Source organism: Pseudomonas alkylphenolica (assembly GCF_016009175.1).
Taxonomy (GTDB): Bacteria; Pseudomonadota; Gammaproteobacteria; order Pseudomonadales; family Pseudomonadaceae; genus Aquipseudomonas; species Aquipseudomonas alkylphenolica_B.
The window spans coordinates 340,742-456,084 of sequence record NZ_JADUCM010000001.1 but is presented as its reverse complement, the minus strand read 5'-3'; the positions used below and the strand labels follow the sequence as shown (position 1 = coordinate 456,084).

The 115,343-nt window shown below is 63.3% G+C and carries 85 protein-coding genes (1 of these 85 cut by a window edge); 30 read left to right on the top strand and 55 right to left on the bottom strand.

All coding sequences use genetic code 11. The features are described from left to right. Nucleotides 1-4,069, bottom strand: the 5' portion of a protein-coding gene (locus I5S59_RS02050; protein WP_332262045.1) for an NEL-type E3 ubiquitin ligase domain-containing protein. 1,106 nt of this gene lie to the left of the window's left edge; 4,069 of the gene's 5,175 nt are visible here — the first part of the coding sequence; its start codon is at nucleotides 4,067-4,069; its stop codon lies off the left edge, out of view. Between the two features lie 71 nt (nucleotides 4,070-4,140). After that, entirely contained in the window at nucleotides 4,141-5,157 is a 1,017-nt protein-coding gene (gene sohB, locus I5S59_RS02045) for a protease SohB (RefSeq protein ID WP_197875166.1), read from the bottom strand. A 294-nt stretch (nucleotides 5,158-5,451) separates the two neighbouring features. Here sohB and I5S59_RS02040 point away from each other — a divergent pair, with 294 nt between their 5' ends. Then, nucleotides 5,452-6,003: a hypothetical protein gene (locus I5S59_RS02040; RefSeq protein WP_197875165.1), complete on the top strand. Its 552-nt coding sequence runs from the start codon at nucleotides 5,452-5,454 to the stop codon at nucleotides 6,001-6,003. 210 nt (nucleotides 6,004-6,213) lie between these two features. Here the strand turns inward: I5S59_RS02040 and I5S59_RS02035 are convergent, their stop codons facing one another. The 8 genes from I5S59_RS02035 to I5S59_RS02000 form a co-directional block, all read right to left on the bottom strand. After that, a complete protein-coding gene (locus I5S59_RS02035) occupies nucleotides 6,214-7,215 on the bottom strand; it encodes a hypothetical protein (protein WP_197875164.1) in 1,002 nt (333 codons plus the stop codon). A gap of 52 nt (nucleotides 7,216-7,267) precedes the next feature. Beyond that, nucleotides 7,268-7,663, bottom strand: coding sequence for a DUF6971 family protein (locus I5S59_RS02030; protein WP_197875163.1), 396 nt, complete (start codon nucleotides 7,661-7,663; stop codon nucleotides 7,268-7,270). Between the two features lie 283 nt (nucleotides 7,664-7,946). Next, entirely contained in the window at nucleotides 7,947-8,279 is a 333-nt protein-coding gene (locus tag I5S59_RS02025) for a hypothetical protein (protein ID WP_197875162.1), read from the bottom strand. A gap of 155 nt (nucleotides 8,280-8,434) precedes the next feature. After that, nucleotides 8,435-9,061 carry a hypothetical protein gene (locus I5S59_RS02020; protein ID WP_197875161.1) on the bottom strand — a complete coding sequence of 209 codons (627 nt, stop codon included), beginning with the start codon at nucleotides 9,059-9,061 and terminating at the stop codon, nucleotides 8,435-8,437. A 162-nt stretch (nucleotides 9,062-9,223) separates the two neighbouring features. After that, a complete protein-coding gene (locus tag I5S59_RS02015; protein ID WP_332262049.1) occupies nucleotides 9,224-9,418 on the bottom strand; it encodes a Bro-N domain-containing protein in 195 nt (64 codons plus the stop codon). Between the two features lie 20 nt (nucleotides 9,419-9,438). Further along, nucleotides 9,439-9,636 carry a hypothetical protein gene (locus I5S59_RS02010; RefSeq protein ID WP_197875159.1) on the bottom strand — a complete coding sequence of 66 codons (198 nt, stop codon included), beginning with the start codon at nucleotides 9,634-9,636 and terminating at the stop codon, nucleotides 9,439-9,441. Nucleotides 9,637-9,707: 71 nt separating this feature from the next. After that, the gene (locus I5S59_RS02005; protein WP_197875158.1) at nucleotides 9,708-9,992 is read right to left on the bottom strand and encodes a hypothetical protein; all 285 of its coding nucleotides are present in this window, start codon (nucleotides 9,990-9,992) and stop codon (nucleotides 9,708-9,710) included. A 72-nt stretch (nucleotides 9,993-10,064) separates the two neighbouring features. Continuing rightward, nucleotides 10,065-11,522 (bottom strand): tyrosine-type recombinase/integrase, encoded by a 1,458-nt coding sequence (locus I5S59_RS02000; RefSeq protein WP_232239517.1) that lies wholly within the window; start codon nucleotides 11,520-11,522, stop codon nucleotides 10,065-10,067. 264 nt (nucleotides 11,523-11,786) lie between these two features. On the opposite strand from I5S59_RS02000, the gene I5S59_RS01995 reads away from it, so the two are divergent. From I5S59_RS01995 to I5S59_RS01980, 4 genes are all read left to right on the top strand, one after another. Continuing rightward, complete coding sequence (locus I5S59_RS01995) at nucleotides 11,787-12,497, top strand: histidine phosphatase family protein (protein ID WP_197875157.1); 711 nt, start codon at nucleotides 11,787-11,789, stop codon at nucleotides 12,495-12,497. Between the two features lie 56 nt (nucleotides 12,498-12,553). After that, nucleotides 12,554-12,871, top strand: a complete 318-nt coding sequence (locus I5S59_RS01990) for an SCP2 sterol-binding domain-containing protein (protein ID WP_128325558.1) — start codon at nucleotides 12,554-12,556, stop codon at nucleotides 12,869-12,871. Between the two features lie 196 nt (nucleotides 12,872-13,067). Beyond that, nucleotides 13,068-14,135, top strand: a complete 1,068-nt coding sequence (locus tag I5S59_RS01985; protein WP_197875156.1) for a phosphotransferase family protein — start codon at nucleotides 13,068-13,070, stop codon at nucleotides 14,133-14,135. 22 nt (nucleotides 14,136-14,157) lie between these two features. After that, nucleotides 14,158-14,925, top strand: a complete 768-nt coding sequence (locus I5S59_RS01980; RefSeq protein WP_197875155.1) for an SDR family oxidoreductase — start codon at nucleotides 14,158-14,160, stop codon at nucleotides 14,923-14,925. 106 nt (nucleotides 14,926-15,031) lie between these two features. Here the strand turns inward: I5S59_RS01980 and I5S59_RS01975 are convergent, their stop codons facing one another. Next, on the bottom strand, nucleotides 15,032-15,298 hold the full coding sequence (locus I5S59_RS01975) for a DUF2790 domain-containing protein (RefSeq protein ID WP_197875154.1): 267 nt from the start codon (nucleotides 15,296-15,298) through the stop codon (nucleotides 15,032-15,034). A gap of 222 nt (nucleotides 15,299-15,520) precedes the next feature. Between I5S59_RS01975 and I5S59_RS01970 the strand changes: the two genes are divergently transcribed. Next, the gene (locus I5S59_RS01970) at nucleotides 15,521-16,261 is read left to right on the top strand and encodes a response regulator (RefSeq protein ID WP_197875153.1); all 741 of its coding nucleotides are present in this window, start codon (nucleotides 15,521-15,523) and stop codon (nucleotides 16,259-16,261) included. Further along, nucleotides 16,258-17,586 carry a sensor histidine kinase gene (locus I5S59_RS01965; RefSeq protein WP_197875152.1) on the top strand — a complete coding sequence of 443 codons (1,329 nt, stop codon included), beginning with the start codon at nucleotides 16,258-16,260 and terminating at the stop codon, nucleotides 17,584-17,586. Before I5S59_RS01970 ends, I5S59_RS01965 begins: the two co-directional genes overlap by 4 nt. A gap of 5 nt (nucleotides 17,587-17,591) precedes the next feature. Here I5S59_RS01965 and I5S59_RS01960 read toward each other — a convergent pair whose 3' ends face one another. The 5 genes from I5S59_RS01960 to yghX all read right to left on the bottom strand — a co-directional run bounded on the left by I5S59_RS01960 (nucleotide 17,592) and on the right by yghX (nucleotide 23,151). Next, nucleotides 17,592-18,311, bottom strand: a complete 720-nt coding sequence (locus I5S59_RS01960; RefSeq protein WP_197875151.1) for an SDR family NAD(P)-dependent oxidoreductase — start codon at nucleotides 18,309-18,311, stop codon at nucleotides 17,592-17,594. Between the two features lie 211 nt (nucleotides 18,312-18,522). Further along, the gene (locus I5S59_RS01955; protein WP_197875150.1) at nucleotides 18,523-19,422 is read right to left on the bottom strand and encodes a LysR family transcriptional regulator; all 900 of its coding nucleotides are present in this window, start codon (nucleotides 19,420-19,422) and stop codon (nucleotides 18,523-18,525) included. A gap of 44 nt (nucleotides 19,423-19,466) precedes the next feature. After that, entirely contained in the window at nucleotides 19,467-21,494 is a 2,028-nt protein-coding gene (locus I5S59_RS01950; RefSeq protein ID WP_197875149.1) for a pyridoxamine 5'-phosphate oxidase family protein, read from the bottom strand. Between the two features lie 18 nt (nucleotides 21,495-21,512). Then, entirely contained in the window at nucleotides 21,513-22,142 is a 630-nt protein-coding gene (locus tag I5S59_RS01945; RefSeq protein WP_197875148.1) for a glutathione S-transferase family protein, read from the bottom strand. Nucleotides 22,143-22,266: 124 nt separating this feature from the next. Continuing rightward, nucleotides 22,267-23,151, bottom strand: coding sequence for a YghX family hydrolase (gene yghX, locus I5S59_RS01940; RefSeq protein ID WP_197875147.1), 885 nt, complete (start codon nucleotides 23,149-23,151; stop codon nucleotides 22,267-22,269). A gap of 209 nt (nucleotides 23,152-23,360) precedes the next feature. Here yghX and mexE point away from each other — a divergent pair, with 209 nt between their 5' ends. Genes mexE through I5S59_RS01925 form a run of 3 tightly spaced genes read left to right on the top strand, consistent with a single transcriptional unit; the run spans nucleotide 23,361 to nucleotide 29,218 of the window. After that, nucleotides 23,361-24,602: a multidrug efflux RND transporter periplasmic adaptor subunit MexE gene (mexE, locus tag I5S59_RS01935; protein ID WP_197875146.1), complete on the top strand. Its 1,242-nt coding sequence runs from the start codon at nucleotides 23,361-23,363 to the stop codon at nucleotides 24,600-24,602. A 12-nt stretch (nucleotides 24,603-24,614) separates the two neighbouring features. Next, nucleotides 24,615-27,794 (top strand): efflux RND transporter permease subunit, encoded by a 3,180-nt coding sequence (locus tag I5S59_RS01930; protein ID WP_128325571.1) that lies wholly within the window; start codon nucleotides 24,615-24,617, stop codon nucleotides 27,792-27,794. Then, on the top strand, nucleotides 27,791-29,218 hold the full coding sequence (locus tag I5S59_RS01925; protein ID WP_197875145.1) for an efflux transporter outer membrane subunit: 1,428 nt from the start codon (nucleotides 27,791-27,793) through the stop codon (nucleotides 29,216-29,218). Before I5S59_RS01930 ends, I5S59_RS01925 begins: the two co-directional genes overlap by 4 nt. A 230-nt stretch (nucleotides 29,219-29,448) precedes the next feature. On the opposite strand, the gene I5S59_RS01920 is transcribed toward I5S59_RS01925, so the two are convergent. Together I5S59_RS01920 and I5S59_RS01915 are read right to left on the bottom strand one after the other, a co-directional pair. Beyond that, nucleotides 29,449-30,822: a DUF1329 domain-containing protein gene (locus I5S59_RS01920; protein ID WP_197875144.1), complete on the bottom strand. Its 1,374-nt coding sequence runs from the start codon at nucleotides 30,820-30,822 to the stop codon at nucleotides 29,449-29,451. A gap of 28 nt (nucleotides 30,823-30,850) precedes the next feature. After that, nucleotides 30,851-32,767, bottom strand: a complete 1,917-nt coding sequence (locus I5S59_RS01915) for a DUF1302 domain-containing protein (protein WP_197875143.1) — start codon at nucleotides 32,765-32,767, stop codon at nucleotides 30,851-30,853. Between the two features lie 289 nt (nucleotides 32,768-33,056). Here I5S59_RS01915 and I5S59_RS01910 point away from each other — a divergent pair, with 289 nt between their 5' ends. After that, nucleotides 33,057-35,036 (top strand): alkyl/aryl-sulfatase, encoded by a 1,980-nt coding sequence (locus I5S59_RS01910; protein ID WP_197875142.1) that lies wholly within the window; start codon nucleotides 33,057-33,059, stop codon nucleotides 35,034-35,036. 28 nt (nucleotides 35,037-35,064) lie between these two features. Here I5S59_RS01910 and I5S59_RS01905 read toward each other — a convergent pair whose 3' ends face one another. Beyond that, entirely contained in the window at nucleotides 35,065-35,283 is a 219-nt protein-coding gene (locus I5S59_RS01905; protein WP_197875141.1) for a DUF4287 domain-containing protein, read from the bottom strand. A 121-nt stretch (nucleotides 35,284-35,404) separates the two neighbouring features. On the opposite strand from I5S59_RS01905, the gene I5S59_RS01900 reads away from it, so the two are divergent. Next, nucleotides 35,405-36,175 (top strand): FecR family protein, encoded by a 771-nt coding sequence (locus tag I5S59_RS01900; protein WP_232239516.1) that lies wholly within the window; start codon nucleotides 35,405-35,407, stop codon nucleotides 36,173-36,175. A gap of 30 nt (nucleotides 36,176-36,205) precedes the next feature. On the opposite strand, the gene I5S59_RS26515 is transcribed toward I5S59_RS01900, so the two are convergent. Beyond that, nucleotides 36,206-37,069, bottom strand: coding sequence for a sensor domain-containing diguanylate cyclase (locus tag I5S59_RS26515; protein ID WP_197875139.1), 864 nt, complete (start codon nucleotides 37,067-37,069; stop codon nucleotides 36,206-36,208). A gap of 236 nt (nucleotides 37,070-37,305) precedes the next feature. Between I5S59_RS26515 and I5S59_RS01890 the strand changes: the two genes are divergently transcribed. Beyond that, a complete protein-coding gene (locus tag I5S59_RS01890; RefSeq protein ID WP_197875138.1) occupies nucleotides 37,306-38,712 on the top strand; it encodes a DUF2252 domain-containing protein in 1,407 nt (468 codons plus the stop codon). Nucleotide 38,713: 1 nt separating this feature from the next. On the opposite strand, the gene I5S59_RS01885 is transcribed toward I5S59_RS01890, so the two are convergent. The 5 genes from I5S59_RS01885 to I5S59_RS01865 all read right to left on the bottom strand — a co-directional run bounded on the left by I5S59_RS01885 (nucleotide 38,714) and on the right by I5S59_RS01865 (nucleotide 43,157). After that, nucleotides 38,714-38,875 (bottom strand): DUF2986 domain-containing protein, encoded by a 162-nt coding sequence (locus I5S59_RS01885; protein ID WP_197875137.1) that lies wholly within the window; start codon nucleotides 38,873-38,875, stop codon nucleotides 38,714-38,716. 128 nt (nucleotides 38,876-39,003) lie between these two features. Further along, the gene (locus tag I5S59_RS01880) at nucleotides 39,004-39,189 is read right to left on the bottom strand and encodes a DUF1289 domain-containing protein (protein ID WP_197875136.1); all 186 of its coding nucleotides are present in this window, start codon (nucleotides 39,187-39,189) and stop codon (nucleotides 39,004-39,006) included. Then, nucleotides 39,173-39,553 carry a hypothetical protein gene (locus I5S59_RS01875; protein WP_232239515.1) on the bottom strand — a complete coding sequence of 127 codons (381 nt, stop codon included), beginning with the start codon at nucleotides 39,551-39,553 and terminating at the stop codon, nucleotides 39,173-39,175. The genes I5S59_RS01880 and I5S59_RS01875 overlap by 17 nt, the downstream gene beginning before the upstream one ends. Before the next feature lie 76 nt (nucleotides 39,554-39,629). Next, nucleotides 39,630-40,130, bottom strand: a complete 501-nt coding sequence (locus I5S59_RS01870) for a DUF4405 domain-containing protein (protein WP_232239514.1) — start codon at nucleotides 40,128-40,130, stop codon at nucleotides 39,630-39,632. A gap of 207 nt (nucleotides 40,131-40,337) precedes the next feature. Further along, nucleotides 40,338-43,157 carry an amino acid adenylation domain-containing protein gene (locus tag I5S59_RS01865; protein ID WP_197875133.1) on the bottom strand — a complete coding sequence of 940 codons (2,820 nt, stop codon included), beginning with the start codon at nucleotides 43,155-43,157 and terminating at the stop codon, nucleotides 40,338-40,340. A 264-nt stretch (nucleotides 43,158-43,421) separates the two neighbouring features. Between I5S59_RS01865 and I5S59_RS01860 the strand changes: the two genes are divergently transcribed. Further along, the gene (locus I5S59_RS01860; RefSeq protein WP_332262044.1) at nucleotides 43,422-43,886 is read left to right on the top strand and encodes a GNAT family N-acetyltransferase; all 465 of its coding nucleotides are present in this window, start codon (nucleotides 43,422-43,424) and stop codon (nucleotides 43,884-43,886) included. Here I5S59_RS01860 and I5S59_RS01855 read toward each other — a convergent pair. Beyond that, a complete protein-coding gene (locus I5S59_RS01855; RefSeq protein ID WP_197875131.1) occupies nucleotides 43,858-44,790 on the bottom strand; it encodes a LysR family transcriptional regulator in 933 nt (310 codons plus the stop codon). The two genes, I5S59_RS01860 and I5S59_RS01855, sit on opposite strands and share 29 nt — an antisense overlap. A 127-nt stretch (nucleotides 44,791-44,917) precedes the next feature. On the opposite strand from I5S59_RS01855, the gene I5S59_RS01850 reads away from it, so the two are divergent. The 4 genes from I5S59_RS01850 to I5S59_RS01835 all read left to right on the top strand — a co-directional run bounded on the left by I5S59_RS01850 (nucleotide 44,918) and on the right by I5S59_RS01835 (nucleotide 51,949). Beyond that, nucleotides 44,918-45,658 carry an SDR family NAD(P)-dependent oxidoreductase gene (locus I5S59_RS01850; protein ID WP_197875130.1) on the top strand — a complete coding sequence of 247 codons (741 nt, stop codon included), beginning with the start codon at nucleotides 44,918-44,920 and terminating at the stop codon, nucleotides 45,656-45,658. An 18-nt stretch (nucleotides 45,659-45,676) separates the two neighbouring features. After that, on the top strand, nucleotides 45,677-45,892 hold the full coding sequence (locus tag I5S59_RS01845; RefSeq protein WP_197875129.1) for a tautomerase family protein: 216 nt from the start codon (nucleotides 45,677-45,679) through the stop codon (nucleotides 45,890-45,892). A gap of 145 nt (nucleotides 45,893-46,037) precedes the next feature. After that, nucleotides 46,038-48,239 carry an OsmC domain/YcaO domain-containing protein gene (locus I5S59_RS01840; RefSeq protein ID WP_197875128.1) on the top strand — a complete coding sequence of 734 codons (2,202 nt, stop codon included), beginning with the start codon at nucleotides 46,038-46,040 and terminating at the stop codon, nucleotides 48,237-48,239. A gap of 371 nt (nucleotides 48,240-48,610) precedes the next feature. Next, nucleotides 48,611-51,949, top strand: coding sequence for an Ig-like domain-containing protein (locus tag I5S59_RS01835; RefSeq protein ID WP_232239513.1), 3,339 nt, complete (start codon nucleotides 48,611-48,613; stop codon nucleotides 51,947-51,949). 53 nt (nucleotides 51,950-52,002) lie between these two features. Here the strand turns inward: I5S59_RS01835 and I5S59_RS01830 are convergent, their stop codons facing one another. The 5 genes from I5S59_RS01830 to I5S59_RS01810 all read right to left on the bottom strand — a co-directional run bounded on the left by I5S59_RS01830 (nucleotide 52,003) and on the right by I5S59_RS01810 (nucleotide 80,973). Then, a complete protein-coding gene (locus I5S59_RS01830) occupies nucleotides 52,003-52,956 on the bottom strand; it encodes an alpha/beta hydrolase (RefSeq protein WP_197875126.1) in 954 nt (317 codons plus the stop codon). A gap of 56 nt (nucleotides 52,957-53,012) precedes the next feature. Continuing rightward, a complete protein-coding gene (locus tag I5S59_RS01825; protein WP_197875125.1) occupies nucleotides 53,013-61,565 on the bottom strand; it encodes a non-ribosomal peptide synthetase in 8,553 nt (2,850 codons plus the stop codon). A gap of 14 nt (nucleotides 61,566-61,579) precedes the next feature. Further along, complete coding sequence (locus I5S59_RS01820) at nucleotides 61,580-69,442, bottom strand: non-ribosomal peptide synthetase (protein WP_197875124.1); 7,863 nt, start codon at nucleotides 69,440-69,442, stop codon at nucleotides 61,580-61,582. Between the two features lies 1 nt (nucleotide 69,443). Continuing rightward, complete coding sequence (locus tag I5S59_RS01815) at nucleotides 69,444-80,492, bottom strand: non-ribosomal peptide synthetase (protein ID WP_197875123.1); 11,049 nt, start codon at nucleotides 80,490-80,492, stop codon at nucleotides 69,444-69,446. 238 nt (nucleotides 80,493-80,730) lie between these two features. Beyond that, nucleotides 80,731-80,973: a hypothetical protein gene (locus I5S59_RS01810; protein WP_197875122.1), complete on the bottom strand. Its 243-nt coding sequence runs from the start codon at nucleotides 80,971-80,973 to the stop codon at nucleotides 80,731-80,733. A 456-nt stretch (nucleotides 80,974-81,429) separates the two neighbouring features. On the opposite strand from I5S59_RS01810, the gene I5S59_RS01805 reads away from it, so the two are divergent. Genes I5S59_RS01805 through I5S59_RS01770 form a run of 8 tightly spaced genes read left to right on the top strand, consistent with a single transcriptional unit; the run spans nucleotide 81,430 to nucleotide 87,530 of the window. After that, the gene (locus I5S59_RS01805; RefSeq protein ID WP_197875121.1) at nucleotides 81,430-82,617 is read left to right on the top strand and encodes a PepSY-associated TM helix domain-containing protein; all 1,188 of its coding nucleotides are present in this window, start codon (nucleotides 81,430-81,432) and stop codon (nucleotides 82,615-82,617) included. Beyond that, complete coding sequence (locus I5S59_RS01800) at nucleotides 82,614-83,150, top strand: thiamine pyrophosphate-binding protein (RefSeq protein WP_197875120.1); 537 nt, start codon at nucleotides 82,614-82,616, stop codon at nucleotides 83,148-83,150. The genes I5S59_RS01805 and I5S59_RS01800 overlap by 4 nt, the downstream gene beginning before the upstream one ends. Beyond that, entirely contained in the window at nucleotides 83,150-83,473 is a 324-nt protein-coding gene (locus I5S59_RS01795) for a hypothetical protein (RefSeq protein ID WP_128325025.1), read from the top strand. The genes I5S59_RS01800 and I5S59_RS01795 overlap by 1 nt, the downstream gene beginning before the upstream one ends. Next, nucleotides 83,470-84,039, top strand: coding sequence for a DUF6162 family protein (locus I5S59_RS01790; RefSeq protein ID WP_197875119.1), 570 nt, complete (start codon nucleotides 83,470-83,472; stop codon nucleotides 84,037-84,039). The genes I5S59_RS01795 and I5S59_RS01790 overlap by 4 nt, the downstream gene beginning before the upstream one ends. 14 nt (nucleotides 84,040-84,053) lie before the next feature. Continuing rightward, the gene (locus tag I5S59_RS01785) at nucleotides 84,054-84,974 is read left to right on the top strand and encodes a metal ABC transporter solute-binding protein, Zn/Mn family (protein ID WP_197875118.1); all 921 of its coding nucleotides are present in this window, start codon (nucleotides 84,054-84,056) and stop codon (nucleotides 84,972-84,974) included. Further along, the gene (locus tag I5S59_RS01780; RefSeq protein ID WP_197875117.1) at nucleotides 84,971-85,720 is read left to right on the top strand and encodes a metal ABC transporter ATP-binding protein; all 750 of its coding nucleotides are present in this window, start codon (nucleotides 84,971-84,973) and stop codon (nucleotides 85,718-85,720) included. The genes I5S59_RS01785 and I5S59_RS01780 overlap by 4 nt, the downstream gene beginning before the upstream one ends. After that, nucleotides 85,720-86,619: a metal ABC transporter permease gene (locus I5S59_RS01775; RefSeq protein WP_197875116.1), complete on the top strand. Its 900-nt coding sequence runs from the start codon at nucleotides 85,720-85,722 to the stop codon at nucleotides 86,617-86,619. Before I5S59_RS01780 ends, I5S59_RS01775 begins: the two co-directional genes overlap by 1 nt. Then, entirely contained in the window at nucleotides 86,616-87,530 is a 915-nt protein-coding gene (locus I5S59_RS01770; protein ID WP_197875115.1) for a metal ABC transporter substrate-binding protein, read from the top strand. The genes I5S59_RS01775 and I5S59_RS01770 overlap by 4 nt, the downstream gene beginning before the upstream one ends. Before the next feature lie 156 nt (nucleotides 87,531-87,686). Here I5S59_RS01770 and I5S59_RS01765 read toward each other — a convergent pair whose 3' ends face one another. From I5S59_RS01765 to I5S59_RS01750, 4 genes are all read right to left on the bottom strand, one after another. Next, nucleotides 87,687-88,769, bottom strand: a complete 1,083-nt coding sequence (locus I5S59_RS01765) for a DUF1615 domain-containing protein (protein WP_197875114.1) — start codon at nucleotides 88,767-88,769, stop codon at nucleotides 87,687-87,689. Nucleotides 88,770-88,805: 36 nt separating this feature from the next. Then, entirely contained in the window at nucleotides 88,806-89,357 is a 552-nt protein-coding gene (locus I5S59_RS01760) for a hydrolase (protein WP_197875113.1), read from the bottom strand. A gap of 69 nt (nucleotides 89,358-89,426) precedes the next feature. Further along, the gene (locus I5S59_RS01755; protein ID WP_197875112.1) at nucleotides 89,427-90,146 is read right to left on the bottom strand and encodes a thioesterase II family protein; all 720 of its coding nucleotides are present in this window, start codon (nucleotides 90,144-90,146) and stop codon (nucleotides 89,427-89,429) included. Between the two features lie 3 nt (nucleotides 90,147-90,149). Further along, nucleotides 90,150-90,374: an MbtH family protein gene (locus I5S59_RS01750; protein WP_197875111.1), complete on the bottom strand. Its 225-nt coding sequence runs from the start codon at nucleotides 90,372-90,374 to the stop codon at nucleotides 90,150-90,152. Nucleotides 90,375-90,511: 137 nt separating this feature from the next. Between I5S59_RS01750 and I5S59_RS01745 the strand changes: the two genes are divergently transcribed. The 3 genes from I5S59_RS01745 (at nucleotide 90,512) to I5S59_RS01735 (ending at nucleotide 92,799) form a co-directional block, all read left to right on the top strand. Continuing rightward, a complete protein-coding gene (locus tag I5S59_RS01745; protein WP_197875110.1) occupies nucleotides 90,512-91,066 on the top strand; it encodes a UPF0149 family protein in 555 nt (184 codons plus the stop codon). 90 nt (nucleotides 91,067-91,156) lie between these two features. Continuing rightward, nucleotides 91,157-92,221, top strand: a complete 1,065-nt coding sequence (locus I5S59_RS01740; protein WP_197875109.1) for an NAD(P)-dependent alcohol dehydrogenase — start codon at nucleotides 91,157-91,159, stop codon at nucleotides 92,219-92,221. Between the two features lie 188 nt (nucleotides 92,222-92,409). Then, nucleotides 92,410-92,799 (top strand): hypothetical protein, encoded by a 390-nt coding sequence (locus I5S59_RS01735; RefSeq protein WP_197875108.1) that lies wholly within the window; start codon nucleotides 92,410-92,412, stop codon nucleotides 92,797-92,799. Between the two features lie 6 nt (nucleotides 92,800-92,805). Here the strand turns inward: I5S59_RS01735 and I5S59_RS01730 are convergent, their stop codons facing one another. The 3 genes from I5S59_RS01730 to I5S59_RS01720 form a co-directional block, all read right to left on the bottom strand. Beyond that, entirely contained in the window at nucleotides 92,806-93,741 is a 936-nt protein-coding gene (locus I5S59_RS01730; protein ID WP_197875107.1) for a LysR family transcriptional regulator, read from the bottom strand. Continuing rightward, the gene (locus I5S59_RS01725; RefSeq protein WP_197875106.1) at nucleotides 93,738-94,712 is read right to left on the bottom strand and encodes a quinone oxidoreductase family protein; all 975 of its coding nucleotides are present in this window, start codon (nucleotides 94,710-94,712) and stop codon (nucleotides 93,738-93,740) included. Before I5S59_RS01725 ends, I5S59_RS01730 begins: the two co-directional genes overlap by 4 nt. Nucleotides 94,713-94,838: 126 nt before the next feature. After that, complete coding sequence (locus I5S59_RS01720; protein ID WP_332262048.1) at nucleotides 94,839-95,534, bottom strand: class I SAM-dependent methyltransferase; 696 nt, start codon at nucleotides 95,532-95,534, stop codon at nucleotides 94,839-94,841. A 322-nt stretch (nucleotides 95,535-95,856) separates the two neighbouring features. Between I5S59_RS01720 and I5S59_RS01715 the strand changes: the two genes are divergently transcribed. Then, entirely contained in the window at nucleotides 95,857-97,128 is a 1,272-nt protein-coding gene (locus I5S59_RS01715) for a Rid family hydrolase (RefSeq protein WP_197875105.1), read from the top strand. A 62-nt stretch (nucleotides 97,129-97,190) separates the two neighbouring features. On the opposite strand, the gene I5S59_RS01710 is transcribed toward I5S59_RS01715, so the two are convergent. The 17 genes from I5S59_RS01710 to I5S59_RS01630 form a co-directional block, all read right to left on the bottom strand. After that, nucleotides 97,191-97,562: a nuclear transport factor 2 family protein gene (locus I5S59_RS01710; RefSeq protein ID WP_197875104.1), complete on the bottom strand. Its 372-nt coding sequence runs from the start codon at nucleotides 97,560-97,562 to the stop codon at nucleotides 97,191-97,193. A 107-nt stretch (nucleotides 97,563-97,669) separates the two neighbouring features. Further along, nucleotides 97,670-98,107, bottom strand: coding sequence for an HIT family protein (locus tag I5S59_RS01705; protein ID WP_197875103.1), 438 nt, complete (start codon nucleotides 98,105-98,107; stop codon nucleotides 97,670-97,672). 47 nt (nucleotides 98,108-98,154) lie between these two features. Further along, complete coding sequence (locus I5S59_RS01700) at nucleotides 98,155-99,219, bottom strand: lipocalin-like domain-containing protein (RefSeq protein WP_197875102.1); 1,065 nt, start codon at nucleotides 99,217-99,219, stop codon at nucleotides 98,155-98,157. Then, nucleotides 99,209-101,671, bottom strand: a complete 2,463-nt coding sequence (locus I5S59_RS01695; protein WP_197875101.1) for an ABC transporter permease — start codon at nucleotides 101,669-101,671, stop codon at nucleotides 99,209-99,211. The genes I5S59_RS01700 and I5S59_RS01695 overlap by 11 nt, the downstream gene beginning before the upstream one ends. Continuing rightward, the gene (locus I5S59_RS01690) at nucleotides 101,668-102,336 is read right to left on the bottom strand and encodes an ABC transporter ATP-binding protein (RefSeq protein WP_197875100.1); all 669 of its coding nucleotides are present in this window, start codon (nucleotides 102,334-102,336) and stop codon (nucleotides 101,668-101,670) included. The genes I5S59_RS01695 and I5S59_RS01690 overlap by 4 nt, the downstream gene beginning before the upstream one ends. 59 nt (nucleotides 102,337-102,395) lie before the next feature. Further along, nucleotides 102,396-102,830, bottom strand: a complete 435-nt coding sequence (locus I5S59_RS01685; protein WP_197875099.1) for a lipocalin-like domain-containing protein — start codon at nucleotides 102,828-102,830, stop codon at nucleotides 102,396-102,398. A gap of 2 nt (nucleotides 102,831-102,832) precedes the next feature. After that, nucleotides 102,833-103,681, bottom strand: coding sequence for an alpha/beta fold hydrolase (locus I5S59_RS01680; RefSeq protein ID WP_197875098.1), 849 nt, complete (start codon nucleotides 103,679-103,681; stop codon nucleotides 102,833-102,835). Then, nucleotides 103,678-104,637 (bottom strand): VOC family protein, encoded by a 960-nt coding sequence (locus tag I5S59_RS01675; protein WP_197875097.1) that lies wholly within the window; start codon nucleotides 104,635-104,637, stop codon nucleotides 103,678-103,680. Before I5S59_RS01675 ends, I5S59_RS01680 begins: the two co-directional genes overlap by 4 nt. A gap of 33 nt (nucleotides 104,638-104,670) precedes the next feature. After that, nucleotides 104,671-105,429, bottom strand: a complete 759-nt coding sequence (locus tag I5S59_RS01670) for an SDR family NAD(P)-dependent oxidoreductase (protein WP_197875096.1) — start codon at nucleotides 105,427-105,429, stop codon at nucleotides 104,671-104,673. 29 nt (nucleotides 105,430-105,458) lie between these two features. Then, nucleotides 105,459-106,907 (bottom strand): indoleacetamide hydrolase, encoded by a 1,449-nt coding sequence (iaaH, locus tag I5S59_RS01665; protein WP_197875095.1) that lies wholly within the window; start codon nucleotides 106,905-106,907, stop codon nucleotides 105,459-105,461. A 21-nt stretch (nucleotides 106,908-106,928) separates the two neighbouring features. After that, on the bottom strand, nucleotides 106,929-107,666 hold the full coding sequence (locus I5S59_RS01660; RefSeq protein ID WP_197875094.1) for an aspartate/glutamate racemase family protein: 738 nt from the start codon (nucleotides 107,664-107,666) through the stop codon (nucleotides 106,929-106,931). An 18-nt stretch (nucleotides 107,667-107,684) separates the two neighbouring features. Next, the gene (locus I5S59_RS01655; protein ID WP_197875093.1) at nucleotides 107,685-109,007 is read right to left on the bottom strand and encodes a M20 family metallopeptidase; all 1,323 of its coding nucleotides are present in this window, start codon (nucleotides 109,005-109,007) and stop codon (nucleotides 107,685-107,687) included. A gap of 10 nt (nucleotides 109,008-109,017) precedes the next feature. Next, nucleotides 109,018-110,046: a ring-hydroxylating dioxygenase ferredoxin reductase family protein gene (locus I5S59_RS01650; RefSeq protein ID WP_197875092.1), complete on the bottom strand. Its 1,029-nt coding sequence runs from the start codon at nucleotides 110,044-110,046 to the stop codon at nucleotides 109,018-109,020. Between the two features lie 142 nt (nucleotides 110,047-110,188). After that, nucleotides 110,189-111,595, bottom strand: a complete 1,407-nt coding sequence (locus I5S59_RS01645; RefSeq protein ID WP_197875091.1) for an amidase — start codon at nucleotides 111,593-111,595, stop codon at nucleotides 110,189-110,191. After that, nucleotides 111,592-112,455, bottom strand: a complete 864-nt coding sequence (locus I5S59_RS01640; RefSeq protein WP_197875090.1) for an alpha/beta fold hydrolase — start codon at nucleotides 112,453-112,455, stop codon at nucleotides 111,592-111,594. The genes I5S59_RS01645 and I5S59_RS01640 overlap by 4 nt, the downstream gene beginning before the upstream one ends. A gap of 56 nt (nucleotides 112,456-112,511) precedes the next feature. Continuing rightward, a complete protein-coding gene (locus I5S59_RS01635) occupies nucleotides 112,512-113,849 on the bottom strand; it encodes a Rieske 2Fe-2S domain-containing protein (protein ID WP_128325788.1) in 1,338 nt (445 codons plus the stop codon). 154 nt (nucleotides 113,850-114,003) lie between these two features. Beyond that, nucleotides 114,004-115,002, bottom strand: a complete 999-nt coding sequence (locus I5S59_RS01630) for an AraC family transcriptional regulator (protein WP_128325789.1) — start codon at nucleotides 115,000-115,002, stop codon at nucleotides 114,004-114,006. Between the last annotated feature and the right edge of the window lie 341 nt (nucleotides 115,003-115,343).

The window sequence follows — 115,343 nt, the reverse complement described above, 5'->3', positions numbered from 1 at the left end:
AATCCAGGTTAAGGTCGGGATCCTCGCGCAGCGCAGCGCCGAAGCGTGTTTCAGCCAACACCGGAAGGGTCGTGATCCGGTTGTGGCTCAGGTCCACAGACTCCAGAAGCAGAGGTTCCTGATTCATCAGTGTCGTCAACCCGGCAGGCCAGTCACTTAACCCACAATGTTTCAGTTCAAGCTGCTCCAACTGCGTCAGCTCGCCAAGCTCCGGGGCCAGTCCCAGGTTGTTGCCAGACAGTTGCAAGCGCTTCAGTTGATCAAACCTGGAAAAGACCTGTGCAGCGGCTTCGTCCAGCACCAGATGGGTACTGCTTAAATCCAGCGCTTGCAGGGGTAAGCGGCTCAATAGTTCCAACCCCTCACTGTTCAAGTTCAGCGCGTTATAGCGAAGGTTCAGGCGGGTCAATGCAGGTAATCCGGCCAGCGTTCCCAGGGCTGCATCGGTAACGCCTGGCAATTGGCAGGCTTGCAGATCAAGCGTCTGCAGGCTGACCAATGGCTTGAGCGCATCGAAGAGCCTGTCACTGCTGGCCAAGCTGACTTCTTTCAAGCTCAGATGATAAAGACCCGTCAATACAGCGACATCAGCAGGTATCTCACTGAACTGATTGCCCTCCAGCGACAGGCGCTTAACCTTCGGGAAACACTTGAGAAAGCCAGGGGGCAACGCCTGTAAGTGCAAACCCGCCAGGCTCAGGTCATGAATATGGTCAAAGCGTGCATTCAACACCGGCAGCTCGCCGATGTCCGCCCCGGTGAGCTCCAGCCTTGCTCTGAGCCCGCTGCCTGGCCTGCGCCAGGTGTCGAGCAGCTTGCGTCGGAGAATGCGCCGGCTAGCACGCGAAAAGACATCCTGAGTAGCCCCAACCCATTGTTCAAGTGTTTGCTCAAGCGTGTTGTATTCCGTCTCGAGCTTGAAAACGGCATCGCCCAGATGCTGGTTTTCAAGCAACAAGCGCGCTTTCATCGCTTCAAGCGCCTCACTGTCCAGTGCTGGAAACAGGGCATGCAACCTGCCGTCAACTGCGAAGCGACCTACCGCGCCCCCCAGGGGATACCCGATCCTGCCGTCGGTCAGTCGAAACGGCGAGCGAAACCAGGGTTTGATCGGCTGCAGACCGAGTAGCGCCGATGCCTGGGTACGATCCCCCAGGGCATGTGAATACAACGCGCTGCGCAACAATTGCGCAGCGTGAATATCCAGGCCCAACGCCTGCCGCTCACTGTCTGGCAATGCCTTTAGCAGGGACGCAAACAACGACTCATCCTGGCTCAGCTCAAGCCCTTGCGCATCATAGGCCCGGTAACCATTGCCCTGGCGCACCACCCGTTTGAGCTCACCAGTCGCGTTGCCAGCACTGGCCAACAGGCGCCCGCTTTGCCTGTTTTCGCGCAGCTCAATACGAACTGTATCGGTCCAGCCTGGCAGTTTTGCCATCAGCCCGACGGCCAGGCGATCGCTGTCCACGCTTGCCAACCCGACCTCGTGCAAGCCCTGGATTGCCCGGCACAATCGTATCTGGCGCTGATACACCCGCGCTTCTTCGGCCAGGCGCATCGGCACACGCCCTCCGCTGGCCTGCAACTGCTTCAGCTCTGCCGCGTCTGCTGCTTCGATGATTTCCAGTGCCGCAGCATCGGTCAGCAGCGGGAAGTCGCGCATCAGGCGCGCCTGCCCCGTGGTGGGCTTCGACCGCCCATGTTCGTACATGGCCTTGAAGATGCCGGCACGATGGCGGATGGCGCTTTCAGCGATCAGCTTGCGCAATACCTCTCGCCGCTTACCCACTTCAACGCTGGAGCCGAACAGATTGCTCGCCTCATCTTCGCTGAGGTCCGCGAGCACTCTGTCAGCCAAGGCATTGGCACGCAGTTCCTGGATTGAAATGCGAATGACCTTGCCGTCAGGCCAGCGCTTTGCACCATAGCGAACAGGATCATGATCGAGGTCAGTCTCGTCAAACACCTCGAACACGCGTTCCGGCCATCGCGGCAGATCCTGGCTCAGGCTCGGTCCAAAACCCAGGCCGTCTGCGTCCTCTACCCCCTCACTGAGACTGTGAATTAACCGGCTCACCCGTCGGTCAGTCTGGTAGCGATGCAAGGTGTCCTTGAGCAAAGCCGGCATCTTCAAACGGTCCACGTGCACGCGACGCAGCATATCGTCGTCCACACCACTGATCCGTGCAGCCTGGTCGAGCATTTCATCGGTCAAACCGTGCGTGGCGTGACCGAGACGTTTCAACAGTTTTTCATGGCTCCACTGCAACGGCTGCTCACCCACGGCCTGCCAGGCGCCCTCGGCGTTGTGCTGCAGCACGGGTTGATAGGCGTGCGGATCATCGGGGTGGATGATTGACCAGGTCGCCTTGGTGTCCTGCGACACTTCAAAAACCTGATCGTCAACACGGATGTAAGACCTCTCCCCCACAGGGTAGATCCCTGTAGAGTCAGGCTTGATATCACCCAGCTTCACGGCGCGCGCATAAGGTGCGAGGTCGGGCTTCCACAAGCGCTCTCCGCCATCCGGCAGGGTGACACGCAGCAATCCGTCAACCTGCGCATTCGACCCCAGGTGCCCTGCAGCCCCCAGGCCGACGGCCATGGCAACATTCAATGCCACCGACTCGAAATGTGCCAGCGCCTCGTCAAGATCGCCCGCTTCCCAAGCGTGGGCACCGTCGATAATTTCGTCCACCAACTGCACAGCAGCCACTACCGCCATCACCACACCCAGTGCCGGCACAAAGAACGCCGCCGCATTGAGCGCGTTCAGCCCAATGCTTTCCCAATAGGCCAGGCGAAGCTTCTTCGCTGCCTCATCCACCTCGGCGCTGGGCACCAGCAGATCCCGGGCATTGTCCTTGAGCATGGACAGGTGCTGGTCTTGCCTGTAGTCAAACAGGTTCTGATCGATTGGCGTATCACGCAGGTGCAGGTTGGCCTCGGGATCAAGCTGGCCATCCTTGCGGTACAGCGCCTCATTGAGGCGCTTGAAAAAGTGCGCATGCTCATGATGACGGACATAACCACGAAACAGCCGCAGATAGGCAGGCTTTAGCAAGTTGATCCGTAGATCCGCTTTGAACGCCGCCACCGACGGGTACTCTTTGAGCGGGTACAGCACAGCGCCCGGCAAGTAGACAACCACCGGTTCGATCTGCTCGCTGGTAATCCGGTTGGCACTCAACACCACAACATGCTCAAGTGCCGTGCCAAACATTGTCAGCGACCTGACGGCAACAGGATTCCCATTGAACAGAGGTGCCTGTTGGCCATCGATCAAACCGTTGACCATCGTACGCGCCGCCGCCGTGATCTCGCCGCGCATGAATGCCTCTTGTGCCGTCTGACGCAACCGGTCTTTATCGGCAGTGATTGACAGCGCACGTACGGTGTCGCGGGTTGCTGGGCGTTCGTATACATCACGAATATGCGCCTGGTACTGCCCACCCAGGTCCAGCGCGTGGCACATTGTTGCAAAGCGCTCAGGGTCGATCTCCAGTGTGCTGCTGTAGCGGTATTGAAAACGTGGGTAAGCCCCCGGCTCGCCGGGCTTGAGCTCAAGGCTGAACGCGCCCTTGGGCGCCAGAGCTGTGCCGGTCTCGAAACGGGTTTCGGCAGCGAAGTTCTGCATCGCCGCCTGCATCAGGGTTTGCTGGCGAGGCTTGAGCTGAAGCATTGAACCCAGCAACACCGACTCATAGTGGATTTCCACCAGTTCGACGGTGTTGACGTCGAGCTCTGCAGCCAAGGTTGCTTTCAGTTCAGCTTTGAGCAACGGCTCGGCGAAAGCGCCCGGTTCCTTGAAGTCTTTCAGCGCCTTGGCCAATGCATGCGTTGAGGCTCGGCTGCGCTTTTGCACGTCGAGCAACGTCTGCCGCTCGGCCTCGGTGGCCAGCAGGTACCAGCTAGCGTCCCCTTTCGAGGTCTGCTGCGCCGGACGTTGTGCGGCGCGCCAGCGTTTGAGGTCGTCGGCGGTTGCATGTTTGAACAGGCCGGGAAGGCGCTTGCCGAGGAAGTCCCCGTGCAGGCCGGGAATGGGCGGGATGTGAGAGGTGGACATTGGTGCTCTCCTGTGAGTGATTGGGCCCACAGGAGAAGCGAAACGCGTTCTGCGCTGGCGTTACATAATGCTCAGCGCCATTTACCCAGCTTGCTCCACAGTCCGAGCACGGTGCTCTCGATCGAGCTGCTGGCCGCCAGCCCTACCCGCTCCTGCAGGCTCTTGCGCTGGGCAAAATGCAGGTGATAGAGGTTCGACTCACGGGCGCGCTCCCCCAGGTACTCGTCGCTGGTCTTGAGTTCATCCACCAGTTGCTTGTTCAGCGCGGCAACGCCCAGCCACACTTCACCGGTGGCCACGTCGTCGATATGCAACTGCGGGCGATAACGTGAAACAAAGTCCTTGAACAGCTGGTGAGTCACGTCCAGGTCTTCCTGGAACTTCTCCCGGCCCTTCTCGGTGTTCTCGCCGAACACCGTCACGGTGCGCTTGTACTCACCGGCCGTGAACACTTCGAAATCGACATCGTGCTTCTTCAACAGCCTATTGACGTTGGGCAACTGCGCCACCACGCCAATCGAACCGAGAATGGCAAACGGTGCACTGACAATCTTGTCGCCGATACAGGCCATCATGTAGCCGCCACTGGCAGCAACCTTGTCGATGCAGATGGTCAGCGGGATACCGGCCTGACGAATCCGGGCCAGTTGCGACGAAGCCAGCCCGTAGCTGTGCACCATGCCGCCGCCGCTCTCCAGGCGCAGCACCACTTCGTCGCGGGGCGTGGCCAGGCTCAGCAGGGCGGTAATCTCGTGGCGCAGGCTCTCGGTAGCCGAGGCCTTGATGTCGCCATCAAAATCGAGCACAAACACCCGCGGCTTGTCTTCCGGGGTTTTCTTCTGCTGCTTTTCTGCCTTGGCCTGCTGCTTGCGCAAGGCCTTGAGCTGGCCCTTGTCGAGCAGGCTGCTTTCCAGGCGCTCGCGCAAGTCCTTGTAGAACTCGTTGAGCTTGCTGACCTGCAACTGCCCGCCTGCCTTGCGCCGACCTTTGCCACGTAACCCGGCAATCGCCGAAAGAACCACCAGAATCGCGATCACCAGGGTCGCGGTCTTGGCCAGAAAGCTTGCGTACTCTGCAAGAAACTCCACAGGTTTACCTCAAAGGCGTGAAAGCCCCATTCTACGGGCATCGGGAGAACGATGTCTAACAAGGTTCTAACATTGTTCTAACACAGCAGCGAACGCACACAGGGCCAGCAGCGCCACGATAAGGACCAGCGAGAGGGTCACCTTATGGCGCCTGCCTGCGAGGGCACACGGGGGAACCTGCGTGAGGTTGTTCATTGAGGTGGTCGTTCAGATTTTTCTGTCAGATTCTCAACGGCTCCCAAAGCTCAGCATAATTTGGACCATACTCAGACTTTTAGCCTAAGGGTACTAATCGTGAGCTGGGAAGACGTGTTAAAGCTGTTCGGTGCCGCAATCTTCTCACTCGGAGGCGGCGGGGCAATTGTCTTTGCCCTCTCCTCTTGGTTAGGGAAAATTTGGGCAGGCCGGATTCTGGCGAACGAAACACACCGACTGACCATGGAGCTTGAGGCGGCCAAACGAGACCTCGACGTTATCAAAGAAACCACCCTCCGATTCCAGAATGACAAGATACTGATTTACCGAGCAGTTATTGAAATAGTTGCAAGGCTCCTCGCAACCCTCGACTCTCACGGAGAGCGACGTTTAGTAGCTGCCGATGCTGGGGCTCGCTTCGATGAATTTAACGAGCAGCGTATAAAGGTTTACGGGTATCTCGCTATGCTTGCGCCGCAGTCTGTTATGGACGCCCAGGATAATCTGATCGACCACCTGCTAAAAATCAGTCATGGAACCGTTGCATATGAATGGGCCGAAGTTCGTGAGAAAGCTCTTCTGATGCTCAACGCTGTCCGGGAAGACATCGGCATCGGAAAAGCCCCCATAACCTATAACGGAGAGCTTTGAGTATTGCTCTTAGCACTCACCCTTCACCGCCACTTAGTAAAACTCAGACATCCCCAAGGACTTCGACCGAAGGGCCGCCTTGAGCAACTCCCAGAGAGAAGACTGTTGCTTGATGGGTGCCGCAGCGACAGGCGATAGGGTTGGGTAAAGCAGCGCCCCAGCCGTCCCCTCTCGGGCGGCCTTACGGGGCGTCTAAGGGATTCCCTTGGGTCAGTTCAAGGTGATGCGGGTGATCATCGGGAAGGCCACAGCCTCGGTCTGGAGACCATCAGCGGTCAGCTTCACACGGACCTTGCCGTTAGCAACGATGTCCACGACGGCCATGATCTCAACGTCCCAGCACTGATGGGCGCCGTTGCGGGTCGCTTGGATCTTCCACACGTCACCGTTGCGACCTTCGCGGTAGCTCAGCGAGGTAAACATCTTGGGCAGCAGGAACAGACCATAGTCAGTACCGGCGTATGGTTGCACAGAGGTGCCGATCAGGGCTTCGATGTCCTCTACGCCAGCCCGTTGAGCAGCACGCTCCAGAACGGCCACCATCGAAACAGGGAGCAGGACCACGAAGTCAGCCAGCGAGGTGCCCACGGTCTGGTTGATGTTCATCGTCAAGATGTCGATGAGGTCCTCAGCGATCTCTACAGGCTTGCCGGTTGGCTTGGTCGTGGAGACGCTCTCAGTGCTTGGGGCAGTCGAGAGGATTGCAGCGATCTTGCCAGCGGCACCATGCTCGATGTCCCGCAACAGCTTCTCAGCGGTCTGGTTCATGGAGCCCTCGGTGAAGCCTGCCAACAAGGTGTGGTCGAGGATGGTGAAGCGGTGGCTGATGACCAAAGCGGTGTCGGTGGGTTCGGTGAAGATCACAGACCCGGCCAGGACTTCGCCCTTCGAGATGGTCTGGTTATCCCAGTTCTTGCGAGGGTCGAAGGTGACCGAACGATCAGCCATGGTGATGATTTGTTGACCCGTGGCACCTGAGCCGGACGGACGGAACTCGCAAGGGCTTGCCTCCATGGCAGCCTCACGCCACTCATCGCTGTTTAGGAATTCGTCGAGACCCTCGGTCAGGGCTTCCACATAGACGGACACATCGGTGGCTGCTTCGTTCTCAGTGCAGATGTCAGCAGTGTTGAAGCGGATCGACCCATTCTGACCATCGGTGATCGAGGTGTAGTAGGTCGATGGCTTTTCGTATTGGTTAGGTAGGCGCATGGGAATGTTTCTCCTGAATTAGATGAAGTAAGTGGTGGGCGTTGCTGGGTCATTACCAGCCAGAGTTACGAGAGGCAGCACGGACACGCTCGCCGTGTTCACGAATGGCAGCCGCTCGGGCTTCCTTGTCGGCCTTCGCTTGGGCCAGCTCACGGGGCGTAGCTTCACGGAGTCGCTCAGCGTGGGCATTGGCCTCAGCTTGTTGACGGAGACGCTCACGGGCCTTCTCTGCCTTGTCTATGGCGTACTCTCGGGCGACCTCGGGAATCGCAGCGAGCGACAGGCCAGCCTCATCGAAGGCCTTAACGATCTCGAATTGACGCCCCCGGACGGTGCCGCATTGAGCGATCAGTACGGGCAGCATGATGGCCTCGACGTACTCACGGCTCAGGGTCTGGCCCGACACAGTGACTTCGTTCTTCAGGACTTTGGTGATGGTGATTTGCATGGTGTTTGGTCTCCTGTGAGGTGACCCATTCGCTCAGCCTTGGCGCCATAGACGCGCACGACAAGACGGCAAGGAGGGAGCCGCGTGGGCATCTTCCAAGGCTGACGAATAGGTTCTTGATTGGGTGGTGTGGCTGATGCTGGATCAGGACATGGCAAGCCTGAAGGGCATCGAAAGGACAACCGTGGCGACGGTCGTTGTGAGCTAATGGAGAATCTTTTTTTTCTGGTGAGATGTCCCTGTAGCCATAGTGAGGGTTTTTAACGACACCTTGACGGGCATCTCAAAGCCTGAGCGAGATTTGCTCAGTTCCCGCCATGGGGATCTTCAAGGGCGTCGTAGCGACAGCTTGGAGGCAGACCCCACAATCAATCAGAAGGGACACGCTGTCAGCAGTCCTCGGGGAGCACTTAAATGCTACCTCTTTGAGCATGGCGTCCTTGTCGATGGAGACCAATCCACGAGCGTAGGTCCTCCAAGGTGCCTTTTGGTCATTGAGGACACTGCGCAGGGCGATCAATTGAGACCGGGTTGGTTTGGGAAAGGTGACTGAGAGGAACTCAAGGTTGTCTTGGGTGAGCGTAGAGATGGCTGGGTAGGACAAGATGGTGGACATGGATGGTCTCCTTTGTGTTGGTCTTTAAGGTTCCTTTTCGAGGAGGGGTTGTAATTAACAATTACCCCTCTCCCTCTGGGTCTGGTCGATGAGCTGAACGATCCGGTGTCGATGAGCTGAATGGTCGTCTGAAAGTTTTTCTATATTATCCGACGTTAAGCCTGAGAGACCCAGAATAGAGCCTCCGCTTCAATAGTGGCATCCAGTTCTGCCTTCAGCTTGGGATGTCTCTCGACATACGATGCGATCCCATGGGCAGCATGTCGGGCAGCCTTGGCGATGCGCTGGGCAGTGCGCAAGGTGTACTCACTGGTCTGGCAGGCTTCCGCTGAGATTTCCGAAAGGAACAGCGCTCCGATTACGGCACGAGCCTTGACGTTGATCTTCCCGTTACTGGTCCCGGCACTGGTGCAGATTGAACCGTGGATGATGTCGGCCACCCATGGCAGCGGATCGGGGATCACAAGGAACGGCATAAAGGCAACCGCTGGGTTCTTGAAGATCGTCTTAGGTCGGCCACGGCCTTGCTTGATTGGCTCAGGTTCGCTTGAAGTGGGTAGATCCCCCACCTTCACCAGACCAGCTTGGGCGGTGATGTAGTCGGTGGTCAGGTCCTCAGCTCGGCGCTGGTCAGCCCATGCCTGATACTCGGCTTCTGGATTCTTGCGACGGGTCATTGACCTACGAGCGATGACCTCGCCCGTGATCGGGTCAACGTGGAGGATGTGCCCGGTCTCGTGATCGACGTGGCGGTGTGGCAGGTTGGCGGGGATGCTGGTCATTGGAATGGTCCTCGTGTGGTGGGTTAACCACAGTGAGGGTTTTTGCGACAGTATCAGGAATGACCAGAACAGCTTATAAAGTCACGATCTACAGCGCGCTCCTACGCTCAATCTCCAAGGCCAGGACCCAGCGAGTCGCTCAGATTTCTCATAGGAACGCGATCAGGTACGCAGTACCGCTGGGTTGCTGGAGTCCTCAGCGTTGTACTTGCCGGTCTTACGGATGGTCGGAAGGACTTCCTCGGTGACCCACTTGCGGAACGGCTCAGAGCGTGGCGAGTGTCCCCGTAGGAGCATCTGGTAGACATCCGACTCGGACATGACCCAAGTGTCGCGCCACCGTGGATAAGGGAGCACCTCGATACACTGGGCCTCAGTCAATAGGGAAAATTCTCCCCATTAGCCAGATCACGCATTTGGAGGCCCACCTTATTGGCAGCCCGATTGGCAGCCCTAATGAACGCCTTTGCGGTGCCCCGGCCATCCTTCATGCCAGCGGCGTTTGCCACTTGGGTCGCCACCAACAGCAGTTCATGCTCAGGGTGGCCCATGAGGACATCCAGCTCGATGCCCATGAAATTGCGCGTATTACATTAAGGCTTTCATGGTCTCCCGAAAGAACGGAAGACCTGAGATGGATTCTTGACTAATGACCAACTGGGTAAATCAGCCAATCCTCGTCCTGCACTGGCACCTTGAAGCTCCTTTTCACCTCGTAGAATGTACCGTCCACGGTCACACCCTCTGCTCCGAACCACCCTTTAAACTCAGGTGTTTTGATAGAGAATGTACCGGCTTTTAATAGATATGCCTGTGAGCCGTCCGCACCTGTGATTAGGTCAGCAGCCGGGAACTCTAATGAATACTCCGTATCCTCAAAAGAGACGACCTCTCCACCTGACAACGTTATCTGAACAAGATTCTCGCCCATGATGCTCTCCTGCAATTGAATGACCATCGATTAAAGCAGACCTCTCGTGGACAGAGAAGGCATTCATAACACCTACGCAAAAGCCTTTATCAGAGCCTTAGCCATTAAGCCGACCTCAACGCCCCTTCCTGCCCCATAGCGGTCATACGTGATCGACCCAGAGCTATGCCCGGTAATCGCATCGGACACCTCAACGGATACCGCCGCTGCCTTCAAGGACCCCGAAAGGTGATGTCGCAACGAATGGAATGACAGCCCTGTCTTGGTCTCGGTGCCCAGCACGTCACGGATCAACAGGTTCAACATCTGTTCAAAGCCACTCTGTGACATCTTGAACAGCTTCCCGTTGGCAGCCTCAGCGAACTCCTTGAGCGCCTCTAAGTCCAGCCCAAAGGCCGACACTAAGGGCACCTTGCGAATGCTGAATTTGTTCTTGAGGGTCTTCCCGTCATTGGTGTTTATGTCCATGACCAACTGCCCATCAACTTCAAAGATGTCCTTCGAGGTCAACTGGTAGATCTCCCCGATACGCGGCCCAGTGACGACCCCAAGGCTCAGCGCCCAGCGCTTCCAATCGGTCGCAGGAAGCTTGTTGGCGTGCTCCATGAGCTGTGCTACCTGAGCCGGTGAGAACTCCTTACGCTGGCTCTCAGCGCCTTTACGGATCTGAAGCTTGTCTACGAATGCCTTGTTGATGTGGGCATTGGCCTCAGCCCATTTAGCGATAGTGGAGAGATGAATCAGGATCTTGTTCACCGTGGATACCTGTCTACCCTCCTTCAGGTTCTCCCTCAAGGCCAGCATGTCCGTCCGTGTATGAGTCGTCATATCCAAGTCACCGAGCAGCCCGCTGATGGTCCTGATAGATGCCATCAGGTTCTTCTTGGTCGAGCCTTCGAGGTCGTCCTTGCGTTCCTCCATGTAAAGGTCAGCGAGATGCTGGAAGATGGTGGCGTTGGCGGGACCTTGAGGAGCCTTTGAGGCTGGTAAAACAGATAGAGACACAGGCACGTCAGTAGCATGCTTCATTTCCTCAAGTATCTCCACGATGCCCATGAGGTCGCCCTCTACCCTCCCCTCAGCAGCGGTCATTATCTTGGTCCCCAGCATCACGGCCTTGGCCTGATCGACACTCAACGGCATCGTAGCGGCAATCTCAGCGAGGTCGAGTCGAAGGTCAGCGTAAACACCTCCGATGCCACCATAAGCCGGGGAGCCACTGATAGGGTCGAAGCGATCCCACACAGAGCCAGTTGCTAAGATGCCCTCTGCGATCTCCTTGAGGCGCTCCCGAAGATCCTCCCAAGTCGCCTCAGGGTTATCGAGATGGAACGTTCTCAGCGTGGTCAGCAGGTGATTAGCGGTGGTCACAGCGGTTTGCCTATGGGTCGTCTTGAGGGAGAGCGTATAGGTGGCTTTGGAGCCCAGCGGGCGTATGCGGAGGGTGTAGCGGCCTTGCCTGCGGTAGACCCATGGCGTGGCAAGTTCTAACAAGGTTCTAACATTGGTTCGCTTGGCAGTGGTGATCATGTGTGGTCCAGCCCTTGTACCGCGTGGCTTTGACCTTTGTGGCGCCCCTGTCTGCAAGAAACTCCACAGTAACTCCTTAACATGCCGGCGCCCGAACGGCGCAAACCGATAGTCAAGCATACCGACGCCGCCGTGCCCCTGCCAGCGTAGGAAATGTTCGGCAATGCAGTTCAAACGCTCTTTTCAAACGCTTGTATGTTTTTTCGTTGACAGCCCGCTGGAGGCACCCTAACCTCGGCCTCATTCTTACCGCAGGCGCACAACGTGGGCAGCATCTACCTGATTCGACATGGCCAGGCCTCATTCGGTGCAGACGACTACGACGTCCTCTCGCCCGTGGGCATCCGCCAGAGTGAAGCGCTCGGTGAACACCTGGCGCACGTGGGTATACGCTTGGTCCGCTGCGTCGCCGGCGACCTGCGCCGTCAGCAGGACACCGCGCGCCTCGCCCTGGCGGCCATGCAGCGCACAGGCTGCGCCGTGCCGCAGGTTGATACCGACAACGCCTTCAACGAACTCGACGCCGATGCGGTAATCCGCACCCTGTTGCCCGGCCTGCTGGCAGACGAACCCGAAGCCCGGCACATCCTGCGTAACGGTGCGCAGCATCGCAGCGAATTTCAACGCCTGTTCGCACTGATGATCCAGCGCTGGCATGACGGCGAGTACGACTGTGATGACATCGAGTCCTGGGCTACCTTTGTCGAACGTGTCAACGGCGGGCTGCAGCGCGTGCTTGCGCAGGCCGCCAGCGGCGACAACGTCGCCATCTTTACCTCGGGCGGGACCATCACCGCCCTGCTCCACCTGGTTACCCGTATCACTGCCAGCCAGGCGTTCGCGCTGAACTGGCAGATCATCAACACCTCGCTCAGCCAGCTGAAGTACCGTGGCCGCGAGGTGACCCTGGCTTCCTTCAACAGTCAGGCCCATGTGCAGCTGTTGAGGGCGCCGGAGCTCATCACCTACCGATGAACACCGGCTCGTTGTGACCCTGCAGGTCACGCCAATCACTTAATAAGGAACACACCATGAGCGATGTAGCAAAAGCCGTCGAAGCGATGAAATCCAAGTTCAACCCTGCCGCTGCTGCCGGTCTGGATCTGGTGTTCGGTTTCAACATCACTGACGAAGACAAGCACTACGCCCTGATCGTCAAGGATGGCACCTGTGAAATCCAGGAAGGCGAAAACGCCGACGCCAACTGCACCCTGGTGCTGGACAGCGAAACCCTCAAAGGTATCGTCAGCGGCGAAACCGACGGCATGCAGGCCTTCATGGGCGGCAAGCTGCGCGTTGAAGGCGACATGATGCTGTCGATGAAGCTGAGCGAGCTGTTCCCGGCCTGAGCCCTGCGCTGATGCCAAGCAAAACCGAAGCCCGCAACGGCTTCGGTTTTTTTTCGCCCGGTGGTTTTGCAGCGGCCATCAGGGACGTTGATCGACCGGCAACACGCTAGCCTATAAAGCGCTTTGCGGCTTGTTCGGCGCCACGACCAGAATTAGATTAGCCAATAATCTCTGGCTTCAAAAATAAGGGAAAAGCATGACGCTCACCGATCAGTCCACCCAGGTCCGCCCCGGCGAAGAGCTCGATGCCGCCGTCATCGACCCTTATCTGAAAGCGCACATTGCCGGCCTGAGCGGCCTGCCGCGCATCAGTCAGTTCCCCGGTGGCGCCTCCAACCTGACCTACCTGGTGCAGTACCCGGAACGTGAGTTCGTCCTGCGCCGTCCGCCCTTCGGCCACAAAGCCAAATCGGCCCACGACATGGGTCGCGAATTTCGTATCCTCAACCAGCTCAACAGCGGCTTCCCGTATTGCCCCAAGGCCTACGTGCACTGCACCGATGAAACGCTGATTGGCGGCGAGTTCTACGTGATGGACCGGGTCAAAGGCATCATCCTGCGCTCCGACCTGCCGCCAGAGCTGGGGCTGGATGCGGTACGCACCGAAGCGCTGTGCAAAAGCTTCATCGATCGCATGGTCGAACTGCACCAGGTGGATTACAACGCCTGCGGCCTGGGCGACCTGGGCAAGCCTGAGGGCTACGTGCAGCGCCAGATCGAAGGCTGGAGCAGCCGCTATGAAAAGGCCCTGACCCCGGATGCACCACGCTGGGAAAAAGTCATCGCCTGGCTGCGTGAAAAGATGCCGGCCGATCATCCCAAGCCGGCCATCGTCCACAACGACTACCGCTTCGACAACGTCATCCTCGATGCCGACAACCCGATGCGCATCATCGGCGTGCTCGACTGGGAGATGACCACGATCGGCGATCCGCTGATGGACCTGGGCAACACCCTGGCCTACTGGATCGAAGCCAACGACCCGGCGCCGGTGCAGCTGATGCGGCGCCAGCCCAGCAACGCACCGGGCATGCTCACCCGCCAGCAATTCGTGGACTACTACGCCGAGCGCGCAGGCATCACCATTGATAACTACGACTTCTACTACACCTACGGCCTGTTCCGCCTGGCCGGTATCGTTCAGCAGATCTACTACCGCTTCTTCCATGGCCAGACCCAGGACAAGCGCTTCGCCCAGTTCATTCACATGAACACGCTGCTGGAGCACATGAGCCTGCAGGTCATTGCCAAGTCCAGCCTCTGACGACTACAACAAGGAAAAGACGATGTCCAAGACCCAACTGTTCGACCTCGACGGCAAGATCGCGTTTGTTTCCGGCGCCAGCCGCGGCATCGGCGAGGCCATTGCCCACCTGCTGGCCCAACAGGGCGCGCATGTGATTGTCTCGAGCCGCAAACTCGAAGGCTGCCAGCAAGTCGCCGACGCCATCGTCGCGGCCGGCGGAAAAGCAACCGCCATTGCCTGCCATATCGGTGAAATGGAGCAGATCAACGCTGCTTTCGCGGCCATACGCGAACAGTTTGGTCGCCTGGACATCCTGGTCAACAACGCGGCCACCAACCCACAGTTCTGCAACGTCCTGGACACCGACCTCGGCGCGTTTCAAAAAACAGTCGATGTGAACATCCGCGGGTATTTCTTCATGTCGGTCGAAGCCGGCAAGCTGATGCGCGAGAACGGCGGTGGCAGCATCATCAACGTCGCGTCGATCAATGGTGTTTCACCCGGAGTGTTCCAGGGCATCTACTCGGTGACCAAGGCAGCGGTCATCAACATGACCAAAGTCTTCGCCAAGGAATGCGCGCCGTTCGGCATCCGCTGCAACGCCCTGCTGCCAGGCCTGACCGACACCAAATTCGCCTCGGCGCTGGTCAAGAACGACGCCATCCTCAACACTGCACTGCAGCAGATCCCGCTAAAGCGTGTCGCCGACCCGAAAGAAATGGCCGGTGCCGTGCTGTACCTGGCCAGTGACGCGTCGAGCTACACCACTGGTGTGGCCCTGAATGTGGATGGCGGTTTCCTGTCCTGATCAAACGCCGGCACCCAGGAGCAAGCCCGCGCCATTCGGCTCGGGCATTGCCCCAACCGATCCCGTTAAGTGCCTACGGCCATCAGCGACGCACTGCTGAGGACACTCAACCGCCATCATGGCAAGCACCGGTGGCATAGTTTTCGTATTGCACACTATGGGGCTGCCCCTTCGAGTCCAGGTAGTCCATTTCTGCGACCACCACGCCGCAGGCGGTGGCGTTGTGGTCGTGGATGGCCACGACTTTCTTCACATCCAGATGCTGCCCGTAATGGTAATCCTGTATCGGTGCGATGCTGTCGGCATAGGCGCCCAGGGTGCCAAGGCCGAACATCGCAACCAGGCCTATGCGGGCCAGGGTCTTGAAGGTCATAACAGTCTCCCGGGTGAAGGTTCCACCCTCTGCCGGTGAGGAAGCGCCCTCTCCGTTGAGACCTATTTGATCCGCGGCAGGTATCGGCGATGTGTCTGGAAGTCACCGCTTTGCCTCAGCAGGTATCTATCGCCACAGCAGATACACTGCAATACAAACCCCGGGGCGCAAGCACTACCGGGCTCGGTACACTCGGGCCACGCACTGGAACAGGAGCCGGGCATGGATCATGTCGATCATGTATTGATAGTCGATGACGACCGCGAAATCAGAGAGCTGGTCGGCAACTACCTGAAGAAAAATGGCCTGCGCACCTCGATCGTCGCCGATGGCCGGCAAATGCGCGCGTTTCTGGAGACTAACGCGGTCGATCTGATCGTGCTGGACATCATGATGCCCGGCGACGACGGCCTGTTGCTGTGTCGCGAGCTGCGTGCGGGCAAGCACAAGGCGACGCCCGTGCTGATGTTGACCGCCCGCCATGACGAGACCGACCGCATCATCGGCCTGGAAATGGGCGCCGACGACTACCTGAGCAAACCCTTCTCCGCCCGCGAGCTGCTCGCTCGCATCAATGCCGTGCTACGCCGCACGCGGATGCTGCCACCCAACCTGAACATCAGCGAAAGCAACCGCCTGATCGGTTTTGGTCACTGGCGCCTGGACACCACGGCCCGGCACCTGCTCGACGCCGACAATACGCTGGTCGCCCTGAGCGGTGCCGAATACCGCTTGCTGCGCGTGTTTCTCGACCACCCCCAGCGGGTGCTGAGCCGCGAGCAACTGCTCAACCTGACCCAGGGCCGCGAGGCGGACATCTTCGACCGCTCGATCGACCTGCTGGTCAGTCGCCTGCGCCAGCGCCTGCAGGACGACGCCCGGGAACCGGCCTGCATCAAGACCGTGCGCAGTGAAGGCTATGTGTTCTCGCTGCCGGTGCACCTGGTCGAGCCCTCGTCATGAAGCTGCAGCTACGCTGGCCGCACACGCTGGCTGCGCGCCTGGCACTGATTTTCTTCACCGGGCTGGTACTGGCCTACGGACTTTCGTTCAGCTTCCAGTTCTACGAACGCTACGTCAGTTCGCGCTCGATGATGCTGGTCAACCTGCAGCAGGACGTTTCCACGACGGTCGCCATCCTCAACCGCTTGCCCGCCGACGAACGTGCCGCCTGGCTGACTCGGCTGGAGCGGCGTACCCACCGCTACCGGCTTGATGAAGGCACAGCGGGCCAGCCGATGTCGTTGAGCGAGGCGCCGATGGCCGCCCAAGCCATTTACAACGTCATCGGTCATCAGTATCCACTGACTTACCAGATCATTCCCGGGCCGAGCCTGCATTTCCAGGTGCACCTGCGCCTGAGCGACGGCATGCCGCTGACGGTGGATGTCACGCCAGCACCCATTCCGCTCTCAGCCTGGCTGCCTGCGGTGTTGCTGGTGCAACTGGCAGTGTTGCTGCTGTGTACCTGGCTTGCAGTCAAGACCGCGATCGGCCCGTTGACCCGCCTGGCCCGCGCCGTCGACAGCCTGGACCCCAATGTGCCGGGCCCGCGGCTGGAGGAAAGCGGCCCGCGCGAGGTCCTCTACGCGGCCTTGGCCTTCAACTCCCTGCAGGCGCGCATTGCCGCTTACCTCAAAGAGCGCATGCAACTGCTGGCAGCCATCTCCCACGACCTGCAAACGCCGATCACGCGCATGAAACTTCGGGTCGAGGTGATGGACAACTCTCATGAGAAAGACAAGCTCTGGAGCGATCTTGAGGCCATGGAACACCTGGTGCGCGAGGGCGTGGCCTATGCGCGCAGCATCGACGGCAGCACCGAAGCCAGCTGCCGGATCAATCTCGATGCCTTTCTCGATAGCCTGGTGCTCGACTACCAGGACAGCGGTCAGCAGGTGACACTCGGCAGCACCTCCGCCGCGTTGATCAACACCCGCCCGCATGCCTTGCGCCGGGTGCTGGTGAACCTGATCGACAACGCACTGAAGTTCGCCGACAGCGCCCAGCTGGAGGTTGCCTCGGGCAAAGACCACAGCACCTTGATCCGGGTTATGGACAACGGCCCCGGCATCCCTGCCGCCGAGCTCAATGAAGTGCTCAAGCCGTTCTACCGTGTCGAAGGCTCGCGTAACCGCACCACCGGCGGCACCGGCCTGGGCCTGGCCATCGCCCATCAGCTGACCCAGGCCATCGGCGGCACGTTGACACTGAGCAATCGCGACGGCGGTGGCTTATGTGCGCAGATCGAGCTGCCTGCGCACCTGACCGCCACAGCCAGTGCCTGAAGGCCTCAGAAGCGCTCATCACCTATCGCTGGCAAGGTCAGCTCGCTGACATAGCTGGCCGACGACAGGCTCAATGCCATGCGCACCACCTGAACCACGTCATGCACCGGAATCAATTGCCCTTCACCGTGCTGCTCGGCGATGTCCCGCGGGGTGGACAACGGATCGTCGGTATTCAGGTAGCCCAGGTTCAGGCAGGTCACGCCCAGGTTCTGTTGCCGGTAGCCTTCGCGCAAGGCATCGGCGATACCTCGCAGGGCGAATTTGGAGGCACCGAAGGTCACTTCCGGCCGGCCGCTTCGGGGCAGGCCCGAGGTGGATCCGGTGAGGATGATCCGCGGCCGCTCGCTCTTTAACAGCAGTGGCAGCAGGCGCTTGATCAGCAACAAGGGTGCGCTGACATTGCAACTGATCATGGCCTGGATGTGTGCATCATCGTCACCGAGAAAGTCATAGGCCGGGGTGAATGCCCGGGTTTCCCAGATGCCCAGGTTGTAGATCAGTGTATCCAGCGCCTGGCCGTCCAGGGCGTGCTGCAGGTGGGGTACGGCCTCTTCGGGCCTGGTCAGGTCAGCTTCGATCCACTGCAGCGCAACACCCGGTAGTGTCACAAGCCCTTGCGGCCTGCTGCGTGATACGCCGATCAGCGTATCGCCGGCCTCGCCCAATCCTTCGATCAACGCCTTGCCCAGCCCTTTGCTGGCCCCCACCACCATGGTTTTCATCGCCTGTCTCCTGACGTGGCTCGCTATGGAGCGCTTATGCCAGCAGAACGAAGAAGCCTTGGCAAAAGGCGACTGTATCCGGATGTGTACCTGTAGGAGCGAAGCTTGCTCGCGAAGAACGATGACACGGTACAGCCGACACACCGCAGCGTCTTTTTCGCGGGCAAGTCGGAACGCCGCCCGCTCGCGCCTACAGGAACTCGATGTAGGATCAGGCCAGGTGCACCTGCCCGCGCAAATGCTCGGCCAGCATGTCGATGAAGGTGCGCACCTTGGTCGAGCCATACTTGCTCTCCCGATGCAGGATATGAATCGGCCACGGCGCTTCCTCGTACTCGGCCAAAATCACCTGCAAGCGCCCGGCCGCCAGTTCATCGGCCACCTGATACGACAGCAGCCGTGCGATCCCGAGACCGGCGCAGGCCGCTGCGATGGCCGCATCGTTGCCGGTCACGGTCAGGCGCGGTTTCATGCGGACCTGGGTCGGGGCATCGATGGCGCCAAAGCGCCAGTCGGTGCGCGGTGACAACGTCCCGGTAGCGATAACCTGATGGCGTTGCAACTCGCTGGGATGACGCGGTGTGCCATAGCGCTCAAGGTACTCGGGCGCGGCACACAGCAACCGCCGCATCCGGCCCACGCGCAGCGCCTTGAGGCCGGAGTCGGGCAGCTCACCGATACGCACGGCGACATCCATGCCCTCCTCGACCAGGTTTACCACGCGGTCGAGAAAGTAGGCCGCCACGTCGACCTCGGGGTACTGCTGCAGGTAACGGACGATGCAAGGCATGACAAACTTCTTGCCGAACAGGATCGGCGCGGTCACCGCCAGGTCGCCCTTGGGCGCAGCATTGATGCCGGCGGCAGCTTCGTTGGCCTCGATGATGCTGGCAAGGATGTGCCGGGTGTCTTCCAGGTAGCGGCCACCCGCTTCGGTCAGGCGCACGTTGCGGGTGGTACGCAATAAAAGTATGACCCCGAGCTGCTCCTCCAGGGCGCTGACAGCGCGGGTCACCGCCGCCGGTGATATGCCCAGGCGACGCGCGGCGGCGGCAAAGCTTTCCAGCTCGCCAACGGCCACGAACACTTTCATCAGGTGGATCTGGTCCATGTCGTGCCCCACGTTGTCGTCGGGCGATTATTCCAGTGCTCGCGCTAGAGCTCCAGCACCAATGGCTGCACACCCTCTTGCGCCTGGGCCGGTACGGCGCAGCAGATCAGCACGCTGCCCGGCTCCGGCAGCTCGGCGGGCGGGTTCGGGTAATGCACCTGGCCGCTGACCAGTTTCGTTTTGCAGGTACCGCAGGAACCGCCACGGCAACTGAAGTCCGGGGACAGGCCACGACTTTCCGCAAGGTCCAGCAACGAGCCACTGTCGGGTGTCCAGCGCGACTCTTTGGCGGAGCTGGCGAAGTACACCGGCACCGGCTCGGTGGCAGCCGGGGGTTGCTGCAGCGTGGGCTGGTTGTCGTCGGTGTGGCGGCGCAAAGTCGAGGGACCAAACGCTTCGGCATGGACACGCGCGTCGGGCACATGCACGCCACGCAGGCCCTCATACAATTCCTGGGTGAAACTGCCCGGGCCGCAGAGGTAGTAGTCATAGTCGTCCAGCGCCAACGTGGCTTTGATCTGGGCGATGCCAAGGCGACCGGCGAACTCATAGTCGCGTCCCTGAACTGCATGTGCCTCGGGTTGACTGAGCGCGCGATGCAGGCGCAGGCGGCCAGCAGCCTGCTCCCGGAGCGCTGCAAGTTCCTGCTGGAACGGCAGGTCGGCCAGCGTACGCCCGCCGTGGAACAGCTCGATGCGCCTTGCCCGCCCACTGGCCAGTTCCTCGCGCAGCATGGCGATCAGCGGCGTAATGCCAACGCCTGCGCCGATCAGAACAAGGGGCCGCTCGCTTCGTTGATCGAGGGTGAAGCTGCCCATGGGCAGGCGCACCTGCAGCCGTTCACCGACCTGTACAGTCGCGTGAAGATGCCGTGAGGCCGGCCCTTGCGCTTTGACGCTGATGCGCAGATAGCCGTCGGAGGGCGCACTGGAAAGGCTGTAGGTACGGATCAGCGGTGCCTTGCCCTGCAGTTGCACCTGCACAGGAATGTGCTGGCCCGGGGCGAACGGCACCGCCGAGTCATGCTCAGGCTGCAGGTAGAACGAGCGGATATCACGGCTCTCCTGCTCGATGCGTACCACCCGCCAATCCAGCCACTGACGCTGCCTTTCGCGCTGTTGCAGGCGCTGTTCGGCCTCGGCCCAGGTGCCGGTCATCAGGCTGGTCGGCGCGTACTCATGAAAAGCCCAACGCAGCGATACGGCAGCCGGGCGCATTACCACCTGCTCGACCTCAAGCGTCCAGATCCGTTCGGCACCTTCAAAGGCATTGATCAACGGGCTGTCAAGGATCACCTCGGCCCTGCCGCACAGTTGCAGCACGTTGCCGGTGGTGAAGTCGACGAACAGCAGCCCGGCGACCGGGTTGAGCAGCAGGTTGCCGAGGGTGTTGAAATGCAGGTTGCCAGCGTAGTCGGGAATGGTCAGGCGGTTACCTTCAACCCTGACGAAGCCCGGTCGCCCACCACGATGGGAGACGTCCACCGAGCGTTGGCCGTTGTCATGCTCGATGTAGCTGGCAACGAAAAACGTGTCAGCCTGTTCGATCATGGCTTTGGCGCCGGCATCCAGCACCGTTGAATCCAGGCGCCCACCCGCGGGTTCCACGACACGGCTGTACTCGCGCAACTGGATGTACTGCGGGCAATTGCCAAACGACTGCTCGACCGCCACCTCCAGCTGACCGGCTGTGGCCTTATGGATCAGGCCATTGAGGCGGTTACGCCGGCGGCTGTGCAACTCGATTCCGAGCAAGCCGATGGCGCCACCGCTGGTCAGACCCGGCGTGGCCGGGTCGTCGTCGCGCAAATCGGTACCAATGCGCAGCAACTGCGGATCCGGCGAGCTGACGAAACCTTCCGGACCTTCAAGCAGCGTTGCCCAGGGTTTGCCGTCGGCATCGACGGCACCGGCGACGATAAACGGCAACTGCTGGTAAAACGCGCGATGCTGGTCAGGCATGTAGTCGCGGATCACTTTACGCCCGAACACCTCCATGCGTTCTGCAACACCGACCTGCTCCTGCAGCCGTACTTCACCTGCGTGCCAGGGGGATCCCGTGTGTTCGTGCATGGCGGCATTCCTCGAGAGTCAGGCTGTGGTTTGCAGGCCGATCACCGTGCGCGGCATCGGCACGAAGCCGGGCAGCGCCTCGATCCGGGCAAGCCAGGCACGCACATTGGGGTACGGTTCCAGCGAAACGTTGCCCTCGGGGGCGTGGGCGATGTAGGAGTAATTGGCGATATCGGCGATGGTCGCCTGGTTGCCGGTCAGGAACGGCGCCTTGGCCAGCTCGGCGTCCACTACCTGCAACAAGGCGTGGGCGCGGCCAATGACCTCATCGGTGTTGAACGAGGCACCGAACACCGTCACCAAACGTGCTGCGGCCGGGCCGAAAGCCAGCGGGCCGGCGGCCACCGACAGCCAGCGTTGTACGCGGGCGGCCCCCAGCGGATCCTCTGGCAACCAGCGCTCACCACCGTAGGCCTTGGCCAGATAGACCAGGATCGCGTTGGAATCGGCGATAACGGTCCCGTTGTCATCGATCACCGGCACCTGGCCGAACGGGTTGATGGCGAGGAACCCGGGCTGCTTGTGCTCGCCCTTGGCCAGGTCGACGAAGACCAGCTCGGTGGGCAGGTCGAGCAACGCCAGCATCAGCTCGATGCGATGGGCATGGCCGGATTTAGGGAAATTGTAGAGTTTGATCGGGCTTGGCATGTTCTGAGCTCCGGGTCAGCGCCGGGAGTGGCGCTGCTGGATACCATGCTGCACGGGATCGGCTGGCAGCAGAATGGGTGCCGGAAGCAATCCATAATTTCGCCAGCCGAAATAATCCAAGGGCTTATAGGTACTTTCGAAACCACGCCAGCGTCCGCTCCCACGCCAGGTTCGCCGCCGCTTCGTCATAACGCGGTGTCGAATCGTTGTGAAAGCCATGGTTGGCACCGGGATAGAAGTACACCTCGTAGACCTTGCCTGCCGCCTTCAACGCCTGTTCATAGGCGGGCCAGCCCTCGTTGATGCGAGTGTCCAGTTCACCGTAATGCAGCAACAGCGGCGCCTTGATCTTCGGTACATCCTTGGCCTCGGGCTGACGGCCATAAAACGGCACTGCCGCGCCCAGTTCCGGGTAGGCCACCGCCGCCGCATTGGCCACCCCGCCGCCATAGCAAAACCCGGTGATGCCGACCTTGCCGGTGCAGGCGTCGTGGTGCATCAGCCATTCGATGGCGGCGAAAAAATCGTTCATCAGCTTGGTCGGGTCGACGGTTGCCTGCAATTCGCGGCCTTTGTCGTCGTTACCCGGATAGCCGCCCACCGAACTCAGGCCGTCGGGCGCAAAAGCAACAAAGCCGGCCTTGGCCAGACGCCGGGCGACGTCTTCGATGTAGGGATTCAGGCCACGGTTCTCATGCACCACCACAACCCCGGGTGCCTTGCCCTTGACCGTTGCCGGGCGTACCAGGTAGCCACGCACCTGGCCATGGCCCTTGGGCGACGGGTAAGTGACATACTCGGCGCTGATGTCAGGGTCGGTAAACGCCACCTGTTCCGCCAGGGCATAGTTCGGGCTCAGCGACGCCAGCAAGGCGCTGGCGGTCATGCCGGCGAAGGTGAATGCCGCCGCACGGTCAAGAAACTCCCGCCGGTTGATCCGGCCATGGGCATAGTAGTCGTACAGTTCCAGCAACTCGGGGGCAAAGTCTTTGGCGGTGAGACGGGTCATGGGCGCGTTCTCCGTGGGGGTCGGTCAGGGCAAACGAAGCTCAGATTGATTAAAGCAGGCTTGCCGGACCCTGCTGCAGGCCTTGGGCTAGAGCGCGTTTGATCGGCTTATATCATTCCCGGTGATAGTTACCTTCGCCTCGTTCGATTCGTCGTTAATAGTTACAAATCGCAGAATCCGCCCACTATCAACAAATTGGCGGACTCCCCATGGAACAGTCACTCAAACCTTTGCGTTACCCCTTGGCTCTACTTGCAATACTGGTGATGAGTGCCTGCGGTCGTACCCCGGAGGCCGTGCAGGCTCCGGCGGCGGCCAAGGTCAGCGTGGCCAAGGTACTGGAACAACCGATCAACGAATGGGACGAGTTCACCGGCCGGCTGGAAGCCCCGGAAACCGTCGAAGTGCGGCCACGGGTGTCGGGTCAGATCGACCTGGTGGCCTTTGCCGAAGGCGCGCAGGTGAAAAAAGGCGATCTGTTGTTCCAGATCGACCCTCGCCCGTTCCAGGCCGAAGTCCGCCGCCTCGAGGCCCAACTGCAGCAAGCCCGCGCTACCGCCGTGCGCAGCGAGAACGAGGCCCAGCGTGGCGAGCGCTTGCGCAGCAGCAACGCCATCTCGGCGGAGCTGGCCGAATCGCGCACCAGCGCGGCCGCTGAAGCCCGCGCCGGTGTCGCCGCCATTCAAGCGCAACTGGACCTGGCCAAACTGAACCTGAGCTTTACCCGGGTCACGGCGCCCATCAGCGGCCAGGTCAGCCGGGCCCAGTTCACCGCCGGCAACATCGTCACCGCCGACGTCACCCCGCTGACCAGCGTGGTCTCCACCGACAAGGTGTATGCCTACTTCGATGCCGATGAGCGTGTGTATCTCAAATATACCCAGCTTGCGCGCCAGGGCCAGCGCGGGCAGACCACTCCGGTTTACCTGGGCCTGTCGAATGAAACCGGCAACCCGCACCTGGGCCAGATGAATTTCGTCGACAACCAGGTCAACCCCAAGACCGGCACCATTCGTGGCCGGGCGGTGTTCGACAACAGCGATGGCCAGTTCACCCCGGGCTTGTATGCACGGCTGAAACTGGTCGGCAGTGCCACCTACTCGGCGGTACTGATCAACGACGAAGCCGTCGGCACCGACCTTGGCAAGAAATTCGTACTGGTCATGGACAAGGACAACACCGCGGCCTACCGCGCCGTCGAACTGGGGCCCAAGCTCGAAGGCCTGCGCATTGTCCGCAGCGGCCTGAGCAAGGACGACCGCATCGTGGTCAAGGGCCTGCAGCGCGTGCGTCCGGGTTCGCCGGTCACGCCACAGGACACGCCAATGGCCAGTGAAGCGACCCTCGCCGCCCTCGCCCAACAACGTCAGGCACTCGAAGCCAGCATCCAGGGCAAAGCAGTGACCACCCCCAGCGTAAAACTTGCCAGTGCCCAGGCACCACGCGGTTAAGGGATCAGTCCGATGAATTTTTCCAAGTTTTTTATCACCCGGCCGATTTTCGCCGCCGTGCTGTCGCTGCTGATCCTGATTGCCGGCAGCATCTCGCTGTTCCAGCTACCGATCAGCGAATACCCGGAAGTGGTGCCGCCGACCGTCGTGGTCCGCGCCAACTTCCCCGGGGCCAACCCCAAGGTCATCGGTGAAACCGTTGCCGCGCCTTTGGAGCAAGCCATCACCGGCGTCGAGAACATGCTCTACATGTCCTCGCAGTCGACCGCCGACGGCAAGCTGACGCTGACCATCACTTTTGCCCTGGGTACCGACCTGGACAATGCCCAGGTGCAGGTGCAGAACCGTGTCACCCGTACCCAGCCCAAGCTGCCCGAAGAAGTGACCCGTATCGGTATCACCGTCGACAAGGCTTCGCCCGACCTGACCATGGTCGTGCACCTGACCTCGCCGGATAACCGCTACGACATGCTCTACCTGTCCAACTACGCCATCCTCAACATCAAGGATGAACTGGCACGCCTGGGCGGCGTCGGTGACGTGCAACTGTTCGGCATGGGCGACTACTCGCTGCGGGTCTGGCTGGACCCGAACAAGACCGCTTCGCGCAACCTCACCGCCAGCGATGTGGTCGCGGCCATTCGCGAGCAGAACCGCCAGGTCGCCGCCGGCCAGCTGGGTGCACCGCCCGCCCCTGGCAGCACCAGCTTCCAGCTCTCGGTCAACACCCAGGGCCGCCTGGTCAACGAGGAAGAGTTCGAGAACATCATCATCCGCTCCGGCGCCGACGGCGAGATCACCCGCCTCAAGGACATTGCCCGGGTTGAGCTCGGTTCCAGCCAGTACGCCCTGCGTTCCTTGCTGAACAACCAGCCGGCCGTGGCCATCCCGATCTTCCAGCGCCCAGGCTCGAACGCCATCGAGATCTCCGATGAAGTGCGCTCGAAGATGGCCGAACTGAAGAAAGACTTCCCCGAAGGCATGGACTACAGCATCGTCTATGACCCGACGGTGTTCGTCCGTGGCTCGATCGAGGCCGTCGTTCACACGCTGTTCGAAGCCCTGGTGCTGGTGGTGCTGGTGGTCATCCTGTTCCTGCAGACCTGGCGCGCCTCGATCATTCCGCTGGTAGCCGTGCCGGTGTCGCTGATCGGTACCTTTGCGGTGATGCACCTGTTCGGGTTCTCGCTCAACGCGTTGTCGTTGTTCGGCCTGGTGCTGGCCATCGGTATCGTCGTGGACGACGCCATCGTTGTGGTGGAAAACGTCGAACGTAACATCGGCCTAGGCCTCAAGCCCCTGGAGGCCACACAGAAAGCCATGGGCGAAGTGACCGGCCCGATCATCGCCACGGCCCTGGTGCTGTGCGCCGTGTTCGTACCCGCGGCGTTCATCTCCGGCCTTACCGGGCAGTTCTACAAGCAGTTCGCCCTGACCATCGCCATCTCGACGGTAATCTCGGCGTTCAACTCCCTGACCCTGTCGCCGGCACTGGCTGCGGTGTTGCTCAAGGAGCACCATGCGCCCAAGGACCGTTTCTCGCGCATGCTCGAGCGTTTGCTCGGCGGCTGGTTGTTCGGCCCGTTCAACCGCTTCTTCGACCGCGCCAGCCACAGCTATGTCGGTGCAGTCGGCCGGGTCATCCGCAGCAGCGGCATTGCCCTGTTCGTCTACGGCGGCCTGATCGTCATGACCTGGCTGGGCTTCTCTTCAACGCCAACCGGTTTCGTGCCGGCACAAGACAAGCAGTACCTGGTAGCGTTCGCCCAGCTGCCGGATGCCGCCAGCCTTGACCGCACTGAAGCGGTGATCAAGAAGATGAGCGAGATCGCCCTCAAGCAACCTGGCGTGGCCGACTCGGTAGCCTTCCCGGGCCTGTCGATCAACGGCTTCACCAACAGCCCGAACAGCGGCATCGTCTTCACCCCGCTCAAGCCGTTTGATGAGCGTAAAGACCCGAGCCAGTCGGCTGCCGCCATTGCCGCTGCACTGAACGCGCAGTTCGCCGACATCGAAGACGCCTACATCGCGATCTTCCCGCCGCCGCCAGTACAGGGGCTGGGTACGATCGGCGGTTTCCGCCTGCAGATCGAGGACCGTGGCAACCTGGGTTATGAAGCGCTGTACAAGGAAACCCAGAACATCATCGCCAAGAGCCACAACGTGCCGGAGCTGGCCGGGCTGTTCACCAGCTACCAGGTCAACGTACCGCAGGTCGATGCCGCCATCGACCGGGAAAAAGCCAAGACCCACGGCGTGGCCATCAGCGACATCTTCGACACCCTGCAGATCTACCTGGGTTCGTTGTATGCCAACGACTTCAACCGTTTTGGCCGCACCTACCAGGTCAACGTCCAGGCTGAGCAGCAGTTCCGCCTTGAAGCCGAGCAGATCGGCCAGCTGAAAGTGCGCAACAACCAGGGCGAGATGATCCCGCTGGCGACCTTCATCAAGGTCAGCGACACCTCGGGGCCGGACCGCGTGATGCACTACAACGGCTTTATCACCGCCGAGATCAACGGTGCCGCCGCCCCTGGCTACAGCTCCGGGCAAGCGGAAAAAGCCATCGAGAAACTGCTCAAGGAAGAGCTGCCCAACGGCATGACCTTCGAATGGACCGAGCTGACTTACCAGCAGATTCTTTCGGGCAACACCGCGCTGTTCGTCTTCCCGCTCTGCGTACTGCTGGCCTTCCTGGTGCTGGCTGCCCAGTACGAAAGCTGGAGCCTGCCGCTGGCGGTGATCCTGATCGTGCCGATGACCCTGCTCTCGGCAATCACCGGGGTGATCCTGTCGGGCGGTGACAACAACATCTTCACCCAGATCGGCCTGATCGTACTGGTGGGGCTGGCGTGCAAGAACGCGATCCTGATCGTCGAATTTGCCAAGGACAAACAGGCCGAAGGCCTCGACCCGCTGGCTGCGGTGCTGGAAGCCTGCCGCCTGCGTCTGCGGCCGATCCTGATGACCTCGATTGCCTTCATCATGGGTGTGGTACCGCTGGTGTTCTCCTCCGGTGCCGGTGCGGAAATGCGTCATGCCATGGGCGTGGCGGTGTTCTCCGGGATGATCGGGGTGACCTTCTTCGGCCTGCTGCTGACGCCTGTGTTCTTTGTTCTGATCCGCCGTTATGTCGAACGCAGCCAGGCCCGCAAGGCGGCCCATGCGCTGAAACTGGAGACTCATGCATGAACAGCCGTGTGAAACTTTTCATGCCGAGCCTGCTGGTCCTGGCCCTGGCCGCCTGTGCGGTGGGCCCGGACTACAAGACCCCGGACACTGCTGCGGCGCAACTGAGCGCCGCCAACGACCCTGCCGCCAAGGCCGAGTTTGACCGCAGCCGCTTCGAAAGCATCTGGTGGAAGCAGTTTGACGACCCGGTGCTCAACCAGCTGGTCAGCCAGTCGCTGCAGGGCAACCGCGAGTTGCGCATCGCCTTTGCCCGCCTCAAGGCGGCCCGGGCGATTCGCGACGATGTCAGCAATGACGCCCTGCCGACAGTGACCAGCCGGGCCAGCAGTGACCTGGGCAAAGGCCAGATCCCGGGCCAGACCGATGACCGGGTCAACAGCGAGCGCTACGACCTGGGTCTGGACATGGCCTGGGAGCTGGACCTGTTCGGTCGTATCCAGCGCCAGCTGGAAGCCAGCGAAGCCCAGCAGGACGCCGCCCAGGCCGACTTGCAACAGTTGCAGGTCAGCTTGATCGCCGAGCTGGTCGACGCCTACGGCCAGCTGCGCGGTGCGCAGTTGCGCGAGAAAATTGCCCTGGCCAACCTCAAGACCCAGCAGGACTCACGCGGCATTACCGAAACCCTGCGCGATGCCGGTGTCGGCAACGACCTGGATGTGGTGCGGGCGGATGCGCGGCTGGCAGAAGTCGAGGCCACCGTACCGCAGCTGCAGGCCGAGCAGGTTCGCGCACGCAACCGCATCGCCACCTTGCTGGGGCAGCGCCCGGATGCATTGAGTATCGATCTGTCGCCAGCCCAGTTGCCGGCGATTGCCAAGGCGTTGCCGGTGGGCGCCCCGGGTGAACTGCTCAAGCGCCGCCCGGACATTCGCAGCGCCGAGCGCCAGCTGGCGGCGGCCACCGCCAACATCGGCGTGGCCACTGCCGACCTGTTCCCGCGGGTCAGCCTCAGTGGCTTCCTCGGCTTTACCGCTGCGCGCGGCTCGCAACTGGGCTCGTCGGCCGCCAATGCCTGGGCGCTAGGCCCGAGCATTACCTGGGCAGCGTTCGACCTGGGCAGCGTGCGGGCGCGGTTGCGCGGCGCCAACGCCGACGCCGAAGGTGCATTGGCCAACTACGAGCAACAGGTTCTGCTGGCACTGGAAGAATCGGAAAATGCCTTCAGTGACTACAGCAAGCGCCAGCAACGCCTGCTCGCCCTGCTGCGCCAGAGCGAAGCGAGCCGCAAGGCGGCCGACCTGGCCTCGATCCGCTACCGCGAAGGCACCGTGGACTACCTGGTACTGCTTGATGCAGAACGCGAACGCCTCAGCGCCGAAGACGCCCAGGCCCAAGGTGAGGTCGACCTGTACCGCGGCATCGTTGCCATCTACAAGGCCCTTGGCGGTGGCTGGCAGGTTGAGAGCGTGGCCGCTGCGAACTGATTCAACGACTCCTTTGGTTGGTTTCTGACCGGCCCTTTGCCCCGCCTGCTCACGCTCGCGGGGCTTTTTTATCCTGTTTCATGGGGTTGACAAGCCCCCGAACCCAACGATCACACTCGCCAGAATCACCTAGCCGCCCCAAAAAAAAGGCAACCCGAGGGTTGCCTTAAAGACCAGCGTCGATCCCTTCACCGCGGCCATCAGGCCAACGGCACTAGCCCATCACCTGCTCAGCGCACGCCAGCCTGGCGCAATGCTGCAGGCGTATAGTTGGCCGCCACACTTTTGAAACCAAACTCGATGCTGCGTTTTTCTTCGTTCTTCAGACCCACCACCGAATAGCGCCCGGCCACCAGGTCATACAGGGTTTCAGCGGTATAGCCGGGCACCTGCTTGTGGTAGTACTGCTGAATATGGCCTTCCCCTACACGCCACAGCTGGCCACGGCCGTCGTAGTGATCCACCTCGGCCAGCTCCCAGCTGTCCTCGTCGAAGTACATGTGGCGCGTGGCGTAGATATGGCGCTCGTTGGGCTTGAGCTTGGCCACCACTTCCCACACCCGGTGCAGCTCGTAGCGGGTCAGGTCCTGGTTGATGTGACCGGCCTTGAGAATGTCCTCGTACTTGAGGTTCGGCGAGTCCAGCTTGTAGCTGTTGTAGGGGATGTACATCTCCTTCTTGCCGACCAGTTCCCACTCGTAGCGATCCGGTGCACCGTTGAACATGTCGTAGTTGTCCGACGTTGCGAGGCCATCGGCTGCCGTTGCCGGGCCGTCATACGCCACCTGCGGGGCACGGCGCACACGGCGTTGGCCAGCGTTGTAGAGCCAGGCCAGGCGCGGCTCCTTGACCTGGTCGATGGTCTCGTGAACCAGCAGCACGCTACCGGCCAGGCGCGACGGCGCCGTTACCCGCTGAATGAAGTAGAACAGGATGTTACCGCCCTTGTCGGCGCCCTCCCCCAGCTCCGCCGGGTAGGAGATCTCGTCCTCGAACTCGACCATGCTGAACGCACCGTTGGCCTGCGGCTGCACCCGGGTCATCAGGCGCTTGATGTTACCGCCGCGGTAACGGGTGGTGTGGTTCCATACCACTTCGACGCCCGTCTTGGGCTGCGGGAACGCGTAGTAACGGCTGTCGTTGAAGCCGACCAGGCCGTTGCCGCCATCGACCCCTTCGGTGTTAAGCGCGCTGACCTTGGCCAGCGCATAAATATTCTGCGGCACGGCAGCGGTGCGGTGGGTCTTGTACACCGGGATCTTGTAAGTGTCCGGGTAGCGCGCCAGCATGGCCATCTGCCCGGCTGACAGCTTGTCCTTGTACTGCGCTGCGTTCTGGGCGGTGATGGTGAACAGCGGCTTCTCGTCGGCAAACGGGTCGGCAAGAAACCCTTTGCTGTCCACCGCACCGGCATTGGTCGGCAAACCGCCGGTCCAGGCCGGGATGCTGCCGTCGGCGTTGCCGGCTTTTTCGGCGCCCAGCGGGGTCAGGCTGGTACCGAGCTTTTCCGCCTCCTGCGGCGAGACCTTGGCCGTGGCTGTGCCGGCCAGCAGGCTAAGCACCACGGCACCGGTATACATCAGGTAGTTATTGTTTTTACTCATCACAGGAATCCTCGTTCGGTGTCTGTGCTTAGAAGCTCATGCCCAGGCTCAGCGCCAGGAAATCGCGGTCGGTGGTGGGGTTGTAATCGCCACCAAAGAAATTGGTGAACGAAATGCCGGCGGTGTAGGCGTTTCGGTAATCGGCATCCAGCCCGAGGCTGACGGCCTTGGCGCCTTCATTGAACAGGCCGTTGGGGCCGTAACCGTCAACATCGTGTGACCAGGCCACGCTCGGCTTGAGGTTGACCCCGGCAAACACGTTGGGGTAATCCCAGATGGCGCGGGCGCGATAACCCCAGGAGGTGGTGGTGGCGTAGCCCTTGCTGTTGCAGTACTTGCTGGAGTTGGCCGCTGCCGGGGTACCGGCGAAGGTACCGGCATTGATCGCCTCGCAAGACGGCAAGCCACCGGTCAGCACACCGGGTAATGCACCCGGGCCGTACACCGGATCACGGCCGTAGCGCGCTTCAGAGGTTTTCTCCAGCCCACCGATATGGGCGACCCCGACTTCACCGATCAGGGTCAGGCGCTCCGCGCCCATGATCTGGTCGAAGAAGTGCGTAAAGGTGGTCTGGAGCTGGGTAATTTCCTTGCGGTTATAACCATGCAGGGTGCTGTCGGGGATCGACGCCGGGTCACCGCCCAATACCGAATACTGGCTGAACGGTGCAAACGCCGGGTTCAGGCCGGCAATCCCGCGTACCCCGGCATACAGCACGTCGGTGGTGTTCAACTGCACCGGCGCGTTCGGGCGGTAGCTGATCTCGCCCGACCACGCCGTGCCGGTGGGCAAGGTGGTGGAGAAGCTCAGGCCGTACAGGCGGATGTCTTCCGGGTACTCGATGAAGTACTGGCTGCCGCCCGCCACGTTGGCAATCGCCGCCCCCGAGCGCGCGGCGGCCGGAATCGCCGGTACCCCTCCGGCCAGCACCGCAGCCGATTGCTGGTAGTCGGCACGGCTGGCGGCCTGGGTACTGAAGAATGGCGCGCGGCTGTGGTAGTTCATGAAGTAGGCGCCAAACTCGGCATTCAGCGGCTCGAACAGGTAACGCAGTGCGGCGCCCCATTGGCCGCTGTCACGGGCATCGCGGTCGCTACCGCGGGGGATCACCACGCCTTCGGAGGTGGTCTGGTAACCCAGCAACGGCCCGAACGCGCCGAGCTGTGGCCGCAGGACATTGAGATTGCCGGTGCAACCATCGGCGACCACGTCGGCTTGCGAGAAGAAGGTGCCGCAGTTATCGACGACGGTCTGGTCCCATTCCAGCTGGTAGAAGGCTTCGGCAGACAGGCTGTCGGTCAGGCTCTGCGACACGTAGAACATGTTGACCGGAATCAGCCCTTCCTTGATTTCTGCCCCGGGGCGGCGGAACGCCGAGACATCGACCGGGTTGATCGAGTTGATGCTGTTCTGGATGAAAGTGCTCTCACCCCAGCTCACCACCTGCTTGCCCAGGCGCACCGAGCCCGGTTGCTCGGCGATGGTGTAGTTGTGATAGACGAAAGCATCGAGCAACTGCGCTCCGGACGCCTTGGCGCCCTCTTTGCGGCCGTGGTCGTCGATGTCCTTGAACGGCCGGCTTTCATCCTTGAGCTCGAAGTCATACCAGTACTTGCCACGCACGAACACGCCGCTGTCGCCGTACTTGAGCTCAAGGTCGTGGATGCCCTTGAAGATCTTCGAGAAGGTTTCGCCTTTCTTGAAGTTGAGATGACCGTCATCGCTGGTTTGCGATAGCCCCGAACCGCCATTGTTGCCGCCGATATAGCCCTGATGCGGGCTTTGCGTCGACCAGCTGGCCCCTACCGACAAGGAGGAGTCGAACTGCCCTTCGATTTCTCCGAGGGTGAAGTCCACGGCGTGAGCCTGCCCCGCGATGCACAAGGCAATGGTGCTGGCCAAAGCACTGCGTTGGAACCGTACGCGTTTTGTTGTTGTAGTCATGCGACTAATCCCTGCTGTTTGCCAATCGGCGTTGAATCGGTGGCCAACGCTAATGATTCAGGGATGCGGAGGTAACAGGCGAAGGAGTGATATTGAAATTCATCCGAAAGGATGAGGATTTTTGCCCATGGCCATCGGTCTGCCTGCAGGCGAGCGCGGAGCTGGCTGCGTCGCGCAGTGACAGGCCGAGATTCATCCCCGCAGTCACTCCTTTTCAGTATTGGATGGCCGCGACCGTGCCCCTAAGGTGCCGGGTAGACGTCTTTCGCCCCTCACTTACAGGTGATTCATGCTCTCTACCCGATCGTCCCGCGCTTTCGCGATGGCAGCCGCCCTGCCCTGGCTGGCCCTGTCGGCGCATGCCGAACCCGAAGCACCCAAGCCCGCCACCGAAATTACTCGCCAGGCCAACGCCGCCGTCCTCAAGGCCCTGCCCTTCAACGACCGCCAGGACTTCGAAGATGCCCAGCGCGGCCTGATCGCCCAACCCAAGGAGCTGAGCATCCGCGATGCCAGTGGCAAGGTGGTCTGGGACATGGCGACGTACCAGCGCTACATCGGTATCGACAAGGCGGCACCCGACACCGTGAACCCGAGCCTGTGGCGTATTGCCCAGCTGAACATGCAATACGGTTTGTTCAAGGTCACCGACAAGATCTACCAGGTGCGTGGCTACGACCTGTCCAACATCACCTTCATCGAAGGCGAGACCGGCTGGATCGTCTTCGACCCGCTGCTGTCGGTGGAAACAGCCAAAGCCGCACTGGAGCTGGTGAATGAGCACCTGGGCAAAAAGCCGATCGTTGCCGTGGTGTACAGCCATTCGCATGCCGACCATTTCGGCGGCACCCGGGGCATCATCAACGAGCAGGATGTCAAAGACGGCAAGGTGCGGCTGATCGCCCCGCCGGACTTCAGCGAGCATGCGGTGAGCGAGAACATCGTCGCCGGCAATGCCATGTCGCGTCGTGCGGTGTACATGTATGGCGCGATGCTGCCACGCAGCCCTCAGGGCGGCGTCTCTGCAGGCCTGGGCCAGACCATCTCGACGGGCCAGATCTCGATGATCCACCCCACCGAGGCGATCACCCGAACCGGCCAGGAACTCACCGTCGACGGTGTGAAAATGGTCTTCCAGCTGACGCCGGGGTCCGAAGCCCCGACCGAAATGAACACCTATTTCCCGCAGTTCAAGGCCTTGTGGATGGCCGAGAACGTCACCCGCCAGATGCACAACATCTACACCCTGCGCGGCGCCGAAGTGCGGGACGCCCTGCAGTGGTCACACTTCATCGAGCAAAGCCTGGAACTCTACGGCGACAAGGTTGACGTCGAGTTCCAGAGCCACCACTGGCCGACCTGGGGCCAGGCGCGCATTGCCCGTTTTCTCGGCAAACAGCGTGACCTGTACAAATACGTGCATGACCAGACCGTGCGCCTGATGAACGAAGGCTACAACGGCGAGGAAATTGCCGACGCAATCACCCTGCCACCGGAACTGGATCAGGAATGGTTCAACCGTGGCTACTACGGCACCCTGAAACACAATGCCCGCGCCGTGTACCAGCGCTACATGGGCTGGTACGACGCCAACCCGTCCAACCTCGACAACCTGCCACCGGTACCGGCGGCGAAGAAGTACGTCGAGTACATGGGCGGCTCGGCTGAACTGCTGCGCAAGGCCCGCGCCGACTTCGACAAAGGCGAGTACCGCTGGGTGGCCGAAGCACTCAAACATGCTGTGTTTGCCGACCCGGACAACCTGCAGGCGAAAAACCTGCTCGCCGACACCTACGAGCAACTGGGCTACCAGGCCGAGTCCGGCCCGTGGCGTTCGGTGTACCTGCAAGGCGCCTATGAACTGCGCAACGGCGTGCCGCAGAGCGGCGGCCTGAAAACCGCCAGCGCCGACATGATCCGCGCCATGTCCCCGGAGATGCTCTTCGATTACCTGGCGGTGCGCCTCAACGGCCCGGCAGCGGCCGGCAAGAAAATCTCGCTGAACCTGGACTTCACCGACCTGGGCAAACAGTACAACCTGCGGGTGGAAAACGGTGTGCTCAACTACCGTTACACGCCAGCGCCAAATGCCGACGCCAGCCTGACACTGAAGATGAGTACCTTGCTGGACATCCAGATGGGCCAGGGCTCCCTGGCAGAGAAGATCAAGGACGGCGAGGCAAAACTGGAGGGGCAACCCCAGGCGTTCGCGACGTTCATGGGGCTGCTGGACACCTACAAATTCTGGTTCAACATCGTTACCCCTTAACGCCGGGCAACTGGCCGGGCGGCATTGCTCATTTGCCTTTGCCGCCCGCCAGGAAATACGCCACCAGCGCATTGGCGTGACCGTGGCCCATGCCGTGCTCGGCCTTGAGCCACGCCACCATCTCCATGTGCTTCTTGCCGCTCAGGGTTTGCAGCAGGCTCAGCCAGTGCGCTACCGGCTGGCCGTACTTCTTTTCAATGGAAGGGAAATAGGACGCGGGTCCTTTTACTTTAGGTTCTTCGCTCACGCTGCAAACTCCCTATCTGCCTGGTGGGGGGCCGTGGCCCGGTCGCGATTCGGTCAGCCCTGGAGTATAGGCTGCACGCCGTGGGTTACACTCAAGTCAAGACCGGCAAGCGTAGATGCCCATGAAGCCTGCAGTACCCGCACAGGTGCGCCGCCAGGGCCGCAACCTCTCCATTTTTGCCCTGCTGGCATTGATCAGCGCCTCCACCCTGCTGGCCAGCCCGTACCTGCAGCAAGGCTTTGCCCTGGCGGACCTGAGCACGGCCAGTAATGAACGGCGCAGCGAACGGCTGGGCGATGGCAGCCAGATCGATCTGGACGCGAGCACCGCCGTTGACCTGCAGTACGACCCTCAACAGCGCCGGGTCAACCTGCTGCGCGGCGAAGTGCGGGTGCACGTCGCCGACGATCCACAACGCCCGTTCAATGTCGTCACCCCGCAAGGGAGCATCCGTGCGCTAGGCACACGCTTGATTGTCGAGCGCCTGGAAGATGCCACGATCGTCACCCTGCTCGAGTCCGCCGCCCGGGTCGACAGCGCCGGGCATAGCCGGACGCTGAACGCTGGCCAGCGCCTGCGTTTCGATGCAACAGGTCCGGGTGTGGTGCAAGCGGTCGACAGCCAGGCCGTGGAGACCGCCTGGAACACCCATCATTTGGCCGCCGATGACCAGCCACTTTCCGAGGTGCTCGAGCGCCTGGCGCGTCACCGGGCAGGCCTTGTGTGGTTCGACAAACAGGCGTTGTCGACGCTGCAGGTGACGGCGACGGTACCCACCGATGACAGCGATCGGGCGCTGCGCCAGTTGGCAGGCACCCTGCCCATCCAGGTCCGGCAGTACAGCCCGTGGCTGACGGTGGTTTCGCTAAAGCCCGAGCGGGCCGGCAACTGAATTCATTGCTGCTGCGTGCTACCGACCCTGTCAGCCGGTTACCGAGCGGTGGCGCTTGATCCGGTACATATCGCCATCGGCATGGCGCAGCAGGGTGTCGGCATCCTCCCCGTCGGCGGGGTAAAAGGCCACGCCGATGCTGCAGGACGGCATTTCCATACCATCGAACTCGGCGCCCAGTGGCTCGGCCAGCACCGCAAGAATCTGCCTGATTTTCTCGTACACGGCATCCGGCGACTGGATGTCGGTCAGCAGCAGCGTGAACTCATCGCCGCCCATGCGCGCCACCGTGTCGGTTTCGCGTACGCAGCCTTCCAGGCGCCGGGCAACGGTGCGCAGTACCCGGTCGCCGATGACATGCCCATGGGCATCATTGATGCCCTTGAAGTCATCGATATCGAGAAACAGCAACGCCAGGGTGTTCTGGTGACGGTGGGCCGAGCGCAGGGCCGAGTCCAGCCGGTCAGTGAACAGCGAGCGGTTGGTCAGGTGCGTGAGCGGATCATGGTGGGCGAGAAAGCGCAGCTCCTCTTCAGCCTGCCTGAGGGCGGTGACGTTACGGGCGACACCGATCCGCGCGCCCACCTCGTCAGACCAGTACGCCGCCCAGAGGATGTGTACGACGCCGCCATCCTTGCGCAGGTAACGGTTGCGAAAATCAACGTGGGGCTGACCATTCATCACACGGACAATCGAGGCCTGGGTGGCCGGCAGGTCGTCGGGGTGAATGTAGTGGGTAATCGGCGTGCCCGTCAGTTCGTCGGCGCGGTAACCGAGCAATGCCTCGCAGGCATCGCTGACAAATACGATCTGATTGTCCCTGTCGACCACGAAAACCGTGTCCAGCATCAGATGAATCAGCTTCGGGAAGAGTGCTTGCAGGTCCACAGGCATAGGTCAGGAAGTCCGGTTCATGAGTGTTGATCAATGCCCGATCATCCATGGCGGCGGCGAGGACTTCCTGTTCCCGAACCGATTGCGGCGCTTATTTGTACCCTGAGCGCGCGCCTTTTTCGAGCCCCGGCGACAACATTCACGCGCTGACGTGCACTGCCAGTGTCGCCGGCCCACCGTTTGTCCTGCATTCCCCTTCTACACTCAGTCACATTACCCGCCCGCAGAGTTCTCCCATGGCTACGCTCAATGATCGCTTCAAGGAAGGCCGCGATGCCCGCAAGCACTGTCCACGCAGTACCCAGGCGATTGTCGGCAACGTCAGCCGCAACCCGATCCCGCTGATCAAGGCCTCAAGCGAGGGGCGGGTCAAATCGCTGGTGGCCCTGCGCTACGGGCGCATGCTGGTGTCGCCGTTCACCTTCTACCGGGGCAATGCCCTGTTGCAGGCGCACGACCTCGCTGGCACGCCGACCATGGGCCTGGTTTCACCGATCTGTGGCGATTGTCACCTGATGAACTTTGGCGGCTTCGCCACCCCGGAACGCAACCTGGTGTTCAGCGTCAACGACTTTGACGAGACCCACCCCGGCCCCTGGGAGTGGGACCTCAAGCGCCTGGTGGCAAGCTTTCTGGTGGCCGCCCGCGACCTGCGTCATGGCGATTCGGTGGGCGAAGCCGTGTGCCTTGAAGTGATGCGTTCCTATCAGCAGACCATGCTCGAGTGCGCCGAACAAAGCGCGCTGGAGACCTGGTACGGCGCAATTACCTACGAAGACTTGCGCAAGCAGGCCAGCAAGACCGCCCTCGAACATGTCGAGCGGGCCATTGCCAAGGCCGAACGGCGCACCCATGCCGAGTTGTTGCCGAGAATCACGGAACGCGATGCCCAGGGCCGCCTGATCATTCGCGACGACTTGCCGGAAATATTCCACCTGCATGGCAGCACCACCCTGCTGGACGCCGATGATAGCTGGTTGCACGACTCGGACTGGCGCAAGCACCTGGAAAAATCGATGCGCGAGTACCGCACCACCCTGCAGCCTGACCGGCGCCATCTGCTGACGCGCTTCAAGGTGCAGGACCTGGCTTTCAAAGTGGTAGGCGTCGGGAGCGTCGGTACGCGCTGCCTGGTGGCGCTGTTGACCGACGACCAGGGCTCGCCGCTGTTCCTGCAATTCAAGGAGGCACGTCGCTCGGTGATCGCCAACTACGTCAACACCCGGTACCGGGTAAAGCATCAAGGCCAGCGGGTCGTCGAAGGCCAGCGGGTGATGCAGTCGGCAAGCGACCTGTTCCTCGGCTGGACCACCGGGCCTTTGGGGCGGCACTTTTACGTGCGCCAGCTGCGCGACATGAAGATCTCGGCCGAACTTGAAATGTTCGATGCCGATACTTTTGCGGCCTACGGCAGGGTCTGTGGCCGTGCCCTGGCGCGGGCCCACGCCAAAGCCTCCGGTTGTGCACCACTGATCAGTGGCTATATCGGCAAGAGCGATGCGCTGGCCGAAGCGATGTACCAGTTCGCGCTGACCTATGCCGAGCAGAACGAGCACGACTATGAACGTTTTCAGCTGGCCTGCCGCCAGGGGCGCTTGCTGGCACGCTCAGAGGCCGACTTTGCCGCCGACCACCAGCCGTAGCTCAGCTTTCCTGGGGCGTTTCTGGGGCCTGGCTGGCTTCAGCCTCCAGTTTTGCCCGGTCGGCTTTGCTGATGTATCTGGGTTTGCTTTTCGGCGCCAGCTTGGCGCTGGCCTTCTTGGCGTGTGCGGTCAGGAGCTGTTTGATTTTCTTGCGGCGGTTCATGCTTTTTACTCAGCATTGTCAATGCGCGAATGATAACAGCTGCGCCCCAGAACGGAGGACGTGCTATGCGCAACTGTCTTTGTGGGAGCGGGTTTACCGGGACGCCGGACCGGTAAATCCCCTTCTACTCAGTTTCTTTTCTTTTTGTTGATGCTCTTCATCCGCGCGCTGGCCTTTTGCACCGTGGCCATTTTTTCCGGCCGCTTCATCCCCCGCCACTTGCGGATCTCTTCCTTGGTACGCCCGCAGCTCACGCACATTTCGCTGTTGAGCTGGCACAGCGATACACAGGGGTTTTCAATGTCTTTGGCCATGCTTGCCCCCGGAGCGTTGCCGTGCATTCAGTCGTGCGACCCAGTCACCCCCGTGCTTCGCGGCACAGCGCTCCTCGGAATCCATCTCGAGGTGGGAGGCGATTGCTGTCACGGTAATGCCAATGTCCTCAAAGGCCTCCAGCGTCAGTGCCTGCATCCTCGCAACGCCTGGGCCGGCGGTAGCGGCGTTCATGTTGCTGTCGGTATCGAACACCCAGGTAACCATCAAGCTCTCTGGAAAGCGCTCGTAGTCGACCCGGTGGGTGAGCCACTCAAAGCCGACAAGTTCACCTTTGGCCACTTCACAGGCATGGGTCAGCGCTCGCGCCAGTTCTCGTTCCATACCTGCGTGTTTGCGTTTCATTGATGCCACCCCGCGCTCTCCGCGCTCAAATAAGGCGAGGGCTTATCGCTGATGCCGGCCCAAGAATCAAGCCCCCTTAGCGCCCCTCTTTCATCAATTGCGCGATCAACTGCGCCGGTTGCAACTGCGCCGCTTGGGCGATCTGGTTCAGTGTGTCGCTGGACGACGTCACCGAAAGCCCCTGGCGGCGCAGGCGGGTAATCAACTCGTCAGGCGTGGTCTTGAACAATGCCGCGCTGTCAGCCAGCGGCGCGTTGGTTACCAGTTGAACGGCGGCAAACGCAGGGTTGCCGCCCTGCCGGCCGCCGCCAGACGGAATCGCAAACGGCACCGCGACCAGCAGCGAGAGCAACAGCGGCGCAAACAGCGACTTGCGTTTGACGTAGCCCATCATCGGCCCCCAGTTCTTCCACAGGTGCAGCACAAACGGCACCAGCAACACCATGCTCAGCCATTCATGCATGCCATGAAACAGCCCGGGCGCCCAATGGAAGAACAGCGCCACACCCGACACCATGGAAACGATGAAGAAGCCAGTGGTCAGCGGCGTGGCGTAGCGGTTTATCAGGTTTTTCAAGGCAAGGACGTCCATGGTTTCGTGACCCGGGCAGCAGCGTGCAAGCAAACGCGCCGGCCTGATCACGAGGGAGTTTGTTCTGAGTAGTAAGGCTGCGAATGGTAGCGGTGATTGCTGTAAAGAGTGTGTAAGCCAGGGTAAAGTTTTGAAACAAATTAACCCTGGGCTGATGCCTTGCGCATCAACCCAGGACGGCCCCCCTATTTGTCAGGCCACTCGCTCAACCGAGTCAGCCAGGCGTTTGTTCCGGCCCTTGTTCCAGCTCAACATGACGATTCGCACGCCCTTGTTCCAGCAGTACCCCACCACTACCCCACCGATGACGGCCAACACCACAGCGAATGCGGGCTGATCGAAGATGCGCCGGGCTATGGACTGGAACTGGAAGTGCGTCAGGTAGATGTACAGCGTCGAGGAAGCAATCAATGCGCCTGCCCGCGCCAGCAGGCCAGGCACCGGAACGGCCTTGAGCCAGATCAGCGCGAGCACCGCCGGCAGGGCGATGTCGATGTATTTGCCACTGGCAAATGCCTCCCAGCCGAGGCCCGCCATGGCGAACGCGTCCTGTTCGCCAATCACCAGCAACGCCATGGCACTGGCACCCCACTTTTGCGCGTTTGAATCGGCAAAGTGCACCGCCATGCCCAGCACCAGGATCGCCAGGTAGTGCTGGGGTACCCGGTTGTACAGCGCCGAGGCATCGAATACCCAGCGGTTGAGCACCACATCCAGCACCACCAATGCGCAGGAAACGACCATCAGGCTACGAAACGGGTTCGCCATGATCGCGGCGCGCACACGTTTGAACGACAACGCCAACCGGGTGATCACCAGCATCTGCACCAGCACTTCGATGTACCAGTAGTTGAAATGGCCGACCAGATCCTGAGTGAACCAGTTGGAAATCAGTAGCAGCGATTGCCAATGCACGGTGTCGAACACGGCCTGGGTCAGCGCGGTGTACAAGAGGGTCGGTACGACAATGGCGGCAACCGACTTGACCAGCATGCGGGCGTCGCCACGTTCATCGATGGCCTTGAGCTGGAACCTTGCCAGGCTTAGGCCGGAAATCATGAACAACACGCTGGTCTCGCCGCCGAACATCCAGGTCGGGAACTGGCGAAAATGACCGACGACAATCAGCACGATGCACACGACCCGCAGCAGCACCGGCGTTTCCATGGCCCACAGCGACAACTTTGAAGGCTTGGGCTGGTTGGCCCGCTCGGCCAGCTCTCGCACCGGGATCTGTTCCCAGCGGTTGGGCAAATGGCCGATCAATTGCTCCAGCACCATCGAGGCCTGGACGAACGACAGTGAATCGCCGCCCAGCTCTACAAAGGTCAGGTTGGCGTCGACGTTCGGCACCTGGAGTATGTTCGCCCAGGCTTCGCTGAGTTTCAGCGCCAGCGGCGACAGGGTCTGGCTGGTACTGGCGGTGCCTGCCGGCGTGGCGTCGACCGGCGCCGGCAACGCGCGCCTGTCGATCTTGCCGTTGGGTGTCAACGGGATGGCGTCGAGAAACACGAACAACGCCGGCACCATGTAGTCCGGCAGTTCACTGCTGAGGGCATCACGCAGTTCAACCGCAGTCACCGGCTCAGCGGCAACGCAATACGCCACCAGCCGGAGCATGGCGCTGTCATTATTAGCCAGCACCACGCACTGTTTGATCCGCGGATGGCGGGCGATGGCAGTTTCGATTTCGGCCAGTTCGATGCGATGGCCACGGACCTTCACCTGACTGTCAGCGCGGCCCAGAAAGGTGACGCTGCCATCGGCGAGATAGGTGCCCAGGTCGCCGGTGCGGTAGCAGATGTCCGCCGGCTCGGCGGTGAACGGGTTGATGACGAATTTTTCCCCGGTCAGGGCGGTGTCGCCCCAGTAGCCCAGAGACAAATACGGGCTACGGATCAGAATCTCGCCCACTTCGCCTTCGCTTACCTGGTTGCCGGCTTCGTTGATCACCAGCAATTGCGCGCCTTCTATACCTTTGCCCAGCGGGATTCTGGTGCTGTCGACGTGTGGATCGACACGATGGAAGGCCATCGCCTGCGGGGTTTCCGTGGTGCCATAGAAGTTCACACTGATCGCCGCGGGCGCAATCGCGCGCACCTGTTGGTACAGCGCAACACTCAACGCATCGCCGCCCCCGAACCAGTAGCGCAGGCGATCGAGTGTCAGCGCGCTCATCCGCGCACCGGTCTCAATCAGCTTGCCCAGCGGCGGGGTCAGGTGCATCACCGATACATGATGGCGGTGTATCCACTCGGCCAGTGCCGACGGGTTGATCAGCGTCGCCTGGGCCGGGCAGATGATCGTCGCGCCAATCGACAGCGGCGTGAACACATCCCGGTACACCGGGTCGTGGCCAAGCCCCGACAACAGCGAAAAGTTGTCGTCACGGGTAAACCCGTGCTCGCGCACATGCCACGCGATGAAGTGCACCAGAGGCGCGTGATGGGTAACGATGCCCTTGGGCTCGCCGGTACTGCCCGAGGTAAAGGTGATATAGGCCGGTTGTGCAGGATCGACTTCGGGCAATTGTGCTTGATCGAAGGCAAATTGCCGCAACGCCTTATCAGGCGTTTCCGGCACCTGGACAACCTGCGGGGAATGGCCTGCACGCTGCAGGCTGAACTGCGCCGTGGTGGCCTCACCACACAGCAACACAAAGGCCGGCTCAAGGGTACGGATGATCTGCTCGACGCGGGCCGCCGGATAGGCGACGTCGGCAATGGTGAAGGTCAGGCCGGCACGCGCGGCCCCGAGCATGGCATAGACCAGCCCCGCACAGCGGCTCGAGACAATCACCACACGGTCGGAAGTGGCGGCGCCGTTTGCCAGCAGGAGCGCCGCAATACCCTGGCTGATCTGGTCAAGCTGGCCATAGCGGCAGGTAGCGTCGTGAGCGATGATGGCTGTTGCGTCGGGTGAGCGTCTTGCCTGCTGTAGAAAATCCTGGAATATCGGGCGCTCGACGCAGTAATCCAGGCTCAGCGTCGGGTTCGGGCGCAAATCCACCATGATGTCTGCTTACTCCGCATGATCAGTACGTATCGAACATCAGCGCCCGGCAAGCCCAGGCTCGATAGCTGAACGCTAGTGCACACTGGTCATCAGCGCCAATAGATGACGACCGCTGCGCGCTCGATCGCAGGCTGCGCAAGCTCCCACAAATACTGGGGGAGCCATGGTTTACTGTGGGAGCTGGCGACAGCCGGCGATGGGCTGCGTAGCAGCCCCGAAGCCCCATATAGGCCACACGAGTACTCAATCAGGAGATGCCCAGTGCCCCCCGTAACGTCTATTCGCCAGGCCAATCTGACAGATGCCGATGCCATCGCAGCGCTGGTCAATGAGGCCTACACGCCGTATATCGCCCGAATCGGCAAACAACCGGCGCCAATGCTCGACGACTACCGGCAGGTCATCAGTGAAGCCGAGGTGTACGTTCTCACCCAGGAAGAGGCCGTTGTCGGGGTGCTGGTGATGAGCCAGGAAGGTCGCGAACTCCTGCTGGTCAACGTCGCCGTGTTGCCGCGCTGCAAGGGCCAGGGCCTTGGCAAGGTGCTGATGCAGTACTGCGAAGACCATGCGCGACGTGCCCAGTGCACCGCCATTCGCCTGTACACCCACGAGCTGATGACCGAGAACATCGCGATCTACAAAAAACTGGGGTACCAGGAAACCCGCCGCGCGACAGAGAACGGCTTTGCCCGCGTGTTCATGCACAAGGCGCTGCCGGAGGGCTGACGCCTGCCTGAATCAGGTAATCGATAAACACCCTGACCCGCAGCGGCACATGCCGGGCATGCGGGTAGATGAGCATGAACGGTCGCGACGTCCCGCCAAACGCGGCCAGCACCTCCACCAGTTCACCGTGGTCGAGCTCCTTTTGCACGGTGAACCGGTAGGCCTGCATCACCCCTGCCCCGTTTTTCACCAGGGTGACGGTCGCCAGGTAATCATCCAGGCAGGTGTAGGTCCCTGTGGTTTCCAGCTCCAGCCGCTTGCCGTCTACCTTGAACGACCAGGGCGCCGTGCGCCCGGTGCTGGGCATTTCGAACTGGATGCACTCGTGCCCGGCCAGCGCCTCCAGCGTCAGCGGCGTGCTGGCTCGCGCCAGGTAGGCCGGTGTCGCCACCACCACCAGCTCGGCCTCCTCAAGACGCCGGGCGATCAGGCGTGAGTCCGCCGGTTCACGGCCACGAATGGCCAGGTCATAGCCTTCTTCAACAAAGTCGATGTTGCGGTTGCTGACGTGAATGTCCAGGTGCACCTCAGGGTAGCGCTGGCGAAACGCAGGCAATAGCGGCAGCAGTTTGTAGTGTGCATAGGGCGTGGGCACGCTGATACGCAACAGACCGGACGGCACGCGCTGCCCACCCGTTACCTCGCGCTCGGCGTCGAGCAGTTGCGCCAGCGCCTGGCGGCATTGCTCGTAATAGTTCTGTCCGCCTTCGGTCAGGCGCATCTGGCGCGTGGTACGCACGAACAAGCGCACCCCCAGGCGCTCTTCGAGCCTGGCGACAGAGCGGCTCACCGCAGCCGGGGTTACCCCAGCCAACGTGGCGGCGCGGGTAAAGCTGCCGGTTTCGGCCGCCAGGCAGAACAGTTCGATACTGCCCAGTTGCAGGTCGTCAAAGTGACGCGTCATGGGTATCGCCATTGATTACGTGATGTATCAATTGAAATGACATTCAGCGCATTTTTCAATGATTCGTTGCAACTTAAAGTGTGCTCCACACCCCAGGCACCTTGCCTGATTCACTGGAGCATCGATCATGAACGCAACAAAAACAGTCATCGTTACCGGCGCCTCGAGCGGCCTCGGCTTTGCCATCGCCAAGGCCTACCTTGAACGGGGACACAATGTGGTCGGCAATGCACGCACCCTGGCGCGCCTGCAGGAGGCTGCCGCGCAACTGGGCAACCCGGCGAACTTTTTGCTGGTGGCCGGCGATATCGCCAAACCGGAAACCGCCCGGCGTCTGTTCGAAGAGGCCGTGGCGGCCTTTGGCAAGGTCGACATCCTGATCAACAACGCCGGCATCTTCATTCCCAAGCCGGTGACTGACTACACCGAGGGCGATGTCGACGCCATCGTCGACACCAACCTGAAAGGCTTTTTCTACCCGGCGCAAGCCGCCGCCAGGCACATGTCCGCCAATGGCAGCGGGCATATCGTCGCGATCACCGCCTCGCTTGCCCTGCAACCCAATCTCAAGGTGCCCGCGTTGCTACCGGTGCTGATCAAGGGCGGGCTGAACCAGGCAGTTCGTGCACTGTCGCTGGAGCTTGCCGCCGCTCACGTCCAGGTCAACGCCGTGGCGCCGGGCATTATCGATACCCCGTTGCACCCCAACGACCCGCAGACCCAGGCTGCCTTGAAAACCCTGGCGCCTACCGGCCAGGTCGGCGCGCCGCAGGACGTGGTCGACGCCGTGCTGTACCTGACCGATTCGACCTTCGTCACCGGCGTGGTCATCGCCGTGGACGGCGGCGCCAGCAGCGGTACCTGGTAACCCACCGAGGAGCATGTCATGCCGTATGTAAACATTCAGGTGACCCGCGAAGGCGTGACCGCCGAGCAAAAACGCCAGTTGATCGAAGGCGCCACGGCCTTGCTGGAGCAGGTGCTGAACAAGCCGCCCTCCACCACCTTCGTGGTGATCGAAGAGGTCTCGACCGACAACTGGGGCGTCGGCGGCGAAACCGTGACGGCACTGCGTGCCAGGCAACAGTCAGGTAACGGCTGAATGAACCAGGGCCGGTACTCTGCGGTGTGGATTACTGCACTGCGCCTGCAGAGACCGGCCAGCGGCCATCGCGCAAAGCACAAGACTTCCGGCTGAAAAACCGGATAATGGCGGCCAAATCGTATTGCTCGTTATGGTATCCCGCATGGAAATCAAGGTTAATTTTCTCGACAACCTTCGTCTTGAAGCCAAGTTCGATGACTTCACGGTGGTTGCCGACCAACCGATCCGCTACAAAGGCGACGGTTCGGCACCGGGTCCGTTCGACTATTTCCTGGCGTCCTCGGCGTTGTGTGCGGCTTACTTTGTGAAGTTGTACTGCAACACCCGCAATATCCCTACCGACAATATTCGCCTGTCGCAAAACAACATTGTCGACCCGGAAAACCGCTACCAGCAGATTTTCAAGATTCAGGTCGAACTGCCTGCAGACATTTCCGAAAAAGACCGTCAGGGCATCCTGCGCTCCATCGACCGCTGCACAGTCAAGAAGGTGGTGCAAACCGGTCCTGAGTACGTCATCGAAGAAGTCGACAACCTCGACGCCGATGCCCAGGCCCTGCTGATGCTCGCCCCGGCCTCAGACGCCAGCACCTATGTACTGGGCAAGGACCTGCCGCTGGAGCAGACCATTGCCAACATGTCCGAACTGCTGGCCGGCCTGGGCATGAAGATCGAAATTGCCTCGTGGCGCAACATCGTGCCCAACGTCTGGTCGCTGCATATCCGCGATGCCCACTCGCCGATGTGTTTCACCAATGGCAAGGGCGCGACCAAAGAAGCGGCGCTGGCCTCGGCACTCGGCGAATTCATCGAGCGCCTGAACTGCAACTTCTTCTACAACGATCAATTCTGGGGGGAAGACATCGCCAACGCGGCGTTCGTGCACTACCCCAACGAGCGCTGGTTCCAGCCCGGCCGCAAAGATGCGCTGCCCGCTGAAATCCTCGATGCGTACTGCCGCAAGATCTACAACCCCGACGGCGAACTGCTCGGCTCGCACCTGTACGACACCAACTCCGGCAACATCGAGCGCGGCATCTGCTCGCTGCCGTTTGTACGCCAGTCAGACGGCGAGGTGGTGTACTTCCCGTCCAACCTGATTGAAAACCTGTACCTGAGCAACGGCATGAGCGCCGGCAACACGCTGGCCGAAGCCCAGGTGCAATGCCTCTCGGAAATCTTCGAGCGTGCGGTCAAACGCGAAATTCTCGAAGGTGAAATCGCCCTGCCGGAAGTCCCGCAGGAAGTGCTGGCGAAATACCCCGGCATTCTCGCAGGCATTCAGGGCCTGGAAGAGCAAGGCTTCCCGGTGCTGGTCAAGGACGCATCGCTGGGCGGGGAATTCCCGGTGATGTGCGTGACCTTGATGAACCCGCGCACCGGCGGTGTGTTTGCATCGTTCGGCGCACACCCGAGCTTTGAAGTGGCGCTGGAACGCAGCCTGACCGAACTGCTGCAAGGCCGCAGCTTCGAAGGCCTCAACGACTTGCCTCAGCCGACCTTTGAAAGCCACGCGCTGACCGAGCCGAACAACTTCGTCGAGCACTTCATCGACTCCAGCGGTGTGGTGTCATGGCGCTTCTTCAGTGCCAAGGCCGATTTCGAATTCGTCGAGTGGGACTTCTCCGGCCAGGGTGAAAACTCCAATGCCGAAGAAGCGGCAACCCTGTTCGGCATCCTCGAAGGCATGGGCAAAGAAGTCTACATGGCGGTGTACGACGACCTCGGCGCTACGGCCTGCCGTATCCTGGTGCCGGACTACTCCGAGATCTACCCGATCGACGACCTGATCTGGGACAACACCAACAAGGCGCTGTTCTTCCGTGCCGACATCCTCAACCTGCACAGCCTGGACGAAGACGCCCTGGCCGACCTGGTCGAGCGCCTGGTGGAAAGCGAGCTGGACGATTACACCGACATCAAAACCCTGATCGGCGTCGAATTCGACGAGAACACCGCCTGGGGCCAGCTGACCATCCTGGAACTGAAGCTGCTGATCTACGTGGCCTTGCAGCAGTTTGAAGAAGCCAAGGAGCTGGTGGAAACCTTCCTGCAATTCAACGACAACACCGTCGAACGCGGTCTGTTCTACCAGGCCTTGAACGTGGTACTCGAGGTGGAGCTCGACGACGAGCTGGACCTGGACGATTACCAGGTCAACTTCCGCCGCATGTTTGGCGACGCACGCATGGATGCGGTGCTGGGCTCGGTGGACGGCAGCGTGCGCTTTTATGGCCTGACGCCGACAAGCATGAAGCTCGAAGGGCTGGACCGTCACCTGCGCCTGATCGACAGCTATAAAAAGCTGCACAGCGCACGGGCGAATGCCGCCGCCTCGCGTTAACCGCTGCACCGATGTGCCAGGGTCATCCCTGGCACATTCCCTCCCTCCGCAAACCCCGCTCATACCGCCAGAATTGGGGACTTATCCCCGTGTTTAGTGGCTTATTGCCCCCACCGTTTGGGGAATCGCTCAGCGCTCGACTCACCACCCTTCGAAACAATTAGAAACAAGTCATTAGAAATCCTCAACTTGCATCACTCCTTCTGCACTTAGCGTGGCGGTTGCTAAAGCCTTTCTGACCGCAGCAGCTGTCGCTCGCAGGAGACGACAGGTTTCGCCATTTGGCATGACGCGAGGGGAAAGCAATGAAACGCGCAACGCTAGGGCTCCATTCACGCAGCTATTTATGGGGGCCGCGTGTGGCCTCCGCGATGTTGATCACCGCCAGCCTGACCTCCGCCAGCGCGGCACCACTGGATGACTTTGGCCCGCCGCCGCCGACCGATCCATCGGCCTTTACCAATCAAGCAGACGACCCAGCGGCCGCACTGGAAGCCTTGAAAACGATGCCGGAGACCAATCAGGGCGCGTTGGCGTTGCCCAATGGCGTGTTTGGCAACCGCGACACACCACGTGCCGACAACGTGTTGCCACCCAGCCTGCAAACCTCCTTCAACTACCCCACCAACGGCAAACCCAGCCCGTTGTTCGGCGCCCTGCCTTTTACCCAGCAATTGCTGTTGTTCGAGGAGTTCGGCACGGAGAAGCTCGACCCGACGCTGCCAGCGCCGCCGCTGAGCTTTCCGGTGCCCACCGTTGGCCCGGCGCCGCAACAGGACCCCGACAACGTCGCGCGCAGCGCGCCGTCACCCTCGGCGCTGGATGCTTTCATGCGCCAGCCCGGGCTGTACCCGTTCCCGTCGCAGTTCTCCAACGTGCTGGACCGCAACCCCTGGAAAGCGCAGATCGAGGCCTTCCTCAACCGCCAGCCGGTGGGCTCGCCCGCCGAGGGCCGACCACCAGGAAAGGGCTGGTCGCATCAGCGCTGGAACGAGTTCTACCCGCAGGCACAGTTCAAGACCGTGCAGACCGGCGCGCGCATCAACACCGGCCTGCGCGACCGCAAGCAACTGCACAATTACGCCGTCGGTGAGTTCGGCCCTGGCGGCCTCTACTACCAGACCTCGGACATACCGACCACCACCGGCACCACCCGCGGCATCGACACGCGCTTTCACCCGAACATGCCGCTGCAGAACCACAATTCGCTGTGGACCTTCGACGGCACCTTGCCGGCCAAGCTGCTGATGGCCCGCTACGGCCAGCCGCTGTTGATGCGCCATTACAACGGCTTGCCCATCGACCCGGCCGCCAATGCCGGCTTTGGCCTGCACACCATCAGCACCCATGAGCACAATGGCCACTCGCCGGCCGAAAGCGATGGCTACACCAATGCGTACTTCTTTCCCGGGCAGTACTACGACTACCGCTGGCCGCTGCAACTGGCCGGCTACGACAGCATCAACACCGACGCCCACGACCCGCGCGCGGCCTTCCCTTGCGCACCGGGCGAAACCCTGTTCGTCAACGACGCCAGCCCCGGCCTGAAAACCTGCAACAACGGCAGCATCAAGATTCGTGGCGACTGGCGTGAAACCATGAGTACCCACTGGTTCCACGACCACATGCTCGATTTCACCGCGCAGAACGTCTACAAGGGCAACGCGGTGATGATGAACTACTACAGCGCCCTGGACCGGGGTAACGAAGCCCTGGAGGATGGCGTCAACCTGCGCTTTCCCAGCGGCGCGGCCCTGCCCTGGGGCAACCGCGACTACGACGTCAACCTGCTGGTGGCCGACAAGGCCTGGGACGAGAACGGCCAGCTGTGGTTCAACCCGTTCAACACCGACGGCTTCCTCGGCGACCAGATCCTGGTCAACTGGCAGTACGAACCGCGCCTGAAAGTACGCGCACGCAGCTATCGCTTCCGGATTCTCAACGGCTCGGTGTCGCGCTATTTGCGCCTGGCCGTGGTGCGTGAAGTGGCCGGCAATGGCGGCGAATTCCCCGGCCCGTCCGGCTCCGGCGTGTCGTACACCCGCGTGCCGTTTCACCTGATCGCCAACGACGGCAACATCATGGAGCACGCCGTACCGTTCGACGGCAGCATGGACCTGGACGGCGATGGCGACCTGCAAAACCACAACGCCATCCTGCCCGTACAAGGCATCGCCGAACGCTTCGACATCATCATCAACTTCGCCAAGAACGGGATAAAGACCGGCGACAAGATCTACTTCGTCAACCTGATGGAGCACAAGACCGGCAAGGGCCCGGAGAAAAATCCCCTGAGCCTGGCCGACGTGCTGTCAGAGAAGTACAAGGCGGTGATCAAGCAAACCAGCAAAGGCCCGCAATGGGACAAGGGCGACCCGACAGTGGGCAAGTTCCTGCAGCTCGTGGTACAGCCGTACACCGGCCAGGACGTGAGCATGAACCCGGCGGACTACGAGCCGGCCAAACCGGGCAAACCTGCCGGTAAATCCATGATCCCCCTGACCCTTGACCGCAATGCCGTGGCCGACCAGGCCAAAATCAAGGTGGCGCGCCACCGCGAGTTTATCTTCGGCCGCTCCGACGGCACCGACGAAGCACCCTGGACGATCAAGACCGATGGCGGATTCGGCTACGACATGGACTCACGCAGAATCAGTGCGGCCCCGCAACTGGCCACTGGCCCGACCGATGCCGGGTATTCGGGCGACGGCACGCTTGAGGTGTGGAAGATCAAGAACGGTGGCAACGGCTGGAACCACCCGGTGCATGTGCACTTTGAGGAAGGGATCATTCTCAGTCGCGACGGCAAGGCGCCGCCGGAATGGGAAAAATGGGCACGCAAGGATGTCTACCGTATCGGCGAAGGCATCGACAGTTCGGTCGACGTGGAAATGGCCATCCATTTCCGTGAGTTCGCCGGGACCTACATGGAGCACTGTCACAACACCCAGCACGAAGACACCTCGATGCTGCTGCGTTGGGACATCGAGCACCCCGGCCAGTTCCAGTTGATGCCCACTCCGCTGCCCGGCTGGGACGGCGTCACCTACGTCAACTCCGCCGCCCTGCCCACCTTCCGCACGGGTGAAAAGGACAACGACAACCAGGGTGACAACAAAAAACCGATCGCCAACAACGACAGCGCCACCAGCAGCAACGGCCTGCCACTGGTGATCAATGTACTGGCCAACGATACCGACCCCGACGGCAACCTGCCGCTGAAAGTGGTGGACCTGACCCAGCCGGATTCCGGCCAGGGCACGACCAGCACCGACGGCGTGCGCGTTACCTACACCCCGCCGGCCACCATCCCCGCCCCGTTCACGGCAACGTTCACCTACAACGCCAGCGATACCAAGAACGCGGTCTCGGATAAACCGGCAACGGTGTCTGTCGCGGTCAGCGCGCCGCCGACGATCAACGAAGACATCGCCGTCACCAGCGCCTCGGTCACCGCCCGCAGCAACAACCGGTACACCTGGGACCTGGCGGGGACGACCTCGCAGGCGACGGGTACGACGCTGACGGTTACCGCCTCGACCACCACCGGGCCACTTAGCCTGGGCACGGCGGTGATCTCGCCGAGCGGCACCGGTGGCCGCTGGCGGGTATCGGTCACCACCACGGGCAGTGGCCCGAGTGCCAACCCGACGGTGACGATCAGCTCGACGTCAGGGAAGACCGTAACTGCACCGATCGCCTCACGCTAAGCCTCAGCAGCGCGTGCGTTACAAGGGCCTCAAGGAAACTTGGGGCCCTTGCCTTACAGACTGGCGAGCCACGCCTGCAGCCGCGCGTACGCCTCATCGACCTGCGCGACAATCCCGCCCATGCGCAAGAAATCATGGGTCAGCCCGGTTTCGACACTCAAGGTCACGGTTGTTCCCGCCGCTTCCAGCCAGTGCGCATACGCCAACCCTTCGTCATACAGCGGGTCGTAGCCGGCGAGCGCCACATAGGCCGGTACCTGGGCCACTGCAGTCCCCAGCAGCGGCGATGCGCGGGCATCCAGCCGGTCCAGCGGATCGCGCACGTAATGCTGGTAAAACCATTCCAGCGTGGCGCTTTCGAGCAGATAGCCTTCGTCAAATCGCGCATGCGAGGCCCGTACCTGGCTGATGTCCGCCACCGGATAAAACAGCACTTGAGCCATTGGCTGCAGCGCCGCTTGCGCAGGCTCGGACGCGGCCATTGCCGCCAGTACCGTGGCCAGGGTCGCTCCGGCACTGTCACCGGCGAGCACCAGCCGCCGGCAGTCAAGCTGCAAGGCCTGCGCTTGCCCGGCCAACGCCTGGAGACTGTCCTGGGCATCCTCCACCGCCGTCGGGAAGGGGAACTCCGGGGCCAGGCGATACGCTGGCGCCAGCACGGCAAATTCGCCGCTCAAGGCCAGGCGTCGGCACACCGAATCATGGGAGTCGAGGCTGCCGACCACATAGCCGCCGCCATGGAAATACACAATCACCGGCAGCTGCTTGCCTGCGCGGGCAGCACTGCGATACAGCCGCGCGTCTATCTGCGCGCCATCGCGGGTCGGCAGTTGCAGCCCACTGACCTGCACATTGCCCGGCGGGTTGGGGTCGAGAATCTGCGACGTGGCGTCGAATTCAATGCGCGCCAATGCGGGTGGCAAGGCGTGCATCGGCTGGCTTTTGCCGCTCAGGCGACCAAGTTCGGCAAGTTCCAGAAAGGCAGACAGATCAGGGTGCAAGGACATGAATACATCCGGACAAAGGTAAGAAAAAAGCAGGGCCCGAAGACCCTGCCCATGCGTCAGCCTTCTACGGCTTCGCGGTGCAACAGGTGGGCCTGCAGCTGTTCCAGCAATACCGTGTTGGCCAGGATGTCGTAGTGACCCGCATCGATGCGCACATTGGGCACGGCGACCGTCAGGTTCGCCTCAAACGCCTGGACCACGGCGCCGGGTAAATCGCCACGCCACCAGCGCTGTACGGCACACTGCGTGCGCGGCAGCATCGGGGCCCGGCGCGACAGGGCCTTGAGCCTGAGCCCGACCTGAAAGGCCCGCGCCAGCTCATCAGGGTCGAAACCGCTCGCCCGCGCAGGCGCCCCTGCGCTCTGCAGCGTTGCCAACAGTGCGCTGAGCTGCACAAGGTCTGGCTCGTCAGCCGGCAGTTGCGCGTTCGCCACCGTCAGCGACGAAGTTTGCGCGAGGAACGCCGGCAGGTCGTCGCGCCAGTCATCCGCCAGCGCCGCCTCCACGCTCAACGGAATGAAGCTGTCGACCACCCCGAGGAAGCTGACGACCTGCCCCTGTTTCTCAAGCTCCGCCGCCACCAGCACCGCCAGGGTACCGCCCAGTGACCAGCCCAGCAGACGGTAAGGCCCTTGCGCCTGCTTCTGGCGAATGTACTGGGCGTAGTCGATGGCCATGGATTCCAGGCTGTCATCGTCCCACTGGCGGTCCAGGAGCATCCGGCACTGCACGCCATAAACGCTGCAGGTACCCTGTAGCCGACGGGCCAGTGGCTCGTAGTCGAACACCGTGCCGAAGCCTGCGTGCAGGCAGAACAGCGCGGGGCCAGTGCCATGAACGCCGTTGAGCGCCAACAGCGGGTCGAGGTCGGCAGGCTGTTCGGCAAAGCCCGAGAGCTGGGCAATGGTCGGCTTGGCGAGCATGTCGCGCAGTTTCAGCTCGAAGCCGGCCAGCGCCTGCTGACGCACCTTGCTCAGCACTTTCAGGGTGCGCAATGAATCGCCGCCCAACTCGAAGAAGTTGTCCGTGACCCCCACCTGATCAAGCTCCAGCACCTCCTGCCAGATGCCTGCGAGCATCTGCTCCAGGGCGTTGCGCGGGGCCACATAGGCCGTGGCCTGGAAGTCCGGGTCAGGCAAGGCCAGACGATCGAGCTTGCCGCTGGGGTTGAGCGGCATGGCGTCGAGCAGCAGGATCTGCGCCGGCACCATGTAGTCCGGCAACTGGCCCTGCAAGGCACTGCGCAACGAATCGGCCGACACGCTCGGGGTGTTGCCCACCACATAACCGATCAGGCGCTTGCCTGCGGCACTGTCACGGGCCACTACCAACGCCTCGCGCACGCCATCAAGCGCACGCAGGCGCGCTTCGATCTCGCCCAGTTCGATGCGAAACCCGCGGATCTTGACTTGATGGTCCAGCCGCCCGAGGTAATCCATCATCCCATCGGGGCGGCGGCGCACCAGGTCGCCGGAACGGTACAGACGGCCACCGGCCTCGAACGGGCTGGCCACAAAACGTTCGGCGGTCAGCCCCGGACGCTGGTGATAGCCGCGCGCCAGGCCTTCACCGCCGATGTACAGCTCACCGGCGACGCCATCGGGCAGCGGGTTGAGCTGGGCATCCAGCACATACAGGCTGCGGTTGCCCACGCGCTGGCCGATGGGGGCATAGGCCGCCTCGCAGCGGCTGTCGGCATCAGCCTTCCACAGCATCGGCGTGACCACGGTTTCGGTCGGCCCATAGCCGTTGGTGATCCACTGCGGACGCAGGGTGCGCCTGACCCGTTCGAAGTTGGCCTCGGCCACGGCATCGCCGCCAAAGCAGTAGATGCGCACCGCGGGCGGGCTTGGCTGGGTCTGGCCGAACTCGGCAATCTGCTGGAGGTAAGCTGGCGGGAAGCAGGCAATGCTGATGCGTTGCCCATGCAGCACGGCCCAGGTTTCCTCCGGGGTCCACAGGCTGTCGTCGCGCAGCACCAGGCAACCACCGGCCAGCAAGGTGGACAACCAGCGCTCCTGGGCACCGTCGAAGGCGAAGGACATGAACAGCAGTTCCCGCGTGGTGCGGTCCATCTGGTACAGCCCGACGATGGCCTGGCAGTGCATGTTCAGCGGACCACGCGGCACGGCAACGCCCTTGGGCTTGCCGGTGGAGCCGGAGGTATAGATCAGGTAGGCCAGGTGATCCGCATCGATCCCGATCGGCAGCGGCGTCGACGGCTGGTCGCTCAAGGCCAGATTGTCGAGTTCGAGCAGCTGCGCCTTCGTTGCCTGGGGCAACCGCGCACGTACCTGGCTATGGGTGAGCAGCACGGTCATGGCCGAGTCTTCGACAATCCATTGCAAACGGTCCTGTGGGTAGTCGATGTCCAGCGGCACGTAGGCCGCGCCGGTCTTGTGCACGGCATACAGCGCGACAATCATCTCGACCGAGCGCTTCAGGGCCACGCCCACACACACCTCTGGCCCTACCCCTTGCGCGCGCAGGTAGTGCGCCAGCTGGTTGGCGCGCTGTTCCAGTTCACCGTAGCTCAGGGCCTGCGCGCCACACACGACAGCGGTGGCTTCGGGCTGCGCATTGCATTGCGCCTGGATTTTCGCCAGCAACGACGGCGCATCCTGCAGCACCGGCTGCAGACAGTTGGCGTCGGCCTGCCGTTGCCGCGCCGGTGTGTCCAGCAGCTCAAGGCTGCCCAGGGTTGCCTGGGGATTGGCCAGCAAGGCGTCAAGCAAGGTCTCGAACGCCGCGCGAATCTGCACCACGCTGGCCGCGTCGAAGCGTTTGCGCAGGTACAGGAACTCGATGCTCAAGGTCTCGCCGAGGTTGACCGCCAGGTCCATCGGGTAGTTGGTGACGTCGCGCCCCTGCGCGGCGCCGCACTGCAACCGGCCCTGGCCGACTTCCTCCAGGCGCTCGTCCACCGGGTAATTCTCGAACACGATGATACTGTCGAACAGGCTGCGACCGCTGTGCCCGGCCCAGCGCTGGATGTCGGCCAGCGCGGCATGCTCGTGGTCACGCACTTCCAGGTTGTAGGCCTGCAGTTGTTCCAGCCACTGGTCGACGCGTTGCTGCGGTTGCGGGCTCTGCATAATCGGCAAGGTGTTGATGAACAGGCCGAGCATATCCCCCGCTTGCGGCAAACTGGCCGGGCGGCCTGCTACCGTGGCGCCGAAGCACACGCGCTGCTGGCCGGTGTAACGCTGCAACAGCAGCAGCCAGGCGGCCTGCACCAGGGTGTTGGGAGTGACGCGCAGTTGCTGGGCCCCACTGCGCAAGCGGGCGGTACGTTGAGCATCCCACGCCAGGTAGATCGCCGCATGCCCGCCGAGCTGCGCCGCGGGTCGCGGCCAGGTGCTGGCCGCCAGCTCCGTGACCTCGTCCAGGCCCTGCAGCTGCCTGACCCAGAACTGCTCCAGGGTCTTGGCATCGTCCTGCGCCTGCAGCCAGGCAATGTAGTCGCGGTACCGGCCTTCAACGCTGACCGCCTGGCCATGGTAGGCCTGGAACACTTCGCCGAGCAGGCGTGAGCTGCTCCAGCCATCCATGAGGATATGGTGACGGGTCCAGATCAGGTGGCAGCGTTGCTCGTCCAGGCGCACCAGGGTCACACGCATCAACGGTGGCCGCAGCAGGTCGAAGCCTTCCCGGCAGTCGGCCGCCACCAGTGTCTCGATGGCGTCGGCGGCCACTGCCTGGCCGCGCCAGTCGAGCAGGCGCACCACCGACGGCGCCCGCTTGCTCACCACCTGCAACGGCTGGCTCAGGTGGCTGGCATTCCAGAAGCCGGTGCGCAGCACATCATGATTGGCCACCGCCTGGTCCCAGGCAGCGATGAAACGCTCGACTTCAAGGCCCTCGACCGCCACGCTGGTCTGGTTGATGTACAACGCGACCTCGTCGGCTTCCAGCGAGTGGAACAACATGCCCTGCTGCATCGGCGACAGCGGATAGATATCTGCCACTTCACGCGGCGCCAGCGGCACGCTGTCCAGTTGTGCTTGCTGCAAGCGTGCCAGCGGGAAGTCCGCGGGGGTCAGCCCGCCGCTCTGCTCATCGCAGCAGTGTTCGACCAGCGCCCGCAGGGTGTGCGCATAGTCATCGGCAAGGCCCTGAATGACCGCCTCATCGAACATCTGCGGGCTGAACACCCAGCCCATGCTCAGCCGCCCCTCATACACCTGGCCGTTGAGCGTCAGCCAGTTGCCCAGCGGCGCGCTGTCGCCTCGCTCGCTGCCCGCGTTTTCGCGGGCGATGTTGAACAATGCCGTCTCGGCGTGATCGTCAAAGCTGTTATCGAACTGACCCAGGTAATTGAAAGTGATCCGCGGCAAAGCACGATCACCCAGGGCCTGACGCGCCGGCGCCGCCCCCAGGTAACGCAGTACCCCGTAGCCCATGCCATTGCCGGGCACCTCGCGCAGCTGCTCCTTCACCGTTTTGATCGCATCGCCAAAGGCCGCCCGGGTGTGCAGTTCAAGCGGGAATTTGCTGGTGAACCAACCCACGCTGCGGGTCAGGTCGGCGTCGGCAAACGGCGCTTCGCGACCATGCCCTTCCAGTATCACCTGCGTCGTGGCCAACCCGGTCCAGCGGCAGATCACCTGGGTCAGCGCCGTCAGCAGCAGCTCATTGATCCGCGTGCGGTAGGCCGCCGGTGCTTGCTGCAACAGCTGCTGGGTGGTGGCAGCATCCAGCCGGGTGTAAACCGTACGCGCCTCGCGCTGCAATGGCTGGCACTGGGGATCGCGCGCAGGTAGATCGGGTGCCATCGACTGCGCTTGCCAATACGCCAGTTCCGCCTGCAACGGCGCGCTGCGTCCCAGGCCTTGCAGTTGTTCGGCCCAGTGCTTGGCCGAGCAGGTCTTGGCCGGCAACATCGGCGCCTGACCATTGCTCAAACGGGTGTAAGCATTCTGCAGGTCTTCAAGCAGAATGCGCCAGGACACCCCGTCGACCACCAGGTGATGCACCACCAGCAACAGGCGTTGCTCGCCGTCGGTCAGGTTGAACAGCACCGCCCGCAGCAAGGGGCCCTGGCTGAGATCGAAGCTGCGTTGCGCCTGCTCGCACAGCACCGGCAAACCCGTCAGTGTGGTGTCGCGTTGCCAGAGCAATGGCGTGGCAGGCGTCGCTTCATGGTGCTCGGCCTGCCAGCCTTGGGCGCCTTGGGTGAAGCGCAGGCGCAAGGCATCATGATGCCCCCACAACGCCTGCAACGCCGCCTCCAGGGCGGTTGCCGACAAGGGGCTGCTCGGGGTAAGCAATACCGACTGGTTCCAGTGATGACGCTCCGGCACCTCGGTGTCGAAGAACATCTGCTGGATCGGCAGCAACGGCGCCGTGCCGCGCACCGGCCCCTGGTCGATCACCGCGCGCACCTCGCCCAGGCGCGCCACCGTGGCCAGCTGTTGCACGCTCTGGTGTTGAAAGAGCTGTTTTGGGGTGAAGTGAACGCCGGCCTCGCGTGCGCGACTGACCACCTGTATCGAGATGATCGAATCGCCGCCCAGTTCGAAGAAATTATCGTCGCGTCCTACCTGCGGCACCTTGAGTACGTCTTGCCAGATACCCGCCAAGCGCTGTTCCATTTCGCCCTGCGGCGCCTGACAGGCACTGTTCGCCACCTGCGGCGCAGGCAGCGGCAACGCCTTGCGGTCGAGTTTGCCGTTGGCCGTCAACGGCAACTGCTCCAGCAGCATCAAGTGCGCGGGCACCATGTACTCGGGCAAGCGCTCGCGCAGCGCGGCCAGCAACGTCGTGGCAACCTGGGGACGGGTACCGGCACTACTGACCGCATAGCCCAGCAGTTGCTGGCCACGCTCGCCCGCCTGCCCCACCACCACGGCCTGCTGCACACCTGCCAGGCTACGCAGACACGCCGCCACCTCGCCCGGCTCGACACGAAAGCCACGGATCTTCAACTGGTCGTCAATGCGTCCCTGGTAGCGGAAATGCCCGTCCTGCAACTGCACACCATCGCCGCTGCGGTATAGGCGCGTGCCCTGCCCCGAAGGATCGGGCACAAAGCGCTCGGCAGTCAGCCCCGGTTGCCCGAGGTAACCGCGCGCGAGCCCCGCGCCGCCAATGTAGAGTTCACCGCGTCCGCCATTGGCGACAGCCTGCAGACTGTTGTCGAGTACCCGCAGCCCGCTGTTGGCCAACGGCTGACCGAGGGCGATTGGTGCCTCGACCAACTCCCCGGCCAGTACCCCGACGGTCGACTCGGTCGGGCCATAGTGGTTGAACACCCGGCACTGCGGCGCCAACTGCCGCACCTGCTCAAGCAGCGCTGGCGGACACGCCTCGCCACCCAGCACCAGTACCCGCCGTGGCAGCAACCTTGCACCCTGCTCCGATGCCAGCAGCGCAGCCAGGTGCGACGGCACGATTTTCAGCACATCGACCTGATGCGCCGTCATCGTCGCGGCCAGGGCCTGGGCATCCATCGCGGCGTGACGGTCGAGCAGGTGCAAGGTATGCCCGCCGCACAACGCACCGAACAACACGGTGTGGCCAAGGTCGGCGGCGACCGTGGAGATCATCGCCATGCTCTGCACATCATCCAGCGGCAGGCGTTGCTGCAGGCCCTGAACATAGTTGGCCAGCGCGCCATGGCTGACCATCACGCCCTTGGGCTGGCCGGTAGAGCCCGAGGTGTAGATGACGTAGGCGCAACTGGTCGCCAGCGGCTGCTGGCTATGGACGGGAGCGTTCGCGGCCAACGGCTGGTCGAGGCAAATCAGCGCAGGCCCCGCCATCACCGGCAGGCTGGCCGCCTGTTCACGGGTGGTCAGCACGACCTGGGCGGCGCTGTCCTGAATCAGGCTACGCAGGCGTTCATTGCCCGCCTGCGGGTCCAGCGGCAAGTAGCAGCCACCCGCCTTGAACACCGCCAGAATCGCTACCAGCAGTTCACTGCTGCGTTCCAGCACCAGCGCCACCCGCGACTCGGGGCCTATCCCCAATGCCCGCAACTGCGCCGCACGCTGGCCGGCAAGCCGGTCCAGTTCGGCGTAGCTCAACCGCTGTGCGTTACACACCGCCGCCAGGCGTTGAGGGTGAGCGACGACCTGCTGCTCGAACAGGGCCAGGACGTTATCGCAGGCAAACGCCTGGATTGGCCCCTGCCCCCAGTGCGCCAATTGTTGCCGGTCTTCACCTGCCAGCAACGGCAGGGCTTCAATGCGTACCTGGGCGTCATCGACAATCGCCTGCAACACGCGCCGCCACTGCCCGGCGATGCGCTCGACCGTGGCGGTGTCGAGCAGGTCACAGGCATACATCAAGGTGGCGTCGATGCCGCCCGGGTGCTCAAGGGTGTTCAGGGTCAGGTCGAACTTGCTGGTGCTGACGGCTTGCACCAGCGGTGCCATTGTCAGCCCCATGGCCGGTGCACCGGGCTGCCCGGCCTCTTCCCGCTGGTGATTGAACATCACCTGGAACAGCGCGGAATGGCTGAGGCTACGTTCGGTGTGCAGCACCTCCAGCAGTTGCTCAAAGGGCAGGTCCTGATAGGTCTGGGCCTGCAGTGCTGCGGCTTTTACCTGTTCGAGCAGTTCGCTGAAGCGCAACTCGCCACGCACCTGGGCCTGCATCACCTGGGTGTTGACGAACAAGCCGATCAGGCCTTCGGTTTCCGGACGGCCGCGGTTGGCGTTGGGCACCCCGACGCGAATCGTTTCCTGCCCGGCCAGGCGGTGCAACAACGCCTGGAACGCCGCCAGCAGCAACACGAAAACGGTGACGCCCTGGCGCGCGGCAAGAGCCTTGAGTTGCGCTGCCAGGTGCGCGTCGGGCGAAGCAGCTAGGCTGGCCCCGGCCAGGCTGCGCTCGGCTGGGCGCGGACGGTCGGTGGGCAATGCCAGCACCTCCAGCGGGCCTTGCAGCTGCTCGCGCCAGTAAGCCAGTTGGCGCTCGCGCTCACCGTTGTCCATCCACTGCCGTTGCCACAGCGCATAGTCGGCGTACTGCACCGGCAAGGCCGGCAACTGCGGCTGTTCACCCTTGCGAAAGGCGCCGTAGCCGTGCATCAGTTCGCGAACCATGACCTGCAGCGACCAGGCATCGGAAACGATATGGTGCTGGACCAGGCTCAACACATGCTCATCGTCGTCCACCTGCAGCAACGCCGCACGCAGCAGCGGCCCACGGGCCAGGTCAAAGCCTGCGCCGGTTTGTTCGGTCAGGAACGTGGCAGTCCCCGTTTCGCGGTCCACGCCAGGCGCCAGGCGCTGCACCGACAGCGCCAGCTTGCCTGGCGGCAGAATCTGTTGGCGAACGCCTTCCGCTTCCTCGACAAACACCGTGCGCAAGCTTTCGTGACGCGCCACCATTACATCCAGGCTGCACTGCAGCGCCGCGACATCCAGCGCCCCCTGCAGGCGGATGGCCAGGGGGATGTTGTAGGCCGGGCTGTCCGGCTCCAGCTGCCAGAGAAACCACTGACGTTGTTGGGCATAGGACAGCAGGAGCGGCTCTTGCCCGGCGCGCTTGAACACCGGCGCGATCCCGAACAGGTTGATCCCTTTCTGTTTCAACAGCACGGCCAGCGCCTTGCGCTGCTTCGGGTCAAGCGCCCCCACAGACTCTATTAACTTTTGCACGCCACGACCCCTTGTCAGGAAAGCAGATTCTCAAGCTCTTCGGCAGATAGACGTTTGAGGGCCTCCAGGGATTTAGTCAGCTCGTCCTGTACCGGTGTCAGTTCTTGCTGCAGGCCCTGCACCGCAGCACAGAAGTCCTCAAGGCCGGCGCTTTCGAACAACAGCTTCAACGGCACCTCCACGGCCAGCTGTTCACGCAGGCGCATCACCACCTGCGTGGCCATCAACGAATGGCCGCCGAGCTGGAAGAAGTTGTCGTCCAGGCCCACCTGCTCCACCTTGAGCACCTGCTGCCAGGCCTCGGCCACCTGCTGCTGCAAAGCACTGTGCGGTGCGCGAAAGGTGCGCGGCGCAATCAGCGACGCGGGGTCTGGCAGCTGCCGGCGGTCCAGCTTGCCGTTGGGGCTCAGGGGCATCTGCGCCACGGCCAGCAGGTGGCTTGGCACCATGTGCTCCGGCAGCGTCTGACGCAGGAACTGGCGCAACTCAAGCTGCGCCTCGGCACCGACCTCGCCCTCGGGCACCAGGTAGGCGATCAACTGGGTATCGCCCGCCGATTCGCGGGCCACCACCACCGCCTCGCGCACGCCCGGGTGCTCCATCAGGCGCGATTCGATTTCACCCAGCTCGACGCGCAGGCCACGGATCTTCACCTGGTGGTCGAGGCGCCCGGCGTACTCGATTTCGCCGCCGGCCGCGTAACGCGCCAGGTCGCCGGTGCGGTACATGCGCTGGCCCGGGACGAAGGGATCGGCTGGAAAGCGTTCGGCCGTCAGGCCGGGGCGGCGATGGTAACCACGCGCCAGCCCGGCACCCGCCAGGTACAACTCGCCCAATACCCCCGGCACCACCGGCTCCAGGTTGGTATCGAGGATGTAGGTGCGCAGGTTGTCGATGGCGTGGCCGATCGGCACGCTGTGGCGCCCGTCATCGACACAGGTCCAGTGCGTAACGTCGATGGCCGCCTCGGTCGGCCCGTACAGGTTGAACAGGCCGGCCTGCGGCAGCCTGGCGAACACCTGCTGCTGGGCATCGGCCGGCAAGGCTTCGCCGCTGCAGATGATCCGCCGCAGCGAAGCGCAACGACCGACATCACGCGCCTGCAGGAACACCTGGAGCATCGACGGAACGAAGTGCAAGGTGCTCACACCGCCCTGCTCGATCAATTCGACCAGGCGCGCCGGGTCACGGTGATCGCCAGGCGCGGCCATGAGCAAGCGCGCCCCGGTCATCAACGGCCAGAAGAATTCCCACACCGACACGTCAAAGCTGAACGGGGTTTTCTGCAGCACCGTGTCGCTGGCATCCAGACCATAGGCCGCCTGCATCCAGCACACGCGGTTGACCAGGGCACTGTGGGCGTTGCCGGCGCCCTTGGGCTTGCCGGTGGAGCCGGAGGTGTAGATCACGTAGGCCAGGTGCTCGGGCTGCACACTGACGCCGGGGTTATCAATGCGCCACTCATCCTGCTGCGCCGCATCCAGCAGCACGGTGCGCAGGCCTGCTTGCTGCGGCAGGCGCGGCAGCAGCCACGATTGCGTCAGCAGCAGTTCGATACCGCTGTCGTCGAACAGGTAGGCCAGGCGCTCGGCCGGGTATTCCGGGTCGAGCGGCACGTAGGCGCCACCGGCCTTGAGAATGGCCAGCAAACCGATGACCATTTCCAGCGAACGTTCAGCGGCAATCCCCACCAGCACATCGGGGCCGACGCCCTGCGCGATCAAGCGATGCGCCAGAGCGTTGGCCTGCGCATTGAGTTCGCGGTAACTGAGGGTTTGCCCGGCAAACACCAGCGCCGGCGCCTGTGGCGTGCGTTCGACCTGTGCCTCGATCAATTGCTGGATGCTCTGCTGCAGCGGGTGCGCCACTGTCGCACCCTGGCCCTGGGCAAGCAGGCTGAGACGTTGCTCGGCCGTGCTCAGGCCCAGGCAACCCACCGGCTCGTCACCGCTGCAGGTGCTGATGTGCAGCAACAGTTGCTGCAACTGCCCGGCCAGGCGCTGCACCACAGCGCCGCTGAAGTCGCGGTACTTGAAGGTGAACGCCAGTTGCACACCGGCGTCCACCAGCACGGTCAGCGGCAGGCCGCTCTGCTCGTGACCGGCCACCTCGCCAAAGCGCAAGCCGGCCGGGGCGCTTTGTTCCAGCGCCTGTGCCACCGGGTAGTTCTCGAACACCAGCAGCGTATCGAACAGCGCCTCGCCGCTGCGGCCCGCCCAGCGCTGAATCTCGTACAGCGGGGTGTGCTCATGCTCGCGCAGGTTCAGGTTGAGTGCCTGCAGGGCCTGCAGCCACGCCTGCAGCGACTGTTCGGGCCGGGCGCCGCCGATCACCGGCAAGCTGTTGATGAACAGCCCTATCTGCCCTTCGATACCGGGGAGTTCGGCCGGGCGCCCCGACACCGTGGCGCCGAAGGTGACCGTGCACTGCCCGCTATAGCGTTGCAGCAACAACTGCCAGGCGCCCTGCACCACGGTGTTGAGGGTGACCTTGTGCGATCGCGCAAAGCGTTGCAGCGCCTCGGTCTGTGCCAGGCTCAGGCGCTGGCAGTGATCACCCGCCGCCGGGCTGTCAGCGTCGCCGACGATGGCCTGGCCGAGCAGGGTCGGCCCTTCAAAGGTCTGCAGTTGCTCGCGCCAGAACGCTTCGTTTGCCGCGCCGTCGCGGCGTTGCAGCCATTCAATGTAGTCGCGGTAGCGCCCTGCTGGCGCCGCCACGGTTTCACCGGCATAGCGCTGCAGCACCTCCCCCAGCAACTGGGCGTTGCTCCAGCCGTCCATGAGGATGTGGTGGCTGGTAAAGATCATCTGGTACTGCTGCTTGCCCGTGCGGGCCAGGTCCAGGCGCAGCAGTGGCGCGCGGTCCAGGGCAAAGCCGGCCTCACGCACCTGCGTCGCCAGTTGCTCTACTGCCTGGGGCTGACCGGCAACAGAACGCAGGTCTGCACAGGCAAACGGCACAGGCACCTCGCGCAACACCAGTTGCAGCGGCGCGGCAAAATCGGCCTGCCAGTGGAACTGGCTGCGCAGGCTGTCATGGGCATCGACGGTGGCCTGCCAGGCGGCACGCAGGCGTTCTGCGTCAAGGCCCTCGACGGGCACGCGCAACTGGTTGATGTAGTCAGCCGTGGTCGCCGCCATGCGCGCATGGAAGAGCATGCCCTGCTGCATCGGCGACAGCGGATAGAGGTCGGCGATCTGCGCGGCACTGAGCGGCAGGCGGTCGAGCTGCGCCTGGTCGAGCCCGGCCAGGGGGAAGTCCGACGGCGTCACGCCGCCCTCACCCGCCGCCAGGCAATGCGCCACCAGCGCGGCCAGTTCCCGGCCCAGGGCATCGGCCAGGCGTTGCACGGTGGCCGGGGCATACAGGTCGCGACTGAAGGTCCAGTCCAGGGTCAGTTCACCCTGGTACACCTGACCATTGATGCTCAGCCAGTTACCCAGCGGCGCGTCTTCGCCCTGCTCGGCACCGCCAGGTTCGCGGGCCGGGGCAAACAAGGCCGCCGGGTCGTCGAAGCTGCCATCGAACTGGCCCAGGTAGTTGAAGGTGATGCGCGGTATTGGCAGCTGCGCCAGCGCCTGTTGCTGCGCCGGGGTGCCGAGGTGGCGCAGCACGCCATGATCCAGGCCCTTGTTGGGAATCGCGCGCAGTTGCTCCTTGATCGACTTGATCGACGCCGGCAGCGACCGCGCCGGGCTCAGGCAGGCCGGGAAGGCACTGGTGAACCAGCCCACGGTACGGGTCAGGTCGATATCGGCCCACAGCGCTTCGCGGCCATGGCCTTCGAGCTCGACCCAGGTGCTGGGCTGGCCGCTCCACTGGCAGATGACCCGCGCCAAGGCCGTCAGCAGCAGGTCGTTGACCTGGGTGCGGTACGCCGCCGGGGCCTGCTGCAACAGGGCGCGGGTCAGCTCCGCATCGAGACGGGTGCGCACGCTGTCGGCGTGGGCCTTGCTCAGGCTGCCACCCGGGTGGTCGCACGGCAGCTCGCTCGCCGAAGTTGTGCCGAGCCCGGCCCAGTAGCGCGCCGCGGCTTCGATTTCGCCACTGGCGGCATAGGCCTGCAAGCGCTCGGCCCAGCTTTTTACCGAACCGGTCTTGGCCGGCAACTGCGTCGTCTGACCCGCCGCCAACTGCCCGTAGAGGGTGTGCAGGTCTTCAAAGAGAATGCGCCAGGACACACCGTCCACCACCAGGTGATGGACCACCAGCAGCAAACGCTGCGTGCCGTCAGCGAGGTCGACCAGCAACGCCCCCAGCAACGGCCCTGCGCCCAGGTCGAGGCTGCGCTGGGCCTGTTCGCACAGAGCCAGCAGGGCCTCGGGTGAGCCGGCCGAACGTTGCCAGAGCAGGGTTTGCCCAGCGCCGTCCCGATGCTCGGCACGCCAGCCGTGTGCGGTTTCTACAAAGCGCTGACGCAATGCATCGTGGTGCTGCACCAGGGCCTGCAACGCCTGTTCAAGGAGAACTGCGTCCAGCGTCTGGCGCGCCTCAAGCAGAACCGACTGGTTCCAGTGGTGCCGTGCCTGCATCGGGGTAGCAAAAAAGCCGTGCTGGATCGGCAGTAACGCCGACTCACCCTGTACCGGGCCCTGGTCTACCGGCAGCGATTCATCGCCATGGCGGGTTACCGCGGCCAGGCGTTGCACGGTCTGGTGCTGGAACAGGTCCTTGGGGCTGAAATGCAAACCGGCCTGGCGCGCGCGGCTGACCACCTGGATCGACACGATCGAGTCGCCACCGAGCTCAAAGAAATTGTCCTGACGCCCCACCCGTTCAACGTTCAATACGGCTTGCCAGATGTCGGCCAGGCCTTGCTCCAGCGCGCCCTGCGGGGCATTGAAAGCGCTGCCCGCAGGCGCTGCACCGGGCACCGGCAACGCCTTGCGATCGAGCTTGCCGTTGACCGTCAGGGGCAAACGCTCGAGCACCAACAGTTGCGCTGGCACCATGTAGCCGGGCAAATCTGCTTGTAGCGCCTCCCGCCACTGATCGATTGGCTGCGCCGGCAGCTGCCCGGCATCGCCGACCACATAGCCCACCAGTTGCTCGCCGCGCGGCCCGGGCTGGGCCAGCACCACGGCTTCGCGCACACCCGGCTGGGCCAGCAGGCAGGCTTCGATCTCGCCCAGTTCGATGCGCAGGCCACGCAGTTTCAGTTGATGGTCGATGCGCCCTACGTAGTGCAGCTGGCCGTGGGCACGGCGGCGCACCAGGTCACCGGTGCGGTACAGGCGTGCACCCGGCGCACCAAAGGGGTCGGGAACAAAACGTTCAGCGGTCAGCCCAGGGCGGCGGTAATAACCGGCCGCCAGTGATGCACCGCCCAGGTACAGCTCACCCAGGCCGCCTTGCACACACGGCTGCAGGCCCGGGTTGAGGACATGCGCCTGGACATTACTGATAGGCTGACCGATTGCTATGACCGCATCGCCGGTATCGGCGTCCAGCGCGTGGCTGGTGGCATCGATGGTTGATTCGGTGGGGCCGTACAGGTTCACCAACTGCCCCGGCCATTGCTCGGCGAGCTGCCGGGCGAGGCTGCCCTTCAACGCTTCGCCACCGGCGAACAGCAGGCGCAAGGTCGCCAGTTGCCCGGGCTGCAGCTGGGGCAGCAATCCCTGCAGCAACGAGGGTGCCAATTGCAGCACGGTGATGCGCTTCTCGGCCACCAGTTGCCAGAGCCGACCCAGGTCCTGGTTCAGGTCGGCAGGTGCCAGTACCAGCCGCGCGCCACACAGCAGCGGCAACCAGAACTCCCATACAGAAGCGTCGAAACTGAACGCAGTTTTCTGCAGCACCCGGTCGTCGCCGGTCAGCCCATAGGCGCTGCGCATCCAGGCCATGTGGTTGGCCAGGCCGCCGTGACGGATGGCCACGCCTTTGGGCTGCCCGGTGGAGCCAGAGGTGTAGATCACATAGGCGAGGTTGTCCGGGTGCAGGTCCACCTGTGGCGCACCGGGGTTCTGCACGGGAGCCGGCTGCACACGTTCATCAAGGTGCAGCGTACGCGGCGCCGGCAGCTCGCCCAGTCGCGCGCTGACCTCGGCCTGGGTCAGCAACAAGGCCAGGCCGCTGTCGTTGATCATGTAGTGCAGGCGCGCCAGCGGGTACGCGGGGTCCAGCGGCACGTAGGCGCCACCTGCCTTGAGTACGGCGAGCTGGGCCACGACCATGTCCAGGCTGCGCTGCAAGGCCAGCCCCACCAGCACCTGTGGCCCGACCCCGGCACCGACCAGTTGCCAGGCCAGGCGGTTCGCGCGGGCGTCGAGCTCGGCATAGCTGTATGACTGATTGTCGACCTCCAGCGCCACGGCGTGCGGCTGGCGCAGCACCTGGGCCTGCAGCATCGGCAACAGCAATTCAGGGGGCGTGTACACCGCAGCCGCCGACGTCATGGGCACAACCTGCTGCAGTGCCAGGTCGTCGATGCGCCGGTTCAGGTCACCGGTGAGTGCCTGCAACACGGCCTGCCAGTGCGTCCCCATGGCTGCAATCGTGCTGCCCTCGAACAGGTCCAGAGCGTAAGTCATCGAGGCCCAGAGACGCCCGTCTTCTTCAAAGGTATCGAGGTTCAGATCGAACGGTGACGCATGGCGCTCCCAGTTCAAGGCTTCGATCCGCAGGTGCTCACCCAATGCACTGCTGCCCTGCGCCTTCGCCCCCTGCACTTGATGATTGAACATCACCTGGAACAGCGGGTTGAAACTCAAGCTGCGTTCCGGTTGCAAGGCGTCGACCAGCTGTTCATAGGGCAAGTCCTGATACACCTGGGCCTGCAGCGCGGTGTGTTTTACCTGCTTCAGGAAGCTCGAGAGGCTGGCCTGTCCGTCAATGTCGGCTTTAAGCACCTGGGTATTGACGAAAAAGCCGATCAGGCCTTCGGTTTCGGCACGGTTACGGTTGGCGACCGGCACTCCGACGCGGATCTGCGCCTGGCCGCTGTAGCGGTGCAACAGCAGCTGGAACGACGCCAGCAGCAGCATGAACAGAGTGATCCCTTCGCGCTGGCAGGTCAGGCGCAAGGCGTCGAGCAAGCCCGGCGGCAGGTTGATCTGGCAGCGCCCGCCACGGTAACTGCTCAGCGCCGGGCGGGCCTGGTCGTGCGGCAGCTCAAGCAGCGGATGCTCATCGCCCAGGTGGGCGGTCCAGTACGCCAGCTGGCGCTCGCGCTCACCCGCCTCCATCCAGCAGCGCTGCCAGATGGCATAGTCGCCATACTGGATCGGCAATGCCGCCAGCGTGGCCGGCCGTCCCTGGCTGAAGCCGAGGTACAAGGCCACCAGCTCACGCACCAGCACCTGCATCGACCAGCCATCGGCAACGATATGGTGCAGGGCCAGCACCAGCACATGCTCCTGCGCACCCAGGCACAACAAACGGGCACGCAACAGCGGCCCCCGGGACAGGTCGAAAGGCGCTTGCACGGTGCTGTCGACAAAGCGTTCGATCAGCGCGTTACGGGCCTGGGCATCGTCCGTTGCATCCGCGTGATGCAGTTGCAGTTCGACCGCGGCCGCCGGGTGCACGCGCTGGATCGTCTCGCCTGCGTCTTCGAAGGTGGTGCGCAAGCTTTCATGCCGTTCAACCAGCGCACTGAGGCTGCGCTGCAACGCGTCGCGGTCGAGCGGGCCGTGCAGGTGCAAGGCGGCGGGAATATGGTAGACGCTGCTGTGCCGGTCCAGCTGCCAGAGGAACCACTGGCGCTGCTGGGCATAAGACAGCGGCAGGCTCCGGGCCTGATCACGGCTCACCGGGATCGGCAGCTGGGCCAGGCTCATGCCTTTGCTGGCGAGCTTCTGCAGAAACAGCCGGCGTTGCTCGGCGGGCAGTTGAATGAAGCGCTGCACCAGCTGCGTGTTGTCGATTCCAGCCATGTCAGTTCGCCTCCAGTTCGTTGAGAAAGTCAAACATGTCGCTGAGGTCTTCCTCTCGATTCGATGCCATGCAAGCGCCTACCGCTTCGGCGTAATCCGCCAGCGTGCGGGCGCTGAAAAGGGTTTCCAGGGCCAGCTCCACACCCAGCTCAAGCTGGGCCTGGGCCGTGGCCTGGGTGGCTAACAGCGAGTGGCCGCCGAGTTCGAAGAAGTTGTCGCCAAGGCCCACCTGCCCGACCTTGAGCACCTGCTGCCAGATGCCCGCCAGGCTGCGCTGCAGGTCGGTCACCGGCGCTTGATAGTCTTCGTGGCCCTGGTGAGCCTGCGGCAATGGCAGAGCCTTGCGATCGACCTTGCCGTTGGGATTCAGCGGCAGCTGGTCGAGCAGCATCAGTTGCGCCGGCACCATGTACGCCGGCAGTTGCACCTGCAGTTGTGCCTTGATCGCCTTGAGCAACAGCGCAGGCGTCTCAGTCATGTCGTCGGCCACCAGATAGCCGATCAACGCCTTGCCATGGGTGCCGTCATGCGCCACCACCACCGCCTCACGTACACCGGCCTGGGCCTGCAGGCAGGCTTCCACCTCACCCAGCTCGATGCGAAAGCCGCGGATCTTCACCTGATGGTCAATGCGCCCCAGGCAGTCGACGATGCCGCCGGGGCGTTGGCGTACCAGGTCACCGGAACGGTACAGGCGCCCGCCGACAGTGCCGGTGGGATCAGGCACGAAGCGCTCGGCAGTCAGCCCCGGACGGTTCAGGTAGCCACGGGCAACGCCATAGCCGCCCAGGTACAGCTCACCCGCCAGGCCATCGGGCAGCAGGTTCAGGGCAGCGTCGAGCACCTGCACGCTGCGCTCCCCGACCCTGTCGCCAATCGGTGCATAGGCCGCACCGCAGGTGTCGCTGGCGGCCGCCTTCCAGATCAGCGGGGTGACCACGGTTTCCGTCGGGCCATAGCCGTTGATGATGAACTGCGGTTTGAGCGCCCGGCGCGCCAGCTCGAAGCTGGCCTGCGGCACGGCATCGCCACCAAAGCAGTAGATGCGCAGCGGCGGCGGATTGCCGCGCCGCTGCGCCACCTGCGCAAGCTGCTGCAGGTACACCGGCGGGAAGGCCGCCCCGGTTACCCCATGGCGATGCAGGGCGTCGAAGGATTGTTCCGGGGTCCACAAACTGTCGTCACGCAACCGCAGACGGCCGCCATGGGTCAGCGCCGTCAGCCAGCGTTCGTGGGCGCCGTCGAAGGCAAACGACATGAACAGCAGTTCACAGTCGGCGGCGCTCATGCCGTAGCGCTGGCCAATGCGCTCGCAGTGCATGGCCAGGGGGCCGTGGGCCACCGCCACGCCCTTGGGCAGGCCGGTGGAGCCGGAGGTATAGATGATGTAGGCGAGGTTGTCGGCCAGCACGCGCTCGGCGGGCGGCGCGCTGGGCAGACCGTCGAGGTCCAGTTGATCCAGCTGCAGCACCTGCAGGCGGGCAGGCCGCTGCACCGCCGCGGTCAGGCTTGAATCGGTGATCAGCAGCGCCGCATTGCTGTCCTCAAGCAGATAGCTCAGGCGCTCGGCCGGGTAATTGACGTCCAGCGGCACATACGCGCCGCCCGCCTTTAGCACCGCCAGCAACGCCACCAGCAACTGGGCGTCGCGCCGTACGCCCACCGCCACGCGCACTTCCGGCCCTATACCTCGGGCCACCAAGGCGTGGGCCAGTTGATTGGCACGCCGATCCAGTTCGGCAAAGCTCAGGCGGTGCTCGCCCTGCACCACGGCAAGTTGTTCCGGCGTCTGCCGGGCCCACTGGGCGATACGCTGGTGCACCAGCAGGCCATCGCCCTGCCCTGTCGGCGCGTTACGCCGGGCGACCTCCGCGACTTCACTGGCCAGCGGCAAGGCAATGGTGCCCAGGCAGCGGCTCGGGTCAGCGGCAAACTGCTCGAGCACATGCACCAGGTGCGCGGCCAGGCGCGCCACCGCTTCATGGCTGAACTGGCGGGCGGCATAGTCGAAACCAAGGTACAGCGACTCACCCAGTTCCACTGCCAGCGCCAACGGATAGTGGGTCTGCTCATGGCTGCGCACCGGGCCAAAGTGCAGACCGCTGTCGGCCTGGCGTTGCAACGCCTCGCCCACCGGGTAGTTTTCGAACACCAGCAGCGTGTCGAACAACGCCTCACCGCCGAGCCCCGCCCATCGCTGGATTTCGAACAGCGGTGTCGCTTCGTGTTCGCCCATGGCCAGGTGCGGGGCCTGCACCTGCGCCAGCCACTGGCCGACCGTCAGTGCCGGTTGCGGGTGGCCAATCACCGGCAAGGTGTTGATGAACAGGCCGATCTGCCGCTCGGCACCCGCCACCTGCGCCGGGCGCCCGGCCACTGTCGCGCCGAAGGCGACACTCGACTGCCCCGTGTAACGCTGCAACAGCAGCAGCCAGGCGGCTTGCACCAGGGTGTTGACGGTGACTTTATTGCGTCGGGCAAAGGCCACCAGTTCAGCGCTGCGGGCCGGTGCCAGCGTCAGTGCGTGAGTCGCGCGGGCCGGGCCGTCGTTGCTGGAAGGTGGCGCCACAGCCGCCAGTACCGGTGCCAGCTGGGTCGGTGCCTCAAGCTGGGCCAGTTGCGTGCGCCAGAACGTTTCTCCCACCTGCGCATCCTGCGCCTGCAGCCAGGCGATGTAGTCGCGATAGCGCCCGGCCGGGGCCACGGGCACCTGGCCGTGATAGCGCTCCAGCACTTCACCGAGCAGCTGCGCATAGCTCCAGCCGTCCATGAGGATATGGTGGTTGGTGTAGATGAACTGGTAGGTGTCGGCATCGGTGCGCACCAGGCACAGCCGCAGCAACGGCGCCTGTTGCAGATCGAAGCCACGGGCCCGTTCGCTGTCTGCCAGGGCGTGCAATGCAGCATCAAGGTCGGCGCGCTCGCGCCAGTCCAGCTCGGTGAACGGCAGGTCGACCTGGCGGCGCACGAACTGCAGCGGCTGGGGAAAATCGCCCTGCCAGATGAAGCCGCTGCGCAGGCTGTCGTGTGCTTGCAGGGTGTGTGCCCAGGCCTCGCGGAAGCGCACGACGTCCAGCCCGCGTACCTGCACCTGCATCTGGTTGACGTAGTCTCCGCTGCCCTGGGCATACAGGGCATGGAAGAGCATGCCCTGTTGCATCGGCGACAAGGGATAAAGGTCGTCGAGCGCGCGCAGGTCGAGGCCCAGCCCTTCCAGCTGGCGCTGGTCCAGGCCGGACAGCGCCACATCCGACGGCGTCAGGCCGCCCTGCTGAGGATCGCAGCAGTGCTCGATCAGCGTCTGCAGGGTGCTGCTGTAGTCCGCCGCCAGGTCGGCGATCAGCGCCTCGTCGAACACGGCTTCACTGAACGTCCAGCCCAGGCTCAACTGGCCCTCGTAGACCTGGCCGTTCAGGGTCAGGGCGGCGCCCAGCGGTGCATCCGGGTGCTGGTCGCGGCTGCCGCTTTCCCCGGCCGGGCGCAGCAGCGCCTGCGGGTCGGCGAAGCTGCCGTCAAACTGCCCCAGGTAGTTGAAAACCACCGGCGCCGTTGGCAGCGCCGCCATCGCCTGTTGCGTGGCGCTGTCGCCCAGATAACGCAGCAGGCCATAACCGATGCCTTTGTTCGGCACGGCGCGCACTTGCTCCTTGATCGCCTTCAGCGCTTCGCCCGGCTGCGCGTGAGGCGTCAAGCGCAGCGGGAACAGGCTGGTGAACCAGCCTACCGTGCGGCTGAGGTCGACGCCTTCGAACAGGTCTTCGCGACCGTGCCCTTCCAGGCGAATCAGCGCGCTGCGTTCGCCTGTCCAGCGGCACAGCACCTGGGCAAGCGCCGTCAGCAACAGGTCGTTGACCTGGGTGCGGTAGGCCTGGGGTGCCTGTTGCAACAACTGCCGGGTAGCCTGGGCATCCAGGCGGCTGTACAGGGTACGGGCGTGACGGTTCAGCGACGGGGCTGCCTGCCGGGCCCCCGGCAGCGTCGCCGAAGCGCCGCTGCACTGGGCCTGCCAGAAGCCCGACTCAGCGGCCAGCGCGGCACTGCCGGCCAGGCCCTGCAAGTGCTCGGCCCAGCACTGGTAGGCACTGGTTCGGGCCGGCAACTGCAGTGCCTGGCCCTGCTGCAGTTGGCGATAGAGCGCTTGCAGGTCTTCGAAAAGGATGCGCCAGGACACACCATCGACCACCAGGTGGTGCACGGCAAGGAACAGCCGCTGGCCACCGTCGGCCAGGGTCACCAGCGCGCCGCGCAACAGTGGCCCCGCACCCAGGTCCAGGCTGCGCTGGACCTGATCGCACACCGCCGTCAGCTGCGCGGCGTCTGCAGCCTCGGCTTGCCACAGCAAAGGTTCACTGGCCGCCGAGTGATACTGCGCCGACCATTGTCCCGCGTCTTCAACAAAGCGCAGGCGCAAGGCATCGTGATGCCTGACCAGCGCCTGCAGGGCCTGCTCGAGCAACACGGGTTCCAGCACAAGCGGGGATTGCAGCAGCACCGACTGGTTCCAGTGCTGGCGCTCGACAATGGCCTCTTCGAAGAAGGCGCGCTGAATCGGCAGCAACACCTGCGTGCCGCCGACCTCGCCCTGATCTATCGCCGCTGGAGCGCTGCCCAAACGGGCAACTGTCGCAAGACCTTGCACGGTCTGGTGCTGGAACAGGTCTTTGCTCTTGAAGTGAATGCCGGCCTCGCGGGCGCGGCTGACCACCTGGATGGAGACGATCGAGTCGCCGCCCAGCTCGAAGAAGTTGTCGGTGACGCCCACCTGCTCCAGGTTCAGCACCTGCGCCCAGATCGCCGCCAGCTGCGCTTGCAAGGCATTTTGCGGCGCCTGGAAGGCTGCCGGCGAGGCCGCCTGCGGTGCCGGCAAGGCTGCACGATCGAGCTTGCCGTTGGCGGTCAGGGGCAGTTGTTCCAGCACAAGCCAGTGCTGCGGCACCATGTGCGCCGGCAGGCTGGTGCTCAGGTGCGCCTTGAGTGTTTCAAGTACCTCGCCGGCACCGGCTTGCGGCACCACGTAGGCCACCAGCTGGGTGCCCTGGCCAACCGGCTGCGCCAGTACGGCCACCGCAGCCACTTGCTCGCATTCGTGCAAGCGTGCCTCGATTTCGCCCAGTTCGATGCGCAGGCCACGGATTTTCACCTGGTGGTCGACACGCCCCAGGTACTCGATCACCCCGTCGGCACGCTGGCGACCGAGGTCGCCCGTGCGGTACATACGCGCACCGGGAACGCCGAACGGGTCCGGCACGAACTGCTGCGCGGTCAGCCCGGGGCGGCGCAGGTAACCGCGGGCGAGGCCCTCGCCACCCAGGTACAGCTCACCCACCGCATTGCCCGGGGTCGGGTTGAGCTGGCCGTCCAGCAGCAACGCCGAACGCGCGCCCACGGCACGGCCGATCGGGCTGTACAACGCCTGTTCGCCCGACGCCTCACACGCCCAGATCAACGGGCTGATCACCGCTTCCGTGGGGCCGTAGGCATTGAACAGTTGCCGCGCCTGCAACTGCGGCAGGCTGGCCAGCTGTTGCTGGTTCCACGCCTCACCACCGAGGATGCAGGCGCGCACGGTCAATGCCGGGCTGCCCGGCCCGGCGTCGGCCAGCAAGCGGGTGAGGTAGCTCGGCGGCAGGTCCAGCACGCTGATGCCGTGTTCGCTCACGGCCGCTTGCAGGCTCTGGTAGGACCACTGGCTGACCTCACCGACCACCAGCGCTGCGCCGTACCCCAGGGTCATGAAAATCTGTTCGGCAGCGGCGTCGAAACTGACCGAGGCGAACTGCAGCAGGCAATCCTCAGCACTCAATTGGTAGCGCGCGCCAGCTGCCTGGCAATGCATGGCCAGCGCCCCGTGCTCGACCGCCACGCCCTTGGGCAGGCCGGTGGAACCGGAGGTGTAGATCACGTAGGCCAGCTGCTGACCCGCGCAAGGTGCCTCCTCAAGGGGCGCATCACTGAATGCACAGGTCTGATCACCCAGCAGCACCGTAGGCCGTGACGGGTCCAGTGCCAGCTGCTTCAACAGGTGCTCATGCCCGAGCAACACCGTTGCCGCACTGTCGTCGAGCATGTACGCCAGGCGCTCGGCCGGGTACTGCGGGTCCAGCGGCAGGTACGCGCCACCGGCCTTGAAGATGGCCAGCAAGCCAGTGACCAGGTCAATGCCACGCTCGGCAACCATCGCCACCAGTACATCCGCCTTCACACCCGCTGCGAGCAAGCGCCGCGCCAGGCGATTGCTGCGTCGGTCCAGGGCGCTGTAGCTCAGGCGCTGTTCACCCTCGATCAGGGCAATGGCATCGGGCGCCAGGCGCACACGCTCGGCGAACAGCTCCAGCACCGACTCGACCGCGCTTTCCGGGGCCTGACCTCGGGCGTTTTCCAGCAGGGCCTGCCATTGCACCGGACTCAGCAGGCGCAACTGGCCAACAGGCTGTTGCGGTTGCTCGACCATCGCCCGCAGCAGGTTCAACCAATGCTGGGCCATGCCCTCGACGGTGGCGGAATCGAACAGTTCGGCCGCGTAGATAAACGAGGCGCTGATACCGTTGTCAGTCTCCAGGGTTTCCAGGGTCAGCTCGAACTGCGCCATGCCGCCGGGCAACACCCATTCCTCGGCCAACAGCCCGGGCAGGCTGTTACCGGCAGCGGCAGCGCCCACGGTGTTGAGGTGGTTGTACATCACCTGGAACAGCGGGTTGTGCGTCAGCGAGCGTTGTGGGTTGAGCGCTTCGACCAGTTTGTCGAACGGCAGGTCCTGGTGGGCCTGCGCCGCGAGCGCAGTGTCACGCACCTGGGCCAGCAACCTGTTGACCGAATCCTGCGCGTGCAGCGGCAGGCGCAATACCAGGGTGTTGACGAAAAAGCCCACCACGCCCTCCAGCTCCTGGGCGTTGCGGTTACTGATCGGCATGCCGATGCGGATGTCGTCCTGACCGCTGTAGCGTTGCAGCAACACGGCAAACGCGGCGACGAAAACCTGGAACAGGGTCAGGCTGTTGCGCTGCGCCAGCTGGCGCACGCGCTGCTCAAGCTCGATCGGCAGGCGCAGGTCGACCCGGCCCTCGCTGTAGCCCTCCCCCGGACGGCGGGGATGATCGGGGGCCAGCTCCAGCACCGGGTGCTCAGTGCCCAGCTGACCACGCCAGTAGTCGAGCTGGCGCGCCAGTTCACCGCCCTCAAGCCAGTTGCGTTGCCAGTGGGCATAGTCGGCGTACTGCACCGCCAAGGGCGCAAGGCTCAGCGGCTGCTGGCGCTGGAAGGCGCCATACAGCGCAGCGAACTCTCGCCCCAGCACACCCATCGACCAGCCGTCGGAGATGATGTGGTGCAGGGTGACCACCAACAGGTGCTGCCCAGGCGTCACCTCGAACACCTTGACCCGCAGCAACGGACCGCGTTCCAGGTCGAACAGCACGGCAATCTCTTGCGCGATCCGCGCCTCGACCGTGCGTTTGTCGGCCTTTTCCAGTCGCTCCCAGCGCACCGTCACCTGCCCCTGAGGTTCAATGACCTGGCACAACTGGCCGTCCTGCCGGTTGAAGTGCGTGCGGAACGCCTCATGCCGCATGACCAGCGCGGCGAAGGTCTGCTCCAGTGCGGTGCGGTCCAGCTGGCCTTGTAACTTGACTACGATCGGGGTGTGGTAGGCGCGGCTGTGCGGTTCCAGGGTCCACAACAACCATTGCCGCTGCTGGGCAAACGAGGCCGGTAGCGGCTGCTGGCGCGCCAGTGCCTGCAGCGGTAGGCGCCCGTCGTCAGTGCCCGCCTGAGCGACCCGTTCGGCGAACGCGCCGAAGGTGGCGGTTTCGAACAGGCTGCGCAACGGCAGCTCGACCTGCAGCAGGCGGCGCACCCGCGAAATGATCTGGGGCGCCAGCAACGAATGGCCACCGAGGTTGAAGAAGTTGTCGTTCAGGCCAACCTGCCCGACCTCCAGCACCTGCGCCCAGATCTGCGCCAGTTGCACCTCAAGGGCCGAAACAGGTGGTTGAAAAGGAGCCTGGGTGGCGTGCAGCTCAATGGCCGCCAGGGCACGCTGGTCAAGTTTGCCATTAAGGGTCAACGGCAACGCGGCCAGCACCACCACCTGGGTGGGCAGCATGTACTCGGGCAGCACCCGGGCCAGTCCTTCGCGCAGTTGCGCGGTCAGCGCCTGCTCGCCCCGCACCGGGGCGTTGTCGGCAAGCACCAGGTACGCCACGATCTGCGCATGGCCACCGACGTTGGCGACCCGCGTCACCGCTTCCTTGACCGAGGCCTGAGTACGCAGGCAGGCGCTGATTTCCTCAAGCTCGATGCGGTAACCGCGAATTTTCACCTGGTGGTCGATACGGCCCAGGAAGCGCACCTGGCCCTGATCGTCATGACGGCACAGGTCGCCGCTGCGGTACAGGCGCTGGCCGGGCGCGCCATGCGGGTCGGGCACAAAGCGTTCGGCCGTGAGCCCCGGCCGCCGGTGATAGCCGCGCGCCAGCCCCGCCCCGCCCAGCAGCAGTTCACCGCTGACGCCGCCTGGTACCGGCTGCAGCTCAGCATCGACAATCAATGCGCGCACATTCGGCAAGGGCCGCCCCAACGCCAGGTTGGCAGGCGCAGCGAGGTCGACCGCTGCCGTCAGCACGCCAACGGTGGTTTCGGTAGGGCCGTAGTGATTGATGACCTGGCACTGCGGCGCCCAGTCTGCGATGCGCTGCAACAACGTCACCGAGGCCGCCTCCCCGCCCAGCACCAGGCACCGGCGCGGCAGCCCCGCGCCGCGATGGTGCTCGCTGAGCAAGGCTTCGATGTGCGACGGCACGATCTTCAGCACATCGATCTGCTGGTCAGCCATGTAGGCGGCAAAGCGCTCGGCATCCAGGGTCAGGTCAAGGTCCAGCACATGCAAGGCGCAGCCCGTGCACAGCGCCCCGAACAGTGTGGTGTGGCCAAGGTCGGCAGCAATCGTCGAGACCACGGCCATGCTGCTTGCCCCCTCCAATGGCAGGGTCTGCACAATGCCCTGGACATAATTGACCAGGCCGCGGTGGGTCAGGCTCACGCCCTTGGCGTTGCCGGTGGAGCCGGAGGTGTAAATCAGGTAGGCGAGATGTTCCGGGGCCTGCTCCAGCGCCAGGTTCTCGGCACTGTAGCCGTTCAGGTGATCCTGCCCGGCGTCGAGCAGCATCACCTCAAGGTCTGGCGGAGTCGGCAGGCGCTCAAGCAACGCCGACTGGGTCAGCAGCACCTCTACCCCGCTGTCTTCAAGCAGGTACGCCAGGCGTTCGCGCGGGTACTGCGGGTCGAACGGCACATAAGCCGCGCCTGCCTTGAGCACCGCCAGCAGGCCGACGATCATCTCCACTGAGCGTTCCACCGCCATCCCTACCAGCGCCTGCGGGCCGACACCGGTGGCTTGCAGGTGACGGGCCAGCTGGTTGGCGCGGGCGTTGAGCTGGGCGTAGCTCAGGCGCTGCCCGCCAAACACCACGGCCGTGCGCTGTGGGTGAGCTGCAGCCTGCTGTTCGATCAGTTGGTGGATGCAGGGCTCGCCAGCGCGCTCGACCCGGGTCTGATTCCAGTCGTGGACCACTCGCTGGTGTTCCTGCGGGTGCAACATCACCAGCTCGCCCACACGTCCGTCAGGCGCCTGGACCATGGCCCTCAACAGGTTCAGCCAATGGCCGGCCATGCGCGCGATGGTCGCCGGCCCGAACAGGTCGGTGCGGTAGGTAAAGGCGGCGTGCAGCTGCCCACCGCGCTCGTAGGTGTCCAGGCTGAGGTCAAAACGGGTGGTGCGTGCGTCCCACTCCAGCGCCTGCAACTGCAGGCCGCCTGCCGTGTGCAGGGCACTCAGGTCGGCGACCTGCGGCTGGTGGTTGTACATCACCTGGAACAGCGGCGTGTGCGCGGTGTTGCGCTGCACCTGCAGGCCTTCGACCAACTGTTCGAACGGCAGCTCCTGATGCGCCTGCGCCCCTAGCGCGGTGGCCTTGATCTGCTGCAACAAGGCATCGACGCCAGCCGCCCCGTCGAACTGCAGGCGCAATACCTGGGTATTGACGAAAAAGCCGATCAGCCCTTCGACTTCATTGCGGTTGCGGTTGGCGATCGGCACCCCGACACGAATGTCGGCTTGCCCGCTGTAGCGGTGCAACAAGGTGCCGAACGCGCCCAGCAACAGCATGAACAGGGTCACATTGTGTTGGCGGGCACTGGCTCGCAACTGCTCGGCCAACACAGGCGGCACCTCGAAGGTATGACGGCTGCCGAGTGACCCCGGGCGTGCCGGGCGCGGATGGTCCAGCGGCAAGTCCAGCAGCGGATGCTCATCGCCCAGCTGGTTGCGCCAGTAATCGAGCTGGCGCGCCTGCTCGCCGGCCTCCAGCCAGCGCCGCTGCCACAGCGCGTAATCTTCGTACTGAATCGCCAGGGCCGGCAAGGCTGCGTCCTGGCCACGTTCGGCGGCGTCGTACAGGCGAATGAACTCGTCAATCAGCACATTCATCGACCAGCCATCGGCAACGATGTGGTGCATCACCAGCACCAGCACATGCTCCTGCTCGGCCAGGCGTACCAGGCTGACCCGCAGCAACGGCCCGCAGGCCAGGTCGAAGGGCAACCGGGCCTGGCGCTCGGCCTCGGCACGTACCCAGGCCTCACGCTGCGCGGCGGGTTCGGCGCTGATGTCGTGATGGGTGATCTGCAGGGGCAGGGTGAGCGGCACGCGTTGCGGCAGGTCGTCTGCGCCCTGGACGAAAGCACTGCGCAAGGTCTGGTGGCGGGCCTGCAACCGGGCAAACGCGGCCTCCAGCGCTGCAGTGTCCAGTGCGCCGGTCAGGCGAACTGCACTGGGCAGGTTGTAGGCGGACGAGTGCGGGTCCAGTTGCCACAACAGCCACATGCGCTGCTGGGCAAACGACAGTACCTGTTCGCTGCCTGCGACCCCGGCCGGAATCAGCAAGACGGAAAAATCGACCCCCTCACGCGCCAGCGCCGCCAGGAACAGGCTGCGCTTGTCCCGCGGCAGCTCAAGAAAGCGGCGGGCGAGTTTACGGGCGTCTTCTGCATTCATCTGTGTTCATCCATCCATTAGGGCCACGAGCCTGGGCGCTCGTCAGTCCAAGGAAAACGGATGACTACGGTGGAAAATTAAGGTGATTCACGCTGGTCCGGCGTCCCGGTAAATTCGCGACGTAGGAGCCAGGCTTGCCGGCGAATCAGGCACTGCGGAGCCCCTGATGCACCGCGTCACGTTCTTCGCGGGCAAGCCACGCTCCTACAAATTGAACTGCACCGCAGACACAAAGGGCCTAGTGCAAATTCTGCAGCCCGTCCGGCATTTGCACCTGTATCAACATGGACTCGAGCATCACCCGCAGCGCCTCCATTTCATGCATCGATGCCATCATCAGAATCGAAGCGGGTGACTTGGGCTGCAACAGGAGTGCCTGATGGATCACGGTCTGCGCACACAGGGCATAGTCCGAGGCCTGGATGAGGGTGTCTTCGAGGAAGTGGGGGTTGTGCGGCGGGTCGGGGACAATTTTCAGCATGAATCAACTCCTTGACGGGGCCCCCATCTACCTGCCGTCAAACAGGTGGGTGGCAGCTATACGTAGGTTGACAGACCGGCGGAGTTGATCAGTAACCGGCGCACGCGAACGTGCCCTACGCACAGCCGCCATTGAAGGTTTAAGCCATGCGATCAACCCGAAGCGGCCTGTCAAAGCCGTGTCGTCAATAGGTAACGACCCGCCGAGACTAGTGCGCTGCCAACGCGACCGCAACGGATAAAAAGCGGCAGAAGTATGTTTGGGAAATGTCTTACGAGGAATAGGTAAAAACTGATTTTTTGCACCGCAACTCCACCCCTCTGGGTGCATCTCGTCGCCCTGAAACATTTTCTTTCATTTGCTAAGACGGTTTTTCAATTCTCATTCGTCCTATTAGTAACAGTTGCGAAAGCTGTGCTTTGTCGCGACCTCAATTCCTTGAAAAGACCGGGTTCCATGTCAAAAAAATCCAAATCCAGACTCTGGTTTCTGGTGCACAGCTGGCTCGCCCTGCCGATCTGGTTCTTTGTGCTGATCGTGTGCGTTACCGGCACCCTCGCCGTGGTCAGCCAGGAAATCGTCTGGCTGGCGAACCCGGACGTGCGCGCCACCCAGCCCGACGCTGTCGCCGAGCGCCTGAGCTACCAGCAAATTCTCGACGCCCTGCACAAGGCCGAGCCGGACATGGCCGTGCGCTTTCTCAGCCAGCCGGACGGCTCGCACTTCGCTCTGACCGCCGCCGTGACCTTTGCAGATGGCAGCGCACCGCCGCTCTACGTCAACCCGTACACCGGGGCGATCCAGGGCAAGAGCCCGGACTTCAACTTCGAGGCCTTTACCCGCGCCCTGCACGGCTGGTGGCTGGTGCCGTTCACCAACGGCTACAGCTGGGGCTGGTACCTGGTGTCGCTGCTCGGCCTGCCGATGCTGGCCTCGCTGGTCACCGGCCTTGTGGTCTACAAGAAATTCTGGAAAGGCTTCTTCAAGCCAACGTTGCGCTTCAACCATGGTGCGCGGATTTTCTGGGGCGACTTTCACCGCCTGAGCGGCATCTGGTCGATCTGGTTCATTGCGGTGATTTCCATCACCGGTACCTGGTTCCTGATCCAGGCGATCCTCGCCGACAACCACATCAGTGTGTCTACGGAACCGGTGGTACCGGTGATTGCCCGCGAAGACGTGCCACGCACGGCGTCCGGGGAGCCAGCACCGCGCATCAGCGTCGATGAGGTCACGCGCATTGCCCGCGAGCAGATCCCGGGCCTTGAGGTGAGTTTTGTGTCGATGCCCGGCAACGCCTACTCCCACGTTTACCTGGGCGGCCGCGGCTGGTACCCGCTGATGTTCCAGACGGTCAACGTCAACCCCTACAACAGCAAGATCGAATCGCAGTTCCTGATTCAGGACCGTTCGACCCTGGAGTTTGTCACCGAGTCGATGCGCCCACTGCACACCGGCGACTTCGGCGGCCTGGCAATCAAGCTGATCTGGGCGTTCTTCGGCCTGCTGCTGTCAATGATGGTGCTGAGCGGCCTGCTGATCTGGACCAAGCGCACCGCCCAGGCCACCGCTGCCGCCCTCAAGCGCGGGGAACGCAAGCAGGCCCGCACCACCCCTGAAACCGCCACGGAGGCCAGCCTATGAGCAAGGCAGCAGTCGCGCCCGCCAGCCCCTTGAGCCGCTGGTGGCACCAATGGCGCTTTCATCTCAACATCCTGCTGTTGCTGATCCCGCTCGGTTTCATGCCCAAGTACTTTGCCGACGCCGCGCTGTTTCGCGGCGACAGTGGCCTGGGCGAACGCGACCTGGGCACTATCCAGGTCGGCCCGTGGCAGGTGCAACTGGCCGAGCTGCGCGACGAGGCACCGCGCGCCGATGGCCCGGCAGGTCACTTCAAGGCCTTCAACGCGGCGCTGTGCAAAACCTGCATCAACGAGGTCAAGGCCGCTTACCTGCGCATCGGCAAACCGCGCAGCCTGCGCGCCGCCGGCACGATCTTCTTCGGCCCGCCCTACCGCATGGCCACCAACCTGCCGATCCCGGGCAAAACCAAGGCCGATGCCGAGATCTGGATCACCCTCGAAGGCTGGGACGGAAGCATGCACCAAGCGTCCATCCCCCTGGCCAAGGCCTCGCCGGCCACCCTCGCCTGGCTGAACAAACAAGGAGGCAAATGATGAAGCCCACCCCCCGCAGGCTGCTGGTGCCCCTGCTCTTGCTCGGCGCCGCCAGCCCGGCCCTGGCGCATAACCCGATGTGCGAATGCAAGCCGGTCGACGGCGGGCAGATCGAGTGCACCGGCGGTTTTTCCGACGGTAGCGGCGCACCGGGGGTGACCCTCGACGTGATCGGCTACAACGAGGAAATCCTCGTGCCGGGCAAGTTGGGCGAGAACTCGAAACTGACGTTCAAGCGTCCGGACGGTGAGTTCTATGTGCTGTTCGACGCAGGCCCCGGGCATGTGGTCGAAATCGACTACGCCGACATTGGTGAGCCATGAGCCGGGTCCAGGTGGTACGCCCGGCCGGCGCCGGGCACGAAACCCTCTACGTGCTGCTGGTGAGCCTGTGCATCCTGGCGGTGGCGGCGGGGATTGTCGCCCTGCGTGGTGAACGTCACGACGAGGTCAGTATCGAGGCCCATCAGCTCGATGCCCGCCGCGACCTGTATGCCGCCGAGCAAGGCGTGTACGCCGACCTGCGGGTGGCGTTCGAAGAAATCCAGCTACGCCGCGAAGAAGCCCCTGAGCCGGTCGAGGTCGCCACCCTGGCCGAAGAAGGCTTCCCGCCCTTCGCCCAGGACGCCAGCAGTGCGAGCCGTGGCGAACATCAATGGCAACGGCTGGGCCAGCAGGCCTACCTGGGCCTGAGCCAGGCGGTGAGCGGGGCCGGCAGTTTTCTGATGCTGATCCCCGCCGAGCATGACGGCGCCGCCGATATCTGGCTGCTGCGCAAGGCTGATGCCACTGTCCCTGCCGACCTGTCGCCCGCCGCACTGATCGCCGCGGGCTGGCAGCAGATCGCCGCCCACTATGACGCCGGCGTCACCCGCCAGCATCGTCACTGATACAAGGACACCCCATGTTTCGCTCCGCCCTCGCCCGTCGCCTCCTGAGTGTGCTCATTGCTGTTGCCTTGCCTGCCGTGGCCGTCGCCGAGGTCAATGGCAAACCGTTGCGCATCGGCATCACCCTGCACCCGTACTACAGCTACGTGACCAACATTGTCGGTGACAAGGCCGAGGTGGTGCCGCTGATTCCGGCCGGGTTCAACCCCCACGCCTACGAACCACGGGCCGAGGACATCAGGCGCATCGGCAGCCTCGACGTGGTGGTGCTCAACGGCATCGGCCACGATGACTTTGCCGACCGCATGATCGCCGCCAGCGAAAAACCGCAGATCACCGTGATCGAGTCCAACACCAACGTTCCGCTGCTGGCCGCCACCGGCGTTGCCGCGCGCGGCGCGGGCAAGGTGGTCCACCCGCACACCTTCCTGTCGATCAGCGCCAGCATCGCCCAGGTCAACAACATCGCCCGCGAGCTGGGCAAGCTCGACCCCGACAACGCCAAGTACTACAGCCAGAACGCCCGCGCCTACGCCAAGCGCCTGCGCAAGCTGCGCGCCGACGCCCTGGCCCAGGTCACCGAAGCGCCGGGCGCCGAGTTTCGTGTCGCCACCATCCATGCCGCCTATGACTACCTGGTGCGCGAGTTCGGCCTGGAGGTCACCGCCGTGGTCGAACCGGCCCACGGCATCGAACCCAGCCCGAGCCAGCTGAAGAAGACCATCGACCAGCTCAAGGCGCTGGACGTCAAAGTGATTTTCTCGGAGATGGACTTCCCTTCGGCCTATGTCGAGACCATCCAGCGCGAGTCCGGGGTGAAGATCTACCCGCTGACCCACATCTCCTACGGTGACTACAGCAAGGAGAAGTACGAGGTGGAGATGAAGCGCAACCTCGACACCGTGGTGCGGGCGATCAAGGAGTCCAAGGCATGACTGTCGCAGAAACCGTCATCAGCCCGCCCTGTGGGCCGGACATCGAGTTTGCCGCGATCGACCTGACATTGGGGCGCACACGCATTCTCGACCAGGTCAGTTTCAAGGTGGCCGCTGGCAGCGTGCATGCGCTGGTCGGCCCCAACGGCGGCGGTAAAAGTTCGCTGGTGAAAACCCTGCTCGGGCAAATGCCGCACCAGGGCCAGCTGACCCTGACCTGGCCGGGCGACACCCAGGTGATTGGCTATGTGCCCCAGGCCCTGGAGTTCGACCGTGGCCTGCCAATGACAGTCGATGACTTCATGGCTGCCATGTGCCAGCGGCGCCCGGCCTTTCTCGGCCTGTCGCGCAAGGTGGCACCGGCCATCGACGCAGCGCTGGAACGGGTCGGCATGCTCGACAAACGCAAGCGGCGCATGGGCGCCCTCTCCGGCGGCGAGCGCCAGCGCGTGTTGCTGGCCCAGGGCCTGATCCCGGCGCCGCACTTGCTGGTACTGGATGAACCGATGTCGGCGCTGGACGAAGCCGGTATCCAGGTGTTCGAGCGCCTGCTGCTGGACTGGCGCGCAGCCGGCACCACCGTGCTGTGGATCGAGCACGACCTGCAAGCGGTGGCGCGCCTGGCCGACAAGGTCACTGGCCTCAGCCGCCGGGTGCTGTTCGACGCCCCACCGAAGCAGGCGCTGACCCCGGAGCGCCTGCTCAGCCTGTTCTCCATTCACCCGCGCAGCGAGAGCACCACCTGATGAACTACGAAGAATTTCGCCTGCTGATTCAGGGCTGGGCCAGCGCCGGTTACCTGCCCGAGGCCCTGGCCTATGGTTTTGTGGTCAACGCCCTGCTCGCCGGCCTGATGATCGGCCCGGTGCTGGGCGGGCTGGGCACGCTGGTGGTGGTCAAGCGCTTTGCGTTCTTCTCCGAAGCGGTCGGCCACGCGGCGCTGACTGGCGTTGCCATCGGCATCCTGCTCGGTGAACCCTACACCGGCCCCTACGGCAGCCTGTTCGGCTACTGCCTGCTGTTCGGCATCCTCCTCAACTTTTTGCGCAACCGCACCGGGCTTTCCCCCGATACCCTGATCGGCGTGTTCCTCTCGGTGTCCCTGGCCCTGGGCGCCAGCCTGCTGCTGATGCTGGCCGGCAAGATCAACGTGCACATCCTCGAGAACGTGCTGTTCGGCTCGGTGCTCACTGTCAGCGGCCAGGACCTGTTGGTGCTGGGCATTGTCGGCACGCTGGTGCTGGCCCTGGCCCTGCCGCTGTACAACCGCATCATGCTCGCCAGTTTCAACCCGCAACTGGCGGCGGTGCGCGGTGTGGCGGTGAAGCGCCTGGACTACCTGTTCGTGGTGCTGGTGACCCTGGTCACGGTGGCGGCGGTGAAGGTGATCGGCGCCATTCTCGTCGGTGCCTTGCTGGTGATTCCGGCAGCGGCGGCGCGCTTGATCAGCCAGTCGCTGAAAGGCTTTTTCTGGGCCTCGGTGCTGATCGCCACCCTCAGTACCCTGGTGGGCATCCTGCTGCCCATCGTCTTCGACCTGCCGGTGCCTTCAGGCGCGGCGATCATTCTTGTCGCCGGCTGCTGCTTCGCCCTCGCCGCCCTGGCCCGCGGCCTTGTCCCACGCCTGCAAGGAAACCCGGCATGACCTTCGATCTCAAACACCTGTGTCTGGCCCTGGCACTGGCGGGCCTGCCCACCTTGAGCCTTGCGCAAGCGGCCCCGGCGGCAACCCAGCACCCTGCCAGTGTCAGCGTGCTGGCGTCGTTGCCGGTGCCCTACGCCCTGGCCAGCGCCCTGCTCGACGGTACCTCCGTCACCTTGACGCGTGCGGCACCGGCGAACATTCCGGCATCGCGCCAGCCGTCCTATTTCAGCGGCCGGGGCGGCGCGAGCCTGCAGAAAGCCGCGAGCCAGGCGGATGCAGTGATCGGCCTGCGCTCGATCTGGCGTGACGACCCGCGCTACCCGGTGGCACGGCGCAGCAACATCCGTATCGTTGAAATCGACGCCGCGCGCCCGGTCGACGGCGCCTTGCCGGGGATCGCCGTGCAGGGTAACGATGCCTTTGCCGCCTACCCTTGGTTGAATCCGACCAACCTGGGGCGCATGGCCGATGTACTGGCCAACGACCTGGGGCGCCTGAGCCCGAGCGATCAGGCAAAAATCCAGAGCAACCTGGCCAGCCTCAAGCGCCAGTTGCTGGAGCTCAGTGCCGGCAGCGAAACGCGCCTGGCCGACGCCGACAACCTCAGTGTGGTCAACCTCTCGGACCGCCTGGGTTACCTGATTGGCGGCCTGAACCTGGACCTGATCGACCACCCGCAAGTGGCGGACGATCAATGGGATGCGGCGGCGCTCAAGCGTCTGGGTGATGAACTCAAGGGGCAGGATGTGGCGCTGGTGCTGCACCACAAACAGCCGGGCAAGGAAGTGGCCGAGGTGATCGCCGCCTCTGGGGCCAAGCTGGTGGTGATCGATACCGACCCGCAAGACACCCTGGCGGGGTTGAAGGCCAGTATCGAGCAAGTGGTCGGGGCGCTAGCGGCTAGCAGCTGATACAGGCACACCACAACCCACTGTGGGAGCCGGCAGCGCCGGCGATGGGCTGCAACGCAGCCCCATAGCCAGCCCTGGCAACAGAGAACCGCGACCGCTGCGCGCTCGATCGCAGGCTGCGCCAGCTCCCACAATGAGCGTTTTGCGGCATTGACCTCAGCGTTTCATGCAGCGCTGGTAGCGCTCATCCACCCGGTTGGCAAACCAGGCTGTGGTGAGTTTGCGGGTGATCTTGGGGCTCTTCAGTTCAATCCCCGGCAGTTGCGCACGGGGCAGCGACTTGCCGGCCTTGGCGTCCGCCAGCGCATACACCCCGCTGTACAGCCGGGTCTCTTCAAATTCCAGGCTGTCGCCCTTCTCCAGCTGACTGCGAATAGCCGGATTACGCAGCCCCAACTGTTCACCCAAGCGTCGTGCTGCTTTCTCGGTGTTGCCCGGCATGATTGCACCCGGTGCGATCAAGTCCCCATCCAGCGCCAACGTCACACCACTGGCTCGGCTCAGGGCACTTTGAAACGCGGCATTGCGACTGGCGTACCAACCGGCGTTGAAGTCGGCAAAACGGTACACCTGGCGCTCGTAATGGCTGGGATAGCCCAACAGGTGGGCGATGCCGAAGTACATCCCGCCACGGCGGCTGAACACCTCCTGCCGAATCGTGCCCTCATGGCTGTAGGGGTAGCCGCGCGCATGACGCTCGGCGAAGGCGATACTGACCTGCATCGGCCCGCCGGTGCGCACCGGGTTCAAGTCGCCAAGCAAGGTGCGGCCCAGGGGCACGCTGCCGATCAAATCATCAAAAATTGCACTGAGCTGCTTTTCGCTGCGCACCGCTTCAAGCCGCTCGCTGTAGCTCTTGCCGTTGGGCGAGCGCGTCTGCAGCGCAGCATTCACCAGCATCTGCGGAATATGCAGGCTGGCAGCACGGCGATCGATCTCCTGACGGGCAATACGGCCCAGGCCGGGCACCCGCGGGTCCGCCTGAAAGGTCGACTCCTGCTCGGTCACCGCCAGCACGGCGCACAGGTTGGAGCGGCTGGCAGCTATCTTCTGCGTGGTGAAGGCCGTCTGAATGTCGCGCGCCCAGCCTTCGCGGTCTTTAGTGGCGGCAGGCAACAAACGCAGGACCTGCGCGCGCACTTTGGCCGGGTCGGTTTCAGACTCCTCCGCACGCTGGCTGACACACCCCTGCACCGTCAGCAACACCGCCACAGCCAACAACAACCCTCTGATCCGCATGCAGCCCCCTCGCCTTGTCCACTGGCACGCCCGCGTTCAGGGCTGCTCACCCACCATGTAGGTTTTGCTGATGTGGCGGAACTGCGCGTGTGCGGAGCTTTCCATCAGTTCGAACACGACCATTTCACGCGTGACGATCTGCGCGCCGGCGTCTCTCATGCGGGCGATACCGGCAGCCTTGCTGGCCACTGTGCGACTGTCGCAGGCGTCCTCGACCACAAACACCTGCTTGCCCAGCGCACGCAGGCCAAGCACGGTTTGTAGTACGCAGATATGGGTTTCCATGCCGCAGACAATCACCTGCTCGCGGGCGAGCAACGACGCCGGCAGGCACTCGGCGGCCACACAGGAAAAGTGCAGTTTTTCTACCACCTGGGCATCTGGCGATGCCGCCTTGAGGGCGGCGACAGTAGGGCCAAGGCCCTTGGGATACTGCTCGGAAATCACCGTCGGCAGGCCCAGCTCGGCGGTGGCGGCCATCAGCCAGCGGGTGCGGGCCAGCGTACCGTCGGGGTCGCTGACGGCACCGATGAGTTTTTCCTGCACATCAATCACCAGCAAGCTGGCCTGGTTCGCCTTGATCAACATTCCTTGCACCTGCGTCGTGGTTGAACCTGTAAGGCTCGCCCAGCGCTGGCCGCTGCGTCAATGACTACGTCAGGCCGATAGCCGATAAGGCGCGATGGCAGCGCTCAATACACCCAGCACACGGTCTTCGTGTTCGTGGATAAAGAAGTGCCCACCGGGGAACATCTCCAGCGAAAAGTCGCCCAGGCTTTCCTGGCGCCACGCCAACAATTGTGCGTTCGTGGCGCGGTCGTTTTCACCGCCCAGCACATGCAGCGGGCAATGCAGTGGCGGGCGCTGGCGGTAGGCATAACGCCCACACAGCAGAAAATCGGCGCGCAACACCGGCAAAGTCAGGCTCATCAACTCCCGGTTGGCCAGCACCTCCTCCGGCGTGCCGTTGAGCGCGCGCAGCTCTTCGATCAATACCGCATCGCTTTTCGGCTCACGCCATTCGCCGCCATCGTAGTCTTCGCGGCGTGACGGCGCCGCGGTGCCGCTGGCAAACAGCGCCCGCGGTGACGGGCACCCCAGCGCCTGCAGCTCATGAGCCAGCTCGAACGCCAACAACGCCCCCAGGCTATGGCCAAGCAAGGCATAGGGTTGGCTGGCAGCCAGGCGCTGCTCGCTGGCCAGTTGCCGGGCCAGGGCCTGCAAATCGGTTTGCGCCGGTTCGCCCATCCGCGCCCCGCGCCCCGGCAACTCGACCGGACGCACGTTGAGCCAGGCCGGCAGCTTGCGCCGCCAGCGGCTGTAGACCATGGCGCTGGCGCCGGAATACGGCAGGCACAACAGCGTCACAGACGACACTGCTTACTGCACCGCAGCGCTTTCAGCCATTTTCTGGCGCAGGCTCAAGGGGCGCATGTCGGTCCATACTTCATCTATATAGGCCAGGCATTCCTTCTTCAGGCCGCTCTTGCCAACCGTGCGCCAGCCCGCCGGCACGTCTTTGTAGTCAGGCCAGATCGAGTACTGCTCTTCGTGGTTGACCACTACCTGGAACACGATATCGTCGCGGTCGAATACGGATGTCATTGCCTGTCTCCTGGATTGAATGGGCCCACCGCACACCGGGCGCAAGGTGGCTACCAAGAGAACGAACGACATTGAGCGAAAATTAGTGGCATCATCCCCCCCTTTTTTTACCCAGACCTCGCCAAGGAACCGCAGTCATGAACATCCAGCCCCTCAGCCCCAGCGAGTTCGAGCTCGTCGAAGACACCTTGCTCAAGTACGGCGACGACCATTCCGTGCTCAACCCGTCCGAGCTTGACGGCTACTTCACCGCCCTGGTTTCGAGCCCGGCGCATATCGACATCAGCGAATGGTTCCCGGCCATCTGGGGCGGGCAGAACCCCGAGTGGGAAACCCCGCAGGAATGCCGCCAGTTCATCGACCTGTGCGTACGCCACCTCAACACCCTGGCCAACCAGCTGGCCACCGACCCGCAGGCGTTCAAAGCGCGCTTCGAGCAGACCGAACACAATGGCCAGCCGCTGACCCTGGCCGAAGAATGGTGCTTTGGCTATGTGCGCGGGGTAGCCATCGGCAACTGGCCGGAACTGCCGCAGCCCCAGGCCGCTCGCCTGCAGGTCATCACCGACTGCGCCGAACAGGACAACTACGAACTGCCGGTGAACCTGGATGTCGTCCTGCACCGCCAGCGCGTGGCCGCGATCGAGCCGGCTGCGCGGGCCTTGCACGACTTCTGGGTGTCGCAGCGCTAAGCACGCGACGGCAGCTGGAACAGGGGTAGCTATAGTCAATGGCTGGTTCAGTGAACCTTGCCCATCTGACTATTGGTAGAGAGGTGCCCCATGTACACCATCGGCTACGCTGCGCAGACGCCTGACGCGCCCCTGGCGCCCTATTCGTTCGAACGCCGTGACCTGCGGCCCAACGATGTCGCCATGCAGATTCTTTACTGTGGTGTATGCCACTCGGACCTGCACCAGGCGCGCGACGACTGGGGCATCAGCCGCTACCCGATCGTGCCGGGGCACGAAATCATCGGCCGGGTGACCGCCATTGGCAGTGCCGTTACCCGCCATAAGGTCGGTGATGCGGTGGCGGTGGGTTGCATGGTCGACTCCTGCCAGCAGTGCGACCAGTGCCGCAAAGGCGAAGAACAGCTGTGCCGGGAAACCAATACCCAGACCTACAACGGCCTGGACCGGATCACCCGCGAGCCGACCTACGGTGGCTACTCCAAACACCTGGTCACCCGCGAAGAGTTCGTGCTGCGCGTGCCCGACGGCCTGGACCTGGCCAAGGCCGCCCCCCTGCTGTGCGCCGGCATCACCACCTATTCGCCGCTGCGCACCTGGAACGTCGGGCCGGGCAGCCGGGTGGCGGTCATCGGCCTCGGCGGCCTGGGGCACATGGCAGTGAAACTCGCGGCCGGGCTCGGTGCCTTTGTGACGGTCGTCAGCCGCAGCGCCGATAAACTCGCCGATGCCCTGGCGCTGGGCGCCGACACGTTGCTGGTGTCCAGCGACGCCACGGCCATGGCAAACGCACAATCAAGCTTTGACCTGATCATCGACACCATCCCGGTACGCCACGATGTATCGCCCTACATGAACCTGCTGGACGTCGACGCCACCCTGGTGATCGTCGGCCAGGTGGGGCCTATCGAGGAGTTGTTCACCGTGCCGTTCATCCTCGGCCGCAGGCGCCTGGCCGGCTCGCCCATCGGCGGCATTGCGCAAACGCAGGAAATGCTCGACTTCTGCGCGCGCAAAAACATCCTGCCGGACTGCGAGATGATCCGCATGGAGCAGATCAACGAAGCCTTTGAACGCATGGAACGCTCTGATGTGCGCTACCGCTTTGTCATCGACATGGCCAGCCTGGAGGCGCCTGACACTCAACACCTGTAGGAGCCAGGCTTGCCGGCGAAGCAGGCGCTGCGGTGTACCTGTTACACCACGTCATCGTTCTTCGCGGGCAAGCCTCGCTCCTACGGGCAGCGAGTACCCGAACAACGCTGGACACCAATGATGGCTAATTAGTAGCATCCGTACACGCACCACCCTCATTGATAACAACAAACAGCCAGGGAGGCTGAATGAGCAGCATTGTCCAACGCCCGATCCACCTCGAACTGCGTCCTACCCTCACCTGGATCGACACCTGGCAAGGTCCGGACAATGGCTTGATCCGTTGTTGGGAAATCGGCCGAGAGCGCGCCATCAAACAGCCCGAACTCGCCCAGCGCTGCCTGGCTGGTGAACTGCCGGTGCTGGGCTGGAAAGGCGGCGTGGAGCGCACCCTGAAAAAGCGCGAAAAATTCGGCTCGCTCAAATACCTGGCCCAGTGGCAAGGGCTGCGGGGCGAAGACTTGCAGATTGATACAACGGCAGAGCTGACCCTCAACTGCAGCCGCACCGGCATGGTCGTCACCTTCACCCCGGACCAGAGCAAGTATTACAACCCGCAAGGTGATAGCGACGAGTAAGCCGGGTCAGCCTGTCGTACTACCCCACGGCGGCACCGGCTCAAACTTCGACTCGATCCATTGCTTGAAGGCGACAACCACCGCACTCGGGAATTTGGCCGATGGCCTGACCAGGTATACCCCACCGGCGCTGTCCAGCTGCCAGTCGGGGAGCACCTGCACCAACCGGCCTGCAGCAATGTCCTGGGTCATCAGCCAGTCACCGGCGCCCAGAATTCCAGCATCGGCCCGCACTGCGGCGAGCAGCGATTCGCTGTCGTTGGCCGTCAGGTTGCCGGTGGGCGAGAGGGTGTGCTGCTCGGTACCGCGATGCAGTCGCCATTGCGGAAACGAGGCCAGCCCGCTGAAGCGCAGGCAGTTGTGCCCGGCAAGCGCCTGCGGGGTTTGCGGCATGCCGTGCGTGGCGATGTAGGCCGGCGAGGCACAGAGTATTCGCCGGTGGTCAGCGAGTTTGCGCGCGACCAGGCGGCTGTCTTGCAGGTCGCCAATGCGAATGGCCGCATCAAAGCCTTCTTCGATGATGTCGACCAGCCGCTCGCTGTAGTCTGCGATGATCGAAACATGCGGATAGGCCTTGAGAAACCCGGGCAGCATCGGCCCGAGCCAGCGCCGCCCCATGGCCGCCGGCAACGCCAGGCGCAAGGTGCCGCGCACGTCGCTGGCACCGCGGGCGGCGTGCTGCTGCGCCTCATTGATCAACTCGACCGCAGCGCGAAGTCGCTGCTCCAGCTGGGAGCCCACCTCGGTGATGCGCAGCTGGCGGGTGGAGCGCTCGATGAGCCGCACCCCCAGGCGCTTTTCCATCGCCGCAAGGCGCTTGGAAACGACGCTGGGATGGCGCTGCAGCAACTTGCCGGCCGCCACGAACGAGCCTTGCGAGACAACGGCCAGAAACGCCGCGACTTCGTCGCTCTGCTGGTTATCCAACACATCAAGATTCATGGTTTTAGAATGATCGCCCCCGATGAACGCCCTGATTCCAGGTCGGCATGCGCCAACGCCGCCTCTGCCAGTGGATACCGCGCCCAGATGTGCGGCGTGATGATGCCCGCCTCGACAGCCGCCAGCACATCCTGCGCCCGCGCCTGGTATTCGGCGTCGGTGGCGGTATGTGCTGCCAGCGAAGGACGGGTGAGGAACAACGAGCCCTTGCTGTTGAGGGTGGCGATTTCTACCGCTTCCGGCGCGCCGGAGGACGCCCCGAACGACACCATCACGCCCCGTGGCCGCAAGCTGTCCAGCGAGGCCTGGAAAGACACACGCCCAATCGGATCGTAGACGACGTCGACCTTGCTGCCCCCGGTGACACGGGCCACCTGCGCCGCCAGGGTGTCGGCGTCAAACACCAGCACCTCGTCGCAACCCAGGGCCTTGGCCTTGGCAACGCTGGCCGGCCTGGACACCACGCCGATCACCGTTGCCCCCAGGTGCTTGGCCCATGTCGCCATGATCGCCCCCACCCCGCCTGCCACACCGTAAAGCAGCACGGCAGTGCCCGGCCCAACCGGGTAGGTGGACTTCAACAGGTACTGGGCAGTAATGCCCTTGAACAGCACAGCGGCGGCATCATCAAATGACAGCGCGTCCGGAATCCTGACCAGGCGCCGGGCAGGAAACAGCCGGGCCGATGCATAGGCGCCAACCGGGCCGGTGGCATAGGCAACGCGATCGCCCACCTGCACAGTGCTCACCCCTTCCCCCACCGCCGCCACACGCCCGGCACCTTCCAGGCCAAGGCCGGAGGGCAACGGCAGGGGCACTGCTCCCTTGCGCTGGGCGACGTCGAGAAAGTTGACGCCAATGGCCGCTTGCTCGAGCCAGACCTCGCCGTGACCGGGCGTTTGTTCGCCCAACGTTTGCACGGCCAGCACGCCAGGTTCGCCAACGTGGCTAAAACGGATTGCAGCAACCATGGTCTTTCCCCTTCAGTCGGTTATTCAGAGGGCTGAAGTATGAAAACTGACTGCAGGCGCAACAAGACAGGCTGTTTGCAGATCATTACTGCACAGTGTGCAGCAATCGTGAGGCATGGCAAGTGCTCAAACCAGCAGCGCTGCGATCCAGCCCACCTGCAGGGTGAGGGTTTGAACTTTTTCTTCCGGCACGGCATGCCGCGCGCGGGCGAAATGGGCCAGGGTCTTTTGCTTGAGGCGCAACCGGCGCTGCCATTTGCCCTGGAACGCGACACTGCGGCTTTGCAGGTGCAACGGGCCAAAGTACAGCTCCTGGGCGCTGTAGGTCACCGGTCCGCTGCGATCGGCGACGATGATTTCATAGTCGAAGCGGTTTTCCCGCAGCACCTCCTCATGAAGGATGCGGTAGCCGTTTTCCATCAGCCATTGGCGCAGGGGCTGTTCGCCACCGTTGGGCTGAAGGATCAGGCGCTCCCGACCGCTCAGGCGCGCCTTGCCGGCGTCGAGGATGTCGCGGATGGTCTCGCCGCCCATGCCACAGAGCGTGATAGCCGAAATGCCGTCTTGCGGCTCGATTGCCGCCAGCCCATTGGCCAGGCGCACGGTGATCTGCAGGTCCAGGCCATTTTCGCGCACGGTGCGTTCGGCAGCACGAAACGGTGTCTCTGCCACGTCGCCGGCCACCGCCGACGTGATGGCGCCACGGCGCATCAGCGCCACCGGCAGGTAACCGTGATCCGAGCCAATATCGGCCAGGCGCGCACCGGCTGGTACCTGTGCCGCCACACGCTCCAGGCGCATGGACAATGTCTGTTCGTTCAACTGCTGCCCCTTTAGCGCACACATGTCCGGCACCGCTGGCCGGATCAGGGCGCGATTCTGTCGAGCAATGCGGCAGATTTCAAATTTATGCGACCAGAACCCTGGCCGGATGGCCGATGAATGCACGTGCAATGGCGCAACGCGCAGAGCCCACTACACTTGCACCCGTTCCATCAGCAACCCTCAGGCAGTAGCGCTGCCTGCCCCCCGCGTGGACTCAGTGTCCGTTGTCCGGAAATGCGTTGGCAACCGCCGGTCGTGAAGTGGAACTCGCGCTTGCCACGCCGCCCACTCAAATCCAGCAACACAGGGGAGTACTCGTATGACTGGCTATAACGCAGTGTCAGCACGCAACACGGAACGCGCGCCACAAGGTACAGGCCCTTATTCGCAGACCGTCGCTTTCTCTCACTACAACAACATTTCTGCCCAGTTGCCTATCGACCCGGCCTCGGGCGCACTGGTCGCCGGCGGTATAACCGCGCAGGCCGAACAGTGCTTCAAGAACATTAAAGCGATTGTCGAAAGCATCAACCACGGGCTGACCGACATCGTCAGGATCAGCCTGTTCGTCAAGCACAGCACGGACATCGAGGCGGTCCAAGCGGTGCATGCACGCTTTTTCCCGGACTATGTCCCGGCATTGACCACGGTGGTGGTCAGCGCGTTACCGCTGGATGCCCTGGTGCAGGTCGAGGCCCTGGTTTCACATGGCGAAGGCACCATTCCGAACGCCCCACAGGCCGGCGACCTGGTAAAAGTGGCCAAGAACACCGAGCGCGCGCCCCTCAGCCCGCTGTCGACACAAAGCGTGGCGTTCTCGCATTACAACAACCTGTCTGCGCAATTGCCGATCGACCCGGCCACCGGGAAACTGGTGGCAGGCGGTGTGAAAGAACAGACCAAACAGTGCCTGAAAAACATCAAGGCGATTCTCGAGGGCATCGACGTACCGTTTGATGACATTGTCAGGATCACGGTCTTTGTCAAAAACCTGAACGACCTCGATGCGGTCAACCAGGTCTACACCACCTTCTTCCCCGACGCGGCGATTGCACGAACCGTAGGCTACCTGCCCGCCCGCACCAACGTTGCCGTGTCGGCGCTGCCGCTGGATGCGCTGGTGCAGATTGAAGCCGTCGTCTCGCACGGCGATGGCACGCCACCACAAGCCGTCGAAGACCGGCACGGCATCGTCATCAAGGCCAACAACACCGATAACGCCCCGAGAAACGCGCTGTCGACGCAGACGGTGGCGTTCTCTCACTACAATCACCTATCCGCGCAATTACCGCTGGACCCGAAATCCGGCAAGCTGGTGGCGGGCGGTGCAAAAGAGCAAGCGGGCCAATGTTTGAAGAACATCAAGGCCATTGTCGAGAGTATCGGCCACAACCTGGCCGACGTGGTCAAGGTCAACATCTTCCTCAAGGACATCGAAGACGGTGCGGCCGTAGACGAGGCGTATGCCAGCTACTTCCCGGGCGGTGTGCCAGCACGGCGGACCGTGGGTGTGTCGGCGCTGCCAGACGGAGCACTGGTGCAGATTGATGCCGTGGTATCGAACGCCGAAGGCACACCGCCGTCGGCCTAGCGCTGAACAAAGGGCGGCTGGGCAGCGCGCGCAGCCTCCCTTTTTACCCGACGACGGCAAACCTACTGGTGGTGAAAATAGAGCTTGTTGACGATCACCCAGTGATGGTCGATTTTCAGCAGCGACAGGTAATCGGTGAACTGCATCCCGACATAGTCATCGATGACTTTCACCGACGCGGCATCGCCGGTGATGTCGATGGCGAGCACGTCCCAATAAGGTATGGTGCCGGCAGCCGCAGCGCCTTCATGGCGGATGGCCTCGATAAACTCGTCAAGCGACAGCCATTCGAGTGCACCCATGTAGTGGCCGATGATCCGGCACGCGGGGTGAAAGGCCTGTCGCAACAGGGCTTCGTCTGCGAACACCATGCCTTCTACATAGTTGCGAACCACCCGCTGTATGTGATCTTTATCCGCCGAGTCGGTAGCCATGTCACACCTCTGGTATGAGCGCCCCCCGCACTGTAAGCGTCAATTGAGCAAAAGGCCTGCCCCGGTGGCCCAACCGGTAAGTCTAGCACCGCGCTTCGCATTGTCCTTCAGGCCGAGCCTTCCAGTAATTGCGCCAGTTTTTTGCGCAATGCCCCGTGCGTTTCCTCGGCGTAGGGAATCGCGGTTTTCCAGTCATAGAACCACACGGGCATCTTGCGGTGCTGTTCCGGCTCGTGGGCATACCGAGGGAAAAGGTGGCAGTGCAGCTCGGGCTCTGTGTTGCCGAGAATCTCGTAGTTCATCCGCAATGCCCCGGTTGCCTGCAAGACCGCATCCCCGAGTCGGGCCATGTCCAGCAGGTAGGTTGCGCGTGCAGCCGGGTCCAGGTCATTGAGGCTCGGGACCACAGGATCGGGTAGCAACAGGCAATAGCCCTCAAGGAACTGCACATCGCCCATGACCGCCCAGCCTGATGCCATGCGGCAGATCACCTTGTCGTTAGCGCCTTCACGAGCGAGCGCTACGCGTTGCGAAATCAACGTCATACCCAGTCCTTTTGGTGGTGTGACGCGCATTATGCACTGATCGGATGCTAGTACCCGGTCATTTCCAGATATCCCCGTCCCCCTACACTGCCGCTGATACGCACCGGCCCTTCCCAGTACGGAAAACGGGTATTCATCCACGCCTGCGGTTCCAGTGCCTCGACCTGAACATCCAGCCCTTGCACGGGCAGGTGCACGCGCCAGCGCGTGGGCACCTGCTTGCCGTTTTGCTGGGTAGTCCAGGCCAGCGCTTGAAGCTCGATCTGCTCGCCGTTCAACGCCTGGGTTTCACCAGTAGCGCTGATCCAGGTACCGGCGCGGTAAGGCGGGCCCGCGTCTTCACGCACGCGAAACAGCATCACTTTGGCGCCGCTGTCCAGGTGCAGGGAGAACCAGTCCCAGCCCGACTGCCCGGCAGCCAGCGGCTGGCTGCTCCACTCGCGGTCGAGCCAGGCCTTGCCGGTGACGGCAACGCGCTGGCCATCGCGTTCAACCTCGCCGGTCACCTGGTAAAACGGCTGGCTGTAGTAGTAAGACGCCTGGCCCTTGCCGGATTTCTCGCTGTAGCCTTGATCGCCTTGCAGCACCAGCGGGCCGCTGCTGCGCAACGTCAGGCGGTAGGCAAAGCCCTGGCCGCCGGCGCTCATCTGCAACTGGCTGATATCGTCACTGCCCTGCAGCGCCCAGTCGTTTATCCACGCGCGAAACGGCCGGGCCTGCACGCCGGCCTGGCCAATGCCGCCGCGCGCCAGGGTTTCGCTGGATTGATGGCCGCCAGGCCCGGTCAGGGCCGCGTGGCCCATCCACAGGTTGGGGCTGTCCCAGCCGCGGGTCTCCGGCCCGGCGCGCAAGGCCGAGCGGAACAACGTCCATTGCGCCCCCCACTCACGCCCCTGACTGTCCTTGAGGTTGGCCGTGACGTACCACCACTCGATGCGAAAGCCGTTGTGCGCGGCATGGTCGCGGGGAAAAACCAGCGCATGATTGCGTGTCACCGGGTTGAACGCCCCCGCCTCCTGGCCCAGCCCGGCATAGCTTTTGGCTGGCGGTTGCGGCGGGTCGCAGCCGGCCAGCAAGGCCAGCGCGAACAACAGCCAGGCTTCAGGTTTCATCGGCAAATTGCCTCAGCAGTTCGGCCGGCTGGCGCCGCGCCAGTTGCCACAACGGCCAGGCACTGGCCAACAGGCTGGTCAGCACGCCAAGCAAGGCCAGTTGCAGCAACTGGCGCGGGAACAGGTACAGCGGCAAGCGCCAGCCAAAGGCCTGAACATTGACCACCGCCACCAGGCACCAGGCCAGCAACACCCCCAGAGGAATCGCCAACAGTACCGTGAAGCTACTCAGCATCAAGGTTTGCCCAAGCGCCAGCCAGGCCAGTTGCCCCCGCCGTACACCCAGTGCCCACAACGGTGCCAATTGGCCCAGGCGCTGCTGGCTCAGGCTCAGCAAGCTGATGAACAGCGCGACGCCGGCGACACCGAGGGTCAGGCTGTTGAGCGCAGCGGTCGCCGCAAAGGTGCGACTGAAAACATCGTTTGACCAGCGCTTCAAGGTCGACTGCTCGACAACGCGGCTGTCGTCCAGGGCAAAGCGCGATTGCAGTTCATGTTTCAAGGTTGCCACGCCCTCGGCCGGCAGGTTGACGCTGATGCCACTGAGCGTCGCATCGGCACGCTGCCTGCGCAGCCAGTCGGCATTGACCAGCATATGGCCCTTGGGATTGCCGTAGTCTGCGTAGAGTCCCGCTACGGTCATTGCCGGTGCGGGCTGGGGCAGCACTTGCAAGCGGTCACCCAGTTGCACATCAAGGCGCCGGGCCAGTTGTTCGCTGAGCATGACTGCGCTGCCACCTGCCAATTGCTCCCAGGCTTGTGCACGCTGCTCCAGCAACGGCCAGCGGCTGCGGTAGGCGGGATCGTCGATGATGCCCTGCACCTGAACCGGCCAGCCTTGCAGTGTCACCTCTGCTCGCCAGCTCGGTAGCAACGTGGTGATTGCCGGTTGCGTAGCGAGCCAGTCGCGTACCAGCAGCGCCTGCGCGGTATCCCGGGGCGTGACATACAGGTCGGCGGCCAGGCGCTGGTCGAGCCAGCCGGTGAAGGTCTTGCGAAAACCCTCGGTCATGCTGCCCACGCCGACACTGGCGGCCAGGGCCAGCAGCAACGCCATCAGCGCCAGGCTCACCGCCGGCAATTGCTGCCGGCTTTCGGCAACGAACCATTGTGTCAGCGGCCGTCGACAGCGGCGTGCCAGCCAGCCCAGCACACCATCGAGTACGCTCGGCAACAGCAAGGCCGCCGCCAGCAGCAACGCCGCGAGCAAGGTGAAGGCGCTGGCCAGGCCATTGCCCCATAACCAACACGCCAACGCCAGCAGCAACAGCAACCCGGCCAGCCACGCCTGGCGTCGCAGCCATGGGCCTTGGGCCAGCCGCCAGGCCTGGGGTTGCGCCAGGGCCAGCAGCGGCAAGCGGGCAGCACGCAACACACTGCTCGCCCCGGCGAGCAGCGCACCCAGCACACTCACCGCCACCCCGATCAGCCACCATTCAGCGGACAAGGTCAGGTGCCCGGCTACTGACGCCCCGTACAAACCACGCAGGCTCGCCGCAAAATCGGGCAGCAGCGCTGCGGCCAGCAGATAACCACTGGCAACCCCGAGCAAGCCGCCCAGCAGCGCAAACACCCCCAGTTCCAGCGCCAGGCCGCTCAACACGATGCCCAGGCTGACCCCGCAAGCACGCAGGGTACGTATCAGGCCACGGCGCTGCTCGAGGGCCAGGCCGATGGCGGCGTGCGCAATGAACAGCCCGACCACGAAGGCCAACAGACCAAGCGCCGAAAGGTTGAGGTGAAAGCTCTCGGTCAGGCGTTGCAGGCCGGCATCATCCTCGCCCGGCTGGCGCTCAAGGTGCGCGGCGATGGCCTCGGGCAATGGCTTGCTGACATCGGTCAGCAGCAACCGCGACAGCTGCCCCCCGGCGTGCAGCAAGGCCTGGGCATGACCGATATCGACAACGACAACGCCCGGCGCCAACTGCGGCGTGAGCACCAACGTTGGCAACACCTGGCCGTCGCTGGTGACAGCCTGCTCGCCCGGTTTCACGCCCAGTTGCCGCAGCGTGTCCGGGCCGATCCAGGCTTGCCCCGGTGTGCCGATGAACGCCTGCAGGTCGAAGTCTTGCGCGGCGATGCCGGCAATGTTGGTGGCCGGTGGCAGGCTCAACGGCTCGATACCGATCAGGCGCACCGACAAGGGCTGCTCACCGGCAAAGCGCAAGCGGCCCTCCACCACCGGCGATACTGCCCAGCCAAGCTGGCGAAGCTGCAGGTACAGGGCCTGGTCGAAGCGCTGCGCATCACGCGCCACCAGTTGCGCATACGCGGGACCTGCGACAACGGCGCTGGCGCGGGCGTAATCATTGCGCGCCTGGCTGTTTAATGCCTGGACACCGGTCCACAGCGCCGTGGCCAGCCACAGTCCGGTGAGAATGCTTGCGCCCTGCACGCGATGGCGACGCCAATGGCTGAGCAGCGCCTGCACGGTCAGTTGCAAGGCGTTCATCGCCCCTCCCGGTCCTGCACGCGACCGGCCTGGAGGAAACAGCGCCGCTCCAGACGCAGCGCCAGGCGCAGGCTGTGGGTGGCCATCAGCACACTGCTGCCGGCTTCGGCGACCAGTTGCAGCATTAGTTCCAGCACCTGATCACTGCTGGCTTCGTCGAGGCTGCCGGTGGGTTCGTCCGCCAATAGCAAGGCAGGTCGCGCGGCCAGTGCGCGACCGATCGCAACCCGTTGCTGCTGGCCGCCGGAGAGTTGTTCCGGGTAACGTTGCAGCAGGTCGGCCAGCCCCAGCTGGCGCGTCAGGTACTCCTGCCAACGGGCCTCATAGCGCCCGGCCAGGCGTGCCTGAAACGCCAGGTTGGCCGCCACATCCAGGCTGCTGATCAGGTTGTACTGCTGGAACACCAGGCCGATGCCCTGGCGGCGCCATTGGGCCAGGGCGGCCTCGGAGCGACCGTCGAGGGGCTCGTCGTCGATCAGGATGCGCCCGCTGTCGGCACGGTCGAGCCCGGCGAGCAGGTGCAGCAAGGTGCTCTTGCCGCTGCCCGACTCGCCCATCAGCGCCAGGCTGCTGCCCCGCGCCAGGCGCAAGTCGACGCCCTGCAGCACCGGCAAGGTGCCCTGGGCGGTGGTGAACGACTTGCACAGCTGTTCGACGACCAGCATCTCTGCCTACCCTTGGGTTTCAACCAATAGGCATAGCAGTGTTTGCCGGCTTTGCCCGATTATCGGGCGGCCGCGACGCGCACCCACTGCAAGCACGCGGTACGCGCCTCTGGCGAGCCCTCCTCCAGCCGCGCGGTAAGCGACAGCACATCGCCGTCGAGCACGGCGTTGCGCTGCTGAATCCCGCCCACCCAGTTGGGGAAGATACTGTGGCGCACCTTGTGGATGATGGTGCTGCCCTCCACTTCAAAGTCGCCGGCATAGGTCAGGTAGCTGTTGTAGGCGGCGGCCTTCTCGCCATCCTCGGCGGACCATTGCCCACCGCTGGTGAACGCATCGCGGCCCTGCCGGGCGATCACGCAGAACATGCCGAAGTCGCTGTATTCGATGAAGCCTTCCAGTTGCGTGCCCATCGGCAACACGACACGGCCGTCATCGTAGCGTTGCTCCCAGGCCAGAATGCTCCAGCGGCCTTTAATCGTTTCACGGTCCATGCTCATGCTCCGGTAGTGGCAGGTTGTTCGATCAGGAAGTCGACCAGCAGGCGGGTAAAAGCCTGTGCGCGTTCAATCTGCACCCAGTGCCCGCATTCGCCGAACACGTGCATCTGCGCATGAGGAATCAGGCGCAGCATGCGCTCGGACACCGCCAGCGGGATCACCTGGTCGTCACGGCCATGAATCAGCAAGGTCTGATGCACCAAGGCACGCAGATCGTCCTCGGCCAACGCCAGCATCTCCACGCCTTGCTGGCGAGGCGCCGGGAACAGCTGGGCGAAACGGCTCTGCACATCGTCACGGGTGCTGGCTTCAAAGCGCATGCGCACCAGGTCGTCGTTGATCAGGCTGTGGTCGTAGGCGAACACTTCCATCAGCTCACGCATGGCCTGCAACGAAGGCTGATAGCCCCAGACCTTGTCCAGCCCTTCGGTCAGCGGAAACGACAGCCCCGCCGCGCCCATCAGCACCAGGCGCTGAACCCGCTGCGGGCAGGCCTTGGCAAAGGCCAGGGCAATGGCGCCGCCGAACGAGTTGCCGACAATCGACACCCGCGGGATGTCCAAAGCATCGAGCAAAGCCAGCAGCGACTCTACCCAGGTGTGCGGGTCAAGCGACCAATCGCCCGGGCACCGGCTGTAACCAAACCCGAGCATGTCCGGGGCGATCACCCGCGCCTGTTGCGACAGGGTCGGAATCACCCCGCGCCAGTTGGCCCAGGCGGTTACCCCGGGCCCGGAGCCGTGGATCAACAGGATGGCGTCGCCCTGCCCCTGATCATGGTAGTTAAGCGTGCATTCACCGATCTGAATGCTGTTGGCGATTTCCGGGCTGGCGTTGGCAGTCATTGTTTGGCCTTGGCAGTTTGCGAGGTGGTGACAACCGGCGCGCGCACACCCTGTGCGGCCAGTCGCTTGAGAATTTGTCGCGCTTCTTCGCGCTTGTTGTCCGGCAGCCAGGTGCGGTCATGGCCCCACAGGCTCATGCCTTCGAGCGCCTCGACCTGCCAGTCGGGGCCGATGGTGCGGCTGGCCCACCCCAGCTCGAACATCCAGCCGTCCGGGTTCTTCAGGTAGAACGAGGTGACGTGGTCGTTGATGTGCCGCCCCAGGGTCACGCCGATGCTGTCGGGCTGGGTCAGGGCCATGTCGTAGGCGCGCCCGACGTCGTCGAAATCGTTGTATTCGAGCATCAGGTGATAGATCTTCGCCGGCCCGCCGGTATGGGCCAGGCCCACCGTGTGGTGACGCGGGTTGCAGTGCAGGAACTCGACACGAAACGGCGCCTCGGTGTGGTCGCTGACCTTGAAGCCGAAGATCGTCCGGTACAGGTGGCTCAGGGCCTCGAAGTGCCCGGTGATCAGGGCGACGTGCCCCAGGCCCATGGCGCCGGTGCGAAAGCCACCCAGCGGGCGACCGGGCACGAATGCGCCGGGGGCATCGGCATGACCGTGGCACACTTCGATGCGCAGGCCATCCGGGTCGCGAAAATGGAACATCGCGCTGACGCCGCGCAGGCGAAGCTCATCGGCACTGCCCTCGCTGGTGGCATAGCCTTCAGCCTCCAGCGCCTGGCGCACACTGGCCAACCGGTCAGCATCGGCGACTTCAAAGCCCATGCCCATGCTCGCTTCGCCCTCGACCCGGCTGACCAGCAGGCGCTGCAGTTTTTCATCGGCACGCAGGCGCACGCACTCGCCCGCTTCCATCACCTCGACCTGCAGGCCGATGTGCTGCTCGGCCTGTTCAATCCAGGCCTGCAGGTGCGGGGTGCGCACCACCACATAACTCAACGCGTTGATCATTGTTGTTCTCCTGTGCGCAAGGCACTCGCTGTACTATTCGGCCGACATGCCGCCATCCACCGAGAGCGTGCTGCCGGTGACGTAAGCAGCCTGGTCAGACAGCAGCCAGAGCACCGCCGCCGTGACTTCAGCCGGCTGGCCGATGCGGCGCATGGGCACGCCGTCGTCGTAGAGGTGATCGTCGCCCGCGGTCACGCGGTCGAAGCTGGGCGTCTTGATCGGCCCGGGGCACACCGCGTTGACACGAATGCCGCGGGTGGCATAGTCGAGGGCAACCGCGCGGGTGGCGCCGACAATGCCGTGCTTGGACGCCACGTAACAGGCGGTATCGGGCATGGCCTTGAGGCCGAAGATCGACGCATTGTTGACGATCGATCCGCCGCCACTGGCGAGCATGGCGGCCGCCTCGTACTTCATCATGTAGAGGATGCCCTTGAGGTTGATGTCGATGACCTCGCTCAGGTCTTCATCCGGGGGCGCATCGATCGGATTGAACGCACGCTGCAGCCCTGCGTTGTTGAAGGCTGCATCCAGACGTCCGTAGCGCTGCATGGCCAGCGCCACCAGCGCCTGACAATCCGCTGCACACGACACATCGGTCACCTGGAATACGCCCTGGCCACCGCTCGCCTCGATCTCTTCGAGCAAGCGCTGGCCGGCTTCGGCGCTACGGTTGCCGATGACCAGGCGTGCGCCCCCGGCGGCCAGCGCCTTGCACACATCGCGGCCCATGCCGCTGGCGCCGCCGGTCACGATGACCACCTTGTCACGCCACTCTGTGCTCTGACTCATGATTGCTCCTTGGTGTTGGCAGGTCCGTTTCACGCGCGGCCAATGCGGCCGAACAGGCTTTCCAGCAGTTGCCCGATGGCCAGCAGACGACGGTCGCTGCCGGCCGGGCCATCTACCTCGATACCCACCGGCAAGCCGCTGCCGTGCCCCCTGCCGATCGGCAGCTGGATACACGGCAGTCCGGCACTGGCGCCGGGCTCGGTGTTCTGGATCAGGCGTTCGAAACTGTGCGGTTCGTTGACCTCGGGGTTGGCCAGCGGCGCGACCACCGTGGTGGTGGGAAACAGCAGACCGTCGAGTTGATGCAGCTCGAACAGGTCTTGATAGCGTTCACGCAGGGCCTGGCGGCCGCCGTTCTGCGCCGCCTGGTAAAGCGGTGCGACGTCAACCAGCTGATCGCCCTGCGGGATTTTGCGCGGCAGCACCCAGTGCTCGTAGATAAAGCGCACGTCGGGGCTGTGCAGTTGCTCCCCCACCTGCTCGATGGTCATGCCATGGCCGTGTTCGGCCAGGTAGTCGACCATGCAGTCGTAGGCTTCATGGATCACCACCGCAAAGCCCACCGGCGCATTGAGCGCCAGCAAGCCGGCCTGCTCGACCGGTACCAGGGTGATGCCGACCTGGCGCAACCGCTCAAGCGCCGCCTCGGCGCAGGCCCGGGTGTCTGCGTCGAGGTTCATCCAGAACTCGTCGGGTATACCCAGGCGCACATCACTCAGGCTGACCGCCGGCAAGGCGTATTCCTGGGTAATCAAGCCATCGAGCAAGGCAACGTCGGCCATGCACAGGGCCATCGGCCCCACCGTGTCGCGGCTGCGGGCAATCGGAATCACGCCGCGGTCGCTATAGCGACCCTGGCTGGGACGTAGCGCGGCGCAGCCATTGAGCGCCGGTGGAATGCGCATCGAACCACCGGTATCGGTGCCCAGCGCGGCCAGGGCCATGCGCGCGCCAAGGGCAGCGGCGCTGCCCGATGACGAGCCGCCGGCAATGCGCGTGCTGTCGTACGGGTTGCGCACACCGACATCGGCGCCGGTGTTGAACGCACCGTTGTAGCCGGTGGCTCCGAAGGCCAGTTCGTGCATGTTGGTTTTGCCGAGGATGATCGCCCCGGCGTCACGCAGCGCACGCACAGTCGGGGCATCCTCAGCCGGAACAAACCCGGCAAACGCCGGCGAACCCGCCGTGCACGGCAAGCCGGCGGTATGGATGTTGTCTTTGATCACCACGGGAATGCCACTCAGCGGCCGCTGCGGCTCGCCCGCTTTTCGCGCGGCGTCGGCGGCGCGGGCAGCCTGCAAGGCACCCACGCCATCGAGGGTGACGTACACATTCAGCGCCTTGCCGTCTTCGGCACGTTCAAGGCAGGCCTGCACCAGCTCGACACTGGTCAGCACGCCGTTACCAAACGCTGCCACCGCCTCGGCAATGGTCAGGTCACTCAGGGCGTGAGCGACACCGGGTTCAAACATATTCATTCAGGTACTCCTGGCGCCGCTTCAATGGGTGAAGGCTGCGTCTTTGTTCTGTTCCGGGTTTGGGTAGGCGGCCTTGCTGTGGCTCAGGCCAAGGTCGAGGAGCATTTCGCACTGTTTGTAGGCGATCACCCCGGGGTTGAGCACCGGCACCGGCAAGTGCTCGGCCAGGTAGGCATGGGCCTGGTGCATGGTGGTCGAGCCGAGGACGATGACATCGGCGCCGTCCTCCTCGATCGCCAGCCTGGCGGCCGCCAGCAGCTTGCCGAACACCACTTCCTCCTTGCCTTGCAGCAAGGCTTCGGTGTCGGGGCGTACATCAATCGAGCGGATCGATGCCAGGCGCGCTTCCAGGCCGTATTCCCTGAGGGTCTTGCGGTACAGCGGGTACCAGCGCGACCACATGGTCAACACGCTGAAGCGCTGGCCGAGCATGCAGGCGGTATGAAACGCGGCAAGGCCCGGCGCCAGCACCGGAATCGACAGGCGCGAGCGCAAAGCCGCCAGGCCCGAGTCGCTGACGGTATTGATGCACACCGCGTCAAAGCCCTCCTCTTCGGCACGGATACCGGCCTCGATCACGGCCATTTCCATCAGCGCCATGTCGTAGTAGCTGTCGGCCAGGGTCATCACCTGGCCGGCGCCGACAAAGCTCACCTCGATGTCCGGGCGCTGCAGCGCAAGCGGCAGCTGCGATTGCACCAGCGCACGCGTGGCATCGCTCATCGGCACCGGGAAAATCATCTTGATACGTTTGCTCATCGCCGGGCTCCGCAGGCCTTACAGGCCCAGTTCGCTGCGTGGACGGGTCAGGGTGTCGATCAGCGCGTAGAGGATCTTCTCGGCGCACGGCATCAGGGCGGGGATGTAGGTCGCGCCCATTCCCCCCAGGCCTTCGGCCACCGGCAGCGGTGCACCGGTGGCCGGCCACGGCCAGCCGATGCGCGCCGTCGGCACGCCATAACGACGCAGGGCGGCGCCATCGGTCTGCCCGGCGAGCATGTCGGGCACACCATGCGGGCGCTGCTCGATGAACTCCCAGCCGCGCTTGCACGACTGCACGATCCAGTTCTCCGGGTCTGTGGTGCCACCGGGCACCGAGCCGTACTGTTCCCAGTCCAGGTCCAGTTCAGGAAAACGCGCCCTGAGGTCCTGGACGAAGTCGGCGAACTGCGCCTTGACGCTGGCCGGGCTGACGCGCGGGTTGACCCGCACATCGAGGAAGATCTCAGTCACCGCACTGGGGAACGCCGGGCGTTCGACATCGCCGCTGCGCACCCCGGCAATCCAGCCGTGGGGCTGAATCACGCCACTGGTGTTGCGGTCGGTGTACTGCACGATCCACGCCTGCAGCTCCTGGATCGCGGTGGCCGCCGGCACCACCGAGCTGCGAAAGCCCGGTGTGTCGTGCGGCACACCGGCATAGCCGAGGGTGCCTTTGACCTTGAGCTTGAACCAGGCCATGCCCGGCTCTTCGTGGTACACCCAGTTCCACGGTTTCATGATGATCGCGAAGTCCGGGTACATGCCGCGGTTGAGCATGTGGATCACGCCATTGGACATGCCCGCATGACGCGCGCTGATGTCCACCGGCATGCCGCCATCGGCCATGCCCAGCAACAGGTCGCCCGTGAGCGGGATATCGGCTTCGATCAGCGCGGTGGCTACCTCGGTGAGGGTGGCCAGCATGCCTTTGGGGTTGGACGAGCCCAGGCCGAACACCCAGTCGTCGATCTGCTGGGCAAAAGGCTGCAGGTCGGCCTGCTGGCCGTCACCGGTCAGTACCTCTTCGCCCGGCGTGCGGTCCAGGTGAGTGTCGATCGGTGCATACAGCAACACCGTGGCGCCGCCACCACTGCCGCGGCGTTCGCCCAGGGCATTGCCGCTGATGTCGTTCATCGGGTAGTAGCGCGCTGACATGCCGATGGACTGCAGGTGACGGGCCATGAATTCGCTGGCCTGGCGGGTCGCACCGGTCGGGCTGTGGATGTTGGTCAGGTCAAACAGCAGCTGTTGCAAGCGCTGTGGGTTGAGGCGCGCGCGGGCCTGCTCGTACCACTGGGTCTGCTCGGCGCTGAATGCAAGGGGCGTGGTCGGTTTCATGGGCAAGTCCTCAGTGGCTGGCGACAAATTGTTCGGCAAAGATGTTCTGCGCTTTGACCCCCAGCTCGATCAGCCGCTGGGTGGCGGCATCGATCATCGGCTGCGGGCCACACAGGTAGGCCACGGTGTCCGGGTTGCTCACATCGCCTTCGCGCAGCGCACTCACCGGGCTGCCCTGGTGCAGCCCTTCGGTGGCTTCGCGGTCGACACAGATGCGCGCCTCCAGGCTCGGCAACCACTGCTGGCGCAACTCGATGTCTTCCTGCGAGAACAGCGCCTCGGGCACCGCACAGCCGAAGCTCAACAGCATCGGCGGCTTGCGTCCGCTGCTTTGGCGCAGGGTGTCGATCATCGACAGGATCGGTGCCAGCCCGGTGCCGCCAGCGACGAAGATGTGCGGCACGCGCTTGTGTTCATCACGCAGGAAAAACGCGCCATAGGGACCGCTGAGGGTCAGCACGTGATCGGTACCGGCCTCGTTCTCGAGGAAGGTCGACATCGCCCCGCCCGGCAACAGGCGGATCAAGAATTCCATCTTCGGCAGGTTGACCTGGGTGCTGGACGGCGAATAGCTGCGCAGCACACCCAGGCCCGGCACGACGATCTGCATGAACTGGCCGGGGCGGAACTCCAGCCACTCGCCTTCGGCCAGTTCCACGGTCAGCTTCATCACGTTGCTGCCGATCCGCTCGACCGAATCGATAAAGGCATGCACTTCGCGGGCAGCGGTCGAGCCCACTTCGCTGCCATAGGCCATGTCGAAGGTGCAGTCGGAGTTGGCCTGCGACACACACAGCAAGCGCTGCCCGGCATCGAACTCGCTGCCCAGCAACGACGCGCTGGCGCCGGCCTGGGTGACCGCCTCGCCTTGCGCCAGTGTGCAGATGCAGCTGGAGCAGCCGCCGGAGCGGCACTGATAGAGCACGGGCATTTCGGCGGCGATGGCGGCATCGAGGATGTTGCTACCTGCGGCAACGCTGAATTGATGGGTGACGCCATCGGCGAAGTTCAGGGTGATCTGGTGAAGTTGCTCATTCATGACTGGATTCCATCGATGTTCGAGGCTGACGGGTATGCAGAGGCGCTATGGCATCGATGTTAGGAACTGGCCGGTGGGTACCGCGCTCCCTTGGGCTACGCGGTTATCCCGAAAGTGCAAGTTCCTGCACGCCGCAGCCCGCTCAGCTGAAGCCTTGCGGACGCAGCTGGTGCCAGTGCGACACACGCTGCACTGCCATGCCGGCACGGCACAGCAGCGCCTCGCCACCTTTGCGGGCGATGAACTGGCCACCAATCGGCAGGCCTTCTTCAGTCAGGCCGATCGGCAGGCTCAGGCACGGGTGGCCGCTGACGTTGAACGGCGCGGTGAACTGGATCAGACGGCGGTTGGCTTCCGGGTCCTGGGCCAGGTCCGCCAGTTGCTCGTAGGTCGGCGCGGCGTAGGGCTGCACCGGCGCCAGCACCAGGTCGAGCTGGTGCAGCAAGGCGTCGGCTTCGCCGCTAAAGCGCTGTGCGGCCAGCAGAATGCGCTGGTAGTCCATGCCACTCAGGGCACGGCCGGCGTCGATCAAGCGGCTCAGGGCCGGGCCGTAGGCACTGGCATGCAAGGGATAGGTGTCGGCATGCGCCACGGCGGTCTGCACGCCGCAATGGGCCTCCCAGTTGCTGCTCACCGCGTGGGTATCGGGCATGCGAATGCTCACCAGCAGCCCGCCGCCATCGCGGATCATCAGCATGACCTGCTGCAGGGCCTGCTGGATCACCGGGGCGACGCCGTCACTGAGCCAGCGCTCATCGATGCCCACGCGCAGACCACGGAAGGTATCGTCGAGCCCCGGTACTTCCAGGCACACCGTGGGCTGCGAGGTGGGGTCGAGCGGGTCATGACCGGCGATGGTCGACAGCAGGAACAAGGCATCCCGCGCACTGCGGGTAATCGGCCCGACATGATCGAGGCTTGCGGCCATCTCGAAGGCGCCATGCCGGCTGACCCGGCCCCAGGTCGGCTTCAGGCCCGTGAGGCCGTTGGCGGCACAGGGAAAGCGGATCGAACCGCCGGTGTCGCTGCCCAGCGAGGCGTAGCACAGGCCGGCAGCCGTGGCCACGCCGCAGCCGCTGGACGAGGCTCCGCTCCAGTGATTGCTGCCCCACGGGTTCAGCGGCACGGCGATGTCGGGGTGATGGATGGCGAAGGCGCCTTCGGTCATCTGCAGTTTGCCGAGCATCACCACACCGGCTTCGCGCAGGCGTGCGACCACCGTGGCGTCCTGCGTCGGAACACGCTGTGCGTGCAACGGCATGCCGGCAGCGGTGACCACGCCAGCAGTGTCGAACAGGTCCTTGAACGCCAGCGGGATGCCGTGCAACGGGCTGCGGCAGATGCCGTCGGCCAGCTCCTGCTCAGCAATGTGGGCCTGCTCCAGCGCCAGTTCGGCGGTCACCCGGGCGTAACTGTGCAGCTCGCCGTCCAGCGCATCGATGCGGTCCAGCTGGGCTTCGGTGACCTCCACCGGTGACAGCTTGCGGCTGCGGATCAGCAGCGACAGTTCGTGCATCTCAAGGTAATGCAAATCGCTGGGAAGGCTCATTGAGCGGCTCCGATAAAGCCCAGGGCGAGGCGGTTGAAGTCATCCGGGCACTCGCTTTGCAGGTGGTGCGCCGCCTGGCCGAACACATGCAGGTAGCCGTCCGGCAGGCGGTTGAGCATCAGCATCGGTACGTCGATACTGCCGAACCAATCATGCAGGCCCCAGCACAGCAGGGTCGGCGCCTGCACCTGGTGCAACACCGGCAACAGGTTTTCCCACTCGCCAAAGGCGCCCGGCGTGTCCAGCAGTTTCAGGGTGTCGGGGTGGTTGCTGGCCTCAAAGCGCAGGCGCAGGTTTTCTTCGTCCAGGCGGCGATCATCGTGCAACTCATAGCGCTGCAGCAGCGTGCGCATTTTGCAGAGGCTCGGGCCGCCGTCGGCCAGGTAGTAATCACTGAGCAGGTGCGCGGCGTGCTTGCCAAACAGCGGCAGCGGCTGCAAGGCGCCCTGGTCGACGGGCTGCGCGCCGATGGCGATCAGGCGCCCTACCCGCTCGGGATGATCAGCCGCCAGGCGCAACGCGACACCACCGCCAAACGACTGGTTGACCAGGTGCGCCCGAGCGATGCCCACGGCATCCATGAAGCCCAACAGCTTGCGCGCGTGCCAGCTGAACAGCGGGCCTTCGACCGGCACGCGGTCAGAGCGGCCGAACTGGGCGAAATCCACAAAGAAACACTGGTACTGCGCAGCAAACGCTTCGGCGCTCAGGCGAAAGTTGCTCCAGGCGGTACTGCCCGGCCCGCCGCCATGGGTGAAGATCACCGGCAAACGCTCGCTGGCCTGGCCGTGCACCTGATAATGCAGGCGCACGCCGTCCACCGAAACGAACTGACTGTCGTTCTCGGATATCTCTGACATAAGGAATTCCCACAAGAAGGAAGGGCTGCGTGTTGTGCTCACGCAGCCCCGGGCCATCACTCTTCGCTGATCTGACGCACCTTGTAGCCTGGGCGGTGGCCGTCGGCGGTGTCCTTGAAGATCAGGCTGGTGTTCTTCAGCGCACCGGCGACACCACGGCCCGGCTTGGCGATGCCTCGGTTCCAGCGCGAGGCCATCTTGCGCCAGGTGATCGGCGAGACGTCGGTGGCCACCAGTTGCTCTTCATCCCAGCCGGTACCGTCGGAATAGAAGTTCTGCATGGCTTCGCGGGCGTACAGGTCGCAGTCGTTGAAGCCGTGCAGGCACAGCGGCTTGTACATGTAGTCGTAGCGGTACTGGAACTTCTTGCGCTCGTCTTCGGTGTTGCACACACGCACGAGGATTTCCCAATATTCGTGGGTGTCGTCGGTGATCGGTACGTACCATTCGTACTGCACAACGTGCTCTTCGGGCCAGTTTTCCACCATCAGTACACCTGGCAGTACGACCGAAGTACGGTAGAAGCGGCCATTGAGCCCCTCGACTTTCAGGCCCAGGGTCTGGTTCTCCAGCACCGGTTGCCACTTGTCGGTGAACAGCCACTGCATCAGGCCTTTCGGGCCGTTCTCGTCTTCGATCACGCTGATGCAGTCGTCGCCGTTGGGCAGGATACCCAGGGGCAGCACCCAGTCCATGGCGTGGACAATCGCGTTGTCCTTGTGCACCAGGATGTGGGCGTTGTCGAAGCCGTTCTCGCAGGCGATACGCCAGTTGCCATAACCGGTGCGGTGCATGCCGCGGATCATCGCGTTTTCATCCAGCACGCTCGGCGATGCCGGCCACAGCGGGTGCGGGAAGCGCTCGCTGTTTTCCGGGAAGCGGAACGGTAGGTCGTTGGCCAGCGGCGGTACGTCGTCGAGGGGGAAGTCGTCTTCACGCACGAAGACGAAAATCATGCCGTTGACTTCCTGCACCGGGTAGCTGGTGATGCCCGTGGTGCCGACCAGTTTGTCGTCCGGGTTGGCGATGATGGTCACCAGGTCGCCGGTTTCCAGGTCGAAAGTAAAGCCGTGGTACCAGCAGGAGATGGTGCTCTTGTTGAAGCACATCGGCTTCTCGGACAGGCGCACACCACGGTGCAGGCACTGATCCTTCAGGCAGTACACTTTGCCGTTGACGCGGCGCAGTACCAGCGGCACGCCGCAGATCATCATGCCTTCAACCTGGTCTTCGGCCAGCTCTTCGGAGAACAGTGCCGGGTACCAGTGGTTGATGAAACCCCAGGCGGCGTCCTTGTAGGGCTGGTACTGGCTCTGGGTCTTGGCGTTGTTGGCACGGGCATCGCTGATGCCATGCTTGACCACACGACGCCGGATGATTGGCTGATCGGACATTGGTGTAACCCCCTGGTTGACTGGAATCGCGCCACCCCGTGTGGCGCTAATGCAGTCATCCTAAGAAGCTCTACCCCTGCTGACGCTCCCTACACTGTGGGACTTATCCCGCGAGCGCAAAAAGATGCACCCGCGGCAAAAGGGGCTGGCACGCTCAACGCGCCAGGGTTTCCGAAGGGCTTTCGCCGAAGCGGCGTTTGTAGTCGGTGGTGAAGTGCCCCAGGTGGCTGAAGCCCCAGCGAAAGGCCACGGCCGTCACCGTATCGCGCCCGGTGCTCAGGCGCTGCAGCTCTTCGTTCACCCGTCGCAGGCGCACTTCCTTGAGGTAGAGCATCGGCGAGGTGTTGCGGTAGCGACGAAACCCGGTGAACAGCGAGCGGCTGCTGACACCGGCATGCTCGGCCATGTCGACGATGGAAATCGGCTCGTGGGCATGGTCTTCGATGTAACGCTCCACACGCTTGACGAACGATGGCGCCAGCGACGGTCCTTCAGTGCACAGCTCTGCCGAGTAACTGTTCGGCTGATTGGTCAAGAGCATGTTGACCAGGCCGCTTTCCAGTTGCGCAGCCATCAGTGGCGACAGTTCATCGTCCACCGACAGCGAGTCGTATACCCAGCTGACCATGCGTAACCAGCGGGCGCCGGCTGCGGTATCCAGGGGCAGGCCCGACTCGAACTCGATGTTGTTGCGCAAGGTGCGACCGAGCAGTTGCTGGCAATGACGCTCGAGCAGGCTGCGGTCGATACGCATGATCAGCTTTTCGGTGTTGGGCGTATGGTTGATCACCGTCGGCGTGTGGGCGTTGATTACCGTGCCCAGGCGCGGGTTGCACAGCACATGCTGTTTGCCCAGCTGGATCTGTTCCTCGCCATAGATCGGCATCTGGATAAGGGCGAAAGTGTCGAGCACCCCCGGCTTGATGGTTACCGCCCCGCCATAGCTCATGCGGCCAATGCCGATGCTGCCGACCCGCCGGTAGTAGATGCGGGTGTTGACCGAGCCCTTGCTGTCGACCACGCACAAGCGGTTTTCACAAAAAATCTTTTCGCCCCACTGGCGGGCTTCTTCGAGGTCGTCGGTGCGGCAAATTTCATAACGCGACAATACGGCTTCAGGTGGTGTTACTGGACGGAAACTTAGCTGTTCCATGTACAACCCTCTACAGCCTGGCAAGGCATCCAGGCCGCGCTATCACATGTTTTTATTAGGCCCGCAGTGCTTGCCGCGGGTCATTGTTGTTATCACGAGGGGTGTCCGGGCCTGTGCTTCAACGCGTGCACGCAAGCGTTGGGGTTCAGCAAAAGGCCGGAGGTAAACCGCCGCGTTCGATCATGCGAACGTCCCTGTTGGCGCTGAGTGACCCCGTAACGGATCACTTGGCTTTCAGATGCTCCTGAACTCCGTTGGCTCCTTTACAAACAAGCATTTAGCGTGCCTGAACGATCAGCCGATGCAGCGAATCAAGACGAGCGGTTGGCGGTGTGGGCTTT

Bases quoted from the DNA above. Each gene is read 5' to 3' on its own strand.
- I5S59_RS02035 (WP_197875164.1), bottom strand. From the start codon at position 7,215: ATGCGCCTACCTAACCAATACGAAAAGCCATCGACCTACTACACCTCG.
- I5S59_RS02030 (WP_197875163.1), bottom strand. From the start codon at position 7,663: ATGCAAATCACCATCACCAAAGTCCTGAAGAACGAAGTCACTGTGTCG.
- I5S59_RS02025 (WP_197875162.1), bottom strand. From the start codon at position 8,279: ATGTCCACCATCTTGTCCTACCCAGCCATCTCTACGCTCACCCAAGAC.
- I5S59_RS02020 (WP_197875161.1), bottom strand. From the start codon at position 9,061: ATGACCAGCATCCCCGCCAACCTGCCACACCGCCACGTCGATCACGAG.
- I5S59_RS02010 (WP_197875159.1), bottom strand. From the start codon at position 9,636: ATGGGCATCGAGCTGGATGTCCTCATGGGCCACCCTGAGCATGAACTG.
- I5S59_RS02005 (WP_197875158.1), bottom strand. From the start codon at position 9,992: ATGGGCGAGAATCTTGTTCAGATAACGTTGTCAGGTGGAGAGGTCGTC.
- I5S59_RS02000 (WP_232239517.1), bottom strand. From the start codon at position 11,522: ATGATCACCACTGCCAAGCGAACCAATGTTAGAACCTTGTTAGAACTT.
- I5S59_RS01990 (WP_128325558.1), top strand. From the start codon at position 12,554: ATGAGCGATGTAGCAAAAGCCGTCGAAGCGATGAAATCCAAGTTCAAC.
- I5S59_RS01985 (WP_197875156.1), top strand. From the start codon at position 13,068: ATGACGCTCACCGATCAGTCCACCCAGGTCCGCCCCGGCGAAGAGCTC.
- I5S59_RS01980 (WP_197875155.1), top strand. From the start codon at position 14,158: ATGTCCAAGACCCAACTGTTCGACCTCGACGGCAAGATCGCGTTTGTT.
- I5S59_RS01975 (WP_197875154.1), bottom strand. From the start codon at position 15,298: ATGACCTTCAAGACCCTGGCCCGCATAGGCCTGGTTGCGATGTTCGGC.
- I5S59_RS01970 (WP_197875153.1), top strand. From the start codon at position 15,521: ATGGATCATGTCGATCATGTATTGATAGTCGATGACGACCGCGAAATC.
- I5S59_RS01965 (WP_197875152.1), top strand. From the start codon at position 16,258: ATGAAGCTGCAGCTACGCTGGCCGCACACGCTGGCTGCGCGCCTGGCA.
- I5S59_RS01960 (WP_197875151.1), bottom strand. From the start codon at position 18,311: ATGAAAACCATGGTGGTGGGGGCCAGCAAAGGGCTGGGCAAGGCGTTG.
- I5S59_RS01955 (WP_197875150.1), bottom strand. From the start codon at position 19,422: ATGGACCAGATCCACCTGATGAAAGTGTTCGTGGCCGTTGGCGAGCTG.
- I5S59_RS01950 (WP_197875149.1), bottom strand. From the start codon at position 21,494: ATGCACGAACACACGGGATCCCCCTGGCACGCAGGTGAAGTACGGCTG.
- I5S59_RS01945 (WP_197875148.1), bottom strand. From the start codon at position 22,142: ATGCCAAGCCCGATCAAACTCTACAATTTCCCTAAATCCGGCCATGCC.
- yghX (WP_197875147.1), bottom strand. From the start codon at position 23,151: ATGACCCGTCTCACCGCCAAAGACTTTGCCCCCGAGTTGCTGGAACTG.
- mexE (WP_197875146.1), top strand. From the start codon at position 23,361: ATGGAACAGTCACTCAAACCTTTGCGTTACCCCTTGGCTCTACTTGCA.
- I5S59_RS01930 (WP_128325571.1), top strand. From the start codon at position 24,615: ATGAATTTTTCCAAGTTTTTTATCACCCGGCCGATTTTCGCCGCCGTG.
- I5S59_RS01925 (WP_197875145.1), top strand. From the start codon at position 27,791: ATGAACAGCCGTGTGAAACTTTTCATGCCGAGCCTGCTGGTCCTGGCC.
- I5S59_RS01920 (WP_197875144.1), bottom strand. From the start codon at position 30,822: ATGAGTAAAAACAATAACTACCTGATGTATACCGGTGCCGTGGTGCTT.
- I5S59_RS01915 (WP_197875143.1), bottom strand. From the start codon at position 32,767: ATGACTACAACAACAAAACGCGTACGGTTCCAACGCAGTGCTTTGGCC.
- I5S59_RS01910 (WP_197875142.1), top strand. From the start codon at position 33,057: ATGCTCTCTACCCGATCGTCCCGCGCTTTCGCGATGGCAGCCGCCCTG.
- I5S59_RS01900 (WP_232239516.1), top strand. From the start codon at position 35,405: ATGAAGCCTGCAGTACCCGCACAGGTGCGCCGCCAGGGCCGCAACCTC.
- I5S59_RS26515 (WP_197875139.1), bottom strand. From the start codon at position 37,069: ATGCCTGTGGACCTGCAAGCACTCTTCCCGAAGCTGATTCATCTGATG.
- I5S59_RS01890 (WP_197875138.1), top strand. From the start codon at position 37,306: ATGGCTACGCTCAATGATCGCTTCAAGGAAGGCCGCGATGCCCGCAAG.
- I5S59_RS01885 (WP_197875137.1), bottom strand. From the start codon at position 38,875: ATGAACCGCCGCAAGAAAATCAAACAGCTCCTGACCGCACACGCCAAG.
- I5S59_RS01880 (WP_197875136.1), bottom strand. From the start codon at position 39,189: ATGGCCAAAGACATTGAAAACCCCTGTGTATCGCTGTGCCAGCTCAAC.
- I5S59_RS01875 (WP_232239515.1), bottom strand. From the start codon at position 39,553: ATGAAACGCAAACACGCAGGTATGGAACGAGAACTGGCGCGAGCGCTG.
- I5S59_RS01865 (WP_197875133.1), bottom strand. From the start codon at position 43,157: ATGGTGGATTTGCGCCCGAACCCGACGCTGAGCCTGGATTACTGCGTC.
- I5S59_RS01855 (WP_197875131.1), bottom strand. From the start codon at position 44,790: ATGACGCGTCACTTTGACGACCTGCAACTGGGCAGTATCGAACTGTTC.
- I5S59_RS01850 (WP_197875130.1), top strand. From the start codon at position 44,918: ATGAACGCAACAAAAACAGTCATCGTTACCGGCGCCTCGAGCGGCCTC.
- I5S59_RS01845 (WP_197875129.1), top strand. From the start codon at position 45,677: ATGCCGTATGTAAACATTCAGGTGACCCGCGAAGGCGTGACCGCCGAG.
- I5S59_RS01840 (WP_197875128.1), top strand. From the start codon at position 46,038: ATGGAAATCAAGGTTAATTTTCTCGACAACCTTCGTCTTGAAGCCAAG.
- I5S59_RS01835 (WP_232239513.1), top strand. From the start codon at position 48,611: ATGTTGATCACCGCCAGCCTGACCTCCGCCAGCGCGGCACCACTGGAT.
- I5S59_RS01830 (WP_197875126.1), bottom strand. From the start codon at position 52,956: ATGTCCTTGCACCCTGATCTGTCTGCCTTTCTGGAACTTGCCGAACTT.
- I5S59_RS01820 (WP_197875124.1), bottom strand. From the start codon at position 69,442: ATGGCTGGAATCGACAACACGCAGCTGGTGCAGCGCTTCATTCAACTG.
- I5S59_RS01815 (WP_197875123.1), bottom strand. From the start codon at position 80,492: ATGAATGCAGAAGACGCCCGTAAACTCGCCCGCCGCTTTCTTGAGCTG.
- I5S59_RS01810 (WP_197875122.1), bottom strand. From the start codon at position 80,973: ATGCTGAAAATTGTCCCCGACCCGCCGCACAACCCCCACTTCCTCGAA.
- I5S59_RS01805 (WP_197875121.1), top strand. From the start codon at position 81,430: ATGTCAAAAAAATCCAAATCCAGACTCTGGTTTCTGGTGCACAGCTGG.
- I5S59_RS01800 (WP_197875120.1), top strand. From the start codon at position 82,614: ATGAGCAAGGCAGCAGTCGCGCCCGCCAGCCCCTTGAGCCGCTGGTGG.
- I5S59_RS01795 (WP_128325025.1), top strand. From the start codon at position 83,150: ATGAAGCCCACCCCCCGCAGGCTGCTGGTGCCCCTGCTCTTGCTCGGC.
- I5S59_RS01790 (WP_197875119.1), top strand. From the start codon at position 83,470: ATGAGCCGGGTCCAGGTGGTACGCCCGGCCGGCGCCGGGCACGAAACC.
- I5S59_RS01785 (WP_197875118.1), top strand. From the start codon at position 84,054: ATGTTTCGCTCCGCCCTCGCCCGTCGCCTCCTGAGTGTGCTCATTGCT.
- I5S59_RS01780 (WP_197875117.1), top strand. From the start codon at position 84,971: ATGACTGTCGCAGAAACCGTCATCAGCCCGCCCTGTGGGCCGGACATC.
- I5S59_RS01775 (WP_197875116.1), top strand. From the start codon at position 85,720: ATGAACTACGAAGAATTTCGCCTGCTGATTCAGGGCTGGGCCAGCGCC.
- I5S59_RS01770 (WP_197875115.1), top strand. From the start codon at position 86,616: ATGACCTTCGATCTCAAACACCTGTGTCTGGCCCTGGCACTGGCGGGC.
- I5S59_RS01765 (WP_197875114.1), bottom strand. From the start codon at position 88,769: ATGCGGATCAGAGGGTTGTTGTTGGCTGTGGCGGTGTTGCTGACGGTG.
- I5S59_RS01760 (WP_197875113.1), bottom strand. From the start codon at position 89,357: ATGTTGATCAAGGCGAACCAGGCCAGCTTGCTGGTGATTGATGTGCAG.
- I5S59_RS01750 (WP_197875111.1), bottom strand. From the start codon at position 90,374: ATGACATCCGTATTCGACCGCGACGATATCGTGTTCCAGGTAGTGGTC.
- I5S59_RS01745 (WP_197875110.1), top strand. From the start codon at position 90,512: ATGAACATCCAGCCCCTCAGCCCCAGCGAGTTCGAGCTCGTCGAAGAC.
- I5S59_RS01740 (WP_197875109.1), top strand. From the start codon at position 91,157: ATGTACACCATCGGCTACGCTGCGCAGACGCCTGACGCGCCCCTGGCG.
- I5S59_RS01735 (WP_197875108.1), top strand. From the start codon at position 92,410: ATGAGCAGCATTGTCCAACGCCCGATCCACCTCGAACTGCGTCCTACC.
- I5S59_RS01730 (WP_197875107.1), bottom strand. From the start codon at position 93,741: ATGAATCTTGATGTGTTGGATAACCAGCAGAGCGACGAAGTCGCGGCG.
- I5S59_RS01725 (WP_197875106.1), bottom strand. From the start codon at position 94,712: ATGGTTGCTGCAATCCGTTTTAGCCACGTTGGCGAACCTGGCGTGCTG.
- I5S59_RS01715 (WP_197875105.1), top strand. From the start codon at position 95,857: ATGACTGGCTATAACGCAGTGTCAGCACGCAACACGGAACGCGCGCCA.
- I5S59_RS01710 (WP_197875104.1), bottom strand. From the start codon at position 97,562: ATGGCTACCGACTCGGCGGATAAAGATCACATACAGCGGGTGGTTCGC.
- I5S59_RS01705 (WP_197875103.1), bottom strand. From the start codon at position 98,107: ATGACGTTGATTTCGCAACGCGTAGCGCTCGCTCGTGAAGGCGCTAAC.
- I5S59_RS01700 (WP_197875102.1), bottom strand. From the start codon at position 99,219: ATGAAACCTGAAGCCTGGCTGTTGTTCGCGCTGGCCTTGCTGGCCGGC.
- I5S59_RS01695 (WP_197875101.1), bottom strand. From the start codon at position 101,671: ATGAACGCCTTGCAACTGACCGTGCAGGCGCTGCTCAGCCATTGGCGT.
- I5S59_RS01690 (WP_197875100.1), bottom strand. From the start codon at position 102,336: ATGCTGGTCGTCGAACAGCTGTGCAAGTCGTTCACCACCGCCCAGGGC.
- I5S59_RS01685 (WP_197875099.1), bottom strand. From the start codon at position 102,830: ATGGACCGTGAAACGATTAAAGGCCGCTGGAGCATTCTGGCCTGGGAG.
- I5S59_RS01680 (WP_197875098.1), bottom strand. From the start codon at position 103,681: ATGACTGCCAACGCCAGCCCGGAAATCGCCAACAGCATTCAGATCGGT.
- I5S59_RS01675 (WP_197875097.1), bottom strand. From the start codon at position 104,637: ATGATCAACGCGTTGAGTTATGTGGTGGTGCGCACCCCGCACCTGCAG.
- I5S59_RS01670 (WP_197875096.1), bottom strand. From the start codon at position 105,429: ATGAGTCAGAGCACAGAGTGGCGTGACAAGGTGGTCATCGTGACCGGC.
- iaaH (WP_197875095.1), bottom strand. From the start codon at position 106,907: ATGAATATGTTTGAACCCGGTGTCGCTCACGCCCTGAGTGACCTGACC.
- I5S59_RS01660 (WP_197875094.1), bottom strand. From the start codon at position 107,666: ATGAGCAAACGTATCAAGATGATTTTCCCGGTGCCGATGAGCGATGCC.
- I5S59_RS01655 (WP_197875093.1), bottom strand. From the start codon at position 109,007: ATGAAACCGACCACGCCCCTTGCATTCAGCGCCGAGCAGACCCAGTGG.
- I5S59_RS01650 (WP_197875092.1), bottom strand. From the start codon at position 110,046: ATGAATGAGCAACTTCACCAGATCACCCTGAACTTCGCCGATGGCGTC.
- I5S59_RS01645 (WP_197875091.1), bottom strand. From the start codon at position 111,595: ATGAGCCTTCCCAGCGATTTGCATTACCTTGAGATGCACGAACTGTCG.
- I5S59_RS01640 (WP_197875090.1), bottom strand. From the start codon at position 112,455: ATGTCAGAGATATCCGAGAACGACAGTCAGTTCGTTTCGGTGGACGGC.
- I5S59_RS01635 (WP_128325788.1), bottom strand. From the start codon at position 113,849: ATGTCCGATCAGCCAATCATCCGGCGTCGTGTGGTCAAGCATGGCATC.
- I5S59_RS01630 (WP_128325789.1), bottom strand. From the start codon at position 115,002: ATGGAACAGCTAAGTTTCCGTCCAGTAACACCACCTGAAGCCGTATTG.